Annotated in this window: 96 protein-coding genes (2 of these 96 cut by a window edge); 72 read left to right on the forward strand and 24 right to left on the reverse strand. The window is 60.9% G+C overall.

From position 1 onward, the window contains the following. The 7 genes from E8K79_RS00245 to E8K79_RS00275 form a co-directional block, all read left to right on the forward strand. Positions 1-232: the 3' portion of a radical SAM protein gene (locus E8K79_RS00245; protein ID WP_136512946.1), read on the forward strand. It extends 680 nt beyond the left edge of the window; 232 of the gene's 912 nt are visible here — the last part of the coding sequence; the start codon falls outside the window, past its left edge; it ends in the stop codon at positions 230-232. A 153-nt stretch (positions 233-385) separates the two neighbouring features. After that, a complete protein-coding gene (carB, locus tag E8K79_RS00250; RefSeq protein WP_136512947.1) occupies positions 386-3634 on the forward strand; it encodes a carbamoyl-phosphate synthase large subunit in 3249 nt (1082 codons plus the stop codon). A 101-nt stretch (positions 3635-3735) separates the two neighbouring features. Then, positions 3736-4212, forward strand: a complete 477-nt coding sequence (gene greA / locus E8K79_RS00255) for a transcription elongation factor GreA (protein WP_136512948.1) — start codon at positions 3736-3738, stop codon at positions 4210-4212. A gap of 115 nt (positions 4213-4327) precedes the next feature. Continuing rightward, positions 4328-4525, forward strand: a complete 198-nt coding sequence (locus tag E8K79_RS00260; RefSeq protein WP_136512949.1) for a DUF1858 domain-containing protein — start codon at positions 4328-4330, stop codon at positions 4523-4525. A gap of 51 nt (positions 4526-4576) precedes the next feature. Next, a complete protein-coding gene (gene recG, locus E8K79_RS00265; RefSeq protein WP_136512950.1) occupies positions 4577-6916 on the forward strand; it encodes an ATP-dependent DNA helicase RecG in 2340 nt (779 codons plus the stop codon). 89 nt (positions 6917-7005) lie between these two features. After that, a complete protein-coding gene (locus tag E8K79_RS00270) occupies positions 7006-7773 on the forward strand; it encodes an ABC transporter ATP-binding protein (protein WP_136512951.1) in 768 nt (255 codons plus the stop codon). Beyond that, positions 7774-8571 carry an ABC transporter permease gene (locus E8K79_RS00275; protein WP_136512952.1) on the forward strand — a complete coding sequence of 266 codons (798 nt, stop codon included), beginning with the start codon at positions 7774-7776 and terminating at the stop codon, positions 8569-8571. A 468-nt stretch (positions 8572-9039) separates the two neighbouring features. Here E8K79_RS00275 and E8K79_RS00280 read toward each other — a convergent pair whose 3' ends face one another. Then, positions 9040-10095, reverse strand: a complete 1056-nt coding sequence (locus E8K79_RS00280) for a threonine aldolase family protein (protein ID WP_136512953.1) — start codon at positions 10093-10095, stop codon at positions 9040-9042. 107 nt (positions 10096-10202) lie between these two features. Continuing rightward, positions 10203-11069, reverse strand: a complete 867-nt coding sequence (locus E8K79_RS00285; RefSeq protein ID WP_246043641.1) for a DMT family transporter — start codon at positions 11067-11069, stop codon at positions 10203-10205. A 226-nt stretch (positions 11070-11295) separates the two neighbouring features. Here E8K79_RS00285 and E8K79_RS00290 point away from each other — a divergent pair, with 226 nt between their 5' ends. The 25 genes from E8K79_RS00290 (at position 11296) to E8K79_RS00410 (ending at position 41284) form a co-directional block, all read left to right on the forward strand. Next, positions 11296-12042, forward strand: coding sequence for a basic amino acid ABC transporter substrate-binding protein (locus E8K79_RS00290; RefSeq protein ID WP_136512955.1), 747 nt, complete (start codon positions 11296-11298; stop codon positions 12040-12042). A gap of 144 nt (positions 12043-12186) precedes the next feature. Continuing rightward, on the forward strand, positions 12187-12972 hold the full coding sequence (locus E8K79_RS00295; RefSeq protein WP_136512956.1) for an amino acid ABC transporter permease: 786 nt from the start codon (positions 12187-12189) through the stop codon (positions 12970-12972). Beyond that, the gene (locus E8K79_RS00300) at positions 12959-13705 is read left to right on the forward strand and encodes an amino acid ABC transporter ATP-binding protein (RefSeq protein WP_162604569.1); all 747 of its coding nucleotides are present in this window, start codon (positions 12959-12961) and stop codon (positions 13703-13705) included. The genes E8K79_RS00295 and E8K79_RS00300 overlap by 14 nt, the downstream gene beginning before the upstream one ends. A 153-nt stretch (positions 13706-13858) precedes the next feature. After that, a complete protein-coding gene (locus E8K79_RS00305) occupies positions 13859-15157 on the forward strand; it encodes an alginate export family protein (protein WP_136512957.1) in 1299 nt (432 codons plus the stop codon). A 144-nt stretch (positions 15158-15301) separates the two neighbouring features. Further along, entirely contained in the window at positions 15302-16489 is a 1188-nt protein-coding gene (locus E8K79_RS00310) for an ABC transporter substrate-binding protein (RefSeq protein ID WP_135870278.1), read from the forward strand. Positions 16490-16939: 450 nt separating this feature from the next. Further along, positions 16940-17800 carry a zinc metalloprotease HtpX gene (htpX, locus tag E8K79_RS00315; protein WP_136512958.1) on the forward strand — a complete coding sequence of 287 codons (861 nt, stop codon included), beginning with the start codon at positions 16940-16942 and terminating at the stop codon, positions 17798-17800. Positions 17801-17857: 57 nt separating this feature from the next. Then, positions 17858-18610: a TerC family protein gene (locus tag E8K79_RS00320; RefSeq protein ID WP_136512959.1), complete on the forward strand. Its 753-nt coding sequence runs from the start codon at positions 17858-17860 to the stop codon at positions 18608-18610. Between the two features lie 53 nt (positions 18611-18663). After that, positions 18664-18954 (forward strand): TFIIB-type zinc ribbon-containing protein, encoded by a 291-nt coding sequence (locus tag E8K79_RS00325; protein ID WP_136512960.1) that lies wholly within the window; start codon positions 18664-18666, stop codon positions 18952-18954. A 94-nt stretch (positions 18955-19048) separates the two neighbouring features. Beyond that, positions 19049-19402, forward strand: coding sequence for a hypothetical protein (locus tag E8K79_RS00330; protein WP_136512961.1), 354 nt, complete (start codon positions 19049-19051; stop codon positions 19400-19402). 111 nt (positions 19403-19513) lie between these two features. Then, positions 19514-20809, forward strand: a complete 1296-nt coding sequence (locus tag E8K79_RS00335) for a TolC family protein (protein WP_136512962.1) — start codon at positions 19514-19516, stop codon at positions 20807-20809. After that, a complete protein-coding gene (locus E8K79_RS00340) occupies positions 20806-22047 on the forward strand; it encodes an efflux RND transporter periplasmic adaptor subunit (protein WP_136512963.1) in 1242 nt (413 codons plus the stop codon). Before E8K79_RS00335 ends, E8K79_RS00340 begins: the two co-directional genes overlap by 4 nt. Before the next feature lie 14 nt (positions 22048-22061). Next, on the forward strand, positions 22062-25160 hold the full coding sequence (locus tag E8K79_RS00345; RefSeq protein WP_136512964.1) for an efflux RND transporter permease subunit: 3099 nt from the start codon (positions 22062-22064) through the stop codon (positions 25158-25160). Between the two features lie 619 nt (positions 25161-25779). Beyond that, complete coding sequence (locus tag E8K79_RS00350; protein ID WP_135870270.1) at positions 25780-26655, forward strand: branched-chain amino acid ABC transporter permease; 876 nt, start codon at positions 25780-25782, stop codon at positions 26653-26655. Positions 26656-26660: 5 nt separating this feature from the next. After that, positions 26661-27563, forward strand: a complete 903-nt coding sequence (locus E8K79_RS00355; RefSeq protein ID WP_135870269.1) for a branched-chain amino acid ABC transporter permease — start codon at positions 26661-26663, stop codon at positions 27561-27563. 38 nt (positions 27564-27601) lie between these two features. Continuing rightward, positions 27602-28375, forward strand: a complete 774-nt coding sequence (locus tag E8K79_RS00360) for an ABC transporter ATP-binding protein (RefSeq protein ID WP_135870268.1) — start codon at positions 27602-27604, stop codon at positions 28373-28375. After that, positions 28368-29069: an ABC transporter ATP-binding protein gene (locus E8K79_RS00365; protein ID WP_135870267.1), complete on the forward strand. Its 702-nt coding sequence runs from the start codon at positions 28368-28370 to the stop codon at positions 29067-29069. The genes E8K79_RS00360 and E8K79_RS00365 overlap by 8 nt, the downstream gene beginning before the upstream one ends. Before the next feature lies 1 nt (position 29070). Beyond that, a complete protein-coding gene (locus E8K79_RS00370; RefSeq protein WP_136512965.1) occupies positions 29071-29976 on the forward strand; it encodes a DMT family transporter in 906 nt (301 codons plus the stop codon). Positions 29977-30157: 181 nt separating this feature from the next. Beyond that, a complete protein-coding gene (locus E8K79_RS00375) occupies positions 30158-30640 on the forward strand; it encodes a YbaK/EbsC family protein (protein WP_136512966.1) in 483 nt (160 codons plus the stop codon). A gap of 111 nt (positions 30641-30751) precedes the next feature. Then, positions 30752-32119: a sodium-dependent transporter gene (locus tag E8K79_RS00380; RefSeq protein WP_136512967.1), complete on the forward strand. Its 1368-nt coding sequence runs from the start codon at positions 30752-30754 to the stop codon at positions 32117-32119. Between the two features lie 135 nt (positions 32120-32254). Beyond that, complete coding sequence (rarD, locus tag E8K79_RS00385) at positions 32255-33166, forward strand: EamA family transporter RarD (protein WP_136512968.1); 912 nt, start codon at positions 32255-32257, stop codon at positions 33164-33166. An 81-nt stretch (positions 33167-33247) separates the two neighbouring features. Continuing rightward, positions 33248-34693 (forward strand): sigma-54 interaction domain-containing protein, encoded by a 1446-nt coding sequence (locus E8K79_RS00390; RefSeq protein ID WP_136512969.1) that lies wholly within the window; start codon positions 33248-33250, stop codon positions 34691-34693. 404 nt (positions 34694-35097) lie between these two features. After that, positions 35098-38112: an L-glutamate gamma-semialdehyde dehydrogenase gene (gene pruA / locus E8K79_RS00395; protein ID WP_136512970.1), complete on the forward strand. Its 3015-nt coding sequence runs from the start codon at positions 35098-35100 to the stop codon at positions 38110-38112. 243 nt (positions 38113-38355) lie between these two features. Then, positions 38356-39333: a class 1 fructose-bisphosphatase gene (locus E8K79_RS00400; RefSeq protein ID WP_135870260.1), complete on the forward strand. Its 978-nt coding sequence runs from the start codon at positions 38356-38358 to the stop codon at positions 39331-39333. Positions 39334-39432: 99 nt separating this feature from the next. Beyond that, entirely contained in the window at positions 39433-39678 is a 246-nt protein-coding gene (locus E8K79_RS00405) for a hypothetical protein (protein WP_129125798.1), read from the forward strand. A 151-nt stretch (positions 39679-39829) separates the two neighbouring features. Beyond that, positions 39830-41284: a sigma-54-dependent transcriptional regulator gene (locus tag E8K79_RS00410; protein ID WP_135870259.1), complete on the forward strand. Its 1455-nt coding sequence runs from the start codon at positions 39830-39832 to the stop codon at positions 41282-41284. Positions 41285-41466: 182 nt separating this feature from the next. Here the strand turns inward: E8K79_RS00410 and E8K79_RS00415 are convergent, their stop codons facing one another. Together E8K79_RS00415 and E8K79_RS00420 are read right to left on the reverse strand one after the other, a co-directional pair. Further along, positions 41467-42510, reverse strand: coding sequence for a response regulator (locus tag E8K79_RS00415; RefSeq protein ID WP_136512971.1), 1044 nt, complete (start codon positions 42508-42510; stop codon positions 41467-41469). Further along, positions 42507-44831, reverse strand: a complete 2325-nt coding sequence (locus E8K79_RS00420) for a PAS domain S-box protein (protein WP_136512972.1) — start codon at positions 44829-44831, stop codon at positions 42507-42509. Before E8K79_RS00420 ends, E8K79_RS00415 begins: the two co-directional genes overlap by 4 nt. Positions 44832-45074: 243 nt before the next feature. Here E8K79_RS00420 and E8K79_RS00425 point away from each other — a divergent pair, with 243 nt between their 5' ends. Genes E8K79_RS00425 through E8K79_RS00440 form a run of 4 tightly spaced genes read left to right on the forward strand, consistent with a single transcriptional unit; the run spans position 45075 to position 50488 of the window. Further along, a complete protein-coding gene (locus tag E8K79_RS00425) occupies positions 45075-46151 on the forward strand; it encodes an efflux RND transporter periplasmic adaptor subunit (RefSeq protein ID WP_246043643.1) in 1077 nt (358 codons plus the stop codon). Continuing rightward, the gene (locus E8K79_RS00430; protein ID WP_136512973.1) at positions 46148-49249 is read left to right on the forward strand and encodes an efflux RND transporter permease subunit; all 3102 of its coding nucleotides are present in this window, start codon (positions 46148-46150) and stop codon (positions 49247-49249) included. The genes E8K79_RS00425 and E8K79_RS00430 overlap by 4 nt, the downstream gene beginning before the upstream one ends. A gap of 17 nt (positions 49250-49266) precedes the next feature. Continuing rightward, positions 49267-50199, forward strand: coding sequence for a flagellar hook-length control protein FliK (gene fliK, locus E8K79_RS00435; protein ID WP_136512974.1), 933 nt, complete (start codon positions 49267-49269; stop codon positions 50197-50199). After that, positions 50192-50488, forward strand: a complete 297-nt coding sequence (locus E8K79_RS00440; RefSeq protein WP_136512975.1) for an EscU/YscU/HrcU family type III secretion system export apparatus switch protein — start codon at positions 50192-50194, stop codon at positions 50486-50488. The genes fliK and E8K79_RS00440 overlap by 8 nt, the downstream gene beginning before the upstream one ends. A 29-nt stretch (positions 50489-50517) precedes the next feature. On the opposite strand, the gene E8K79_RS00445 is transcribed toward E8K79_RS00440, so the two are convergent. The 3 genes from E8K79_RS00445 to purM form a co-directional block, all read right to left on the reverse strand. Then, complete coding sequence (locus tag E8K79_RS00445; protein WP_136512976.1) at positions 50518-51384, reverse strand: ChaN family lipoprotein; 867 nt, start codon at positions 51382-51384, stop codon at positions 50518-50520. Between the two features lie 230 nt (positions 51385-51614). Continuing rightward, on the reverse strand, positions 51615-52229 hold the full coding sequence (purN, locus tag E8K79_RS00450; protein WP_136512977.1) for a phosphoribosylglycinamide formyltransferase: 615 nt from the start codon (positions 52227-52229) through the stop codon (positions 51615-51617). Between the two features lie 16 nt (positions 52230-52245). Next, a complete protein-coding gene (gene purM / locus E8K79_RS00455) occupies positions 52246-53292 on the reverse strand; it encodes a phosphoribosylformylglycinamidine cyclo-ligase (RefSeq protein ID WP_136512978.1) in 1047 nt (348 codons plus the stop codon). A 143-nt stretch (positions 53293-53435) separates the two neighbouring features. On the opposite strand from purM, the gene rimI reads away from it, so the two are divergent. From rimI to E8K79_RS00485, 7 genes are all read left to right on the forward strand, one after another. Then, positions 53436-53882, forward strand: coding sequence for a ribosomal protein S18-alanine N-acetyltransferase (rimI, locus tag E8K79_RS00460; protein WP_162604570.1), 447 nt, complete (start codon positions 53436-53438; stop codon positions 53880-53882). Beyond that, the gene (locus tag E8K79_RS00465) at positions 53872-54681 is read left to right on the forward strand and encodes a dihydroorotate dehydrogenase electron transfer subunit (RefSeq protein ID WP_136512979.1); all 810 of its coding nucleotides are present in this window, start codon (positions 53872-53874) and stop codon (positions 54679-54681) included. Before rimI ends, E8K79_RS00465 begins: the two co-directional genes overlap by 11 nt. Positions 54682-54683: 2 nt before the next feature. Further along, positions 54684-55601 (forward strand): dihydroorotate dehydrogenase, encoded by a 918-nt coding sequence (locus E8K79_RS00470; protein WP_136512980.1) that lies wholly within the window; start codon positions 54684-54686, stop codon positions 55599-55601. Beyond that, on the forward strand, positions 55601-56632 hold the full coding sequence (locus tag E8K79_RS00475; protein WP_136512981.1) for a KamA family radical SAM protein: 1032 nt from the start codon (positions 55601-55603) through the stop codon (positions 56630-56632). The genes E8K79_RS00470 and E8K79_RS00475 overlap by 1 nt, the downstream gene beginning before the upstream one ends. A gap of 167 nt (positions 56633-56799) precedes the next feature. Then, positions 56800-57708, forward strand: a complete 909-nt coding sequence (locus E8K79_RS00480; protein WP_136512982.1) for a LysR family transcriptional regulator — start codon at positions 56800-56802, stop codon at positions 57706-57708. A 512-nt stretch (positions 57709-58220) separates the two neighbouring features. Continuing rightward, entirely contained in the window at positions 58221-58376 is a 156-nt protein-coding gene (locus E8K79_RS21190) for a hypothetical protein (RefSeq protein WP_198419514.1), read from the forward strand. A 62-nt stretch (positions 58377-58438) separates the two neighbouring features. After that, positions 58439-58831, forward strand: a complete 393-nt coding sequence (locus E8K79_RS00485; protein WP_136512983.1) for a TraR/DksA family transcriptional regulator — start codon at positions 58439-58441, stop codon at positions 58829-58831. 68 nt (positions 58832-58899) lie between these two features. On the opposite strand, the gene E8K79_RS00490 is transcribed toward E8K79_RS00485, so the two are convergent. From E8K79_RS00490 to E8K79_RS00500, 3 genes are all read right to left on the reverse strand, one after another. Continuing rightward, positions 58900-59988, reverse strand: a complete 1089-nt coding sequence (locus E8K79_RS00490) for an AAA family ATPase (protein WP_136512984.1) — start codon at positions 59986-59988, stop codon at positions 58900-58902. A gap of 82 nt (positions 59989-60070) precedes the next feature. After that, positions 60071-61984: a SpoIIE family protein phosphatase gene (locus tag E8K79_RS00495; RefSeq protein ID WP_136512985.1), complete on the reverse strand. Its 1914-nt coding sequence runs from the start codon at positions 61982-61984 to the stop codon at positions 60071-60073. A gap of 131 nt (positions 61985-62115) precedes the next feature. Then, positions 62116-62697 (reverse strand): HD domain-containing protein, encoded by a 582-nt coding sequence (locus E8K79_RS00500; RefSeq protein ID WP_136512986.1) that lies wholly within the window; start codon positions 62695-62697, stop codon positions 62116-62118. 187 nt (positions 62698-62884) lie between these two features. Between E8K79_RS00500 and E8K79_RS00505 the strand changes: the two genes are divergently transcribed. Beyond that, the gene (locus E8K79_RS00505) at positions 62885-64288 is read left to right on the forward strand and encodes a sigma-54-dependent transcriptional regulator (RefSeq protein ID WP_246043646.1); all 1404 of its coding nucleotides are present in this window, start codon (positions 62885-62887) and stop codon (positions 64286-64288) included. Here E8K79_RS00505 and gptM read toward each other — a convergent pair. Further along, positions 64257-65618, reverse strand: coding sequence for a geopeptide radical SAM maturase (gene gptM / locus E8K79_RS00510; RefSeq protein WP_136513939.1), 1362 nt, complete (start codon positions 65616-65618; stop codon positions 64257-64259). The genes E8K79_RS00505 and gptM overlap by 32 nt on opposite strands. A 352-nt stretch (positions 65619-65970) precedes the next feature. On the opposite strand from gptM, the gene E8K79_RS00515 reads away from it, so the two are divergent. Genes E8K79_RS00515 through E8K79_RS00525 form a run of 3 tightly spaced genes read left to right on the forward strand, consistent with a single transcriptional unit; the run spans position 65971 to position 70206 of the window. Further along, entirely contained in the window at positions 65971-67800 is a 1830-nt protein-coding gene (locus tag E8K79_RS00515) for a TonB-dependent receptor plug domain-containing protein (RefSeq protein ID WP_246043648.1), read from the forward strand. Beyond that, positions 67788-68633: an ABC transporter substrate-binding protein gene (locus tag E8K79_RS00520; protein WP_136512987.1), complete on the forward strand. Its 846-nt coding sequence runs from the start codon at positions 67788-67790 to the stop codon at positions 68631-68633. The genes E8K79_RS00515 and E8K79_RS00520 overlap by 13 nt, the downstream gene beginning before the upstream one ends. Before the next feature lies 1 nt (position 68634). Beyond that, positions 68635-70206, forward strand: coding sequence for a sensor histidine kinase (locus tag E8K79_RS00525; RefSeq protein ID WP_136512988.1), 1572 nt, complete (start codon positions 68635-68637; stop codon positions 70204-70206). On the opposite strand, the gene E8K79_RS00530 is transcribed toward E8K79_RS00525, so the two are convergent. The 7 genes from E8K79_RS00530 to E8K79_RS00560 form a co-directional block, all read right to left on the reverse strand. Then, on the reverse strand, positions 70203-70502 hold the full coding sequence (locus E8K79_RS00530; protein ID WP_136512989.1) for a hypothetical protein: 300 nt from the start codon (positions 70500-70502) through the stop codon (positions 70203-70205). The two genes, E8K79_RS00525 and E8K79_RS00530, sit on opposite strands and share 4 nt — an antisense overlap. A gap of 290 nt (positions 70503-70792) precedes the next feature. Beyond that, positions 70793-71167 (reverse strand): response regulator, encoded by a 375-nt coding sequence (locus E8K79_RS00535; RefSeq protein ID WP_136512990.1) that lies wholly within the window; start codon positions 71165-71167, stop codon positions 70793-70795. Positions 71168-71182: 15 nt separating this feature from the next. Next, the gene (gene cheB, locus E8K79_RS00540) at positions 71183-72253 is read right to left on the reverse strand and encodes a chemotaxis-specific protein-glutamate methyltransferase CheB (RefSeq protein WP_136512991.1); all 1071 of its coding nucleotides are present in this window, start codon (positions 72251-72253) and stop codon (positions 71183-71185) included. Between the two features lie 40 nt (positions 72254-72293). Continuing rightward, positions 72294-74339 carry a hybrid sensor histidine kinase/response regulator gene (locus tag E8K79_RS00545; RefSeq protein ID WP_136512992.1) on the reverse strand — a complete coding sequence of 682 codons (2046 nt, stop codon included), beginning with the start codon at positions 74337-74339 and terminating at the stop codon, positions 72294-72296. Continuing rightward, positions 74340-76076 carry a methyl-accepting chemotaxis protein gene (locus tag E8K79_RS00550; protein ID WP_136512993.1) on the reverse strand — a complete coding sequence of 579 codons (1737 nt, stop codon included), beginning with the start codon at positions 76074-76076 and terminating at the stop codon, positions 74340-74342. Between the two features lie 51 nt (positions 76077-76127). Beyond that, positions 76128-76673: a chemotaxis protein CheW gene (locus E8K79_RS00555; RefSeq protein ID WP_136512994.1), complete on the reverse strand. Its 546-nt coding sequence runs from the start codon at positions 76671-76673 to the stop codon at positions 76128-76130. A 31-nt stretch (positions 76674-76704) separates the two neighbouring features. Next, positions 76705-78414, reverse strand: a complete 1710-nt coding sequence (locus E8K79_RS00560; protein WP_246043650.1) for a CheR family methyltransferase — start codon at positions 78412-78414, stop codon at positions 76705-76707. A 577-nt stretch (positions 78415-78991) separates the two neighbouring features. Between E8K79_RS00560 and E8K79_RS00565 the strand changes: the two genes are divergently transcribed. The 3 genes from E8K79_RS00565 (at position 78992) to E8K79_RS00575 (ending at position 81441) form a co-directional block, all read left to right on the forward strand. Then, positions 78992-79168: an FmdB family zinc ribbon protein gene (locus E8K79_RS00565; RefSeq protein ID WP_136512996.1), complete on the forward strand. Its 177-nt coding sequence runs from the start codon at positions 78992-78994 to the stop codon at positions 79166-79168. A gap of 273 nt (positions 79169-79441) precedes the next feature. Continuing rightward, on the forward strand, positions 79442-79672 hold the full coding sequence (locus E8K79_RS00570; RefSeq protein ID WP_136512997.1) for an RND transporter: 231 nt from the start codon (positions 79442-79444) through the stop codon (positions 79670-79672). A gap of 95 nt (positions 79673-79767) precedes the next feature. Continuing rightward, positions 79768-81441 carry an FAD-dependent oxidoreductase gene (locus tag E8K79_RS00575; RefSeq protein ID WP_136512998.1) on the forward strand — a complete coding sequence of 558 codons (1674 nt, stop codon included), beginning with the start codon at positions 79768-79770 and terminating at the stop codon, positions 81439-81441. A 108-nt stretch (positions 81442-81549) separates the two neighbouring features. Here E8K79_RS00575 and E8K79_RS00580 read toward each other — a convergent pair whose 3' ends face one another. The 3 genes from E8K79_RS00580 to E8K79_RS00590 all read right to left on the reverse strand — a co-directional run bounded on the left by E8K79_RS00580 (position 81550) and on the right by E8K79_RS00590 (position 82897). Continuing rightward, positions 81550-81918, reverse strand: a complete 369-nt coding sequence (locus E8K79_RS00580; RefSeq protein WP_136512999.1) for a hypothetical protein — start codon at positions 81916-81918, stop codon at positions 81550-81552. A 26-nt stretch (positions 81919-81944) separates the two neighbouring features. Then, complete coding sequence (locus E8K79_RS00585) at positions 81945-82169, reverse strand: type IV pilin protein (protein ID WP_136513000.1); 225 nt, start codon at positions 82167-82169, stop codon at positions 81945-81947. A 206-nt stretch (positions 82170-82375) separates the two neighbouring features. Continuing rightward, on the reverse strand, positions 82376-82897 hold the full coding sequence (locus tag E8K79_RS00590; protein ID WP_136513001.1) for a nitroreductase family protein: 522 nt from the start codon (positions 82895-82897) through the stop codon (positions 82376-82378). Between the two features lie 218 nt (positions 82898-83115). On the opposite strand from E8K79_RS00590, the gene E8K79_RS00595 reads away from it, so the two are divergent. From E8K79_RS00595 to E8K79_RS00655, 14 genes are all read left to right on the forward strand, one after another. Beyond that, positions 83116-83718 (forward strand): TetR/AcrR family transcriptional regulator, encoded by a 603-nt coding sequence (locus E8K79_RS00595; protein WP_136513002.1) that lies wholly within the window; start codon positions 83116-83118, stop codon positions 83716-83718. 176 nt (positions 83719-83894) lie between these two features. After that, a complete protein-coding gene (locus E8K79_RS00600) occupies positions 83895-85178 on the forward strand; it encodes an efflux RND transporter periplasmic adaptor subunit (protein ID WP_136513003.1) in 1284 nt (427 codons plus the stop codon). Positions 85179-85264: 86 nt separating this feature from the next. After that, a complete protein-coding gene (locus tag E8K79_RS00605) occupies positions 85265-88423 on the forward strand; it encodes an efflux RND transporter permease subunit (protein WP_136513004.1) in 3159 nt (1052 codons plus the stop codon). A 2-nt stretch (positions 88424-88425) separates the two neighbouring features. Beyond that, on the forward strand, positions 88426-89847 hold the full coding sequence (gene adeC, locus E8K79_RS00610) for an AdeC/AdeK/OprM family multidrug efflux complex outer membrane factor (protein WP_281276032.1): 1422 nt from the start codon (positions 88426-88428) through the stop codon (positions 89845-89847). Between the two features lie 96 nt (positions 89848-89943). Then, positions 89944-90075: a hypothetical protein gene (locus E8K79_RS21565; RefSeq protein WP_281276033.1), complete on the forward strand. Its 132-nt coding sequence runs from the start codon at positions 89944-89946 to the stop codon at positions 90073-90075. Between the two features lie 111 nt (positions 90076-90186). Then, positions 90187-91746 carry an efflux transporter outer membrane subunit gene (locus tag E8K79_RS00615; RefSeq protein WP_198419752.1) on the forward strand — a complete coding sequence of 520 codons (1560 nt, stop codon included), beginning with the start codon at positions 90187-90189 and terminating at the stop codon, positions 91744-91746. Beyond that, positions 91743-92810 (forward strand): HlyD family secretion protein, encoded by a 1068-nt coding sequence (locus E8K79_RS00620; RefSeq protein WP_136513005.1) that lies wholly within the window; start codon positions 91743-91745, stop codon positions 92808-92810. Before E8K79_RS00615 ends, E8K79_RS00620 begins: the two co-directional genes overlap by 4 nt. Continuing rightward, positions 92807-95587 (forward strand): ribosome-associated ATPase/putative transporter RbbA, encoded by a 2781-nt coding sequence (gene rbbA, locus E8K79_RS00625; RefSeq protein WP_136513006.1) that lies wholly within the window; start codon positions 92807-92809, stop codon positions 95585-95587. Before E8K79_RS00620 ends, rbbA begins: the two co-directional genes overlap by 4 nt. A 2-nt stretch (positions 95588-95589) precedes the next feature. Next, the gene (locus tag E8K79_RS00630) at positions 95590-96711 is read left to right on the forward strand and encodes an ABC transporter permease (protein WP_136513007.1); all 1122 of its coding nucleotides are present in this window, start codon (positions 95590-95592) and stop codon (positions 96709-96711) included. Between the two features lie 73 nt (positions 96712-96784). Then, a complete protein-coding gene (locus tag E8K79_RS00635) occupies positions 96785-97777 on the forward strand; it encodes a TAXI family TRAP transporter solute-binding subunit (RefSeq protein ID WP_136513008.1) in 993 nt (330 codons plus the stop codon). A gap of 21 nt (positions 97778-97798) precedes the next feature. Then, the gene (locus E8K79_RS00640) at positions 97799-99085 is read left to right on the forward strand and encodes an alpha/beta fold hydrolase (protein WP_246043652.1); all 1287 of its coding nucleotides are present in this window, start codon (positions 97799-97801) and stop codon (positions 99083-99085) included. Between the two features lie 2 nt (positions 99086-99087). Continuing rightward, positions 99088-99912, forward strand: a complete 825-nt coding sequence (locus E8K79_RS00645; RefSeq protein WP_136513009.1) for an MlaA family lipoprotein — start codon at positions 99088-99090, stop codon at positions 99910-99912. 20 nt (positions 99913-99932) lie between these two features. Continuing rightward, positions 99933-100901: a hypothetical protein gene (locus E8K79_RS00650; RefSeq protein ID WP_136513010.1), complete on the forward strand. Its 969-nt coding sequence runs from the start codon at positions 99933-99935 to the stop codon at positions 100899-100901. Positions 100902-101073: 172 nt separating this feature from the next. Beyond that, on the forward strand, positions 101074-101385 hold the full coding sequence (locus E8K79_RS00655; protein ID WP_135870216.1) for a hypothetical protein: 312 nt from the start codon (positions 101074-101076) through the stop codon (positions 101383-101385). Positions 101386-101493: 108 nt separating this feature from the next. Here E8K79_RS00655 and E8K79_RS00660 read toward each other — a convergent pair whose 3' ends face one another. Next, positions 101494-102150, reverse strand: a complete 657-nt coding sequence (locus E8K79_RS00660) for a hypothetical protein (RefSeq protein WP_136513011.1) — start codon at positions 102148-102150, stop codon at positions 101494-101496. An 813-nt stretch (positions 102151-102963) separates the two neighbouring features. Next, a complete protein-coding gene (locus tag E8K79_RS00665) occupies positions 102964-104835 on the reverse strand; it encodes a cytochrome c3 family protein (protein WP_136513012.1) in 1872 nt (623 codons plus the stop codon). A gap of 228 nt (positions 104836-105063) precedes the next feature. On the opposite strand from E8K79_RS00665, the gene E8K79_RS00670 reads away from it, so the two are divergent. The 8 genes from E8K79_RS00670 (at position 105064) to cysN (ending at position 114777) form a co-directional block, all read left to right on the forward strand. Beyond that, a complete protein-coding gene (locus E8K79_RS00670) occupies positions 105064-106491 on the forward strand; it encodes an efflux transporter outer membrane subunit (protein WP_136513013.1) in 1428 nt (475 codons plus the stop codon). Positions 106492-106511: 20 nt separating this feature from the next. Then, positions 106512-107789 carry an efflux RND transporter periplasmic adaptor subunit gene (locus E8K79_RS00675; RefSeq protein WP_246043654.1) on the forward strand — a complete coding sequence of 426 codons (1278 nt, stop codon included), beginning with the start codon at positions 106512-106514 and terminating at the stop codon, positions 107787-107789. Beyond that, positions 107786-108490, forward strand: a complete 705-nt coding sequence (locus E8K79_RS00680) for an ABC transporter ATP-binding protein (RefSeq protein WP_136513015.1) — start codon at positions 107786-107788, stop codon at positions 108488-108490. Before E8K79_RS00675 ends, E8K79_RS00680 begins: the two co-directional genes overlap by 4 nt. After that, complete coding sequence (locus E8K79_RS00685; RefSeq protein ID WP_136513016.1) at positions 108490-109692, forward strand: ABC transporter permease; 1203 nt, start codon at positions 108490-108492, stop codon at positions 109690-109692. Before E8K79_RS00680 ends, E8K79_RS00685 begins: the two co-directional genes overlap by 1 nt. 42 nt (positions 109693-109734) lie before the next feature. Continuing rightward, positions 109735-111069 (forward strand): MATE family efflux transporter, encoded by a 1335-nt coding sequence (locus E8K79_RS00690; protein WP_136513017.1) that lies wholly within the window; start codon positions 109735-109737, stop codon positions 111067-111069. 386 nt (positions 111070-111455) lie between these two features. Further along, positions 111456-112166: a phosphoadenylyl-sulfate reductase gene (locus E8K79_RS00695; protein WP_281276050.1), complete on the forward strand. Its 711-nt coding sequence runs from the start codon at positions 111456-111458 to the stop codon at positions 112164-112166. A gap of 56 nt (positions 112167-112222) precedes the next feature. Further along, entirely contained in the window at positions 112223-113128 is a 906-nt protein-coding gene (gene cysD / locus E8K79_RS00700; RefSeq protein ID WP_136513019.1) for a sulfate adenylyltransferase subunit CysD, read from the forward strand. After that, positions 113128-114777, forward strand: coding sequence for a sulfate adenylyltransferase subunit CysN (gene cysN / locus E8K79_RS00705; RefSeq protein WP_136513020.1), 1650 nt, complete (start codon positions 113128-113130; stop codon positions 114775-114777). Before cysD ends, cysN begins: the two co-directional genes overlap by 1 nt. Before the next feature lie 100 nt (positions 114778-114877). Here cysN and E8K79_RS00715 read toward each other — a convergent pair whose 3' ends face one another. Continuing rightward, positions 114878-115343 carry the 3' portion of a YeiH family protein gene (locus E8K79_RS00715; protein ID WP_136513021.1) on the reverse strand. Its footprint extends 467 nt past the window's final position, so 466 of the gene's 933 nt are visible here — the last part of the coding sequence; its start codon lies beyond the right edge, outside the window — the gene reads right to left on this strand; its stop codon occupies positions 114878-114880.

Raw genomic sequence — 115343 nt, forward strand, 5'->3', positions numbered from 1 at the left:
CCTGGTGCTGCCTAAGGGGCAGGCGGGGAGTTCGGAAACGCTCGCGTGGATCGCGGAGAACTTAGGGGCGGAGACCCACATTGCCTTGATGAGTCAGTACTTCCCGGCGCACGCCGCCGCGCAGACGCCGGGGATTGAGAGAAGGATCACTAGCGAAGAGTACGCCGAGGCGGTCGACGCCCTGGAAGAGCTGGAGCTGGAAAACGGATGGGTACAGGAAGAACCGGAGTGAGAAGCCGTTCAACGTTCTACGTTCAACGTTGAAGCAAAGTCGTTCGATTTCCTGGCAATGGAACCGTACGGCTTCCTTAGCAAGGAAAACAATTTTAACGCAGAACGTTGAACGCTGAACGTTGAACGTTTTTAGATTAAGAGGGAGATTTAAATGCCTAAACGCACAGACATCAAGAAGATCCTCATCATCGGCGCGGGCCCGATCGTCATCGGCCAGGCGTGCGAGTTCGACTATTCCGGCACCCAGGCCTGCAAGGCGCTCAAGGAGGAAGGGTACCAGGTAGTACTCCTCAACTCGAACCCGGCGACCATCATGACCGACCCGGACTTCGCCGACGCCACCTACATCGAACCGGTCACCCCGGAGGTCCTCGCGAGGATCATCGAGAAGGAACGCCCGGACGCGGTGCTGCCGACCCTCGGCGGGCAGACGGCCCTCAATACGGCGGTTGCTGTGGCCGAGAACGGCACCCTCGACAAGTTCGGGGTGGAGCTGATCGGCGCGAAACTCCCGGCCATCAAGAAGGCCGAGGACCGCACCCTGTTCAAGGAAGCGATGGTGAAGATCGGTCTCGATATCCCGAGGTCGGGGCTCGCGCACAACTACCAGGAGGCCATGGACGTGATCAAATACGTCGGCTTCCCGACCATCATCCGCCCCTCCTTCACCCTGGGCGGCACCGGCGGTGGCATCGCCTACAACATGGAAGAGTACGAGCGTATGTCCATGGCCGGCATCGAGGCTTCCCCGACCGACGAGATCCTGGTCGAGGAGTCCCTGATCGGCTGGAAGGAGTACGAGCTCGAGGTGATGCGCGACACCGCTGACAACGTCGTCATCATCTGCTCCATCGAGAACTTCGACGCCATGGGCGTGCACACCGGCGATTCCATCACCGTGGCACCGGCACAGACGCTCACCGACAAGGAATACCAGATCCTGCGCGACGCCTCGCTCAAGATCATCCGCGAGATCGGCGTCGATACCGGCGGGTCCAACATCCAGTTCGGCATCAATCCGAAAAACGGCCGCCTCATCGTCATCGAAATGAACCCGCGTGTCTCCCGCTCCTCGGCGCTCGCCTCCAAGGCGACCGGCTTCCCGATCGCGAAGATCGCTGCGAAACTCGCGGTCGGCTACACCCTGGACGAGATCACCAATGACATCACCAAGGAGACGCCGGCCTGCTTCGAGCCGACCATCGACTACGTGGTGACCAAGATCCCGCGCTTCACCTTCGAGAAGTTCCCGGCTGCGGACGCGACCCTCACCACGCAGATGAAATCGGTGGGCGAGGTCATGTCCATCGGGCGTACCTTCAAGGAAAGCTTCCAGAAGGCGCTTCGCTCCCTGGAGATCGGCTCCTGCGGTTTCGAGTCCCGCTTCTTCGGCGTAGGGGGCGACACCCGCCGGGCGCTTTCCGAAAAGGAACGCACGCTCCTTAACGACAAGCTGCGCACCCCCAACTGCGATCGCCTCTGGTATGTCGGCGACGCCTTCCGCTGCGGCATGACTGTGGAAGAGATCTACGCCCTTACCGCCATCGATCCCTGGTTCCTGCACAACATCCGCCAGATCATAGAGATGGAGGAGTGCCTTAAGCAGGCCGACATCAAGGACAAGTCAGGCGAAGTGCTGCGCGACACCCTCTGGGACGCCAAGCGCTACGGCTTCTCGGACAAGTACTTGGCCCAGCTCTGGAAGATAACGGAAGTGGAGGTGCGCGAGCTCCGTCTTTCCCTCGGCGTGAAGCCCGTCTTCAAGCGGGTCGACACCTGCGCTGCCGAATTCGTCGCCCACACCCCGTATCTCTACTCGACCTACGAGGAGGAGTGCGAGGCGGAGGTGACGAACCGCAAGAAGATCATCATCCTGGGCGGCGGACCGAACCGCATCGGTCAGGGGATCGAGTTCGACTACTGCTGCGTGCACGGCGTCTTCGCCCTCGCCGAGGACGGCTACGAGACCATTATGGTCAACTGCAACCCCGAGACCGTCTCCACCGACTACGACACCTCGGACCGTCTCTACTTCGAACCGCTCACCTACGAGGACGTGCTCAACATCGTCGACGTCGAGAAGCCGACCGGCGTCATCGTGCAGTTCGGCGGGCAGACCCCGCTGAAACTCGCTGTCGCGCTCGAGAAGGCTGGCGTGCCCATCATCGGCACCTCGCCGGACGCCATCGACCGCGCCGAGGACCGTGAGCGCTTCCAGGAGATGCTGCAGAAGCTGAACCTGCGCCAGCCCGAAAACGGCACCGCGCGCTCCTTCGAGGAGGCCGAGGCCGTCGCCGAGCGTATCGGCTACCCGGTCGTGGTGCGGCCCTCCTACGTTCTTGGCGGCCGCGCCATGGAGATCGTCTATGACGTGGACAACCTGCGCCGCTACATGCACACCGCGGTACAGGCCTCGCCAGAGCACCCGATCCTCATCGACAAGTTCCTCGACGAGGCGATAGAGATCGACGTCGACGCGCTTTGCGACGGCAACATCGCCGTCATCGGCGGCATCATGGAGCACATCGAGGAGGCCGGTATCCATTCCGGCGATTCCGCATGCTCGCTCCCCCCTTACTCCATCTCGCAGGAGATCGCCGACGAGATCAGGCGCCAGACCAAGGTGATGGCGCTCGAACTCAACGTCAAGGGGCTCATGAACGTCCAGTACGCCGTGAAGGACAACGATATCTACATCATCGAGGTCAACCCGCGCGCTTCCCGCACCTCGCCCTTCGTTTCCAAGGCGACCGGTAGGCCGCTCGCGAAGATCGCCGCCCGCGTCATGGCCGGCAAGACCCTCACCGAGCTCGGCGTCACCGAAGAGATCATCCCCGAGCACATATCGGTGAAAGAGTCGGTCTTCCCCTTCGCCAAGTTCCCCGGGGTCGACACCATCCTCGGACCCGAGATGAAATCGACCGGCGAGGTTATGGGGATCGGCGAGACCTTCGCCAAGGCCTATGCGAAGGCGCAGATGGGGGCCAACGTGAAGCTTCCTACGGCCGGTAAAGTGTTCATATCAGTGAAGGACGCTGACAAAAAACATATTGTCAGCGCAGCCAAAAGACTGTATGATCAGGGCTTCGAATTGGTCGCCACCCGCGGCACCGCGACCTACCTGCAGGACAGGGGAGTCAAGGTGCAGGTGGTGAACAAGGTGCTTGAAGGGCGTCCCCACATAGTGGACATGATCAAGAACAACGAGATCTGCATGGTCATCAACACCACGCACGGTGCCCAGGCAGTCGCCGATTCCTATTCGATCCGCAGGAACACCCTGATCCACAACGTAGCCTACTACACGACAGCCTCCGGGGCGCGGGCCGCGGCGGACGGCATCATAGCTATGTCGCAGTCCAAGCTGGAAGTGAAATCGATTCAGGATTATTTGAAGTAACTGACCGGGGAGCGTCGAGTTGACGCTCCCTTTGCAAATCCAGCTAGCAGTGCAACGGGGGGCCGCCAGGCCCCCCTATAAGTTCACAAGGAGCAGAAGCGATGTCTCAGACCGTTCCATTGACCAAGGAGAGTTACGAGGTCCTCCAGGAGGACCTGAAACGCCTTATTAAGGAAGAACGCCCGAAGGTGATCCAGGATATCGCCGAGGCGAGGGCGCACGGCGACCTTTCCGAGAATGCCGAGTACGATGCGGCCAAGAACCGTCAGGGTTTCATCGAGGGGCGCATCCTGGAACTGCAGGACAAACTGGCGAGGGCATACGTCGTTGACCTCTCCAACCTGAAGCCGGACAAGGTCGTCTTCGGTGCCACGATCACCATGTATGACACCGCCACCGAGGAGGAAGTCACCTACAAGATCGTCGGCGAGGACGAGGCCGACATCAAGCTGGGCAAGATCTCCTGTACCTCCCCGGTAGGAAAGGCGCTCATCGGGCACAAGCTGGACGATACCGTCCGCGTCAGTGTCCCCTCCGGCATGAAGGAATACGAGATCATCGAGATCCGCTACGAATAGACCGGCCGTTTCGCGATGTGCAGCGTGGCGTCGCGCGGCAGACGGCTTGACAAAAAGGGCGGGACTCCCGTCGGCAACGCAAACCAAACGCTTCGCGCGTAACAGGAGGATTTACATGGCTCAGGTAACCAAGGATATGACTTTTGCCGCAGTGATGAGGATGCACCCGGACGTCGTCAAGGTGCTTGCCAAATACAACCTCGGCTGCATCGGCTGCATGGGCGCTCAGAACGAGTCCCTGGAGCAGGGGTGCGCTGCCCACGGCATCAGCGTGGACGAGATCGTCAACGACCTCAACCAGCTTTTCGATTAGCAACAACGGCGCCCGGCGGAAGCAACCGCCGGGCGCTTTCCTTTTCCTCCCATGCCCATCATAACACTCGCGCCAGACGGGTCCCTTAAACTTCCGGAAGAACTCAGGAACTCTCTTGAGTTGCGCCCGGGCGACCGGGTCAGCGTCGAGATCGTCGACGGCGCCCTGCGCGTCACCAGGCAGACTCAAGCAAAGGACGCCGCAAAGCCCAAGGCAAGCGCCTCCGCAGCTCCGCCTCCCACGCCGTTGAAAGCCACTCCCGCAGCCGTGTCAGTACCTGAAGAGTTGAAGACCCCCATGACCGCCATCAAGGGGGTGGGGCCGAAGCTCGCCGATCTTTTTGCCAAGAAAGGGATCGTCACGGTCGAGGACGCCCTCTACCTGCTGCCACATCGTTACGAGGACCGGCGCCAGTTGAAGCGTATCGCGGAACTGCGCCCGGGGAACAGCGAGGCCTTTTTTGCCACCGTGGTATCCGCCGAGGCGCAGGTCACCAAGGGGGGGAGGCGCTACTTCGAGGCGATCGTCCGTGATGAGAGCGGCAGCATGCCGCTCAAGTGGTTCAACTTCCAGCCAAACTTCCTGAAAAAACAGTTCACGCCGGGGCGGCGCGGCATCTTCATAGGAGACGTGCACCAGTTCGGTTTCCAGCGCGAGATGCACCATCCCGAGGTGGAATGGGCCGGGGAGGGGGAGGGGATCGAGCAGGTCATGGCGCGCGACCCTGAGAATTTCGGCCGCATTCTGCCTGTCTACCCGCTCACCGAGGGGGTGAGCCAGAAGGTGATGCGCCGCATCATGCGCGAGGCGGTGCCCCGCTACAGCCGCTACGTAAAGGAAGCGCTCCCCGAGTCTATGCTGCACCGCCACCACCTTTTGAGTCTTCCGGTGGCGCTTCGGGAGGCGCACCAGCCCGATCCTTCCGCCCCCATCGACGAGATGAACAGCGGCCGCTCCAAGGCGCATCGGTCGCTCGCCTTCGACGAGCTGTTCTTCCTGCAACTCGGGCTCGCCATGAAAAAGCGGGGCATCGCGCTCGAGGACGGCATCAGCTTCCAGGTGACGCACCGTTACACCAAGGAGCTTTTGAAGCTCCTTCCCTTCAGCCTTACCGGCGCGCAGAAGCGTGTCCTCTCCGAGATCAAGGAGGACATGATGGCGCCGCACCCGATGCACCGCCTGGTGCAGGGGGATGTCGGCTGCGGCAAAACGATCGTGGCCCTCATGGCGGCGCTCGTCAGCGTCGAGAACGAGTACCAGGTGGCCATCATGGCCCCGACCGAGCTTCTGGCCGAGCAGCACTACCTGAACATCCACCGCTTCTGCGAACAGCTCGGCATCTCCGTTGCGCTTCTGACCGCCAGCATCAAGGGGAAGGGGGACACCCTCGGAAAAATCGCCTCCGGGGAGACCCGGATCGTGGTCGGCACGCACGCCATGATCCAGGACAAGGTGGAGTTTCACCGGCTGGGGCTGGGCATCATCGACGAGCAGCACCGCTTCGGCGTGGTGCAGCGGGCCTTGTTGAAGAAAAAGGGGGGGAACCCCGACATCCTCGTCATGACCGCGACCCCCATCCCGCGCACCCTTTCCATGACCGTGTTCGGCGATCTCTCACTCTCCGTCATCGACGAGCTTCCCCCTGGACGCACCCCGATAGAGACCCGGATGGTGCGCGAATCGCGCCGGCGCGAGGTCTACGCCCTGGTGCGCGAGGAGGTGCAGAAGGGACGGCAGGCCTACGTCATCTATCCCCTCGTCGAGGAGTCGGAAAAGATCGACCTGAAGGCCGCGGTGCAGATGGCCGATCACCTGGCGCAGGAGGTTTTCCCTGACCTGCGCGTCGCCGTTCTGCACGGCCGGATGAGTGCCTCTGAGAAAGAGGCGGTGATGAAGGGATTCAAGGCGGGTGAAACCGACATCCTCGTCTCCACCACGGTAATCGAGGTGGGGATCGACGTCCCCAACGCGACCGTGATGGTGATCGAGCACGCCGAACGTTTCGGACTGTCGCAGCTGCACCAGTTGCGCGGCAGGGTAGGGCGCGGCAGCGAGCGCTCGCGCTGCATACTGCTCGCCGGGGACAGGCTCTCCGAGGATGGGCAGAAAAGGCTCGAGGTGATGGTGAAGAGTTCTGACGGCTTCGTCATCGCCGAGGCGGACCTGCAGATCCGCGGGCCGGGAGATTTCCTCGGGACGCGGCAGGCGGGGCTTCCCGAGTTACGCGTGGCGGACATCCTGCGCGACGGCGGTGTTCTCGAACAGGCGAGGAAGGAAGCCTTCGCACTGGTGGAGCATGATCCGGAGCTCGGCATGCCGGGGCACGAAAGGCTGCGTGGAGAGTTGATGCTGCGCTGGGGCGGCAGGCTGGAACTTGCTTCCATCGGGTAACCTGCCCGAGAGGTTACCTTGACGACGACGTTTGAAAAGCACGGTGCGCCGCTCTCCGTGCTTTTTTCTGTAAAAGAAGGAGAAACCCCGTGGTGAATCCCCCCGTCTGTTCGGTTCAACTGACAAACGTGTCGTATTTCGGGCGCCGGCCCGATGGTGGACGCGTGCGGCTGCTCGATTCCGTTTCCTTTTCCGCCAAGGCCGGAGAAATCACCGCCATCATAGGCCCTTCCGGCGGCGGCAAGAGTACCCTTATCCGCCTGATCAACCGTCTGACCGAGCCGGGCGAAGGGCGCATCGAGCTTGACGGAAGGGATATAGCGGCGTTTGATCCCCTTGAACTGCGGCGTCTGGTGGCTCTTGTGCCGCAAAAGCCTTTCATGTTCGACGGGACGGTCCTGGACAACATGCAGATGCCCTTCAGGTATCGTCAGATGGCACCGCCGGGGGCGGACAGCGTTGATGTCCTGGACGTGCTGTCGCTCGCGAAACTGGACCCGGAACTGCTGGAACGTGACGCCAGATCCTTAAGTCTTGGTCAGCAACAAAGGGTAGGTGTTGCGCGTGCTTTGATCACCAAACCTCAAGTTATTCTTTTGGACGAACCTACCAGTGCGCTTGACCGCCGGACGTCGGATGAACTGGCTTCGACCTTGCGTGAAATCAGCCACGGGAAGAACATCACCATGATCATGGTGACGCATGATCTGCGCCTTACGCAAAAGGTGGCCGATTACTGCTTCTATCTTGAGGCGGGACGCATCCTGGAAGAGGGGAGGGGCGCGGAACTCCTGGCTCATCCGAAGACGGCGGCTTTGAAAGCCTTTTTTGCGGAACCGCTTGATCAGGAGGGGTAAGTGGATAATCAGGGATTGGTGAATTTGAGTCTGCTGGACCTGCTCGTGGCCTATGGTTTGGTGCTCCTCGCGGTGGTGCTCGCCCGGTTGAAGAGGATCGGGCAGGAAGGGCAGATGCTGTGGGCTTCGCTGCGCATGGTGTTCCAGCTTCTTGCCGTGGGCTACCTGCTGCACTTCATCTTCGCGGTGAAGAGTCCCCTGCCGGTGCTCGCCATACTGCTTCTTATGGGCGTCTTCTCCCTGCAGGTGATCGGCGGACGCATCAAGACAAAGGTGCCGCGCTTTTACCGCGTGGTCGGCGTCTCGCTCCTCATCGGCTGCGGCAGTGTCACCTTCCTTTTTTGTACCCTCGTGGTGCATTACTCTCCCTGGTACGATCCGCGCTACCTTATTCCGCTTGCCGGGATGATCATCGGCAACTCTATGAATGGCGCGAGCCTCGCGGCGGAGCGGCTTGGAGCCGAGATGCGGGAGCGACGCGAGGAGATCGAGACCGCCCTGTGTCTAGGGGCGAGCGCACGCCAGGCGTCGAAGCCTGCGCTTCGAAACGCCTTCAAGGCGGCTATCATGCCGACGGTCAACACCATGGCGGCCATGGGTATCGTCTCCCTGCCGGGAATGATGACCGGACAGATCCTCTCCGGGACGGAACCGATGGTGGCGGTGCGTTACCAGGTGACGATCATGTGCGCCATCACCGGGGCCGTAGCCATTACCGCCTATCTCATCGTCCTCCAGGGCTACCGGCGCTACTTCACAAAGGCGCACCAGTTGGATTTTGACCAAGGCCGCGGTTGAACTGGTAGGCTAGGGTTTTGGGTTCACTGCTAAGTTGCCGATACCACTAGTTTCTGTGTGGAAAATGATTGTTTTTGGTGGAAAAACAATTGTTTCTTGCCAAAAAGTGAAAGTTTCGAACCAAAAACCGTTAGTTTTTTACCCAAAACAGAAGCTTTCTGATCAAAAACTTTCATTTTTCACCTGAAAACCGTTAGTTTTAGGCTCGAAAATTACACTTTTAACCTAAAAAGTGATTGTTTTAGGTCCAAAAAAAATGTTTTCGCCAAAAAAAATAATTTTTAGCCGACAAGACATTCGTTTGTAGATCTGGTTTCACCAAAACAAGGGGATCCGGATGAGGTTTAGCTGTTCCGGTGTGTTAAGAGACGCTGGAGCGTAAAGGTTTGCGTGCGGACGCTGGAGATGGGAACAGTTAGGAGTGGAAAAGAAGGGGGGACGCCGAAATCACGGCGTCCCCTTTGTGTATCAGGCGACCGAGGCCTTGATGTCGGCGACGAGCCGGGCGACTTCTTCGACCTTGGTGTCCCACGAGCACATGAACCGTGCGCCACCGGAGCCGATGAAGGTGTAGAAGTGCCACCCCTTGGCGCGCAGCGCTTCCAGTGCTTCGGGTGCCATTTCGAGGAAGACCGAGTTGGCCTGGCTTTCGAACATGATGCGCACCTGGGGGATCTTCTTGATCTCGTTGGCGAGGAGTCTCGCGCAGCTGTTGGCATGGGCCGCGTTCCTGAGCCACGCTCCGCTGTCGAGCATGCCGATCCAGGGGGCGGTAAGGAAGCGCATCTTCGAGGCGAGCTGCCCCGCCTGCTTGCAGCGGTAATCGAATTCGTTGGCGAGTTCCTTGTTGAAGAAGACCACCGCCTCACCGACGGCGAAGCCGTTCTTGGTCCCCCCGAAGGTAAGGACGTCGACGCCTGCCTGCCAGCTGATCTCCTTGGGGGCGACGTTCATGGATGCCACCGCGTTAGCGAAACGGGCGCCGTCCATGTGCACTCTCAGGTTGTACTTTCTGGCTAACTCCGCGATCCCCTGCAGCTCATCAAGAGAGTAGAGCGTCCCGAGTTCGGTCGCCTGGGTGATGCTCAGGGCACGGGCCTTCGGGTAGTGAATGTCGCTGCGCTTCGTGATGGTATGCTCCACGGCATCAAGGTCTATCTTGCCGTTCTCGCCGGGAACCAGCAGCACCTTGGTGCCGTTCGAGAAGAACTCGGTGGCGCCGCACTCGTCGGTTTCTATGTGCGCCATCTCGTGGCAGACGATGGAGTGGTATGACTGGCACAGCGAGGCGAGGGCAAGAGAGTTGGCCGCGGTGCCGTTGAAAACGAAAAAGACCTCGCAGTCCTTCTCAAAGACTTCACGGATCTTCTCGCAGGCCTGTGCGGTCCAGCGGTCGTCCCCGTAGGAGCTGGCGAGTCCGCTGTTCGCCTCGGCCATCGCCTGCCACGCTTCGCTGCAGATCCCTGCGTAGTTATCGCTGGCAAAATGATGCTTGAGCTCGCTGTGGTCTCCCGAGTTGATCATAGTTTCCCCTTCTTCCGCGGCATAAGCCGCACGTGCGTGTGATTGAGTCTGGCCAGACTGAAAGAATTATTACAACCACGAAACTCTGTCAACAGGCAAGTGCCGGTTCAACCTTCCGCTGCCACCGTAACGGCGTCATCGCTCTGGGCCCCCTCAGGGAGCAGTTCCGAAGCGATCATCCCTGCAAGGATGAGGATCGCTCCGATCAGGCCGAAGACCCCGAGCCTTTCTCCTGCGGCGTAATACGCATATGCTGCGGCGAAGACCGGTTCGGTGCAGAAGATGAGCGCGGTGTGAGCAGGGCTGATGAACTTCTGCATGGTGGTCTGCACCAAAAAGGCGAAGATGGTCGCGATCAGCACGCAGACTACCAAGGTCCAGAGGAGTTCCGGGTGCCAGATGAAGACCTCCTTGCCGCGAAAGGACGCGGAGGCCAGACTCAGCAGACCGACCACGGTGAGCTGCAAGGTGGTGAGGAGGTAGACGTCGTTACCGGCATGCCGGGCGAAGTGGCTTGTGTAAAGCAGGTGCAGCGCGACGCAGGCGCCGCAGATGGCACCGAGGACGTCGCCCCGGTTGAAGCTCAGGCTGCCGTCGGTGCAGAGAAGGAAAAGACCGGGGGTGGCGAGACCGACACCCCATCTGATGCCGCTGCCGATGGAATGTCTGAAGATCGCTGCGCCGAAAAGCGGCACGAGCAACACGCTTAGCCCGGTAAGAAAGCCGGTATTCGATGCACTGGTGTACTTCAGGGCTACAGTCTGGAAGGCGTAAGAAGCAAACAGCAGGACTCCGAGGATGGCACCATGGCTAAGGGTTCTGGAGTTGATCTTGTTGACCCGAACCAAGGCTAGAGGAAGCATGATCGCCGTCGCAAAAAGGAAACGCTGAGCCAGAAAAACGAATACGTCTACCTGGCTGATCGCGTCCTTCACCACGGTAAAGGTGACGCCCCAAAAGAACGTCGTTATCAAAAGGAGTATACCAGCACGAATTTTTTTGACAGATCCCAAAGTAATTTTGACCCCATAAAACCTTGAATTCACTAAATTGTGGTATGACAAGTTAACATGGGCTTAAAACCAGCGCAATCCCTAATTAATAAGTGGTTGACAAGAGTGTGGAATACCTTTAAAAGTATGCGGCGATAAAGCTGAATGGTGTACTCCGCCTAATATTAAACCCGATTAAGGAGGAAACATGAAATCACTTCGTATTCTGACTGCAGTACTGGCTCTGGGGCTCTGCGTTGCGTCCGCAGCATTCGCCGTTCCCAAGAAGGCGATCACCGTTGCGTCCGACGCGACCTGGCCGCCGATGGAGTTCGTGGATGCCAACAAGAAGGTCGTTGGTTTCGACATCGACTTCATCAACGCCGTCGCCAAAGAGGCCGGTCTTCAGGTTACCGTAAAGAACACCGCTTGGGACGGCATCTTCGCCGGGGTTGAAGCCGGCCAGTATGACGCCATCATCTCTTCGGTCACCATCACCCCCGAGCGTCAGGCGAAGTACGATTTCACCGTTCCTTACGTACAGATCGGTCAGATCCTCGTTGTTCCCAAGGCTGAGAAGGGGACCAAGATCGCTGACCTGAAGGGCAAGAAGCTCGGCGCCCAGATCGGCACCACCGGCGCGATGGAGGTCAAGAAGGTTGCCGGCGTCGAGCTGAAGACCTATGACGAAGTGGGTCTGGCTTTTGAGGACATGGCTGCCGGCCGCATCGCCGGTGTCGTCTGCGACGAGCCGACCGCCATCACCTACGCGCTGCAGAAGAAAGAGTACAGCAGCAAGTTCAAGATCGTCGGCAAGTCCTTCACCAAGGAAGCCTACGGCATCGTCGTGAAGAAGGGCAACAAGGAACTGGTCGCGCAGTTGAACAAAGGCATCGCAGCCGTCCAGAAGAAGAAGATCGACGCACAGCTCAAGAAGAAGTGGCAGCTTAAATAACACCTGAAAAAGCTCCTGCGGAATGAATGGCCTCATGTTGGCCGCTTCTGCAGGAGCTTTCTTCGATTTACGGGCAGAGCAGGATCCGAGCAGCAAATACACAAGCCGACAAGTTATGCCGGCGCAGGACGGTCAGAAGAAAGCATGAGCATTGAAGCAAAGAAGCAGATCATTGATGTAGGGGACGGCGCGGCCATCCCCCGTAAGAGCGACCGCGGTCTGTTCACCGCGTGGCGTATCGCGTTTTTTGGCGCCATCGGCACCATCTCTTACCTGGCATACTCCAAGCCCGACCCGTACCTCGAGATTCTCAAGTTCGTACCCGACGGCATCGCAGTTACCTTCAAGGTGACCCTCGGGGCGATCCTTCTGGCCATCGTCATCGGCCTCATCACCGGTTTGGGCCGCATCTCCAAGAACCGCTTCTTCAACGGCGTCGCCTCTCTCTACGTCGAAATCATCCGCGGTATCCCGCTGCTGGTGCAGATCTTCTATATCTACTATGCGCTCGGCAATATCGTGAAGGTCCCCGCCATCCTTTCCGCAATCATCGCCATGGCCGTTTGCTATGGCGCATACATGGGCGAGGTGGTCCGTGCGGGGATCGAGTCGATTGCCAAGGGACAGCGCGAGGCGGCTCTCTCCCTCGGGATGAACGGCCGTCAGGCCATGATTCACGTCATTTTGCCGCAGGCGGTCAAGGTCATCCTGCCGCCGGTAGGCAACGAGTTCATCGCGCTCTTGAAAGACTCTTCGCTCGTCTCCATCATCGCCGTCGCCGACCTTTTGCGTCGGGGCCGCGAGTATGCCTCCGAATCCTTCACCTATTTCGAGACCTACACGGTCATCGCGCTGATTTACCTGATCATCACCTTGTTCTTCTCGAAGATCATCGGCGTTATGGAGGAGCGTGTCAGTGTCAACAAATAACCGCAGGAAAATGGTAGAGGCAAAGGAGATCATCAAGGTCTACGGTTCCTTCCGTGCCCTTGACCGGGTCTCCCTGGATGTGTACGACGGCGAAAAGGTGGTCATCATCGGTCCCTCCGGCTCCGGGAAGTCCACGCTGCTTCGTTCCATCAACCGTCTTGAGGAAATCGACCGCGGCACCATCGTTGTCGACGGCATGGACCTCTATGACCCGAAAACGGACATCACCAAGGTGCGTGAAGAGGTGGGGATGGTGTTCCAATCCTTCAACCTGTTCCCGCACAAGACCGTGCTCGACAACCTGACCCTCGCCCAGATCGTGGTGCGCAAGCGCTCCAGACATGAGGCGGAGGAGAAGGCGATGGCGCTTCTCGAGCGCGTTGGCCTTGCTTCCAAGGCGAAGTCCTATCCGGGCAAGCTCTCCGGCGGTCAGCAGCAGCGTGTTGCCATCGCGCGTTCGCTCGCCATGGAGCCGAAACTGATGCTCTTCGACGAGCCGACCTCTGCGCTCGACCCGGAGATGATCGGTGAAGTTCTCGACGTCATGAAGGACCTCGCTAAAGAAGGCATGACCATGGCCGTCGTAACGCACGAGATGGGTTTCGCGCGCGAAGTGGCGGACCGCGTCATTTTCATGGACGCTGGTCGCATCGTGGAGGAGGGGACGCCAGAGCACTTCTTCACGCAGCCAACGCACGAGCGCGCCAAGTTGTTCCTGAGCCAGATTTTGTAATTTAACTGGCCCCTGCGTCAGTAGGGGCCAGTTTTTGTATCCGGTGTAATTTACTTCAGCAACAGGAAAGGGGTGATAGGTCTTTTTCTGACTTACCGTAGTACCGTTTCACAAGCTGGAATTGCAATTCACTAAAACAACGAGGAGGCAGTAATGAAGAACAAGAAGCTTGTAGTTGCAGTAGCAGCAGCTCTCACCGCAGCATCCGCAGTCCCCGCACTCGCTTTGGAAAACCAGTTTACCGGCTCGTTCACCGCTTTCTTCGACACCGGCAACTTCGCCGGCACCGGGGTCCTTATTGATGATTCCCCGACCTCCAACTACTTCGTGCAGCGTCTCCGTCTCGGCTACACCGCCAAGGCTGACGACCATGTCAAACTGGTCACCAAGTTCGAGTTCGACTACAACTTCTGGGGGAACAGCTCCTATGAAAACGCCCGTGGCGGCGGCGGCGCTCTCGGCGCGGACACCGTCAACATGGAAACCAAGCACATTTACCTCGACTTGAACTACCCGACCATCAACGCGAAGATCGGTATGCAGCCGGTATCCGACGCTTTCAAAGGTATCGTGTTCGATGCTGACATGGCCGGGATCGTACTCTCCCACGAGTACTCTAAAGCCACGGTAACTGCAGGTTACTCCCGCTTCCACGATTCCGCTGACGGCAAAGAGGTTAAGACCGACGTCAATGCCCTCGGCAGCAAGGCCTTCGATATGTACCTCCTCGATGGCAAGTACACTATCTCCAAGGATCTTACTGTTGGTGCCGCTTACTACTACATCAACGACAACCACACCCCGGGTAAATACACCGTCTACCCGGAAGCTAAAGTTCACACCCTCGGCCTCAACGCAGCCGGTGTAGTTGGCCCCCTCTCCCTCGACGGCTTCGCTGTGAAGCAGTTCGGCGACCTGACCACCGGCAGGGATGCAAAGGGTTACGCCTTCAACGTCGGCGCCAAGATGGCTCTTGCCGGCGGTACCGCACGCTCCGAGTTCCTGTACGTCTCCGGCGGCAAAAACGCCTTCTACGTACCGGCTTCCGACAATGGCTACACCGAAGGTGGCCAGTTCTACAACTCCGAGATGATCATGCTCGGCCGCGACAAGTGGGCAACCACCATCGACAACGCCATCATCTACGATGTGAACAACAACGAAGAAGGCGTCATCATGGGCACCATCGGTTACGACTACAACTTCACCGACAAGATCACCGCTGCCGCCAACGCAGGTTTCGCTGCCGTCGCGAAAGACCTCAACAACACAGACAGCAAGTACCTCGGTACCGAGCTCAATGCAGAAGCTTACTACAAGCTTACTGCTAACGTGACCCTCGGCGCACGTGGTGGTTACGTGATCCTTGGCGACCACGCCAAAGGTATTGCAATCGGCGGCGATTCCGACAACCTGTGGGACATGAAGCTCATCGCAAACTACAGCTTCTAATGCATGATCTCTCCCCGGTACATTGTGTGCCGGGGAGAGAATCTTCAGTGTCACTGTCTTGACAAAGGTACAGTGACTACTAGAATCTGTTGACGTACTGTAACTTGGCGACAATGTAATCAATCAAACTAAGGAGGTACTTGCATGAGCTTTAAGAAGATGAGCGCATTGCTTCTCGTGGCAATGCTCGCAGTCGGCGCGTTCGGCTGCAAGAAGAAAGAAGAGGCCGCTGCACCCGAGGCCGCCAAACCGGCCGGCAACACCGTGAAGATCGGCTTCCTCGGCGCCCTCACCGGCGACGTTGCCATGTTCGGCAAGCCGACTCTCGAAGGCATGAAGATGGCTGCCGACGAGGTCAACGCTGCCGGCGGCGTGCTCGGCAAGAAGATCGAGATCGTCGAGGCTGATAACCGTGGCGACAAGCAGGAAGGCGCTTCTGTTACCCAGAAGTTCATCTCCCGCGACAACGTCACCGCCATCGTCGGCGACCCGACCACCGGCATCACCAAGGTTGCCGCTCCGATCGCACAGAAAGCAGGCGTAGTTCTCCTCTCCGCCGGCGCCACCGGCCCGGGCGTAGTTGAGGTAGGCGACTACATCTTCCGCGATACCCTGCTCGACTCCATCGCCATCCCGGCCTGCATCGAGTACTTCGCAAAAGACCTCGGCTTCAAGAAGGTTGCTATCGTAACCTCCGACAACAACGACTACTCCGTTGGTCTCTCCCAGACCTTCCGCGATGCGGCCGCCAAGGTTTCGTCCATCAAGATCGTAGCCGACGAGAAAGTTAAGGACGGCGACAAGGACTTCTCCGCCCAGATCACCAACATCAAGGCTAAGAAGCCGGACGTCATCCTGTTCTCTGGCTACTACACCGAAGGCGCCCTCATCATGAAGGAAGCGCGCAAGCAGGGCCTCAAGGCTCCGATGTTCGGCGGCGACGGCCTGTTCTCCCCGAAATTCATCGAACTGGGCGGCCCGGCTGTCGAGGGCTCCATGTCCGCTCTCGGCTTCTCCACCGAGCAGGCATCCCCGGCTACCGCCAAATTCATCGAGGCGTTCAAGGCCAAGCATAACGGCGAGCTCCCGGGCCTCTTCGACGCCCAGGGCTACGACGCTGTGATGCTCCTCGTCGACTCCATGAAGCGTGCTAACAGTGTTGAGGCGAAAACCTTCAAGACCGCTCTGGCACAGACCAAGAAGTTCGAAGGCGTTTCCGGCACCATCAGCATGCAGGCAAACCGCGAGCCGATCAAGAGCCCGCTCAGCCTTCTGTACGTCAAGGACGGCAAGTTCGTCCTCAGGGCAAAAGTCCCCGTCAAGATGGACTAATGCCTGACCTTGCAGTACAAAGCGGCCCCGTTTCGGCGGGGCCGCTTTTTTTGTGCGAACCGTAAAGGCTTCAACGCAAAGACGCAAAGACGCGGAGGCGCAAAGTTAAACCTTCAAACCGTTTAACAGCTTGCCTTCTCTTTGCGTCTTTGCGGCTCCGCGTCTTTGCGTTGTGATTTTAGTGTCTTTACTTTGGTCTGTGCTGTTACCGATTACCCTTGACAACTGGCATAGGAAAAATTATATTTCGTACCATTAAAGGGGAGTAGTTATCGGCCGGAGACATGGCCGACCCGAGTTTCGTCAATACGGTCGCAAGACCCGGAACCGGGGCAGACATCCTGCCAACAAGACCTTTATCCTGGTAACTATGCCGAGGGTAAAGGTCTTTTTATTTGCCCTCAGCTGAAACAAGTCCTTCGGGGCATCTTCAATCTAGAGGTAAATACTATGCAAAGACTCAAGACAACATTTCTGCTGGCTCTTCTCACCGTTCTCATGGTGACCATGGGTAACGCCATGGGCGGGCGGTCCGGAATGGTCACCGCCTTCGTCATCGCCCTTGGCATGAACTTCTTCTCCTACTGGTTCTCGGACAAAATCGTGCTGCGCATGTACGGCGCGCAGGAGATCGGCGAGCACGACCACCCGACCTTCTACAACCTCGTGCGTAACCTCGCCATGCGCGCAGGGCTTCCCATGCCGAAGGTGTACATCATACCTTCCGACAGTCCCAACGCCTTCGCAACCGGCCGTAACCCGCAGAACGCTGCTGTTGCCGCGACGGAAGGGATACTGCGTATCCTCTCGCCGGAGGAGCTCGAAGGGGTAATGGCGCATGAACTGGCCCACGTGCAAAACCGGGACATCCTGGTCGGCACCATTGCCGCCACCTTCGCCGGCGCTATCTCCATGATCGGCAACATGCTGCAGTGGGGTGCCATGTTCGGCGCCGGCCGTAGCGACGAGGAGGACGGCGGCGGCATCGCCGGACTGGTCGGGTCGCTCGCCATGGCGATTATCGCTCCGATCGCCGCGATGCTTATTCAGATGGCCGTCTCCAGGTCGCGCGAGTACTTAGCCGACGCCACCGGTGCCGAGATCTGTGGCCGTCCGCTGGCGCTCGCCTCGGCCTTGAGGAAACTGCACATGGCCTCACACCAGCTTCCGATGCAGGAGGCGAGACCCGCCACGGCGCACATGTTCATAGTGAACCCGCTTACCGGCGGCGGCTTGATGGAACTCTTTTCCACCCACCCCCCAATGGAAGAGCGCATCGCGCGGCTCGAGCAGATGGCGGTCAGGCGCTAATCACTCCTCCCCCTGCGGGGGAGGGGACCTATAAAATTACTCTAAGGAGAAGCTTTGATGGATTGGTTTACCGACCCGCAGGTCTGGATGGCTCTCATCACGCTGACCGCGCTGGAGATCGTGCTCGGCATTGACAACATCATCTTCATCTCCATCCAGGCAAGCAAGCTCCCAGCGGCGCAGCAGGAGAAGGCGAGGCTGACCGGCCTCGGCCTCGCCATGTTCATCCGCGTGGCGCTTCTCTTCTCGCTTACCTGGCTCATGGGGCTTACTACACCGCTTTTCAGCCTCTTCGGAAACGAAATCTCCGGCCGTGATCTGATCCTTCTAAGCGGCGGTCTCTTCCTCATCTGGAAGAGTACGATGGAAATTCACGAGAAGCTCGAAGGCGAAGAGGTCGTGCACGCCTCGAAGGTGGGTGCAACTTTTGGCGCCGTTATCGTGCAGATCCTGCTGCTGGACATTGTTTTTTCGCTCGATTCCATCATCACCGCTATCGGCATGGCGAGTCAGCTCTTCATCATGGTCGCCGCGGTGGTCATCGCAGTTGGATTTATGATGCTATTTTCCGGCAAGATCAGCGCCTTCGTCGAAAGACATCCGACCATAAAGATGCTCGCTCTTAGCTTCCTGCTCTTGATCGGCGTTTCGCTCATAGGCGAGGGCTTCGGGATGCACATCCCCAAGGGGTACATCTATTTCTCGATGGCTTTCTCGGTGATGGTCGAGATGCTCAACCTGCGGGTGCGGCGGGGTAAACCTGTTAAACTGCATGAGCCGCATCTTGATACGGACAGGGCAGGTGAGTAGCCTGCCGCCAACCCTCTCGCCCCTTGCGGGAGGCAAAGACAAAGGAGGATGCTATGAAGTGCCCCGTATGCAACGACGCGAACCTTGTCATGTCTGAACGTCAGGGGATTGAAATCGACTACTGTCCACAGTGCCGCGGCATTTGGCTTGATCGCGGGGAGCTCGACAAGATCATAGAGCGCTCTGCAATACAGCCGCAGCAGCCCCAGCCCCAGCAGCAACAGCAACAGCAACAGCAACAGCAACAGCAACAGTACGCGCCACAGCCCGATTATCACCATGCGCAGCACCACGGGCATAAGCCGTATCGTAAGAAATCATTTCTCGAAGAGCTCTTCGACTAATCGATGCCGGCAGGAGGAAGCTTTCCTCCTGCCAGCTTTTTCCTTGACACCTTAGCCTTTCCTTAGCTATCTTTCCGGCGCGATGCGATACTTGATGCCACTTAAATCGATCTCTACCTTGCTGCTCATGGTGCTGTTCTGCTTCATCCTGGGTGGCACGTGCGAAAGCGCCCATGCCAAGCAACTTGGCGTAAGCGCTGCGAGCTGCGAACAAACCGTCTCCCACGAAGGCGCCGAGTGCGATCTCCCCGGTTGTCCGGCGGACGAGGAAGACGGACATGCCGACTGCGATTTCTGCTGCGATTGCGCCTGCCATCTTTCCTTGAACCTCGGTTCTTTCTCTTTCAACTACCTTCCCCTTCTTTCAGACATCAAAAGTTTCGATCGTTTCACCTTCCTCCCGGAAGTTTTTCTCTCCAAGTTCGTTCCCCCTCAGTTGCGCGCCTAATTCCCCTTTACGGCTGTAGTGCGTCTAACGCATAGGCTTGCCCTCTCGGGCAGTCATGCCGTGTCACGTTCATTTTCGTATTTTTCATCATCTGATCAGGAGGTTTTCCCATTGGGAACAACTGCATTCAGGGGAGCGCGGCTTCTTCTGCCCGTGGCCCTTTGCCTTTTGGCAGCTTCACCCGTAACGGCTGAAACGCAGGCCCTTTCTCTGCGCCAGGCCGTTGAAACGGCGCTCAGTAACAACCCCGATATCGCCTCTTTGCGCAAGGAGGCAGGCATTTTCGACGCCGCATCCTTGCGCGCCGGGCTGCTTCCCAATCCGACCTTCGAGGTGGAGGGCGCAACTGGAGCCTTAACCGGCAGCAGTGCCGACAACACCCTCTCCCTCGGTATTTCCCAGGAACTTCTGCTTGGAGACAAGCGGAACAAGCGCAGTCTTGTCGCCGAGCGTGACATGGCAGCGTACCGCTGGCAGGTGCTCGACCGCGAGCGTACCCTCAAGGAGCAGGTGCAGGGTGCCTACTCCGACGCGCTTCTCGCCGGACAGAGACTCGCCTTGGCGTACCGTTCCATAGACCTGAACAAACAGTTGCTCCAGGTGGCGGAGGACCGTCTCAACGCAGGGGATATCCCGGAGCTTGAGATGTACCTGGTCCAGGTGGAACTTGCCCGCAGTGAGGGCGCTCGCATCGATATCGACCGTGCTTACCTCGAGTCCAGTTCAAGACTCTTCTCCCTGCTCGCTCTCCCTCACGGCGAAGCGCCTTTGCTGAACGGGAGCCTCGATGCCGCGACTTTCAAGGGCGCGAACCTGGCCGACCTGAAGCGCCTGGCCCTCAACCGTCGCCCTGACCTTAAGGCGGTCGCTGCCGCAGCAAGTAAAGGTGATGCGGAGGTGGCGCTCGCCGAAGCCGAGGCGATTCCCAACCTGACTGCAGGGGTCGCACTGTCTCGCGAGGCGAGTTCGATGGAAATTGGCGGCGTTGAGGGGAGAGAGACTGCCTACACGGTGGGCCTCAAGTTTTCCATGCCGATCCCGTTGTTCGACCGAAATCGCGCCGGAGTGCAGGAGGCGCGGGCGAAGCGCAGCAGTGCGGAGATCCGCGCCAAGGCTGCTGCCGTCACCGTCGAGCGTGAGGTGGAGAGCGCCTGGGCGAGCCTCGCCAACGCGGAAAAGGTCGTTTCGCTCTACAAGTCAAGCATCCTGCGTCAGCTTGAAGAGAACCTGAAGCTCACCCAGGAGGCCTACCGGTTGGGCGAGGTCGGCATCCTCGCGGTGATCGAGGAACAGAAGAAGTTTTTCGAGGTAAGCGACAGTTACCTGACCGCCCTGCATGCACGGCAGATGGCCTTAGCGAAATTAGAATCGGCGGTAGCCGCTGACATGAACGGAGGTGAGCAGTGAACAAGAAGGGAATCATCATAGGACTCATTCTGGCTGTCGCCCTTGGCGGCGGCGTTGCATACCGGCTGGCCAACTCCTCCACGGCAGCAGAGCACGCGGAACATGCGGAGGCAGGGCACGGCGAGGAAAAAGGCGAGCACGCCGAAGGGAAAGAGGAAAAGGGGCACGAAGGCCACGACGAGCACGGAGCAAAGCTCGTCAAGATGAGCGCAGAGGTGCAAAAGCAAAGCGGCGTGGTCGTCGCAGCCGCGAAAAAACTGCAGATGGCCGGCATGATCAGCGCGACCGGCAAGGTGGAGGCTAACGCCGACCGCATCGCCCACGTCTCGCCGCGCATCTCCGGAAAGGTCGTCGCGGTTCGCGCGTCCTTGGGAGACAGCGTGGGAGCGGGGCAGGTGCTCGCCACGCTCGACAGCGTCGAGCTCGGGGAGGCTTTAAGCCGCTACCACCAGTCGAAGACGCGGCTTTCACTGGCGCAGTCCAACATGGACCGGGTGAAGGTGCTGGTGGACAAGAAGATCGCTGCGCGCAAGGAGATCCTGCAGGCCGAGACCGACTACAAGACCGCACAGACGGAACTGCACACCGACCAGGAACGCCTGGCGCTGTACGGCGTCTCTGCGGGCGATCTCAAGGCCGGCAAAAAGCCCATTCTTCCGGTCCGTTCGCCGATTTCCGGCGTCATCACGGAAAAGCACGCCATCGTGGGCGAGCTCGCCGATCCAGCCAAGAGTCTCTACACGGTCGCCGACCTCTCCTCGGTTTGGGTGATGGTGGATATCCACGAAAAAGATCTCGCCAAGGTGCGGCGCGGCCAGACGGCGACGGTGATGGTGAACGCCTTCCCCGATACCAAGTTCCGGGGGCGTGTCACTTACCTCGCCGACGTTGTCGATGAAGCGACCCGAACCATAAAGGCGCGGGTGGAGGTGGCGAACCCGGGGCGCAAACTCAAGCCGGAGATGTTCGCCACCGTCGAGCTCGCCATAGCGGCTGACGCGGCAGCGGTGCTCGCGGTTCCCGAGGAGGCGGTCCAGGAATTGGAAGGTAAGAAGCTCGTTTTCGTCGCCGAGGGGGAAGGGGCGTTCGAGTCGCGCCCGGTTCAGCTTGGCCGCGCTTCCGGCGGCATGGTCGAGGTGCTCTCCGGTCTCAAGGAAGGTGAACGCCTGGCGGTGAAGGGGGGCTTCGTCCTCAAGTCGGAATTGCAGAAAGGCGAAATCGAGGGGCACGATCACTAAGGAGACCAGCACCCATGCTTGAAAGAACAGTCGCATTCATGCTGAAGCAAAAGGGTATGGTCATCTTCCTCGCGTTGGTGATCGTCGTCTTCGGCTTCTATTCCTATCTGAAACTACCCATAGATGCCTTCCCGGATGTCACCAACATCCAGGTGGAAGTGGTGAGCCACGCCGACGGTCTTTCGGCGGAGGAGATCGAGAGAAACGTAACCTATCCCATCGAGACGGCGATGCGGGGGCTTCCCGACATCGAACAGCTCCGCTCGGTAACAAAGTTCGGACTTTCCATCGTCACCGTCGTCTTCAAGGACAACGTCGACATCTATTTCGCCAGACAGCTGGTTTTTGAGCGCCTGGCCGAGGCCCGCGAAAAGGTTCCCAAGGGAGTCGAGGTTTCCATGGGGCCGATCGGTACCGCGATGGGGGAGATTTACCAGTACACCCTCGAGGGTAAGATGCCCAAGGACCCCGAGGGACAACGCGCCTACCTCACCAACCTGCGCACCATCCAGGAATGGGTTCTTGCCCCGCAGCTCAAGGGGGTCCCCGGCGTCAACGAGATCAACTCGTTCGGCGGGTACTTCAAGCAGTACCAGGTGGAGGTCTCGCCCGAGAAGCTTTTGAAGTTCGGCGTGACGGTGGACGACGTCTACGGCGCGATCGGCAGCAACAACAGTAACGTGGGAGGCAACGTCCTCGAGCGCGGCACCGACCAGTACATCGTGCGCGGCGTCGGCCTCATCCAGACCACTGCGGACATCGAGAACATCGTCCTCAAGTCTCAGGGGGGAACCCCGGTCTACCTGCGCGACGTGGCCCAGGTGAAAATCGGCGAGGCGGTCCGCATGGGTGCCGCGATAAAGGACGCGCAGGGCGAGGCGGTCGGGGGCATCGTGATGATGCTCAGGGGCGAGAACAGCCGCGACGTCGTGGCGCGGGTCGCGGCCAAGGTAAAGGAGATCAACGAAAGCAACATGCTTTCCGACGGCATAAAGATTGTGCCGTACTACGACAGAAGCGACATCGTGAAGTCGAGCGTCGGCACCGTGAACAAGGCGCTCGTCGAGGGGGCGCTCCTTGTCCTCGTCGTGTTGTACCTCCTTTTGAACAGCATCCGCGGCAGCATCGTCGTGTTGCTCGCGCTGCCGCTGTCGCTTCTGGTCACCTTCATCGTGATGAAGCTTACCGGCATCACGGCGAACCTCATGTCGTTGGGCGGACTTGCCATCTCCATCGGCATGATCATCGACACCACCATCATCCAGGTGGAGAACGTGCAGCGCCACCTGAGCGAGGAGGGGGAGCGTCAGCCGAAACTCGTTACCGTTCTGAAGGCGGTCATGGAGGTGCGCAAACCTAGCATCTTCGGCGAGCTCATCATCGCGCTCACCTTCATCCCGATCCTCACACTCGAGGGGATCGAGGGGAAGATGTTCGGCCCCCTGGCCATCACCGTCGCCATCGCGCTCTTGTCCTCGCTGCTCTTGTCGATCTTCATCATCCCGGTGCTTTGCAGCCTGTTTCTCAAGCCGCAGCTCGAGAAGGAAAGCCGCATCATGCTGTACGCCAAGGAGCAGTATCTCCCGCTTCTGGAGTACGCGCTCAACCGCAGGAAGGTTGTGCTAGGCGTCGCGGGGGGACTTCTCGTCTTCTCCCTTTTTCTCGTGACGCGGCTTGGCACCGAGTTCATGCCCATCATGGACGAGGGCTCCTTCGACATGGACATCGCCATGCTGCCGGGCGTCTCACTTGCTAAGGCGCTCGAGGTGAATCAGCAGGCGACGCAGAAACTCAAGAAGTTCGAAGAACTGGATGTGGTGGTCGGTCGCATCGGGCAGACCGGCGTGGCGCTTGATACCCGCGGCCCCGACAAGACCGGATACGTTGGGGTCTTGAAGCCGAAGGAGCAGTGGAAGCGCGACATCTCGAAAGAGGAGCTGACCAACGAGATGCGCGAAGAGCTGGAAAAGATCCCCGGAATCAGCTTCGGGTTCAGCCAGCCGATCCAGTGCCGCATCGATGAGCTGGTGGCGGGAACGCGCGCGCAGCTCATCGTGAAGCTCTTCGGCGATGATCTGGACATCTTACGCGACAAGTCCTCCGAGATCGCCAGGGTGCTTGCCAAGGTGCGCGGGGGCACCGACCTCAACACAGAAAAAGTATCGGGACAGCCGTACCTGACTGTCACCATCGACCGGGCGAAGATCGCGCGCTACGGTCTCAACATAAGTGACGTGCAGAACGTGATCGAGATCGCCGTGGCCGGCAAGACTGCTTCCACCTTCTACGAGGCGAACCGCAGCTTCGACATCACCGTCCGTCTCCCCGAGGAAAAGCGCAACTCGCTCGAGGCGATCCGGAACCTCCTCGTCACTACCAAGTCCGGGTTGAACGTGCCGCTGGAACAACTTGCGGAAGTGAAGATGGTAGAAGGACCGGTGCAGATCAGCCGCCAGGACGGCGTCAGGCGCATCGGTATCGAGATGAACGTAAGCGGCAGAGATATCGGAAGTTTCGTTGCCGAAGCCAAGGAGAAGATCCGGTCGCAGGTTAAGCTGCCGCCGGGATATTACCTCACCTGGGGCGGCCAGTTCGAGAACCAGCAACGGGCGATGAACCGGCTCATGATCATCGGGCCGGTCGCTGTGGCGCTCATACTGCTTCTGCTTTACGTGACCTTCAGGTCCATTCGTCTCGCATTCCTCGTGATCGCGAACCTGCCGTTCGCCCTGATCGGCGGAATCTTCTCGCTGTTCCTCTCGGGGCAGTATCTATCCGTACCCGCTTCCGTCGGTTTCATCGTCCTCTTCGGCGTAGCGGTGCTAAACGGCCTGGTACTGGTCTCCCGGATTGTACAGTTGCGGGAGGAAGGGCTTTCGGTCGATGAAGCGGTGCGCAAGGGGGCCCTCGATCGTTTGCGGCCGGTGCTGATGACGGCGTCGATCGCGATCTTCAGCCTGGTGCCGATGCTCCTTGCCGGTGGAACCGGGTCCGAAATCCAGAAGCCGCTGGCAACCGTTGTTGTTGGCGGACTGATAACTTCTACGCTGCTTACCTTGTTGATCATCCCGGCGGTGTACGGGTGGTTTGAAAGGAAAACGCAGGCCGAATAGTAAAACAACAAACTCTTTACGTTTTCAATGCAATTAGCGCCGTGGCAACTCCTCGTGTCACGGCGTTTTTTTATGTGGTGGGTATCAAAGGCAAATCCCCCCTGGCCCCCCTTCGCAAAGGGGGGACGTTGGGGCAAATGCGGTGCTTCGTGGACAGCCTGTTGTACTCTATTCTCCCCGTCTTCCTGACTGTAACCATCCTTTGGGTGCAGTTAGCACAGAGTGGGCAGAAAACGGGTGCAAACAGGGATGTCAAGATACAGATGCAAACAATTTTCGATTCAATCAAAAGTTTGCCTTTACTAAACAGGGGGAGCTGTTGTACAGTGTCGCGCTGTCAAGCCACGCAGCTCATTAAAGCTAGCGGTTGCGCTCGCAGCGGCATGTTGCCTGACCAGTAGAAGAGCAGGGCGTAGTGTTTTATTCTAAGCAAACGCTCATCAACTGTACTGGATCTAAGATCAGCAATGCCTTGCACAATTCAAGGACTTTGTGGTATACGTTCAGGGCATTCCGCTGTTCTATTTTTGTGAATCGCCGGAGCTGAACGCGGAATTTCCCGCTTTGGTCATACCGCAAAAAAAAGCTCTCCAACAATCCCAGTCGGAAGGAAGTCGACATGTTCCTACAACAGCTAGTAAACGGCGTGGCCTTAGGTAGCGTGTATGCGCTCATCGCTTTGGGCTACACCATGGTCTACGGTATCATCACCCTGATCAACTTCGCCCACGGCGAGATCTTCATGGCGGGCGCCTTCGTCGGCCTGCTCCTCGTCGCCACTTTCAAGGTGAACGTATTCGTTGCCATCATCGGCGCCATGATCTTCTGCATGCTCATGGGGGTGGTCATCGAACTGATCGCCTACCGCCCGCTCAGAAAGTCCTCCCGCCTCTCGGCGCTGATCTCGGCGATCGGTGTCTCCATCTTCCTCAGCTCGCTCGCCTTGATGGTATTCGGCGCCGACGCGAAAGGATTCCCCGACGGCGCATTCCCCGTGAGGCAGATCAAGGTCGGCTCCGCCGACATCTCGACGCTGCAGCTTCTCATCATCGGGGTTTCCGCTGCACTCATGATGGGGCTCGAGTTCATCGTCCAGAAAACCAAGATCGGCAAGGCGATGCGCGCCACCTCCGAGGACTACAACACCTCCGCGCTCATGGGTATCAACGTGAACCGCGTCATCTCCTTCACCTTCGCACTCGGTTCCGCGCTGGCTGCGGCGGGCGGGGTGCTGGTCGGGGTTCTCTTTAACGCGGTTTCCTTCAACATGGGTCTCATGGCCGGTCTCAAGGCCTTCGCCGCCGCGGTTCTTGGCGGGATCGGCTCCATCCCCGGCGCGATGCTGGGCGGCCTGCTGCTCGGCGTTTCCGAGGTCTTCGGCGTAGCCATCGGCTACTCCTCCTACCGTGACGCGATCGCCTTCACCATCCTGGTGCTGGTCCTCCTTGTCAAGCCGACCGGCCTGCTCGGACAAAAAATTACAAAGAAGGTATAGATTCGATGGCAGACTTCCTGAACAGCCTGGTCGGCTCAATCGACCCGTACATGTTGCAGATTTTCGTCAACGTCGGCATCGCTATCGTGCTGGCGCTGGGGCTCAACGTCATCACCGGTCTTACCGGGCAGCTCTCCCTGGGGCACGCGGCCTTCATGAGCATAGGCGCCTTCACGAGCGCCATGGTCACCATCAAGACCGGCCTTCCCTTCGTCGCCAACCTGGCCGTCACAGGGGTGGTGACCGCGATCGTTGCCGCCATGATCGGTTTCCCGATCCTCAGGCTAACCGGTGATTATCTTGCCATCTGCACCTTGGGCTTTGCCGAAATCGTCAAGGTATTCTTCCTGAACTTCGAGCCGACCAACAAGGCGCTCGGCCTCACCGTTCCTCCCGCCAAGACCGCCATCCCGATGCCGATCTACGTCTGGGTGGTCGCGATCTTCGCCATCGTCCTGGTCACTTTCGTACAGAACTCCCGCTTCGGACGCGCGCTGAAGGCGATCCGCGAGGACGAGATCGCCGCGGACGCCATGGGGATCAACACGGCACGCTACAAAATTCAGGCCTTCGCTCTCGGCTCCTTCCTGGCGGGTATCGGCGGCGGTCTCTACGCACACTTTTTGAGCTACATCAACCCCTCGGACTTCGGCTTCCTCAAGTCCGTCGACATCCTGGCCATGGTAGTTCTGGGCGGCCTCGGGTCCGTACCCGGCGCGGTGATCGGTTCCTCGATCCTCGCTTCGGCGCCCGAATTCCTCCGCTTCATGTCGCAGTACCGCATGCTGGTCTACGGCGCGCTCCTTGTGTTCCTCATGGTCTTCCGTCCCAACGGGCTTCTGGGCGGCGTGAACCTGACCGACCTTTTACTGCGCGCCATAGGCAAGAAGCCGACCAGCAAGGGCTAGCAGAAACAAGAAAATAACTCACGAAACGAGAGTAAAGCATGTCCATTCTTAAACTCGATAACGTCACCATCCGCTTCGGCGGCCTGGTCGCCGTAGACAAGGTAAACCTCGAGGTCGAGAAGGGGAGCATCATGGCCCTGATCGGACCGAACGGCGCGGGCAAGAGCACCATGTTCAACCTGATCACGGGCATCTACACCCCGACCGAAGGGCAGATCTCCTTCATGGGCGAGAGCATCTCCGGAAAGCCCGCCTTCAAGATCGCCGGTTCCGGCATCGGCAGGACCTTCCAGAACATCAGGCTCTTCACCCAGCTCACCGTGCTGGAGAACGTCCTGATCGGCGCCCATACCCAGGGGACTTTCGACCTGACCGGCGCCGCGCTCAAATTCCTGCCGTGGGTGCGCCGTCAGGAGGCTGAGCTTAAGGAACTTGCCATGGCCTGCCTGAAACAGGTGGACCTGACCCACAAGGCGTACGAGCTGGCGGGCAACCTGCCGTACGGCGAGCAGCGTCGTCTCGAGATCGCCCGTGCCCTCGCCATCAAGCCGCAGATCATCCTCCTGGATGAGCCGGCGGCCGGCATGAACCCGCAGGAGAAGCAGGTTCTCGCCGAGATGGTCAAGGCCATCAGCAAGACCGGCGTCACCGTCTTCCTGGTCGAGCACGACATGAAGTTCGTCATGGGGATCTCGGACCGCATCGCCGTCCTTGACTACGGGGTGAAGATCGCCGAGGGGACTCCGGAGGAAATCCGGAAGAACCCGAAGGTCATCGAGGCTTATCTCGGCAAAGGAGCAGCGGATGCTTAAGGTAGAGAACATCAGCGTGAATTACGGCGCCATCAAAGCGCTGCAAAACGTTTCCTTCCAGATCAACCAGGGCGAGATCGTCGCGCTGATCGGTGCCAACGGCGCGGGCAAGACGACCATCCTGAACACCATCTCCAACATCGTTCCGTCTGTGGCCGGGAAGATCACCTACCTCGACAAGGAGATCACCAAGCTTCCGCCGCACGAGATCGTGAAGCTCGGCATTTCGCAGGTACCTGAGGGGCGCCGCGTCTTCGCCAAGATGAGCGTGCTCGAGAACCTCGAGATGGGCGCCTATACGAGAAGCGACAACGAGGTCGCCTCGGACATGGAGAAGATCTTCCAGCGCTTCCCGCGTCTGAACGAGCGTAAGAAGCAGGCGGCAAAGACGCTTTCCGGCGGTGAGCAGCAGATGCTGGCCATGGGCAGGGCGCTCATGTCCCGCCCGAAACTGCTCCTTCTTGACGAGCCTTCCATGGGTCTCGCGCCGATGCTCGTCGAGCAGATCTTCCAGATCATCCAGGAGATCAACGCGAGCGGCACCACCATCCTCCTGGTCGAGCAGAACGCCAACATGGCGCTCTCCATCGCCCACCGCGCCTACGTCCTCGAGACCGGCGAGGTGGTGCTGCAGGGCGACGCCAAGGAACTGGCGTCCAACCCCGAAGTGAGAAAGGCTTACCTGGGAGAGTAGGGTGTCCCCAACCGCCACAACCAAGCCTTGGATCAACCCCTACCTGGCCATCCTGGTAGGGGTTTTTGCTGTCTCCTTCTCCTCAATCCTGGTGAGGGTTTGCACGGCTCCCCCCCTGGTGATAGCCGCCTACCGGCTCATCTTCACCTTCTGCTTCCTTGCGCCCTTCACCCTGTGGGGCGGCGCTTTGTCTTTACGTGGCATGTCCGCGCGCCAGATCGGCCTCTCGGCCGGAAGCGGCGTTTTTCTGGCGCTGCACTTCGTCACCTGGTTCATCTCGCTTAAGTACACCTCCATCGCCAGTTCCGTGGTGCTCGTGACCACGCAGCCGCTTTTCGTCGTGCTCGGCTCCTGGATCTTCTTCCAGGAGAGCGTGCCGCGCAAGGCGCTGTACGGCTGTCTCCTCGCCTTTGTGGGGAGCGTCGTCATCGGCGCCACCGATTTTCAGATCGGGCGCCAGGCGTTTATCGGGGATCTGCTTGCCCTTTTTGCCGCGGTCATGGTCTCCGGTTACCTGTTGATCGGCCGCAGGCTGCGTCACGGCGTTCCGCTTACCGGGTACACCTTCGTGACCTACGGCGCGAGTGCGCTAACCCTGAGCGGTGCGGCGGCTGTCGGCGGGGTCGCTTTCTACCCTTATCCCGCGCAGGACTGGCTCATTTTCGTGGCGCTGGCGCTTGTCTGCACCATCCTCGGGCATACCGTTTTCAACTGGGTGCTTCGCTACGTGCAGGCCTCGGTGGTCTCGGTGAGTATCCTTGGTGAGCCGCTGGGGGCCATCCTTTGGGCCGCTGTTTTTCTGGGGGAGAACCCGACGCCGCGGCAAGCTATGGGAGGCTCGATTATCTTTGCCGGGCTGTACCTCTTCACCAGGGTGACGGCTGGCGTTTCATCTGCGCGCACGTAGGGGTGAATAATTATCCGCCCTGCCGCCAGTGCCCCGACGCCGCCGTTGGAGAGAGAGGTGCAGGTGCGGCAAAGGGGGGCGAATGATTATTCGCCCCTACAGTGGTCGCCCGGTTTCCTGCGGGCGAGGGGCGTGGATCGCATTACGTTCAACACAGACTGACAGCACAGGAGGAACGAGTATGGATACCAATCTAAGTGCGAGCGCGAAAAGGGTGCAGGATGCGCTCAACAGCTTCGGCGTGGACTGCCGTGTCAAGGAACTGGGCGAGAGCACCCGCACCGCGGTTGATGCGGCAAACGCCGTCGGCTGCGAGGTGGGGCAGATCGTGAAGTCGCTCGTTTTCCGCGGCAAGGAAAGCGGCAACGCGGTCTTCGTGGTGGCCAGCGGCGCCAACATGGTGAACGAGAAGGCGCTCGCGGTACTGATCGGGGAAAAGATCGAACGGGCGACGCCGGACTTCGTGCGCGAGCAGACCGGTTACGCCATCGGCGGCGTCTCGCCGGTCGGTCATCCGACGCCACTCACCACCTTCATCGACGAGGACCTACTTGGCTACCAGGAGCTTTGGGCTGCGGCCGGGACTCCGAATGCCGTCTTCGCGCTGACGCCGGAACAACTCTGCCACATCACCTCGGGCCAGGTTGCCCACGTGAAAAAGTAGGGGCGAATAGTCATTCGTCCACCGGTCCTTGCTCATACAGCAATTCAACACAACGCGGCAATACTGCCGCTATTTTAAAGGGAGCAGCCCAAAGTATTCGGGCACGAACTCATGCAAAACGTAACAGTAACGAAGGCACGGGACAGTTTTACCTCCGGTTTGGGAGTAATCGCCGCAACACTCGGCTCTGCGGTGGGGTTGGGGAACATCTGGAAGTTCCCGGCGCTGACCGGCCTTAATGGCGGGGCTGCGTTCATCATCGTCTATCTTCTCTCGACCCTCATGGCCGGCCTCGTGGTCATGGTCGCCGAACTCATGCTGGGGCGCCGTTCCAAGTCCGACGCGCTCACCACCTTCAAGGTGCTGCATCCCAAGAACGAATCCTGGGCGCTGATCGGCGCCGCGGGTGTTCTTTCCGCCTTCCTGATCCTCGCTTTCTACACCGAGGTTGCGGGTTGGGTTTTCGCCTATATCTTCAAGGCCGCCTCCGGGGCGGTGCTCTCGTCCGATCCCAAGGTGACCTCCGCCGGGTTCGAGAAACTGATCACCGACCCGGTGCAGTCGGTCTTCTGGCAGTGCCTGGTGCTGGTCTTCGTCGGCGCCATCATCGTCGCCGGTGTTTCCAAGGGGATCGAGAAGACTACGAAGCGCCTCATGCCGGTGCTCTTCCTCATCCTGGTGATGATCGGCGTCAGAAGCCTCATGCTTCCGGGTGCCGCCGCAGGTCTTGAGTTTCTTTTTCGCCCCGATTTCTCCAAAGTAACCGGCGCCGTTGTCCTCACCGCGATGGGCCTTGCCTTCTTCAAACTTTCCGTCGGCATGGGGACCATGATCACCTACGGCAGCTACTTCCGTGACGACCAGAACGTTCCGATGACCGCGCTGCGCGTCATGCTCGCCGACCTCACCGTGTCCATCTTGGCGGGCGTCGCGATCTTCCCGGCCGTCTTCACCTACGGATTCAAGCCTGAGGCGGGTCCGTCGCTGCTCTTCATCACCATCCCGGCGGTCTTCTCGCAGATGCCCTTCGGCAACATCTTCGTGGTGCTCTTCTTCGTCCTGGGCGCCATCGCCGCTACCGGCGCGATGCTCTCGATCCTTGAGGTACCGGTCGCGTACCTGCACCAGCGTTTCGGTATGTCCCGCCTCAACTCGACGGCACTCACCGTAATCCTGCTGGCCCTGATCGGTTCCACCGCGGCGCTTTCCAACAGCACCATGGCAAACTTCAAGTTCTTCGGCATGACCATGTTCGACTTCTACGATTTCCTCACTTCCAACGTACTGATGCCGATCGGCGGTCTCTTCATCTGCATCTTCGTCGGTTGGGTCTGGGGCGAGGAGAAGGTGAGGGCGGCCCTTTCCAACGACGGGCAACTGCAGAACGGGCCGGTCATCAGCATCTTCCTGTTCCTTGTGAAATACGTGGCGCCGATTACCATCACCGTCATTCTGCTGCGTGGCTTGAAGATCATCTAACAGGTTTCCTCCCCCGGAGGGGGAGGGTTAGGGAGGGGGAAGCAGGCTGACTTTGACCTCAGGCTTTCCCCCCTCCCAGCCTCCCCCCTCCAGGGGGAGGAGTTGTCGGACCGGCTATTTTGAGGATATTGGTACATGAGCGATAACTCCGAACATACCGAGCTCACCGCCGCACAAAAAAGCCGCCAGGGCGTCATCTACGGCCTGGCGGCTTACCTTTGCTGGGGCTTCTTCCCGGTCTACTTCAAATCGGTCAAGGTCGTCCCCCCCCTGGAGATGGTCTCGCACCGGATCGTCTGGTCGCTCGCCTTTTTGCTGCTGCTCATCATCTGGAAGGGCGCCTGGCCCGGCACCATCGAAGTGCTGAAGCGTCCAAAGTCGCTGGCCGTCCTTACCATTACCACGATCCTCATCGCCACCAACTGGCTGGTCTTCATCTACGCCATCAGCATCGGCGAGGTGCTGCAGTCGAGCCTCGGCTATTTCATCAACCCGCTGGTGAACGTACTGCTAGGTTTTCTGTTCCTGCACGAGCGGCTTGAGCGCCCGCAATGGATCAGCCTCGGCCTTGCCACCACCGGTGTCTTGTACCTGGCCATCCAGCACGGGGCCATTCCCTGGCTCTCCCTGCTGCTTGCGCTCTCCTTCGGTCTTTACGGGCTGATCCGGAAAATGCTGCACGTCGAGCCGCTGGTCGGGCTCACCGTGGAGACGCTGCTTCTCATGCCGGTTGCGCTCTTCTACCTGGTGCATTTGAACCAGAATGGGACCGGCATCTTCCTAACCCATGGATCCACTCTGGACATCCTGATCCCGATGTCGGGTGTGGTGACCGCCATTCCCTTGCTGCTTTTTGCCGCGGCCGGAAAGAAGTTGCGTCTGGCAACGATCGGTTTCCTGCAGTACATCACACCCACGATGCACTTCCTGCTCGCCATAACTCTCTTCGGCGAGACCTTCACACACACCCACCTGATCAGCTTCATGTTTATCTGGGCAGGCCTTGTGCTCTACTCGGTGCACGCATACCGCACTGTCAGAGGCTAATGCAGTCCTAGTATTCCTGCTTGCATATTGAAATGCATTTTAGCATAATGCCTGTCGGCGTTACTTTTGCCGGAGGTTTTTATGACTGAAGAAGTAACTGGATCTGTCACGGCTCTTGATCTGGAAGAGATGGCGCGACAGATGCTCGCGTTCCAGGATCTCACTCGGGAACTGGACGCGATCATCGACTCGTCTTCGGACGGACTATGGATCTGCAACGCGGATGCCGTCGTAATCCGCATAAACCCGGCGTCCGAGCGCATCAACAACATCCAGGCCTCGGAGGTCGTGGGCAAGAACATGCGCGACCTGCTGGATCAGGGCTTTATCGACCGGTCGGCGGCGCTGGAGGCGCTGACTACCGGCAAGGTGGTGAGCCAGCTGCAAAACCGCCAGGGACGCAAGCTCATCTCGACCGGCACCCCGGTTCTGGACGGCAACGGCCGGGTCATCCGGGTCGTGGTAAGTGAGCGTGATGTTACCGAGATTGACAACCTGCAGCGCGAACTGGAGGAGCAGGAGGCGCTCCGCGACCAGTTTCGCAGCCACATGCTCGAGATGCAGCAGGCGGACCTCGCCTCCCGGAGCGTCATCGCGCGCAGCCCTCTCATGGTTAACGCGCTGAAGCAGGCGCTCAAGGTAAGTGCGGTCAATTCCACTGTGCTTATCCTGGGAGAGTCGGGCGTCGGCAAGGGGCTCATCGCCGAACTGATACATAAGAATTCCAGCCGCGCGGACAAGCCGCTTATCGAGATCAACTGCGGTGCCATCCCGGAATCCCTAATAGAATCCGAGCTTTTCGGCTACGAGAAGGGTGCTTTCACCGGCGCGCAGACCACTGGGAAGCCGGGGTACCTGGAGCTTGCCGACGGCGGGATACTGTTTCTCGACGAGATTGCCGAACTGCCGCAGGCGGCACAGGTGAAGCTCCTTCGCTTCCTGGAGAACGGCCGCGTGGTGAGGCTTGGCGGCACCAAGGCGAGGACGCTGGACGTCAGGATTCTCGCGGCAACGCACAGGAACCTCGATCAGATGGTCAAGGACGGCACCTTCCGCCTCGACCTTTACTACCGCCTGAACGTGATCCCGATCCACGTGCCCGCTCTAAGAGAGAGGCGGGACTGCATCCTCCCGCTTGTCCGGCATTACGTCGATTTGTTCGGCGCCCGTGATTCGATCCGCAAGCGTCTTACCCGCGCCGCTTCCGATGCCCTTTTAGCCTATGATTACCCCGGCAACGTCAGGCAGTTGATGAACATCTGCGAACGGCTCGTCGTCATGACGGAAACGGATCTCATCGATGTGAAGGATTTACCCGCCGAAATCGCCGCCGGAGGTCATCAGCCGACGAGGGGAGGGGGCGTGTGGCATGACGAGGTCACCCTACAGGAAACGCTGGATAAGGTGGAGAAGGCGGTTCTCGTTAAGGCGCTGGAAATGCACGGCAACCAGGTGCGCATGGCCGAGGCGCTCGGGGTGAACCAGTCGACCATTGCGCGGAAGCTGAAAAAGCATGGGATCGCATAGCGCTCCTCCCCCCGGAGGGGGGAGGTTGGGAGGGGGGATCGTATGCCTGTGTGAGCAGCTACGCATCCCCCTCCATGACCCTCCCCCTCCGGGGGAGGGATGCGTTATGCGCGATTGCATATTGCTCCTCTCTTTCTCTGGTCAAATCTTCCCTCTGTCAGCGCCTCTCGCTTACTCTGCTCTATTTAATCATCCATCCAACATTACCTTTCTCAATACCCCTGCTATAATACTTCCGGCACTTTAGCCCAGCGATACGCCTTTACGACGCCTGTTCCGATCCCGACAAATACTTCCGTGTCTCCACCATGAGCGAAATCGTATACCGGATGGCACAGCTTGTGCTCTAGCTTTACACGTTTATGATTTCCTCTTGGAACAACCTGTAATAAAGGAGCCTTTGGATGAACAACACCGAACTGAACAACAAAGTCATTGCACGGGGCAAGGAGTTCTTCTCCACCATCTCCGGCGAAAAGCCGTCCCTCTTCAACAAAGGGGCCTGGATGGGCAAGGTGATGGACTGGTCCATGCAGAACGAAACCTTCAAGATCCAGATGTTCCGCTTTGTCGACGTCTTCCCGTCTCTCACCACCGGCAAGCTCCTCACCGACCACATCCGTGAGTACTTCGGCGAGGAGAAGGACATGCCGCCGGTCCTCTCCACAGGCGCCAAGGTCGCAGGCATGCTCGGCTCTTTCGGCGGGGCCATGCTCAACAAGTTCCTCACCACCAACATCCAGGAGATGGCGCGCCAGTTCATCGTCGGCGAGAACACCAAGGAAGCCATCAAGAACATGGAGCGCCTGAGAAAAGACGGTTTCGCGTTCGTCGTGGACGTGCTCGGTGAGGCAACCCTTTCTGAGAAGGAAGCCGACATCTACATGAACACCTACCTTGAGCTCCTCGATTCGCTCAAGAAGGAATACAAGGACTGGAAGCCGCTGCCGGGCAAAGGCGGCAGCGCTAACCTCGACTGGGGGCATGCGCCGAAGGTCAACGTGGCCGTCAAGCCGACCGCGCTCTTCTGCCTCGCCAACCCGCAGGACTTCGAAGGCTCGGTGGTCGCCATCCTCGAGCGCGTCAGAAAGATCGCCGTGAAGGTCATGGAACTGGAAGGCTTCCTCTGCATCGACATGGAGTCCTACCGTCACAAGGACATCATCATCGAGGTGTACAAGCGGCTTAAGCTCGAGTTCCCGACCTACGACCAGTTCGGTCTCGTGCTCCAGGCTTACCTGGTCGACACCGACAAGGACCTTCCGGCACTCCTTAGCTGGGCACGCCAGAACAAGGTGAACATCTCCATCCGCCTCGTTAAGGGCGCCTACTGGGATATGGAAACCGTGAAGGCCAAGCAGAACGATTGGGCGATTCCGGTCTGGACCATCAAGGCCGAGTCGGACGCCGCTTACGAGCGCCAGGCAAGGATGATCCTGGAGAGCTCGGACATCTGCCACTTCGCCTGCGCCTCCCACAACATCAGGACCATTTCGGCCGTGATGGAGATGGCAAAAGAGCTGAACGTTCCCGACGAGCGCTACGAGTTCCAGGTGCTTTACGGTATGGCCGAGCCGGTCAGAAGGGGCATTCTGAAGGTTGCCGGCCGCATCCGCCTTTACTGCCCGTACGGCGACATGGTGCCAGGCATGGGCTACCTGGTGCGCCGCCTGCTGGAGAACACCGCGAACGAATCCTTCCTGCGTCAGAGCTTCGCCGAGGACGCGCAGATCGAGCGCCTGCTCGAGGATCCGGAAATCACCGTGCAGCGCGAGCGTGCGGCACGCGCCGCCGGCAAGAAACCGGAAGCGAAGGGCCCTGGCGGCCTGAAGCCGTTCTACAACGAGGCGATGGTGGACTTCACCCGTGCCGACCACCGCGCCGCGTTCCCGAAGGAAGTGGTCGAGGTGAGAAAGCAGCTCGGTAAGACCTACCCCCTCTTCATCAACGGCAAGGAAGTGAAGACCGCCGACACCATCCCGTCGGTGAACCCGAACAAGCCGTCGGAAACCATCGGCGTGATCTGCCAGGCGGGGACCGCTGAAGTGGGCGACGCCATCGCAGCGGCCAAGAAGGCCTTCCCGGCATGGCGCGACACCGACCCGAAGGATCGTGCGCAGTACCTGATCAAGGCCGCCGCCGTGGCCCGCCGCCGCATCTTCGAACTCTCCGCATGGCAGGTGCTCGAGGTCGGCAAGCAGTGGGACCAGGCTTACGCCGACGTCTGCGAGGCGATCGACTTCCTCGAATACTACGCCCGTGAAATGATCACCCTCGGCACGCCGAAGCGCGTCGGCAACGCCCCGGGCGAGCTGAACCACTACTTCTACGAACCGAAAGGCGTCGCCGCGGTGATCGCGCCGTGGAACTTCCCACTCGCCATCAGCCTCGGCATGACCTCGGCCGCCATCGTGGCCGGTAACTGCGTCGTGTTCAAGCCCTCCGGCCTTACCTCGGTGATCGGCTACCACATTGTGGAACTGTTCCGCGAAGCTGGCCTCCCGGAAGGCGTCTTCAACTACACGCCGGGCCGCGGCTCCGTTATGGGCGACTACCTCGTCGACAGCCCGGACGTCTCCCTCATCGCCTTCACCGGCTCCATGGAGGTTGGCCTCAGGATCATCGAGCGCGCCGCCAAGGTCCACCCGGGCCAGGAGAACGTCAAGAAGATCGTCTGCGAGATGGGGGGCAAGAACGCCATCATCATCGATGACGACGCCGACCTCGACGAGGCGGTGCCGCATGTCCTCTACTCGGCCTTCGGCTTCCAGGGGCAGAAGTGTTCGGCATGCTCCCGCGTCATCGTGCTCGACGCGGTCTACGACAAGTTCGTCGAGCGTCTCGTCTCCATGGCGCAGGCGACCCTGGTTGGTCCCTCCGAGGACCCGGCCAACTACATGGGCGCCGTCGCTGACGACAAGGCGATGAAGACCATCAAGGAGTACGCCGAGATCGGCAAGAAGGAAGGGCACGTGCTCTACGAGAGCAAGGTCCCGAGCGACGGCGGCTACTATGTCCCGATGACCATCATCGGCGGCATCAAGCCCGAGCACAGGATCGCCCAGGAGGAGATCTTCGGACCGGTTCTCGCCGTCATGCGCGCGAAGGACTTCGACCAGGCGATCGCGTGGGCGAACTCCACCAAGTTCGCCCTCACCGGCGGCGTCTTCTCCAGAAGCCCGGAGCACCTCACACAGGCACGCCGCGAATTCCGCGTCGGCAACCTGTACCTGAACCGCAACAACACCGGCGCCCTGGTCGGCCGTCAGCCTTTCGGCGGCTCCAAGATGTCCGGCGTCGGCACAAAGGCTGGCGGGCACGACTACCTGCTGCACTTCATGGATCCGAGGGTGGTCACAGAGAACACCATGCGCCGCGGTTTCGCACCGGTCGAGGAGGACGACGACTGGGTCGCATAAGGGTAGGGCGGCGAGTAATTATGCGCCCCTAAAGTAGATGAGAGAGCGCCTGCACTTGTCATGAGTGCAGGCGCTTTTTTTATGGAGATCTCATAACCTATTGCTCTCACTATGTGGTCAATTTTGTTTACCAACTTCCTCTTCAGGTTAACCGTTTCACCCCTTTTTTTCCTTGCTTTGTGACTCTTTTTGACTTAATCTACCGGGTCGTAAAATAATTTTAATTTAATCTTGGAGGGAGCTATGCCAGCTGCACCGGGAACTTCGAAATTCCAGATAGATCTGCGCCGCCATCTGCGCGCCCAGAACATCAGTGACAACCTGGTTCACCTGATCTGTGAGATCGCGGAGGCGAGCAAGTACGTCATCAATGCCGTGCGCACCGGCGACCTCGGCGTCGCAGGTACCTCTAACCTCTACGGCGAAGAGCAACTCGCCCTCGACGTCCTCTCCGACCGCATCATGAGGAAACGTCTCGTCCACTCCGGCGTGGTCTGCAACATCGCCTCCGAAGAGATGGACGAGATCTACCAGGCGCAGGCCTCAGCCGACGGGCTCTACTCGGTTGCCTACGATCCCCTCGACGGCTCTTCGCTTGTCGACGTGAACCTTGCCGTCGGCACCATCGTCGGCATCTACGCCGGTTGCGATCTGCTGCAGCCGGGCCGCAACCAGGTGGCCGCGATGTACATCCTGTACGGTCCGCGCGTATCTCTCGTCTACACCGTGGGCGACGGGGTGCACGAGTTCACCATGAACAACCTGATGGAGTTCACGCTCACCCGCGAGAACATCACCATGCAGGAAGAAGGGAACATCTACGCGCCGGGCGGTCTCAGGAACAAGTACAACGACGGCGACGAGAAATTCATCCGTCACCTTGAGGCGAAAGGGTGCAAGCTGCGCTACTCCGGCGGGTTCGTTCCCGACATCAACCAGGTGCTGATGAAAGGGAAGGGGCTCTTCATGTACCCCGCCCTCAAGGGGTCGCCCAACGGCAAGCTGCGCGTGCTGTTCGAACTGAACCCGATGGCCTTCATCATCGAGCACGCCGGCGGCTCCGCCAGCAACGGCCATATTCCGATCCTCGACATCGTGCCCGAGTCCCTGGATCAGAGGGCGCCGATCTACATCGGCTGCAAGAAGGACGTCAAGGTCGCCACCGACTTCCTCGAAGAGGGGAAAGCGGCGTCCGGCGACGCGGCATTTGTCAACGCCTAGCAATTTGTTGTACTATTGCCCGTCCGTCGGCGATTTTTTCTAAAGTTGCCGCATAGCATGGCGATAACTGTATTAACGAGTAATTTTCAGAGGTAAGGAATGGATACTGGTACCAAACGGTTGTGCAGCGAAATTCAGCTTTTCGATCTGTGCGACCTCGACACCTGCACCTGCAAGGACGGGCGTTTCTGCACCAACCCCGCAATACTGGCGCGCTTCGAGGCGATCAAGGAGGAAGACGACCGCCCGCAGTACCTGGCCGATGAGTATGACGAGGAAGGCGAGGAGGATGCCGACGATCTTGATGCATTCGGTGACGATGATTACGAAGACGACGAGCAGTAACAGCTTCGATCTTTAGATGCAACCAAGAGAACCGCTTCTCCAAAAAAGGGCGGTTCTTTTACTATCAACCGGCGCAACATCCGACTTGTTCCTGCTACGCCCGCCCCGGTCCCGGGGCACGGCGATTTTAATAGCCATCGGGAGATTGGCCATGACCGCAAAACTGCTTATCCTGGATGACGATCACGACATCCTGCTCATGCTTAAGACCATCTTCGCCGGCGAGGAGTACGAACTCCTGCTGGAAAGCGACAGCGAAGGGGCCTTGAAGCGCATCATAGCCGATCGTCCCAACGTGGCCATCATGGACATAAGCCTCCCGCAGAAATCGGGTATCGAGGTGCTCAAGGAGGCGAAGAAGATCGATCCCGGCCTCGCGGTGATCATGGCCACCGGCTACAAGACGACCCAGAACGCCATCGAGGCGATGAAGCACGGCGCCTTCGATTACGTCACCAAACCTTTCGACATGAACAAGCTGAAGGGGGCGGTGAAAAAGGCCCTGGAGTGCAACCTCCTGAGCCGCAAGGTGCGCTACACCAAGGAGCGCGCCCAGGTGGAGGAGGATCTCACCGAGGACCTGATGATCGGCTCGTCCCCGGAGATGATCGAGATCTGGAAGATGGTCGGAACCGTGGCCGATTCGGATGCCACCGTCCTCATCCAGGGGGAATCCGGCACCGGCAAGGAGCTCCTTGCCCGCGCCATCTACAACAACTCCCGTCGCAAGAACCGCCCCTTCCTGGCGGTGAACTGCGCGGCGCTCCCCGAGGCGCTGCTAGAGTCCGAGCTCTTCGGCCACGAGAAGGGGGCCTTCACCGACGCCCACTCCCGCCGTATCGGCAAGTTCGAACAGTGCAACGGCGGCACCATCTTCCTCGACGAGATCGGCGAGATGAGCCCCACGAACCAGGGAAAATTCCTCCGCGTCCTAGAGAACCAGGAGTTCGAGAGGGTGGGGGGGAACGAGACCATCAAGGTCGACGTCCGCGTCATCGCCGCCACCAACCGCAGCCTCTTGAACTGCGTGAAGGAGAAGTCCTTCAGGATGGACCTCTTCTACCGCTTGCGCGTGGTTAACTTCTTCCTCCCGCCCCTGAAGGATCGGGCCGAGGACATACCGCTGCTGGTCGACCTCTTCGTCAAAAAGTTCTCCAAGAAGTATGGCAAGAACGTGAAGGGGGTGGCACCGGAGACCATGGCGCTCCTTACCAACCACCAGTTCGAGGGGAACATCAGGGAGCTGAAGAACGTCATCAACTCGGCAGTGGTCTTCTGCCGCGGCGACATCCTCGTCCCGGGGGACTTCGAATCCTTCCTCACCGCCAAGGCGGGCTTCAAGGAGGTCGACCTCGAGGCTGCGGGCGACGACTACTACGAGGTGTTCTGGAGCATGCTGGAGCCGGTTTTCGACGGCATCTGCCAGAAGAACAAGGGTGCCATCTACGAGAGCGTCAACATGGGGCTCGAGAAGGCGCTCATCCACATGGCGATGGAGAAGAGCAACAACAACCAGGTGTTCGCCGCCAAGCTTTTGGGGATCAGCCGCAACACGCTGCGCGACCGCCTGGAAAAGTATCGGATAGGGATGGTTGCGGAGGCGTAAGGCCGCTGACGTAGATCGCAACGGGGAATGAAAAAGAGCCGGGGACCAATGGTCCGCCGGCTCTTCTTATTTCAAAGGAGTTCTTAGACGTCCCCTCCCCTGGAGGGGGAGGGACAGGGAGGGGGCGCGTAGCGTCTTGCTCCCCCCACCCGACCTCCCCCCTCCGGGGGGAGGAGTGGACCCTACAGTTTCTTGCCTGCGGCCTTTTCCCAATCCTCCTTGGGGATGGAGAGGAAGACGTCGACCAGCTTGGGATCGAACTGCTGACCCGAGCAGCGGATCACTTCGTCGAGCACCGCCTGGAAGGAGAGCGCTTTGCGGTACGGACGGTCCGAGGTCATCGCGTCCAGGGTGTCCACGAGGGCGAAGATACGGGCGCTGATCGGTATCTGGTCTCCGGCGCTACGGTGCGGATACCCCGCGCCGTCGTAGCGCTCATGATGGTACAAAACGAGTTCCGCTGCACCGGTGAAGTACTTGATCCCGGCCAGGATGTCGTAGCCGATCTTCGGGTGCTGGCGCATCACCTTCCACTCCTCGTCGTCCAGCTTCGCCGGTTTCAGAAGGATGTTGTCGGAGACGCCGATCTTGCCGATGTCGTGCAGAAGCGCCCCCTTGCCCATGATGATGCGTTCTTCTTCCGCGATCCCCGCCTTCTCGGCCAAAAGGCAGGTGTAGGCCATCACCCTTTCCGAGTGGGAACCCACCTCCTTCTCACGTGCGTCCAGCGCCCGGATCAGCGCCGCGAGGGTGTGCTCGTAAGCGAGGTTGATTTCGCCCATCACGGTCCTGATCACCTCGGTCTGCTCGCGTACCTTCAACTCGAGGTGCGCCTGGTACTCCTTGTTCTCCATGATCAGGCGGCGCTTCTCCAGCGTGTTCTTGACGGTGAGGAGCACCCGGTCCAGGTTGAAGGGTTTGGTGATGTAGTCCTCGGCCCCGTTGTGGATGCAGGAGAGGGCGGTATCCATGTCGTTCATGGCGGTGATCATGAGGACTGTGGTGTCGGGGGTAACCTGCTTTATGTCCTTCAGAAGGTCGATCCCGGAACGCCCGGGCATCATGATGTCGAGCAGGGCGAGGTCGAGCTGCTGGTTGTTGATTATCTCCATACCTTCTTCCGCGCTTGCCGCCTGGAAGCAGGTGAATCCTTCCTTCGACAGAGTGATGTTGATCAGTTCTCTGATCATATCCTCGTCATCGGCTATCAGTATGTTCCCTTTCAATTGCTACCTCCTAGAATCGCCCTTGGCGCTTCTTGCGTCACGGTTCCCTGTAGCGTATCCCGCACCTTTCTGATGAGGGCATCGCCTGCAAAGGGCTTGGGCAGGAACTGCATCCCTTTTTCCAGTGTTTTCTCAAAGCCGGCCCGGTTCTCCATGTGTCCAGACATAAAGAGTACCTTGAGGTCGTGCTTTTTGCCTAGAAGTATATCAGCGAGCGTGGGGCCGCTCATAAACGGCATCACCACGTCGGTCAAAAGCATGTCTATATCACCTTCGTGTTTGTCGAACAAGGCGATTCCCTGTTCCGGATCGGTGCTCTCCAACACCTTGAAGCCACGCATCCTGAGCGTGTGCACCACCAAATTCAGTACCCCGGGCTCGTCTTCGACCACGAGGATCGTGTAATTGGTGTCGATAGCCTCGTCAAGCTGCTGCCTAGACTGCGCCTTGGTGCTGTCAAAGGTACGCGGCAGGTAGATGTCGAAGCGCGCCCCCTGTCCCGGCTCGCTGGTCACCTGGATGTAGCCGCCGCACTGCTTGACGATGCCGTACACGGTGGCAAGTCCCAAGCCGGTGCCCCGGCCCATTTCCTTGGTGGTGAAAAACGGCTCGAAGAGTCGCTGCTTGACCTCCTCGGTCATCCCCTGGCCGCGGTCGGTAACGCTCAGTCTCACGTAGCTTCCGGCCTGCGATCCCGGATGCGTGCCGGTGAAGGCATCGTCCAGTTCGCTGTTGGCCGTCTCCACCGTGATTACCCCGCCGGTGTCCGAGGCGTCGCGCGCGTTCACGATGAGGTTCATCACGATCTGCTCAAGCTGCCCCGGGTCCATCTTGATAAGACCCGCGTCGGGGGCGAGGTTCGTGGCGAGACGTATATTCTCGCCGATCAGCCGCTCGAGCATCTTCTGCACCGACTTCACCTGCTTGTTGATGTCCAGTACCCGCGGCTCCATGATCTGGCGCCGGCTGAAGCCGAGCAGCTGTCTGGTGAGGTCCGCGGCGCGTTCACCGGCCCTGAGGATCTGTTCCGCTTCCTTGCGCATGGGGGAGTTCTCCTCCATAGCCCGGATCAGGAGCGTGCTGTAGCCGTTGATGACGGTGAGCAGGTTGTTGAAGTCGTGTGCGATGCCCCCGGCCAACTGGCCGACCGCCTCCATCTTCTGCACCTGGCGCAGCTGTTCGATGGCGAATTTCCGCTCGGTTATGTCCTCTTTGAGGGCGACGAAATGGGTGATCGCCCCCTCGGGGTTCTTGACGGCCGAGATGGAGCAGCTCTCCCAGTAGAGTTCGCCGTTCTTCTTCCGGTTATGCAGCTCGCCGTGCCACTCCTTGCCGGCGCAGATCGTGTCCCAGAGGTCGCGGTAGAAGGCGTCCTCCATGTTGCCCGACTTGATGATGCTCGGTCGCTCGCCTATCAGCTCCGCCTCGGAGTAGCCGCTCACCTCGATGAACTTCGGGTTGACGTACTCGATCAGACCGCGCAGGTCGGTGATCACCACCGATACCGGGCTCTGCTCCACGGCCTGCCACAGTTTGCTGAGCTCGGCTTCGGTACGCCTGCGTTCCGTGATGTCGAGCAGGGTGCCGATCACCGCGTCCGCACCGTTTATCACGGTTCTCGTTCCGTTCACCTCGAGATCGATGGTGACGCCGCTGCGGTGTTTGCCGCGGAAGAAGGTGTGCAGCGGTTCGCTCCCTTCCTTCAAAGGACAGAGAAAGCGCGTCATCACCCCGATCTGGTCGTCGGCGTGCACCAGTTCGAGCAGGTTTTTCTTCTCGATCAACTCATCGGGGCGGTAGCCGAAGACGCCGCCGAACTTCGGGTTTACGTAGATGATGATGTCGTCCTGGAGCATGAAGATGCCGACCAGCGACTGTTCCACGAGGCTTTGGAAGCGCGCCTCGGTGGCGGAAAGTGCCTCCTCGGCCATGCGCCTTTCGCGCCTTTCCACAGCTTCGCGCATTTCGCGCTTGATGGCGGGGATCAGGCGGGACAGCCGGTCCTTGAGCAGGTAGTCGTGCGCCCCTGCGCGCATCGCCTCGACGGCGGCGTCCTCGCCCATCTGGCCTGAAACCATGATGAAGGGGAGATCGATGCTCCGGTCGTGGATGAGCTTTAAGGCGGCGAGTCCCGAGAACCTCGGCATGACGTAGTCGGAGATGACGGCGTCCCAGCCGCCGCGATCCAGTGCCGCTTCCATCCCTTCGGGGGTCTCCACACGCTCGTAGTCCGGAACGAACTCCCTCTGCAGCTCGCGCACGATGAGCAGTGCGTCTTCGGCAGAATCGTCTACGATCAGGATGCGCAGGGGATGTTTCATCCGGCCGGGACCTCGCGTCATGCATCTAGTCTCTGATGTTCCTTCACATCCTTATCGGCCGCCCCTCCCGATATATTTAGCAGCACCGCATATTTTTATGAAAAAAGGAAAGAATATGGAGTCCGGTTTCTTGGCTACTATTTGGGGACGGATTGTGCTATGAATCGTGCTGCCACAGCGGCATAAAAGGAGAGAATCAGAGTGTTTACCACGTCCTTTATCCATCGTTTCTCGGCTTTCTTCTTGTCTTTGCTTGTTATGGGCTTTTTAAACGCGGGGTGTGCCAAGGAAAAGGAAAAAGCGAAGCAGAATAACCCGGCACCGGTAACCGTGGCCCGGGCCGCGGTCAGGGACGTTCCCGTGGAGCTGCGCGCCATCGGCAACGTCGAGGCCTACTCCACGGTGGCGCTTAAGTCCCGCGTCGCCGGCATCATCACCGCGGTCCATTTCAAGGAGGGGGACGACGTACCAAAAGGTGCGCTCCTCTTCACCATAGATCCACGCCCCTTCCAGGCGTCGCTCACCCAGGCGAAGGCGAACCTCGCCCGCGACCGGGCGAACGCCCAGAACGCGAAGGAGCAGGCACGCCGCTACGCGGGGCTCTGGCAAGAGGGGATCGTCACCCGCGAGCAGTACGACCAGTTGCAGGCAAACGCCGATGCGCTCGCCGCCTCGGTCGCCTCCCTTTCCGCAGCGGTGGAGAGCGCGAAGCTCCAGCTCGATTACTGCTACATCCGCTCGCCCCTTTCCGGGCGCACCGGCGGGCTCACCACCCATGCCGGCAACCTGGTGAAGGAAAACGACACCGCGCTCGTCACCATCAACCAGATCACGCCGCTCTACGTCACCTTCTCGCTGCCGGAAAAGGATCTCGCCGCCATCAAGGGTAGGGTGGGGGGCAAACTCCCGGTCACGGCGTCCGTGCCGGGAAGTGCGGTCGCCGAGCAGGGGACGGTGAGTTTTCTCGACAACGGCGTCGACCCCGCCACCGGGACCATCAAGGTGAAGGGGACCTTCTCCAACCGGGAGCGCAAACTCTGGCCCGGTCAGTTCGTGAACGTGGCGCTTCGCCTCGACGTGAGGAAAGGGGCGGTCGTCGTGCCGACCCGTGCGCTGCAGACTGGGCAGCAGGGTGACTTCGTCTTCCTGGTGAAGCCCGATGCCACTGTCGAGGTGCGTCCGGTCACCGTCGGCCCTGCGCAGGACGGCGTCACCGTGATCGAGAAGGGGCTCGCCCCGGGGGACACCGTGGTGACCGATGGGCAGTTGAAACTCGTTCCCGGGGGTAAGGTTGCGGTCAAGGGGGGAACCCCCGCATGAACCTTGCGGAACTCTTCATCAAACGACCGGTGATGACCAGTCTGGTCATGCTCGCCATCGTGCTTGCGGGCGTGATGGGGTACCGGCTCCTGCCGGTGAACGACCTACCCTCCGTCGATTATCCGACCATCCAGATCACAGCAAACCTTCCCGGTGCGAGCCCGGAAACCATGGCGAGCGCCGTGGCGACGCCGCTTGAGCGCCAGCTCTCCACCATCGCCGGGATCGACAGCATGAACTCCACGAGCGGCCAGGGGGTCACCAGGATCACCCTTCGTTTCGCCCTGGAGCGCGACATCGACGCCGCGGCGCAGGACGTCCAGTCGGCCATCACCAAGGCGGCGCGGCAGCTCCCGCAGGACATGCCCGCCCCGCCGTCCTTCCAGAAGGTGAACCCGGCGGACCAGCCGGTGCTCTACCTTGTGCTCTCCTCGAAAACGCTGCCGCTCTCCCAGGTGCACGAGTACGCCGACACCATGATAGGCCAGCGCATCTCCATGGTCTCCGGCGTGGCGCAGGTGCAGGTGTACGGCGCGCAGAAGTACGCGGTGCGCGCGCGGGTTAACCCGACGGCGCTCGCCGCCAGAAAGATCGGCATCGACGAGGTTTCCAACGCACTCGCCAAGGGTAACGTGAACCTCCCCACCGGGACGCTGCAGGACGCCGACCGCTCCTTCGCCATCCAGTCCCAGGGGGAACTCCTGGACGCCGCCGCTTACCGCCCCCTGATCGTCGCCTACCGCGGCGGCGCCCCGGTGCGTCTCTCCGATGTCGGCACCGTGGTCGACTCGGTGGAAAACGACAAAATCGCGGGGTGGTTCAACGGGAGCGAGCGGGCCATTATCTTAGCCGTGCAGCGCCAGCCCGGCACCAACACCATCGAGGTGGTGGACGCCATCAAGAAGCTTATCCCGGGCTTTCGCGCACAGCTTCCCGGTTCGGTCACCCTCTACGAACTCTACGACCGTTCCCAGGCGATCCGGCACTCGGTGGCGGACGTTAAATTCACCCTGGTGCTCACCATCGCCCTGGTGATCATGGTGATCTTCCTTTTCCTGAGAAACCTCTCCGCCACGGTGATCCCGAGCCTCGCACTCCCGATTTCACTCGTCGGGACCTTCGCCGCCATGTACCTCCTGGGTTTCTCGGTGAACAACATCACCCTGATGGCGCTGACCCTCTCGGTCGGCTTCGTGGTGGACGACGCCATCGTCATGCTGGAGAACATCGTGCGCCACATGGAGCTTGGGGAGCGCCCGATGGAAGCGGCCTTCAAGGGGGCGAGGGAGATAGGCTTCACCATCGTCTCCATGACCATCTCCCTTGTTGCCGTCTTCATTCCGGTGCTCTTCATGGGGGGGATGTTAGGGCGGCTCCTGCACGAGTTCGCCGTCACCATCACCTGCGCCATCCTGATCTCCGGCGTGGTCTCGCTCACCCTGACCCCCATGCTCTGCAGCCGTTTCCTGCGCCCTCCCGCCGAGGAGCGCCACGGCCGCATGTACCTTTTCCTCGAGCGCTGCTTCGATGCCATGCACGCCGCCTACAGCAAAAGCCTCACGAAGGTGCTGGGGCTGCGCCGCACCACCCTGGCCCTCACCGTGATCATGATGTTTCTCACCGGCTACCTGTTCTGGAAGATGCCCATGGGGCTTCTCCCCAGCGAGGACCTGGATTCCTTCTACGTAACCACGGAGGGGGCGCAGGGGGCCTCCTTCGAGGAGATGGTCACGCACCAGCAGGAACTCGCCAAAAGGATCGCGGCGAACCCGAACATCAAGGGGTTCATGTCGACGGTCGGCGCTTCCGGTTCACGGGTCGGCTCCAATTCCGGCTTCATGTTTGTCACGCTGAAGCCGAGAAGTGAGAGGAAGGACCCGGTGGACAAGGTGATCCAGCAGTTGCGCCCAAAACTTGCCGAGGTGCCGGGGATTCTCGCCTTCATGCAGAACCCGCCCCCGATCCGGCTGGAGGCGCAGCTCTCCAAGAGCCAGTACCAGTTCATCCTGCAGAGTCCGGACACACAGGTTCTCTACGAGAATGCGGCGGTCTTCGAGCAGAAGCTCAAACAGGTGCCGCAGCTAATCGACGTGACGAGCGATTTGCAGCTGAAAAACCCGCAGGTCGACGTGAAGATAGACCGGGACAAGGCGACCGCGCTCGGGGTCACCCAGCAGCAGGTCGAGGACGCCCTCTACTACGCTTACGGCTCGCGGCAGGTGTCCACCATCTACGCGCCGACGAACCAGTACCAGGTGATCCTGGAACTGGAGCCGCAGTACCGTCTCGATCCGTCGGCCCTGGGGCTCCTGTACGTGAGGTCCTCGACCGGGGCGCTGGTGCCGCTCTCCACGATGGCCTCGCTCTCAAAGTCGCTCGGGCCGCTGTCGGTGAACCACCTGGGGCAGATCACTAGCGTCACGGTCTCCTTCAACGTGAAGCCCGGCGTCCCGTTGGGCGACGCGGTGGCCGCGGTCGAGAAGACGGCGCGCGAGTCGCTCCCCCCGGCGATCAACACCGGTTTCCAGGGGGCGGCGCAGGCGTTCCAGTCCTCGACGAGCGGGCTCACCTGGCTCCTTGTCGCCGCGGTGGTGGTGATCTACCTGGTGCTCGGCATCCTCTACGAGAGCTACATACACCCGGTGACCATCCTCTCCGGGCTTCCGGCGGCGGGGCTCGGCGCGCTCCTGACCCTCATGCTCTTCCATAAGGAGCTCGACCTGTACGCCTTCGTCGGGATCATCATGCTGGTCGGCATCGTGAAGAAAAACGCCATCATGATGATCGACTTTGCGCTCGAGGCGCAGCGCAAAGAGGGTAAGAGCCCGCTGGAGGCGATCCATCAGGGGTGCCTGATCCGTTTCCGCCCCATCATGATGACGACCATGGCGGCGCTCATGGGGACGCTTCCCATAGCACTCGCCATCGGCGCCAGTTCGGAGGGGAGAAGACCCCTGGGGTTAGCCGTAGTCGGGGGGCTCTTGGTGTCTCAGCTTCTGACGCTCTACATCACGCCGGTGGTGTACTACTACATGGACCGGGCCAAGGAGAGGGCCGCGCATCTCTTTGCGAAGAAGGCGCCGGTGCCGCAGCAGTGATCCTTTAGGGACGCACCATGCTGATCAACGACGAAGTACAAAAACAGGTTCTGACCATCCTGGCGAAGACGGCGGTCACCCCGACCGCCGACGTGCAGCAGCGCGCGAGCGCGCTCCTGCAGCTGAACCCGGGCCAGCAGGTGAAGGCGGAGATCATCGCGAACCTCCCCAACAACCTCTACATGGCCCGCGTGGCGGGGGAGCTTTACAAACTTGAGATCCCGCTCAACGTGCAGCCGGGCGAGACCCTGGAGATGACCTTCGTCACCGCCGATCCCCGCATCACCTTTCAGATGCAGCGTCCGAGTTCCGAGACGGTGCAGCTGAGCTCGTTTGGTAAATGGCTCTCTGATGTGGTGAGAGACGCACCGGCGCTTCCACCCCCGCAGGAGCCTCTCGTCGAGCACCCGGAACACGCGGCGACCGAGCTTGCCGGCAAACTGAAGGCGGGTCTTACGCAAAACGGTCTCTTCTACGAGTCGCACCTCGCCCAGTGGGCCGTGGGCGGGCTGTCGGTGAAGGAGCTTTTGAAGGAGCCGCAGGGGAAGCTTTCCCCGATGCTTTCGGAAGGGGATGACACGGGAGAAGGGGATGGGGCCATAGCGGACAGCAGGACCCTGCCGCTCATCAAGGAACAACTGCACCTCCTGAACACCGGCATCCTTGCATGGCAGGGTGAGGCGTGGCCCGGTCAGCAGATGAAACTGACCATTGGTGAGGGGGACCCCGAGCAGTGGGAGCAGGGGGTCGAGGCGAATCTGTCGCTTGAGTTGCCGCGCCTGGGAGGTGTGGAGGCGAGGCTTCGCTTCACCCCGGACGGGGTCGCGGTGGAGCTCACCTGCGCAAACCCGGGGATGGCCGACGTGCTGAGGGAGAACAGCGGCGAGCTCCGCTCCTCTTTCGCGGCGAAGGGGCTACACCTGAACAAGCTGGCGGCTAAGGATGGCTAGGAAACCTTCCGACATGAAGCGCGCCGTCGCCATGGTGTACAACCCTGACGAGGCTGGCGCGCCCAGAGTCATCGCCAAGGGGGCCGGCATCAGCGCCGAGGCGATGATTTCGCTCGCGCGCGAGCACGGGGTCTATGTGCACCAGTCCCCGGAACTCGTCTCCATGCTGATGCAGGTGGACCTTGACGCCGAGATCCCGCCCGAGCTCTACCAGTCCGTGGCCGAGCTCCTCGCCTGGCTCTACCAGATGGACGAGCGGCTGGCCGGGTTGCGGGCGGACCACCTTTGAAGTTTCTCCCCCCGCATTGATTCGAGCGGTCAGAACGGCTCGATCAAAAGGTAGTCCGCGTCCTCCCTGGTGACGTTCCCCTGGTTCAAAGGGGGCATGGGAGGGAGGATGATCCGGTACGAAAGCCCGCCGCGCAGCTCCGAAGGAATCCCGCCGACACCCCTCACATGCGCTCCCCCTGCGATCACCACCATCACCCGGTCCGGATTGGCGGCAAGGTAGCTCTCGATGCGCCGCGCCATCACCACGTTTCTTAGCATCTGCGCCTCGGCTATGTTGCGGAATCCCTCGGCATCCTTTCCGTGCGAGGGGGAATAGCCGCGCATGAAGCCGAGGTAGTTCTCGCTCACCGTGGCATTGGTCCCCGGGGGCAACTGGGCCAGCTCTTCCTTGGACAGGTCTCCGAAACCGCGCCGCGCCACCGCCTGCACCAATTCGCGCGGCGCGTTCAGCCCCACGATCGGGATGCGGTTTTCCTTGGCGAAGTGGAAGATGTCGGCGTACATCTCCCAGGGGATGTAGCGCCAGCTGAGCGCGTACACCTTCTTAAAGGCGGTCTCGGGGACCTTTCCGGCTGTGTAGGCGTCAAGTGCGGGCTGGCTCGTCTGCTCGAACATCTCCATGCCGATGGCGAGATGCTTTCCCTGCGCCTTGAGCGCCTCGAGGACCCGCAGTTGCAGCTCGTGGTGCGCCCCGGCATCGTGGGCCTCGCCGACGAAGATGATGCGCGCGCTGGAAACGTCGCTGATCATGGCGGGGACCTCAACCACGGTGCGGTCCTCCACCTTGAGCGCCTTGTTGATGGAACAGCCGGTGAGGAGGATGAAAAGCAAGGGAAGGAGCGCCTTCGCGGCGAAGGGGAGCGGCATCGACTGCATGTGACGGAACAAGGTCATGGCGGCAGCCTTTCATGGGGGTGAGTGGAGAATAAAGCCCCTCCCACCGGAGGGGGGAGGATGGGAGGGGGGAAGGGCTGGTTAAGCTGCTGCGCGCCCCCTCCCTGACCCTCCCCCTACGGGCCTTCGCCCACCGTAGGGCTTCGGTCCGCAGGCGGGGGCGGGGATGCTCTGGAAAAACGAAAAGACCCCGCCGGAGTCCGGCGGGGTCTTGATGACGTTGATTTTGGCTAGGCTCCGACCGTTACCACGCGGCCGTCCACCTTGAGGGCACCTTCGCTGAAGAGCCTGATCGCCTCGGGGTAGATGCGGTGCTCTTCTTTCTGGATGCGGGCCGAGAGGGTATCCTCGGTGTCCCCTTCAATGACGGGAACGGCGGCCTGGATGATGATGGGGCCGGTGTCGCAGCCGCAGTCGACGAAGTGCACGGTGCAGCCGGCGACTTTGGCGCCGTAGTCGAGCGCCTGGCGCTGGGCGTGCAGCCCTGGGAAAGCGGGCAAGAGCGCCGGGTGGATGTTCATCACCCGCATCGGGAAGGCGTCCAAGAGCACCTGCGTGATGATGCGCATGAAGCCGGCGAGCACGACGAGCTCCACGCCGAATTCGCGCAGGCTTGCCACCAGCGCCTCGTCGTACGCCTCGCGCCCCGAGTAGGTACGGTGGTCCAAGTGCAGTGCCGGGATGCCCGCCTTCTTCGCGCGCTCGAGGCCGAAGGCGTCCGCCTTGTTGCTGATCACGCAGACGACGCGCCCCGCGATCTTGCCGCAAGCGCAGGCGTCGAGGATGGACTGCAGGTTGCTGCCGCTACCGGAGATCAGCACCCCTATTTTCAGCTCTTTTCCCATACGGCTATCGCGCGGCCTAGACCAGCTCCACGCACTCCTTGCCCGGCTCGCACTTGACCACTTCGCCGATCATGTACGCGGTTTCGTTCAGGCCGGAAAGCCTGATCATGATGTCGTCCGCTTCACGCTCCGGCACGACGAGCACCATGCCAATGCCGCAGTTGAAGGTGCGGTACATCTCGTTTTCCTCGATGTTGCCGCCCTTGCGGATGGTCTGGAAGATGGCCGGGATTTCCCAGCTGTCCTTCTTGATCACCGCCTTGCAGCCGTTGGGGAGCACGCGCGGCACGTTTTCGAGGAGACCGCCGCCGGTGATGTGGGCGAGGCCGGAGATGTTGAAGTCGCGCAAAAGGTTCAGTACCGAGCGGACGTAAATGCGGGTCGGGGTGAGGAGTTCATCGGCGACCGTCTTGTCGAGCCCCGGAAGGGTATCGTTGATGCCGAGCCCCATGTGCTCGAGGATCACCTTGCGTGCCAGCGAGTAGCCGTTGGAGTGCAGACCGGAGGAGGCGAGGCCGATAAGCTTGTTCCCCACGGTGATGGAAGAGCCGTCGATGATCTTCTCGCGTTCGACCACACCCACGGCGAAACCGGCCATGTCGTACTCGTCACCTGTGTAGAAACCGGGCATCTCGGCGGTCTCGCCGCCGATCAGGGCACAGCCTGCCTGAACGCACCCTTCGGATACACCCTTGATGATGGAGGCGCCTTTTTCGGGGTGGAGCTTTGCTGTGGCCAAGTAGTCGAGGAAGAAGAGCGGCTCAGCCCCCTGCACGATGATATCGTTCACGCACATCGCGACGAGGTCGATGCCGATCGTGTCATGGCGATCGGCAAGGAAGGCGATTTTCAGCTTGGTGCCGACGCCGTCGGTGCCCGAGACAAGCACAGGGTGCTTATACTTGCCGGTATTGAGTGAGAACAGCCCGCCAAATCCGCCGATGTCGGCAAGCACTTCCGGACGGGAAGTGGCTTTGACCAACGGCTTGATCATCTTTACAAAGGTGTTCCCAGCATCTATGTCTACACCGGCATCTTTATATGTGATTTTCGTCTCTTCCAAGGTGAAACCTCCAATAAAATAAAGGAGAAATCTATCTCATATCCCTCTAAAAGTCAAAGTGAAAAAATTGTTTACTTCGCCTTATGCATTGCTTATCATGCCGGGCTGTGCCTGCCCCCGGGGAGAAAATAACGCTGCGTCGCATGCGTAGCGATGACCTTGATAGTGTCCTTCAAATCGAGACAGCTTCCTTCCCCCGCCCCTGGTCAAGAAAGCACTTTGAGGACGAAATTTCCGCCTCCGGGAGCCATCCCGTGGTGGCCGAAACGGACGACCTGCCGGTCGCGGGTTACCTCTGCCTGAAGCAGGTCCTGGACGAGGCGGAGATCCTCGATGTCGCCGTCGACTCAAGGGCCAGGGGGAGGGGGATCGGGCGTGCCTTAGTTCTCTGGGCCGCCTCCTTCTGCCGCGAGCACGCCGTGTGCGTCTTAGCCCTGGAGGTGCGGGTCGGGAACGTCGAGGCGATCTCCCTATACGAGGGGATGGGGTTTCGCGAGGTCGGACGGCGTCGGAAATACTACGAAAATGGCGACGACGCCATTTTGATGGATCTGAATATCGGTGAAACAGAGGAGTGCGATGCAGTTTAAAGCTATGGTTCTTTCGAACGTGGAGCTGTCGCCCGGTTACTTCCGGATGAAGATGACCGCTCCGCAGGAGTTGGCGTCCTCGGCGCCGGGGCAGTTTCTCATGCTCAAGGTGAACGACGCCATCGACCCGCTTTTGAGGCGTCCTTTCGGTCTCTTCGACGTCGGCAGCTTCCTTCCGGAGTACGCCGGTTGCGGTGCACAGATTTACTGCGAGATCCTCTACAAGGTGGTGGGGAAGGGGACGAAGCTCCTCTCCGCGCTGCACCACGGCGATCTGGTGGACCTTCTCGCCCCGCTCGGCAAGGGGTTCGACTTGGGTCCCGCCGGCGAGGAGAAGGTGCTGGTCGGCGGCGGCGTGGGACTCGCGCCGCTTTACTACCTCGCCAAGGAGCTGAAAAACCGCGGCGAGAAGGTGCGCCTCTTCGCAGGGGGGCGTAACCGCGACGACATCCTCTGCATAACGGAATTCGAGCGGCTTGGCGTCGAGACCTATGTGGCGACCGACGACGGGACTCTCGGCGAGCGCGGCTTCGTGACCCAGGTCCTCGAACCTCACCTCGCCCCCGGGACGCGCATCTTCGCCTGCGGCCCGACCCCCATGCTGAACGCGGTGGCGAAGATGGCGCAGAAAAGCGGCGTCCCCTGCCAGGTTTCCATGGAGGCGTACATGGCCTGCGGCGTTGGTGCATGCCTTGGCTGCGTCATGAAGGGAGCGAACCACACCGAGGAGACCCCTGACTACCGCTGCGTCTGCAAGGACGGTCCCGTTTTCGACAGCTTCGAACTGCAATGGAGTTAACAATGCAACGACCTGATATGTCCGTGGCCATAGCCGGGATCGAGATGCGCAACCCCGTGATGACCGCTTCCGGCACCTTCGGCTATGGGGCCGAGTTCGCCGATTACCTGAATCTCGAGAGCATCGGCGCGATGATCACCAAGGGGCTCTCCCTGAAACCGAAGGCGGGCAACCCGACGCCGCGCATCGTGGAGACCTCCGGCGGCATGCTGAACGCGATCGGCCTGCAAAACGTCGGCATCGACGCCTTCATCGAGCAGAAGCTCCCGTATCTTAAAAACGTGAACACCCCGGTGATCGCGAACCTCTACGGCAACACCCTCGAGGAGTACGGCGAGGTGGCGAGCCGCCTGGATGGGCTTGCCGGTGTCGCCGGCATCGAGGTGAACATCTCCTGCCCCAACGTGAAGCAGGGTGGCATCGTCTTCGGGACCGATCCTAGTGCCGCGCAGGAGGTGGTTTCCCTGGTGAAGAAGAACACCTCGAAGCCGCTCATCGTGAAGCTCTCCCCCAACGTGACCGACGTGGTGGTGATGGCCAAGGCCTGCGCCGACGCCGGAGCCGACGCGCTCTCGCTCATCAACACCCTGACCGGCATGGCGATCGACCTTGAGCGCCGCCGCCCGGTGCTCGCCAATGTGACCGGCGGCCTTTCCGGCCCGGCCATCAAGCCGGTTGCGCTCAGGATGGTCTGGCAGGTGGCGAAGGCGGTTTCCCTTCCCATCATCGGCATCGGCGGCATCATGACCGGCCGGGACGCCCTCGAGTTCATGCTCGCCGGCGCCACCGCAGTCCAGGTCGGTACCGCGAGCTTCCTCGACCCTTCGGCGGCGCAGAGGATCGCCCGCGAGATGGAGGAGTACCTCGTCGAGCATGACATTGCGTCGGTACGTTCCCTGGTCGGAGCCCTCGAGGTCTGATGGAAGCCTGGGAGAAGAGCCTTAGAAACTGCATCACCAGCCCGGAGGAGCTTGCCGGGCTTTTTCATGTGCAGGGTGAGGAACTAGGCGAGGTGGTGCGCCGCTACCCGATGCGGATCACCCCTTACTACCTGGGGCTCATCCGCGAGCCGGGGGACCCGATCTGGCGCCAGTGCGTCCCGGACCCGGCAGAAATGCACGATCTTGTCCAGTCCCCCGATCCGCTTGACGAGGAGCGCCTCTCTCCGGTCCCGGGGCTCATCCACCGCTACCCGGACCGGGTGGTGTTCCTGGTCTCCACCGCCTGCGCCGTCTACTGCCGTTTCTGCATGAGAAAGCGCGGCGTCGGGTGCCAGGGGATGAGCCCGGCCCCGGTAGACGAGGCGGTGGCCTACATAGCGGCGCACCCGGAGATCCGCGACGTGATCCTCTCCGGTGGCGACCCCCTGCTTCTCTCCGACGAGCGCCTGGAGGCGATCCTCGCCGCGCTGCACCGTATCCCCCACGTCGAGATCATCCGGATCGGGACCCGCGCGCCGGTTACCCTGCCGGAGCGCATCACCGCGAAGCTTGCGCGCATGCTGAAGCGCTACCAGCCGCTCTATGTGAATACCCACTTCAACCATCCGCGCGAGGTGACCGAAGCCTCGGCGAAGGCATGCGCCCGCCTGGCCGACGCCGGCATCCAGCTCGGCAACCAGACCGTCCTCCTCAAGGGGGTGAACGACGCCCCCCGCGTCATGCGCGAGCTGATGCAGCGCCTGCTCGCCATCCGCGTGCGCCCCTATTACATCCACCAGATGGATCTCGTGCAGGGGACCGCCCACTTCAGGACGCGCGTGGCCGACGGCATGAAGGTCGTGGCCGCCCTGCGCGGGCACACCTCCGGGCTCGCCGTGCCGCACTACGTCATCGATTTGCCGGGGGGGAAGGGAAAGGTCGAGGTCTCCTCCGCCCGTTTCAGCGAGGACGGCAGCCGCCTTACGGTGACCAACTACCTGGGCGAGGAGATCGAGTACCGGGAAGTCTGAGCGGCGCCCCGAGTCATCTTCCTGCCAAGGGCCGGATCATCCGTGATGCGGCCTTTTTTGCGTCCGCTCTGTTTCGTTTCTTGTGGACAGGAGACCCCTTGCCTTGTGTCTGGCAATCGTGCTATAAGAATTGCTAAATTCTGATTCTTATATATAAGGTGTTTTGAATGCAAACTGAGTACCTGAAGACGCTGGTGGTATTGGGGCAGGTGGGGAGCTTCTCGAAGACGGCGACGGATCTTTCCATCACCCAGTCCGCGGTGTCGCAAAGGATCAAGTTTCTCGAGGACTACTACGGACGGCAACTGGTGGACCGCGGCGGGAAGGTGCTGCTGCTCACCGATGCCGGGAAGCTTGTGGTGAACCGCGCCGAACAGATCCTGCTCCTTGAGGCTCAGTTGGCGAACGATCTGAAGCAGCAGGGGGAAAAGCTGCGCCTTTCCATCTGCTGTACCCCGACCTTCGGCGTCGCCTTTCTTCCTCAGGTCATGGAGCGTTTCATGCTGCGCGAGGCGGACACCGTCGACCTTCGCTTCATGTTCCATTCCCTCGACCAGACCATGAAGGAGCTGCAGGAAAACGAGTTCGACCTGGCCGTCATCGAGCACTGCGATGAGATTGAGGTCGGCGGCTTCCATACCGTGGATCTGCCCCGGGATGAGCTGGTCTTCGTGAGCTCACCATCGCTTGGGCTGCAGGAGAGGGAGGTCGAACTGGAGCGACTTTTTCAACACTGCCTGATTGCACGCAAGTCTGACTGCACCTCGCGGAAGCTGCTCGACGTGAACCTCTCCCGGCACGGCCACAAGGTCGAGGACTTCAAGAGGGTCGTAATCGTGGACGATCTGCGGTTGGCGCTAGAAACTGTAGTGAGTGGCGGAGGGGTCTCATTCGTCTCACGTAGCCTTGCCGTCAAGGAACTGGAAAGCGGCCAACTAATCGAGCATTCGGTTCGGGGCTTCGAGCAGTTGCGCAGGCGCAGCGTGATTATTAATTCCGAGCGCAAAGATGACCAGGAGGTGGTGAGCTTTCTCGAGTGTATCAGCGCGTCCTTCCCCATAGGGTGCGTCTGCTGAGGTCAAGGCAAAAAATGGCCCCGGAAGCTGCCGGCATCCGGGGCGTAATAGCAGTGCTGCAGGGAATTTTTAGCTCTGGTTCTATGTCTGTTTAGGAACTGTAGGGCTTTCGCTGCCGCTGTGACTGAAGCTCGGTATGACTGAGCCGTCCGGGCTTTACTTGTGTGTAGTTTTATAAATTTTAACTAACGATCCATCTATAGCAGTCTTTCATGTCTTCTGTCAAATATTTTCCTCTTCTGTTACACCCTGCTATTACCTCACAACAATTTCTCATTTTCCCATCTAGTTTCATGCCTGATCCATTTCCTTTCTTTCATTGCTATAATTGATTGCTGGTTGCACTTTTTACATTCAGTGTTGCGAAGATTCTTATTATATTATTAGTGTTTGTTATGTATTTTCTCTAGTAAAAGGCAGGTCCGTGCTGCAGGGACGCCGACCACCAGCCAGTTTGACTTTTTGGGGTATACTGGTGCTGGTTTGAAAACGGCTCTTGCCAAGGAGGCCATATGAGAAGAGTGAGCACGGAAGAGGACATAGGGAAAGACCGCTCCGTTATCAAAGAGGGGACCGAGGTCTGTGCACTGTGCGGCTCGCAACTGGAGAGGGACAAGGAGAGCGGCGAACTCTTTTGCCCCTTGTGCGATGTCGAGAACCTTCCCTGAGGCGACGTTTGTGCATGCACGTGCATCGCGTCCCGATGGACGCAGGTGCAAAGGAGGACGAGATGCCGGAAAAACTGGCAGGCGACGAGCTGGAATTCAGGAACCTCTTGGCCGAGCACAAACGCAGGCTCTGGTCTGAGTTGAGGGAAGAGATCTTCGCCCAGGCCGGCGAAGATCTCGCCACGCAGTACGACATACCGCAGGACCCCGGCGAGAAGAGCATGCTCGACAGTCTATCCGACGCGGGGCTTGCCATAGCCGACATAAGGCGGCAGCAACTGACCCAGTTGGAAGAGGCGCAAAGGCGCATCGAGTCGGGAACTTACGGCAAATGCGAGGGGTGCGGTGAGCGGATCGGCCTGGACCGGCTGAAGCTCATGCCTTTTACGGCGTACTGCATCGACTGTCAACGGGATCGGGAAGTGCCGACGAAACCGCCGGGGACGAAGCTTTGATGGGCAAGTAAGAGGGGTAAGAGTAAGAGGGGCGGGGACTGGTAACTATTTACCTGTCCCCGCTTTTTTTATAGCAGGGCGTCTATTGCGGAGAAGTCCACGTCCTTCTCGGCGTTGGCCATGATCCAGTTGAGCTTTTCTTGGTCCTCGTAGGTGATCTTCGCCACGTCGTCGGAAAGGGCGGTGAAGACGTCCGCGGTGGTCTCTTCCACCCTGATGAAGGGGATACCCGAGTCGAAGAGGATCTGCTGGGTGACCTCGGAAACCGGGGCGTGGCCGGATAGTACGATACCGGCGATTTTCTCCTTGTACGCCGGGATGTGGTAAAGCGAGGAGAGCGTCACGATGAGCTCGTCCCTCGAGCTCGTCACGATCATCAGCGTGGAGTCCAAAAGCCCGTCCACCACCCGCTGTGAGGAGGCGGCGCCCAACTGGATGTTGTGTATGATCCTGCTTTTCTGTTGGTGATCCCCCTGAAGCGGCAGATCGAACAGTTTGGAGATGTGGCTGAGGGTAGGGTTGGCGAGGATCGGCGAGTAGTTGAAGCCGTCGATCACCTTGATTTTCGGTTCGAAGGCGCGTTTCAGGTACTTGCAGGTCACTTCCTTCTTGCTCGGCATCATCTTGTTGACGATGATTCCTCTCACGTCCGCACCTTCGCGCTCATAAAGGGCGAGGTTCAGGTGCACCGCGTCGATCACCTTGCCGATGCCGCTTTCGCTCACGATCACCACCGGCGCGTCGATCAGCTTCGCCACCTTGGCGTTGGAAAGCCCGATCACCGCACCCACGCCGCCGTGTCCCGCCCCTTCGATGATCAGAAAGTCGTACTTATTCTCGAGCTCCCTCACCGCCTCTAGGATGCAGTCGGAGAGCGAAAGGTCGTCCAGTTTTCCCGCCAGGTAGTCCTTAGTGAAGTCGCGGTGCAGGGCGACCGGGGACATGAGGGCGATGTCCTCTTCCATGCCGAAGGCCTTCGCCATCAAGAGGGCGTCCATGTCCACCATGAAATCGTCGTAGAGGAGCACTTTCGGGCCGAAAGGTTTCACGAAACCGACCCGCTTGTACTTCTTCCTCGCCTGGTGCATGAGCGAAATGCTGATGGTCGTCTTGCCACAGTTTTGTCCGGTCGCCGCAACGAAGATCTTTTTCGCCATATGCACACCCCTGAATCTTTTGAATGGCGTATGTTTACACCATCGCGGCGTGCATCGTCAAGAAAAGTAATCGGGTGAGGGGTCAGGGGAGGAACTTGAGGGCGAGCATGGAGATGTCGTCGTTGAAGGTGGCGCTACCGGTGAAGGCGCGCAGGGCATCGAGGATCGCCTCTATGATGCCTGCGGCGGTCTTTTTGTGCTCGCGGGCCAGCACCCCTTTCAGCCTCTCTTTGCCGAAGAACTCGCCGTCGCCGTTTTCCGTCTCGGTGATGCCGTCGGTGTACAAAAGCAGCATGTCCCCCTTTTCTACCTGTATCGACAATTCATGAAAGGCGACGCGGCGCTGCACCCCGAGGATGAGCCCCTCGGCGTCTAGCTCGAAGAAGCGCTCCTCCGCCGGCCGGTACAGAAGGGGAGGGGGGTGCCCGGCGTTACTGTAGCGGAGTTTGCCGGTGCCCCGCTGATAGCTCAGGTAGGACATGGTGATGAAGAGTTCCGCGCGGCTTAGGTCGTCGAGGAGGATCTCGTTTAGCGCCGCGACTACCTGGGCCGGGCCGTCCAAGGCCGGCATCTGGGCGTGCAGTACGCTTCTCGTCTCCACCATGATGAGCGCGGCTCCCACGCTGTGCCCGGATACGTCGGCGATGACCAGGTCGAGCCGTTCGCCGTGGGGCAGGATGTCGAAGTAGTCACCGCCGATGTGGCTTGCCGGGACGCAGCGCCCCGCGCAGTCGATGCCGCTTAAAAGGGGAGGGGAGGCGGGAAGCAGCGAGAGCTGGATCTGTCGTGCGATCTCCATCTCCTTGTGAAGGCTCGTGTTTTGCAAAAGCGCCTGCTCGGCGAGCTTGCGCTCGGTGATGTCCTGTTTGATGCAGATGAAGTGCTTGATCCGCCCTGTCTCGTCGGTTACCGGCGTGATGGTCTGCTCCTCGGGGTAGAGCTCGCCGTTTTTACGCCGGTTCACCATTTCGCCGTGCCAGGTCCTGCCTGACATGATGGTGTTCCAGAGGTCTTCATAGAAGTCGGGGGCGTGACGGTCCGATTTTAGAAAGCTTAGATCCCGTCCCACCGCCTCGGCTTCGGTATAGCCGGTCATCCTGGTGAAGGCGGCGTTCACCGAGAGCACCATACCACGGCTGTCGGTGATGACGATGGCGTTCGCCGCCGCCTCAAGCGCCGCACTTTGCACCTGCAGCGATTCCTCTGCACGTTTTCGTTCGGAGATGTCCGAGATGAGGCCGTCGTAGGCGATCAGTTCCCCGCGCTCGCTGTAACGCGGCACGATGGTGTTGATGACCCAGCGCAGCGAGCCGTCCTTGTGGCGGATCCGGTGTTCCAGCGAGGGGACCTCCCTGCCGGCCTTCACCTCCTCGGTGAGTCCGGTTACCGCAGCGCGGTCCTCCTCGTGGATCATCTGGTACCAGAGGAAGGGGTTGTCGACGTACTCCTCGTTGCTGTACCCGGTCACCGAGAGGCATCCCGGGCCGTGCGTCGTTCGCACCACCTCGCCGTCGCTTAGGCTTACCGTGTAGATGTAGTCGGTGACCGCGGCGACGAGCCTCTTGTAGCGCCGCTCGCTTCGGACCAGGGCGGCTTCCGCCTCGCGTTTTTTGCGCCGCACCTCTGCCTCGTGCATCTCGCGTTCGATGGCCGGGATCAGGCGTGAGGTGTGCCCCTTGATCAGGTAGTCGTTGGCCCCCTCCTTCATGGCGCCCACCGCCGTGTCCTCGCCGATCTTGCCCGAAACGATGATGAAGGGGATGTCGAGGCCCGACTCGCGCAGCACCTGCAGGGCTTCGAGCCCGGTGAAGCCCGGGAGGACGTAGTCCGAGATCACCACGTCCCACTCGTCCTCCTCCAGCGCCCGGCGCATCGCCTCCGCGGTCTCGACCCGCTTGGCGATGGGTGCGTAGTTGCCGCGGCGCAGCTCGAAGGTAAGGAGCAGGGTGTCGTCCTCGGAGTCTTCCACAATCAGCACGCGCAGCGGTTTTCCCATGAAAACACCTGTAGAGAGGGACACATGATCGGTGCAGACCCGGCTTGAGGGTGGGGCGCAAAAAATGCCCTGTGACGCTGCACCCTTAGCAGTATAGCATATTCCTTGGTCCGGTGCGGATGGGAGGCTAATTAGGATGATGCAAGGGGGAGGACTTCCGTGGGAGTGCCGAGGCCGAAGTCGGCGAGCCAGTTTTCGAAGATGCGGACCTTTTCCAAGCTGAAGCGCGCGAGGTCACTGCGTACCTGTTCAGTGCTCTTTTCCCGTTCCAGTTCGCCCCCCTTCTTTGAGTAGAAGAGGTCGGCGAGGGCCACGATGCGCTCGCAGTCGGTCACCGGGGACATCTCGCGCTCGGGAAGGGCGAGCTTTTGCTCGACGATGTCCCGCGCGGTGAGCCCGACACCTATGTGACGCTCGCAGACCATGGCGTGGCGCGGCAGCCCCTCGGCATCGAGTATCTTGCGCCCGATGATGCCGTGGCTTAGATAAGGCGCCTTGCCGAAACAGTTGAGCTTAGGCGCGTAGACGCGGGAGACACCGATGTCGTGCAGCAGAGCCGCCTCTTCGATAAAGCCAAGGTCGAGCTGCTTCCCTTTGACGCCTTCGGCTATGGCGAGCGCCTTGTCAGCCACCATGCGGCTGTGTCGGAATACTATCTCCAGTCCCTGTGGGTTGTCTGCGAAATATTTTTCCAGGAGTGCTCTAGGATTCATGTATGCCTCCGTAGTTTCTGGTCTTGCTCAAGGGTAGATTAAGCCGATTCCGCCTGTCATTGCAACATGATTGACGCGGCGAGTATCACGAAAATATCCGCGCGTAAGGAGAAGAAGGTTGAATAAAGGAGCTTAATAATATATGATGTGAGTCCTTTAAGTATACTGTTCCGATCCGGGTGGTGTGATGAGAGCAAAAACGGTTACCCAGCAACAGATGCTTGTCGTGGACGACGAACCGGGGATCCTCAACGAGGTATCGTTGCTCCTTGCGGCCAGCGACATCCCCGAAGTCACAACCATCTCCGACAGTCGCCAAGTGCTCCCATACCTGCGCGAGCGCCGGGTGAGTGCGGTGGTCCTCGACTGGGTGATGCCCAACGTCTCTGGGGCGGAGATCCTTCAGAGCCTCACCGTGGAGCACCCGGAGGTCCCTGTGATCGTGATGACCGCGATGGGGGACGTGGAGACAGCGGTCGCCTGCATGCGCCAGGGGGCCTTTGACTTTTTGACCAAGCCGGTCGACCCGAACCGTCTGGTGGCGAGCGTCAAAAAGGCGATGCAGGTGAGCGAGCTTGGGCAGCAGAACCGGATGCTCAAGGACTACCTCCTTGCCGATACCCTTGGGAACCCAGAAGCCTTCGCCGGCATAGTCACCGAATCAAAGAAGATGCGTGGCATCTTCCAGTACATCGAGGCGATCGCCTCCTCGAGGCTCCCCGTGCTCATTACCGGAGAGACCGGCGTGGGAAAGGAACTCCTCGCCCGCGCGGTCCACGAAGTCTCAGGGGTGTCGGGACCCTTTATTTCGCTGAATGCGGCAGGTCTCGACGATTTCATGTTCTCCGATACCCTTTTCGGGCACAAGAAGGGGGCCTTCACCGGTGCGGACAGCAAGCGCGACGGCCTGATCGCGGCTGCGGCGGGTGGGACACTCTTCCTGGACGAGATAGGCGACCTTAATCACGCTTCCCAAATCAAGCTCCTGAGGCTTTTGCAAGAGCGTGAGTACTACCGGTTGGGGTCAGACCTTTTGCTTAAAAGCGATGCCCGCATCGTTGCCGCCTCGAACATGGATTTCACCGCGCTCAGGGCAGCAGGGACCTTCAGAAACGACCTCTACTTCCGCCTTTGCGCCCACGAGTTCCGGGTTCCCCCTTTGCGGGAGAGGCTCGAGGACTTGGAGGTGCTCGTCGACTACTTCGTGCGCCAGGTCGCGGCCGAGCAGGAAAAGCCAGTGCCGAGTGTACCGTCTGCGGTGATCGCGGCGCTGCAGCAATGCAGCTTTCCCGGTAATGTCCGTGAACTGTACAACATGGTGCACCACGCCGTCACCTGCAACGACGGCGCCCCGTTGTCGGTGGCCGATTTCCCTGGGGTGGCACCCGCCCCGGCGCGGGCTCCGCAGCCGGTGGACTGTGGCAACCCGATCTTTGCGCTCTTTGGGAAGTTTCCTACGGTGCTTCAAGTGGAGGAGTATCTGATTGCCGAGGCGATGAAGATAACCAGCGGCAACCAGACCCAGGCGGCCGAACTTTTGGGGGTGACCCGCCCGACCCTCAACAAGCGGCTGAAGCAGGAGCGCCACTAATGGCAGGGGAGGGGACGCGGGACGGCGCACAGGCTTTTGCCGCTCGCGTGACGCTCGCGTAGGCAAGGTCCTGTTCCACGATCCGCTGCAGGGCGGCGTCCAGGTAGTCGCGTCGGCATTCGACCTCCCCCACTGGTTTGTCCTGCAGCAGGTTTAGGAACCGGCAACCGCCGAAGCAAAGCGGCAGGTAGGCGCACTCAAGACAGGATTCGGTGCGCCAATTGCCGACGGCGTGCGACTCCCGGTAATCCGTAATCCCGTCGGTAATATTGCCGACGGAAAAGCCGTCCCACCCCATGAGAGCAGGGCACTTGTACAGTTCCCCCTCGCAGTTCACCACGATGTTGTTCTCGAGTTCCACGATACAGGCAGCGACCTTTGGTTTGGAAGTGGAGAAGCCCCTCTTGATGGTCTCCTCACGTAGGTAGAGTTGTGTGTCGACGAGCCACGGGGCGCTTGAATTCGCACACCCGGAGGTGCGCTCTGAGCACCCTGCTTTCGGGGTCACCGGCGTGAAGAAGACCATGCGGATCTTGTCTCCGGTGATGCCCCGCTCGATGAGCTGGTCGAACAGGCGCGGGAAGTGCAGGTAGTTCTCCCTGCGGAAATTTCCGCCGAGCTGGATTGGGACTATGTCCCAAATGGCGGTGATGTTGTCCACGATGGCGTCGAAGCTTCCCGATCCGGAGGCGTAGGGTCGCTCTATATTGTGAATATGCCGCGGCCCGTCCAGGGTGAATTTCGCTCCCTTCAGTCCAAGAGCCACAAGTTCCTCGGCAAGGACGCGGGTCAACAACGTGCCGTTGGTGACGAGGTTGAAACGGTACTCGACCCCTTGGCGCTCCGCCTGTTCCTTGAGTGGTACGGAGATGCGGCGTATCAGGTCCGGTGACATGAGTGGTTCGCCGCCATAGAAGCTCAACTCAACGTCGAAGCCGCGGGTGATGCGCTCGCGCAGCAGGTAATCGACCAGGAGGTCCGCGGTGGTGTCGCTCATGTACTGCCCACCGCGGAACTCCGCCTCGTAGCAGTAACCGCAGTTTAGGTTGCAGTCCAGGTTGAGCACGACCATGGCGGTGAAGCGGCGGCTTTTCGCATTCACCCGCTCCAGCATGTCGCGCATCTGCTCGAGCTCCATCTCTGGATCGGGCACCAGCATGCCGAGGTGGGCGAGTTTGTCGCGCTCAGGCTCTGGCAGTGTGCCGTTGCGGGCATGGGACAGGGCGGCGCCGGAAAGGACGACGGCGGAAAGGCGTAAAGTGGAGAAGAGAAGAAAGTGATCGGCGCGGTTTATTGCGGGGTAGATCTTAAGGTAGCGCGACAGGTGCATAGCTTGATCCCATTTCAATATGACTGGTCATTGGATCTCGTACTGGTTTTTCAAGACCGACTGCTGCGTGCGCCACGCATATCTTTTGTGGCGCACGCAGCAGCGGGGGCTACCACGTTGTGTTGTCAAAGTAAGTGAAGATGGTCCAGCAGCAGCTTACGCCATCAGCCTGCATTTCCGGGTCAACCCCAGTCTCCAGAACTTCTAATGCCAGATTTTCCTTTGCCATTGCCATTGCCTCCTTTCGTTCGATTGATTTGGTTTGCACTGCTCCTTAGAGTGTGCTAAGATTAACACTGCTTTAATTGGATTGCAATAACTTTTAAAAAAAATTTATCTAGCGGAGGGGCTGTTGAGCAAACGTAATGACTTGCACCAGGCGAGCTATGCCATCATGAGGGTGCTTTTGTTGTCTGCGCCGCTCTTGCTGGTTCTGCTTGCCGGTACCGCATATGCCGGCGACGACCTGAGCTCTCTTGAGCTATACAACGGACCGGGGACGGAGATACTGACCGGCAGCAGGTCCCCGCGCCCGGCCTCGCAGACGGCTGAGAACATCACCGTGGTGACCTCGAAAGAAATCGAAGACTTGAACGCGCACACCCTTGCCGACGTGCTGTACAGCGTTACCGGGGTGCAGGTAGAGATGAACCGGACGCCCGGCACGGTCAGCAATTTTCGCCTCCAAGGCGCCGGCTTCAATCATGTTCTCGTCCTCATCGACAGCATCCCCATCAACAGCCTGGCCGACAATTTCCCCGACATCAGCTCCATTCCGGCCCAGATGATCGAACGCGTCGAGATTGTAAAGGGTGCGGCTTCATCTTCCTGGGGGAGTGCCCTGGGGGGCGTCATAAATGTCATCACTAAAGAACCCCAAGGAGACAGCACCTTCGGTGGGCTCGTTTCCGGCTCCTTGGGCACGCGGGAGACGGTGGATGGTAGGGTGGAGGCCAACGGTGCGCTGCAGCGTTTTGGCTACTATCTCACCGCAGGTAAACTTCGCTCTGATGGCCTGCTCCCAAACAACGGTGTTGATCTTGGTCACGCCTATGGAAAATTGCGTTACGAGTTGCCAGCAGGTGGAGAGATCGCCTTTAATACTGGGTTTAGCCGTAATGAAAGCGGTCAGATAGCGACCGAGAGGGTCAACGTCGACCAGTACGCTCGACAGTTGATCTCCATGCTGGCGCTGCGTTACCCCCTTACGCACCGACTGGTGCTCGACGCCTCGCTGCAGGCGCGGCGTTACGCTTCGCATTTCTCTGTTCTCAACCCCACTGAGACGTTGGTGTACCAGGTGGCGACCGACAAGGAGAGCAGCAAGGGGGGGACCCTGAAGCTCTCCTGGCTTGGCGATACGCACCGTTTGGTAGGAGGGATCGACTACGACCACGTAAAAGCCAACCTTAACTTCGCGGGGCAGCGAGCGGTGTGGCGCGCGGACCGAGTAGGTGTTTTCCTCATCGATACCATTACCCTGGGGGCCTTTGCCATAACCCCCAGCGCCCGCTTCGATAGGACCGGTTCTGGAGGGGACCACTTCAGCCCGAGTTTCGGAGTTACCTACGCCATCACCGAAAACAGCGTGCTGCGCGCCTATACCGCCAAGGGATACAGCCTCACCTCGCTGAATCGAGACGATTCCACGGAGAAAGTCTGGACCTCTCAGGTAGGTTTCGAAACCGGCGACTTACCGTATCTCTGGTTCAAAGGCACCATGTTCCGCAACGATACGAGCAATATCCAGCCGGATGACCCCAACCAGCCGAAGCAGAGGCAGTTGAAGGAGGGGGTGGAGGTGGAGGCGAAGACCGTCCCGGTGTGGAACACCTCCCTTTCCGCCGGGTACACATTCGTTAGGGCCACTGACAAAGACAGCGACCGCGTGCTCCATGGTGTGCCGGTGCATACCCTGAAGATAGGGCTCAGATATGACCTTGCCGAGCAACTGCACGCCGAAATAATCGGGACCTTCGTCGACTGGAACGCACCGCAACAAACCGAAGCTCGACAGATGATCTGGGACTTGCACCTTAGCAAACGGGTTGCCTCGACGGACGCCTTGGACTTTGAGGTTTTCCTTTCGCTGCGTAACCTCCTCGACGGACGGCAGTACCTTGACAGCAAGTACCAGAACGCAGGACGTTGGGGCGAAGCGGGGGTGAGATGCAAGTTCTAAGGTCCCTGCTATTTCTGCTTTTGTTGCTTACTCCCTTGCCCGCCCTTGCTTACGACGTCCTGATCGTACAGTCCATGCATGAGAAGGGGTACGAGGAAGCGGTCCGGGGCTTCAGGAAGGAATGCCGCGCCTTAAGCCGCATGATAGTCCTCTCCGATTACGCCGACCTTGACCTCGTCCGGATCGTGAGGGAAGAGCATCCAAAGGTGATCGTCGCCATCGGGGACCGCGCCCTCGAACTGGCCCAGCGGCAGGGGGAAACCCCCGTTTTGTGCATGATGGCGCTCAACGTGAAGCCGCGTCGCTGGGTAAGCGGCATCAGCATGCTTTTCGATCCGGCCCGGTACCTCTCCCTCTTCCAAACGCTCGGCACCGACCGGGTAGGGGTGCTCTACGACCCCGGGCGCAGCGGCGTCTACGTGAAAAAGGCTCTGGCCGCCTCCAAGGGGCATCTCCGTCTCGTTCTGCGTGAGGTTCACGCTCCCAAGGAAACGCCGGCCATGCTCCAGTCGCTCAGGGGAAAGGTAGACGCGCTCTGGATGATTCCGGACGTAACCGCGGTGTCTGCCGCCTCGACCGAGGCCTATTTCCTTTTCTCGCAGTCCGAGAGGGTACCGGTCGTCAGCTTCGCCGACGTCTACCTCACCATGGGGGCGGCGGCGGCACTCACCATCGACCGGTACGACATAGGAAGACAGTTGGGAGAGATGGCCCTGGATATGCTCGAGGGGAGAGACCCGGAAGAGGGGATGGTCTCCCCACGCAAGGTGCTCAGCAGGACCAACGATGGGGTGGTGCGCCAATTAAAGCTAAGCGGTCTGGGGGGGCATTGAGATGAGGAGAAGAACACTCCGGCTTCCCCCCTACGCGAAGAGCTTCCGTTTCCGTCTCTATCTGATCTTCACCGGGACCGTTGCCCTGCTTACCGCCGCCTTCGTTTCCTTCTATGTTGCCACCGAGGCGGGCACGTACCGCAGCAACCTAGAGCGCGAGGGGAAGCTTCTTGCCACTATCCTCGCGCACAACGCCCGGCTGCCGCTTTTCGCCGAGAACGTGAAGGCGCTCGAGTCGCTTGCTGAGAGTACCGCGCGCTACCCCTCGGTGCTCTCCGTTTCGATCAGCGACCGCGAGGGGAGGGTGTACGCCCGGCAGTTTAAGTCGGAGCGCATCCCTGACGACGCGGTAACCATGTCGGTCCCCATCAGTCTGCCGAGTGGACTTTCTCCTGAGTCGGCGCTTCTTGGCCACCGGGAAGGGAACGAGGAGCGGGTCATCGGGGAGGTGCGCCTTAGACTCGATACCACCGGCGAGCGCGAGCGGGTCCTCACCCTGGTCGTCGCCTCCCTGGGCATTGGGACCCTTTTCTGGATCGTGGTCTCGCTGCTTAGCTACCACGTCCTGAAGCGGGTGACCGGCTCCTTCAACCTCCTTCTGGGCGGGATTGAGGAGATTGGCTCGGGGAAGCTCTCCGCACGCGTCGATCTCGACGGGGACGACGAACTTGGTCGCGCCGCGAACGCCATAAACGCCATGGCCGCCTCGCTGGAGCTGCGCGAACTGGAAAACCTCGCACTGCAGGAGGAGCTCCTGAAAGCGATGAAACTCGAGGTGCAAGAGGAGAAGAAGCGGGTCATGGCGCGACTTATCCAGACCAACAAGATGACCTCGCTCGGACTTTTGCTCTCCTCGATGGCGCACGAGATCAACAACCCGAACGCGTCGATCCGCTTCTCCGGGCACATGATCGGCAAGATGCTGGCTGACGCGCTGCCGCTTCTGGACGGGGTATGGCAGGAAGAGGGGGACTTCTATCTCGGAGGGGTGCCTTATAACAAGGCGCGGCTCGTCCTGGTGGAAAACGCTGGAAAGATCGTGGAAAACTCGGAGCGTATCGCCATGGTGGTGCAGGGACTAAGGGACTACGGGGTCGGCGGCACGGTGCGGCAGCACCAGAAGCTGGACGTGAACGCGGCGGTCGGCGCGGCGTTGTCGGTGCTTGCCTGCCAGACCAACAAGGACATCCAGCTCAATACCTCCCTGGGCACCGGGTTACCGGTCGTCGCCGGCAGCCAGCAGCAGATCGAGCAGGTACTCATCAACCTCATTCTGAACGCCATGCAGTCCTTCACTGGCGGCCATGGCGAGATCCGCCTTACCACCCGCTGCGAGACGGGGGGAGAAGAGGTGTTAGTCGAGGTGCGTGACAACGGCAGCGGCATAGGGTCAGAAACGATGGAACGGCTCTTCGAGCCCTTCTATTCGACGAAGCTTGAGCGCGGCGGCAGCGGCCTCGGGCTCTACATCTCCCAGTACATCGTCGCCGAGCATGGCGGCCGGCTGGAGCTTACTTCTTGTCCGGGCGAGGGGACCCTCGCCACCGTGACGCTCCCGGCCGCCACCTGCTAGTGGTGGACGTGTTCTCCGCCAAGGACGGTCAGCATTCCACCGATCCGCTCCATCAGGTCGGTGAGTGCATCGCCGTGGTACCCTTCGCCGCAGATCCTGCGCATCTGGCTTAAGAGCCCCTCGAAAACGTCTTCGCCACAGGAGCCCCGGACCACCTCATTAGTTAGGGCGTCGTTCAGCAATAGCCTCTTCATCTGGATGAGTTGGATCTCCACCCGTAGCTTCTTTATGGTAGGCATGTCGCTTTGCTTGAGCAGTTGGAGGCACTGATTGATGATGCTGTACTGTTGGTCCATGATTCTCTCCCCGATAACGATGGCATCGACAACAGGGACCTTATTTCCAATATGTGTGCCAAGACTGCGATTGAGAGAAGTCGTGTTAAAACGGCAGGTTATGGTGACGCTCTCGTAGTGGCACCGAGCGGTGGGAGTGTGAAAAAATTTACACTTTCAGTCTGTTCCTACTGTTGAACTGCGCACTTTCGCACCTTTACGGCGCTAGGGTAAAAAAATGCACTGTTCGTTTTTTTACAACCTGCGCCGCTAGAGCCTTGTGGACTGGCAAAAATGGGAAGAGGGCGCCATCAGGGCCGGGCCAGACAGCCGCGCACCGTATCGGTGATCTGCGCCGCGGTGAAGGGCTTTAGGATGTAACCGTTCGCACCGGCCTCGGCCATCAGGGCGCGCATCTCCGCTTCGCTCTTCGAGGAGAGGAGCAGGATCGGGATGTCGCGGCTCACCTCGTTTTCCTTTAGCAGCTTCGCCTTCTTGTTCCCGTCCAGCATCGGCATCATGATGTCCATGATGATCAGGTCCGGTCTCTCCTTGGAGAAGATGTACCGATTTGCCTCGATGCCGTTGGTGGCGGTAAGTACCAGGTATCCTGCCTGCTCCAGTGCGTCTTTCGCCATGGCGAGCACAAGCTCGCTGTCGTCTATGATGAGGATCTTTTCGTTCATGGTGGCTCCTTTAGGTCAGGTGACGGGCGCGGCGGCGCCCGATGAGGGGTCGGGGCGTACTTCTCCGAAGAGTCGTTCCAGGACGGCGGGGATCAGGTCCAACGGGACCACCCGATCCACGGCGTCGAGTGTGATGGCGGCCTTTGGCATGCCGAATACGGCGCAGGAGGGCTCGTCCTGCACGATGGTGGTCCCACCGGCCTCCCGGATGCGCAGCATCCCCTGCGCGCCATCTCTTCCCATGCCGGTGAGCAGCACCGCCACGACCTGATCGCAGCGCTGCCGGGCGAGCGACGAGAAGAAGACGTCGATGGAAGGTCGGCAGCAGTTCACCGGGGGGGTGCCAACCAGCCGGATCGTACCGTTGTCGAGGGTGAGGTGGCTGCCGTCGGGCGCGACCAGTACCTCACCGGAGTTGCACGTGGCGCCGTCCCGGGCGGTGGTGACCGGCAGGGCGCACTCACGGTCCAGCCACTTGGCGTAGCCACGCGCAAAACCGGGAGCTATGTGCTGCACCACGAAGACGGTCCCCGGGAAACCCGCGGGAAGCGACTTCAAAAGCCGCATCACCGCCTTAGGCCCTCCGGTTGACGCGCCGATGGCGAGGATGGTGTGGCCGGCGCCGCCGTGCGGGGGAGGGATCGCCTCGGGGAGCCGCATCCTGCGCCTTGGGTGCCGAATCACCCGGATCCTCGAGAGGAAAAGGATCTTCTCCCTCAGCGTCTTTGCGAAGAGTGCAAGCGACGCCTCGTCCTCCAAAAGCGGTTTCTCCATGACATCCAGGGCGCCCCGCTTGATAGCGGCGAAGGCGCGGTCCACCTCGTTCGCCTCCACGTTGCCGGAGAGGACGAGGACCGGGGTAGGGGCCTGGGACATGATCTCCTCGATGGCGTCCAGCCCGTCCAAAACCGGCATGAGCAGGTCCATGACGACGAGGTCCGGGGCGAGTGACTGGGTCGCCTCGACCGCCTGCACGCCATCGGCCGCCTCGGCTACCACCTCGATGCCGTCCACACCGTGCAGCATGTCTTTCAAAAGCCGGCGTGCGAGGAGGGAATCGTCCGCCAGCACAATCCTCGTGGTCATGTCGCTCCTTTTCGTCGGGGTGCTCAGCGCCCCTTCCCGGTCACCCTATGAGCATCTGCACCGTTTCCAGCAAAAGCCCCTGGTCGAAGGCACCCTTCACGATATAGGCCTGCGCCCCCGCCTGAATCGCCTGCCGCTTGTCCTCGTCACGCGACAAGGACGACACGATGATGATCGGGGTGTCCTGGTACGTTTCCGAGGCGCGCAGGAGCCGGGTGAGTTCGAAGCCGTTCATCCCCGGCATTTCCACGTCCGAGATGATGAGGTCGAAACGATCGGCTGCGCTCTTCTCCATGGCGTCCTCGCCCGAGACCGCGGTCACCACGTGGTACCCCTGGCCCGCGAGAATGCTCTGTTCCATGGTGCGGGTGGTGATTGAGTCGTCCACGACCAGGACCTTCGGACGGCGCCTCACCGCCTCCTCCTCCTCGGGAGAGAGGACGGCGCGCGGCGCACCCCCTCCGGGCTGGAAGAGGTCCGGTACGTTGAGAATGAGGGCGGGGTTGCCGTCTCCCATGATGGTGGCGCCGAAGAGGTAGCGGACGTTTCCGAACTGCTTGCCGAGCCCCTTGACCACCACCTCGGAGTACCCCACATGGCTTTCGACGATGCAGGCGATCCTCTGGTCGCAGTGCTTTAGCACGATGACCGGCAGCGGGGCGTCCCCCGCGTCGCGCCGCGCCGGGAGTCCCAGCATGCCCGCCAGGCTGTAAAGCGGTGTGGTCGCCCCGCGCACCTTGATCACCTCGTCAGTTCCCATGGTGGTGATTTCCGATCGACGCACCTTCAGGATCTCCTGCAGGTAGGTGGCGGGGACGGCGAAGGTTTCGCCGCCGCAGGTGATGATGAGCGCGTCCAGGACCGAGAGGGTGAGCGGCAGCTGCAGGGTCACCTGGGTGAAGCGCCCGGTCTCGCTCGACAGTGTCACGTTGCCCTTGACGCGCTCGATATTCTTCTTAACCACGTCCATGCCGACCCCGCGCCCGGAGATGTCGGTGACGATCTCGGCGGTGGAAAAGCCGGGGCGGAAGGTGAGGTAGAGGGCCTCCTCGTCGGTGAGCCCCTCCGCCTCGCGCGCCTCGATGACCCCGCGGGTTACCGCGGCGGCCTTGATGGCGGCAGGGTCCATACCGCGCCCGTCGTCCCGCACCTCGACGAGCACCGAGTTCCCCTCGTGGCGCGCGCTTAAAAGGACGCTCCCCCGGCGCGGCTTGCCGGCCGCTTCGCGCGCCTCGGGTGGCTCGATGCCGTGGCTTAGGGCGTTGGTTAAAAGGTGGATGAGGATGGGCTTCAGCCCGTCGAGGAGCACTCGGTCCATCTCGATGCCCTGCCCCTCGATCTCGAACTGCACCTCGCGGGAAAGCTGCAGCGAGAGGTCGCGCACGAGCCGTTCGAGACCGTCCGAGATGGTCTTTAGCGGCAGCATCCTGAGCCCCATCGTCTTTTCGTGCAGGTCCTGGATCAAAAAGCCGAGGTAGAGGATGTCCTCCTCCAGCTCGCCGCGAAAGGCGGCGAAGGGGGCCGCCTTCTCCGGGGGAAGCTCGTAGCAGAGCTCCTTCAGCCCTTCAAGCTTCGCCTCAAGGCGTTTTCGGTTGATGATCATCTCGCCGACCAGGTTAACCAGGTTGTCGAGGGTCTTCACGTCGGCGCGCACCGTATCCGCGACCGCTCCTTCCACCTTCGCCTCGAGCGGCTCGGCCGGCAAAAGCCGTCCCGATTCGCCCCGTTCGTACTCGGCGACGAAGCGTTCCACGTCAAGCTCCGGGGGGACGCCCCGCATGAGGGCCGAGGTGATGAGCGCCACCGCGTCGGCACCCTTCAGCAAAAGGTCGATCGTCTCCGCGTCCACGCGGCGAAGGCCCTGCTCCATCCCCTTCAGGAGCTCCTCCATGGTGTGGGTGATGGCGCTTATGTCGGCAAGCCCCACCATGCGCGCCGACCCCTTCAGCGTGTGCGCGTTTCTCAAAAGCTCGTGCAAAAGCTCGGTCCGCGCCGGGTTCTTCTCCAGCACCAAAAGGCCGCTTTGCAGCGAGGCGAGATGTTCCTCCGCCTCCCGGCAGAAGATCTCGAGGTACCGGTTTCCCATCTAGGCCTCTTCCTCGGTGATCTCCTTGAGCCTCTGGGCGAGCTCCAGGATCTCGGCGATGGCGCGCTCGGTTTCATGCGCGGAGAGGGCCACCTGCTGCGCCACGTCGCGCACCTCGCTCATGGTCTCCGCCATCTGCTCGCAGGCGGAGGTCTGCTGCTGGGTTGAGAGGGTGATCTCCTTGGCGGTACGCACCGTCTCCTGGGCGGTCGCCTGGATCGTGGCGAAGGAGTACTGCACCTTGTCAACGAGGTGCGAGGCGGCGTCGACCGCCTTGGTTCCCTCCTCGGTAACCATGATGGTGTTGTTGGTGGCGCGCTGGATCTCGCTGATGAGCCCCTTGATCTGGCGCGTTGCCTCGACGGTGCGGTCGGCGAGCCGCTTCACCTCCTGGGCCACGATGGCGAAGCGCTTGCCCGCCTCTCCGGCGCCGGCCGCCTCGATGGCGGCGTTCAGGGCGAGGAGGTTCGTCTGGTCGCTGATCTCGTCGATGATCTCCACGATGCCGCCGATCTTCTGGCTGTTTTCGCCGAGTTCCAGCATGCTCTTCGCGATGCTCTGCACCTGGCTTCTTACCTGTCCCATCCCGTCAATGGCGTTCACGACGTCCTCGCGGCCGCCGTTGCAGTTCTTCGTGGTGTCCTCGGCCACCGTCTCCACGCTCTTCGAATTGGCCGTGATCATCTTGGCTGTGATGGCGATTTCCTCGCTCGTGGTGGTCACCTCCTGGACCGCGCTTGCCTGCTGGGTTGAGCCCGAGGCCTGCTGCGCGCTGATCGCCATCATCTCGTTGGCGGCGCTGGAGAGCTGGATCACCGCCTCCTTCACCGAGGCGATCAGACGGCCGCTGCGCCCTATCTCGTCTTTCAGGTCGCGCACGATGACCGTGGTCATCACGTTGAAGGCCTCGGCCAGTTCTCCTATCTCATCGTTACTCTCCACGGGGATGGTCTCGTCAAGGTCGCCGCCGGTAATCTTGTGCGCCTTTTCGGTGAGCTGCAAAAGCGGCCGCACCGCCCGGCTCACCACGAGGAGAATGGTGACGCTCGCCACCACGAGCATGATCGCCATGCTCCCGACGATCTGGTTTCTGAGCTCGGCCCCTTTTTGCTCGGTCTTCACCATGGAGAAGCCGATCCGGAAGGATCCCCAGTGCTTACCCCTGACGAAGACCGGGGAGGAGAGGTCCCACATGGTTTCGCCTGTGTCACGCTGGTACACCTGCTTAAGGTAAGACTCCCGGTTCTTGGATGCTGCAAGTCCCACAGAGTCGCTGAAGATACGCTTGGTGCGGTTGTTGATCTTGTCCTTCTCCCGGTCACCGGTCAGGGGCGCCGAGTATTTGGCGTTGTGGGTAGGGATGTAGCCGTTTCGGTCGGTAAGGACGGCGAAGACTATCTGGTCGTCGTGCAGGAACTCGTCTTCCAGGGGCTGCACCGCTTGGTCCATGAAGTGGTCGAACTGGGTGTGGAATTTCTGCGGTTCGGTGTTTGGTATCGGTACGTAGTGCTCGTCGAAGAGCTGCTCCATGGTGAGGTTGCCGTTTGCCACCGCCTCCTCGAGGATCCGCTCCATGGAGCGCGCGCCGGTCTGCGCGAGGATGCGTCCCTTGGAGAGGAGCTCCTGCTCCATGTTGGCGCGGCGCGAGCGAACGAAGTAGATCGAGAAGGCGGTCATGATGACCACCATGACCATGATGAGCACGCTGACGATTTTTACCGATAGCTTGTTGGACATGTCGAACCCCGGTCTCGTATTTTATCGGCCCCTCAAAGGGAGCCTGTGCGGTTATGCCTCGCCCACCAAAAGCTCCGGCGCGGCAAGAAGGGCCTCCATGTCGAGGAGTAGGACCGCACCTTCCTCGAGGTTGAAGTGCCCACGGATGAACTGTTTCCTCTCGGCGGAGAGCCCCGCCACCGCCGTTTCGAACCGTTCCAGATCGAGGGGCTGCACCCCGTGCGCCGCCTCCACCAGGATGCCGGTCGAGAAGAGGTCGCCGCGCACGACGAGGATCCTACCGGCAGGGCCTAACTCAGGCTGTGCCAGCCCGAGCATCGGACGGATGTCGATCGCCGCGGTGATGTCGCCGCGCAGGTTGAAAATGCCGGTGACAAGGCTTTGCACCGCGGGGACCCGGATGAGCTTCGGGATGCGGATCACCTCACAGGCGAAGTGGGTCTCGAAAGCGTAGCGCTCTCCACCCAAGGTGAAGACGAGGCATTCGAGCATCTGCTTAGCTTCGCTCTCCTCCTCGGAAAGCGCTTCCCAGTATTCCTCGCGCATCTGGTTCAATATGCTGCGGATGTCGTATCCGTTGTCGTTGCCGGTTGCCATGGTCTACCTCGCGTGGCCTTGTGGCCGTTTGTCACGCCACCCGTGCCAGCTCGTTTTGCAGCTGTAGCATGCAGACCGCCCGGGTCAGCCCCCCCGAGAAGGGGATGGTCTGGTCGTCGCTCCACCGGGAGAGGATCCGGATGCTGTTTCTGAGCTCGCGGGCCGCGTCGCTTACGCGTCCCTGGCGCAGGTGCAGCCGCCCCATGTGGTAGCGCGGCATGATGAAGTCATGGTCCAGAAGAAGCGCCTTTCGGTACTCGGCGGCCGCCTCGGCAAGACGGTCATCGGCGTCCAGGAGCACCCCCTTGAGAAAGTACGCCTCTGCCAGCAGGTCGTTGAGCTTCAGGGCGCGCTCGCAGCTCTCCATGGCACGGGGAAGCTCCCCCTTGCCGGCAAGGATGAACCCGGTGAGAACAAGCGCCTCGGCGTTCTCCGGGGCCTCTTGCAGCAGTTCTTCAAGTAGCGCCAGTGCGGCGTCGAACTCCTCCCGGTCGAAGAACTCACGCGCCTGCCGGAACATCTCGGTTGCGTCCCGGGCCACAGGTGCAGGGAGGGGTAGGGGAGAGCCCTTGGCCGGTGGCGGCGCCTCGACGGCCGCAGCCGGGGCGGTCGGCTCCAAAACTGTCGGCGCCTGCGCGGCAAGCCATGCCGCGGCAAGCCGCATCTGCTCCGGTGTCAGCTCCCACTCCGGCTGGGGGGTGCCGGGGGCTCGGCTCTCCTTTTGCGGCTGCCCCCCCTTCACGTAATAGAAGCTCCGCTCCTGGCGCCTGAGGCTTAAGGGGAGCCCTTCATGCTGCAGAAGCGTTTCGGAGTGCCCAAGGAAGAGGAGCCCTCCAGGGGCAAGAGCGTCGGCAAACCGCTCCAGCATCTGCTCCGCGCTTTGCGTGGTGAAGTAGATGAGGACGTTGCGGCAGAAGATGGCGTCAAGTTCCTGCAATTCTTCGCAAAGCGGCTCGTGGCAGGGGGCGGAGAGGTTTAGGTGCGCGAATCGGACAAGCTGCTTTACCTCGTCCCGGATCAGGAAGCTTTCGCCGACCCGCCTGAAGTAGCGCTGCACCTGGTCCGGTCTGGTGATCCTCATCGACCACGGGGAGTACACTCCCTCGCGGGCGCGCTTCAGCGAACGGTTGTTGATGTCGGTGGCGATGATCCGTATGTCACGCTCGCTCCAGTCGGGGAGCGCCTCCATCACGGTCATGGCAATGGAGTAGGGTTCCTCGCCGGTGGAGCACCCGGCCGACCAGATGCGCACCGGAGCCGGGTCGTCCTTTAAAAGGGCGAGACGCTCTCTCAAGACGTCGAAATGGGCCGGGTAACGGAAGAAGTAGGTCTCGCCCACGGTCAGAAACTGCAGGAGCCGCTGGAGTTCGTGGCGGTCCTCGCCGTGCAGCTTCAGGTACTGCAGGTATTCTTCGAAGCTCCACATGCGCAGCGCCGCCATCCGCTTGCGCAGCCCGCGCGCCAGTGCCGCATGGTTGCGCGCCTCGAAGTGCAGCCCGGTATGCTTCAGTATGTGCTTTGAGAAGGCACAGGCCAGACGGGAGGATAGTTCCTCCTCATGCTGGGGCCCGGACTTTCTGAGTGCGACAAGGGCCAGGTCGTCGAACAGGCGCTTCTCGTCTAACGGCGTCGGGATGAAGTCGAATACCTGGAGCAGTTCCGCTTCGAGCCTCAGGCAGTCTGAAATGACGATGACCGGGACCGAGCGCGGTCCTTGCGGGGTCTGGACCCTGTGTTCCACCGCGAGGGAGGGGACGCTTGAGGCCTCCAATGCAAGGACGATCAGATCAGGCTTCCGTCTTCTGACCGCTGGAAACGCTTCATTTGCCGGACAGACGGGGAGTGGGGTGTGACCCGCACTCTGAAGCAGGCCGCAGAGATAAGCAGCGAATGGATCGTTATCGCTTATAACGAGGATTTGCAAAGACAAGTGGCTGGTCCTCTTTCTGCTGCTTCGGTTGTGGCGCTAGCTGTTTCTTCGAGTTTTGCGTGCCTGTATTACAGTGAAATAAAACGGTCTGTCGTGACATGATTCCTAGCAATAACGGCCATGCTAGCATTTTTAATGATTGGGTCAACTAAAATTAATCTCATAGCTAAAATAATGTTTTGTACTAGCCTTTGCTCCCGGTCCGCCTGCGCCATCATCAAGGAGAAACAACCGGTGCTATCGACCGCGCCAAGGGCGTCAAGGTCATCCCTGGAGTGCAGCACCGGGAGGCATGTCGGCGCCAACCTCGTAAGATCGCCCTTGACACCCGCTTATCCTGGATATACTATATTCAAAAGATTGAATGTATACGAAGGAGCGTGAACAAATGCCTATCTTTGAGTATGTCTGCAACGCGTGCGGCCAGAAGTTTGAGAAACTGGAAAAAGGGGGCAGCGTCGAGGAGAAAAACTGCCCCGCCTGCGGGTCCGGTGACGTGAAAAAGGCGCTATCCATCTTCGCCGCATCCGGGAGCACGGACAGCAAGTGTTTCAGCGGCGGCTGAAGGTTCTGAACCACCGCGCCGGTCGGCGCGACGATTTGCAAAGGAAAAGGGAGGCTTCGGTCTCCCTTTTTCGCATATCCGGGGGGGGCACCTCCCGGGGGACAGAACGCTGGAGCGTATACGGCGCACGCTGAAGGGGTGCAGCCGTAAATATCTGTTGACATGAGGAAAACCGAATGTATATTGTGCAACTTCGGCTGGGAGAATTGGCAAAGCAACGGGTAAAATGGCTGGCACCGAGGACAGTGCTCGTCTTTTGCCGGAGGATTTTCGGTGCGTAAACTGCGTCTTCCCGGTTACGGAACCCTTATTCCCGTCGCGTTGCTGCTCGGGTTTGCCCCCTTTTATCCGGAGCCGCACCTGGTAGGCAAGGTGAGGATGCTGTTTGCAGGCACGTTGTCAAAACCGTTGGATGTTTTCGACCTGTTCTGGCATACGTGGCCGTTTGCGTTGCTGCTCGTGCGCATCGTCTTCGACCTGAAGGGTAAACGGGGCGAATCTTAGCGGAGCGCCAACCTAAAGCGTAAAGCGTCAGACTGTAGTATTTTGTCCGGTTCCATCGCCGGGCTTGGAATTGTCGTAAAAGCAAGGAGAAGTGGATGAAGAGGAGAATCGTCGTGGTCGGCGCCAACGCAGCCGGCGCCAAGGCGGCTGCAAAGGCCAGAAGGATCAACCCAAGGGCGGAAATCACCGTCATCGACCGCGGCAGCTTCATATCTTATGGCGCCTGCGGCATCCCTTATTACGTATCCGATACGGTTCCCGACGTGAAGGAACTCATGAGCACCCCGGTCGGCGTCGTGCGTGACGCCAATTTCTTCAAGAAGGTGAAGGGGGTGTCGGTCAAGACCAGCACCGAGGTAACCGGCATAGACCGCGAAGCGAAGGTGATCCGGCTGCGCGAGGGGGCTGGAGCCGAGACCTCGCTTCCCTACGACAAGCTGATCCTCGCCACTGGCAGTTCCCCATTCGTCCCCAAAATCGAAAACGTCAGTCTGAAGAACATCCTCACCGTGAAGTCCATCGAGGATGCTGAGCTTCTGAAAGAAAGTGCCCTTTCCTGCAGTGCTGCCTGCATCGTCGGCGGGGGGCTCATCGGCCTTGAGACCGCCGAGGCGCTGCGGCAAAAGGGAATGCAGGTGACCCTCGTCGAGATGCGTGACCAGCTCCTGCCCGGTGTCCTCGATTCCGAGGTCGCCGCGGCGGTGGAAAAACACGTGAAACAGCAGGGGGTGACCGTACTCACCGGGTGCGCCGTGACCGGGTTCGCAGGTGAAGGTACCGTGGCCACGGTCCTGGTGGGGGACCGGGAAATTAAGGCCGATTTGGTCGTGCTCGCTCCCGGCGCCACCCCGAACGTACAGTTGGCCCGTGAGGCGGGGCTTGCCATCGGCACCACCGGGGCGATAGCCGTCGACCAGATGCTGCGCACCAGCGATCCCGACATCTACGCCTGCGGCGACTGCTGCGAGACGACCCACCTCGTGACCGGCAAGAAAGTCTTCGTTCCTCTCGGGAGCACCGCCAACAAGCAGGGGCGCGTCGCCGGTATTAACGCCGCCGGAGGCGAGGCGACCTTCGCCGGCATCATCGGTACCAGTATCCTCAAGGTCTTTAGTTTCAACGCTGGAAAAACCGGACTTACCGAGACCGAAGCGCGCGCAAATGGTTTCGACGTGGAAACGGTACTCTCGCCGGCCCCAGACCGGGCCCACTTCTTCCCCGGGGCGAAGCCGATCATGCTGAAGCTCGTCGCCGACCGCAGCAACGGCCGTATCCTTGGCCTGCAGGCGGCGGGTGAGGGGGCGGTGGACAAGCGTCTCGACGCGGCGGCTGCCGCCATCACCTTCAAGGCGACTGCCGAGCAGCTCTCCCAGCTTGACCTCGCCTACGCCCCGCCGTACGGCGCGGCCATGGACAACCTGATCGTTGCCGCCGACATCATGAAGAACAAGCTGTCCGGGCACGCGCGCGGCATCTCGGCCCGCGAGGTGAAGCGCAAGCTCGACGAAGAGGAGGATTTCATCCTGCTCGACGTCCGCTCGCCGGCCGAACACGGCGAGATTGGCATTGAGGGGGCGAAGCTGATCCCTCTCGGCGTACTGCGCGAAAAGTTGGAGGAGCTTCCAAGGGACAAGGAGATCGTCACCTTTTGCAAGATAAGCCTCAGGGGGTACGAGGCGCAGAAGATCCTCGACGCGGCCGGGTTCACCAACGTGAAGTTCATGGACGGCGGCATCATGGCGTGGCCCTACAAGCTCAGGGCTCGCTGATCCGCTTTTGGTCTGCATGTAAAAAAGGGGGGTGCCTGCGGCATCCCCCCTTTTTATTTTAATAGCTCAGCCAGGCACGAAGCACGATGCCTGCCGTCATGATATGCGCTATCTGAGGCTGCAGTCAGCGCTCCAGGAACAACCTGTTGTGAAAAACGTCCCATCCGCTGTGGTCGGGTCCTTCTGGTAAACCCCTTTCGTTACCTCTTTTGCATAAATAGTCTGGATGTCTGAAGCCATGCCGAAGGCTCTGGAACCGCTTTTATGCTGCATGATCGCCGCATAGCCTGAGACAGTGCTGTTGATGCTGGGTTTGACCCCGGATGAGTTCTTGAGCAGAAAAGCCTCCCCGGCAGAACCTTCACGGCCACCGTAAAGCGTCAGACCACTGCTGTTGAAATCGCTGTTTCCCATGGTGCCACAGTACGCAGCGGTAAAGGGAAACAACATAAAGAGTACGGCAATGCTCTTTTTCATCCTACGACTCCTTTCTAGCCGACGACCTATCGGTAGGCCACCACAACCGGGTATTCCTGGTTTTCCATCATATAACTCTCCATGCCGGTCTTGAGGTTCTTCAAGTCACTTGCCGAGGCACTGTTGCAGGCTTTTGCACGGTATGACGTGTATTCAGGAATGGCGAACGTTGCTAGGACGCCGATGATGAGCATGACGGCGATGAGCTCGAAGAGCGTGAACCCCTGTTGATTGCGAATTGTTGCGGGCATCTGCGGACCCCTCCCTTTCTGAGGCGAAACCGCCTTCTTCGTAAGGACTTGCTGTATGTGTGGTCGTGTCACATTTAGCAAGAAGGGGGCGGGAGGTCTGCCCGCATGCATCGGATTATCGTGTAGGCGGTTTTCTTATTTCGGATGGGGAGGGGAATCAAAGGAAGGGGGCGCGCAACTAGGCGCCCCCCTTTGGGCGGGATTTGTCAGGACCAGCGGTTGCGTCTGATCTTGTCGTGCTGCAGCTTTTCGGCCGGCAGCGGTCTCGGGCGCTCCGCCGCATGGCCAATGCCAAGGACGCACTCGACCTTGATGTTTTCGGGGAGGCCCAGAAGCTCCTGGATGTATGCCTCGGCGCTTTGCCGCGCGTCGTGCTTTCTGTTGCGGATCTGGGCCCAGCAGCTTCCGAGCCCGAGCGAGACTGCGGTGCACTGGATGAGTATGGCGGCGATGGAGCAGTCCTCCACCCAGACGTCGGACTTAACCTCGTCGGCGCAGACCACGATGGCAAGCGGGGCGCGTGCAAGAAACTCAGAGCCATGCTGCTTGGAGAGGGAAAGCTTCTGAAGCAGTTCCGGGTCGTCCACGACGATGAACTCCCACGGGTTGATGCTGCGCGAGGCGGGAGCTCTCAGTGCGGCCTCTATGAGAGTCTCGACGGTCTCGACGGAGACCTTCTCGCTGGTAAACTTCCTTGTGCTGCGACGTATGCGTAACAGTTCAATCATGGCTCTTCCTTTCAGGCGACATCGAGTGCGGCGCTATAACAAGAGCGCAAATCTACTCCAAAAGTGATGCGGAGTCAAACCGCCGCACTGTCAGCATCCTGGGCGCCAAGTGTCAGGTCTTTACGGCTTTTAATCGTATTTTTCCTTTTGCCTTATTGACAGGTACGTCGGTGCGGGTCTATAAGGAATGAAGATTCATTCCGCAGGAGAAAGAGACGATGGATAAGACCGACAAGTGTGAGAAGGCAGAGAAGTGTTGCGACAAGCGTGAGCTCATCATCCAGGCTGCGCTCGAGCTCGTCGCCGAGCAGGGGTTCCACGGGGCCCCCATGGCTATGATCGCCGAGAAGGCGGGGGTCGGCGCGGGGACCATCTACCGCTACTTCGAGAACAAGGACGACCTGATTCGCTGGATCTACAAGAACGTGGAGGAGCGCTTCGTAGAGGTCATGATGCAGGGGTACCCGGAAAACGGGGCGGTGCGCGAGCGCCTCTTGCACATAGGGACCGCGTTGGTGCGCCACCTGATCCGGGAGCCTTTGCAACTGCGCTTCGTGGAGCAGTTCCACAACTCCCCGTACGGCGTGGACCACCGCAGGGAGAAGCTCTTTAGCGAGGGTAGAAAGGACGTCATCAGCGACCTATTCCAGGAGGCGCTCCAGCAACAGATCTTCAAGCCGCTGGAACTCGCCATCCTCTTCTCGCTCTTCTTCGGGCCGCTGGTCGACATCTGCCGCGATCACATCCTGGGCTTCATAAAGCTGGACGACGCCCTTATCGAACAGGTGGTCGGGGCATGCTGGGACGCCCTGCGGCGCTAACAGAATGATCGTTCATTCTACTCTGAGGTATTAACGTCATGTTGATGAAACTTTGCTTGATCCTGTTCGCCCTAACTTGGGGCGGCATCGTACTGATCGTCTCATTTAGACGCAAATAAGGTGGCGAAGCCACCATAGACCCTTTATCGAGGCAGTAAATAACAAACGAGGTGTATATGCAGATCACGTACAGGGCACAGTTGTTATCCGTAGTTCTCATGTTGGGCGGCTCCCTGGTTCTTGCCGGGTGCGGCAAAAAGCAGCAGCCCGCCGGGCCGCCGCAGGGCCCCCCCGAAGTCGGGGTGATCGAGATCCAGCCGCAGCGCATTGCCTTGACCACCGAACTTCCGGGGCGTACCTCCCCGTACCTGATCGCCGAGGTCCGTCCCCAGGTTACCGGCATCATTCAGAAGCGAGTCTTCACCGAGGGGAGCGACGTGAAGGCAGGGCAGGTGCTGTACCAGATCGACCCGGCCACCTACCAGGCTGCCTACGCGAGCGCCAAGGCGGCCGAGGCGCGGGCCGAGGCGAACGTACTTCCCGCGAAGCTTAAGGAGGAGCGTTTCCGCGAGCTCGTGAAGATCAACGCGGTCAGCAAGCAGGACTACGACTCCGCCTACGCGGCTCTCAAGCAGGCCGAAGCCGACGTCGCCTCCGCCAAGGCGCAGGTGGAAAGCGCGCGCATCAACTTGGCCTACACGAGGGTGACCGCCCCCATCTCCGGGCGCATCGGTCGTTCCAGCGTAACCGACGGGGCCCTGGTCACCGCGAACCAGGCGGCGCCGCTCGCCACCATCCAGCAGCTCTCCACCATGTACGTGGACGTGACCCAGTCAAGCTCGGACATGCTGAAGCTGAAGCAGAGTCTCGCCCAGGGGCTCATGAAGCGCGACAAGGTCGGTGAGGCGCGGGTGAAGCTCCTCCTCGAGGACGGCACTGCGTACCCTGTAACAGGTTCCCTCAAGTTCTCCGATGTGACCGTGGACCAGAGCACCGGCTCGATCACGGTGCGCGCCCTTTTCCCGAACCCGAAGCAGACCCTGCTCCCCGGCATGTTCGTACGTGCCGTACTCGAGGAGGGGGTGAACGAGGCAGCCATCCTGGTGCCGCAGCGCGGTGTGACGAGAAATGCGGCCGGACAGGCCATCGTCATGGTCGTTGGCGCCGAGAACAAGGTTGAGCCGCGTCCGGTCCAGGTGGCCCGCACCGTGGGTGACAACTGGCTCGTGAGCGGCGGGTTGAAGGCCGGCGACAAGGTGATTCTCGAGGGGATCCAGAAAGCGCGCCCCGGCACCCAGGTGAAGATGGTGCCGTTCCAGTCCCCCGAGGGGCATGGCGGCCCCGGTGGCGCAGCCCCGGGCGCTGCAGCGCAGGGTGGCCAGGGTGCCCCAGGCGCGAAGCCTGCCGCCCCGGCAGCACCGGCAGCACCTGCGGCCCCGGCCCAGTCCCAGAAGAAGTAGCTGCGACGACCACAACAGGCACATCCGTTGACGTGAAGTTGAACGTTGAACGCAGAACGTTGAACGGAGTTTAAGGAGCTTTATCCATGTCCAGGTTTTTCATAAACAGACCCATCTTCGCCTGGGTCATCGCCATAGCCGTCATGCTGGCCGGCCTGCTGGCCATTAAGTCGCTGCCGGTCTCGCAGTACCCGCCCATCGCGCCGCCGCAGATCTCGATCAACGCCATGTACCCGGGTGCCTCCGCCCAGACGGTGCAGGACACCGTGACCCAGGTGATCGAGCAGAAGATGAACGGCATCGACAACCTGCTCTACATGTCCTCCACCAGCGACTCGGCCGGTGCGGTCTCCATCAACCTGACCTTCAGGGCGGGGACCGACCCGAACATCGCCCAGGTGCAGGTGCAGAACAAGCTGCAGCTCGCCACGCCGCTTCTGCCGCAGGTGGTGCAGAAGCAGGGCATCCAGGTGGTCAAGTCCACCCGTAACTTCCTGATCATCGTCGGCATGGTTTCCGAGGACGGCTCGTTGAACCGCTACCAGCTCACCGACTACATGGTGTCCAACGTCCAGGACCTCGTGAGCCGCGTGGAGGGGGTAGGGGAGGTGACCGTCTTCGGTTCCCAGAACGCCATGCGCGTCTGGATGAACCCCGACAAGCTGAACAACTACAAGCTGACCCCGAACGACGTCTCGAACGCCCTCCAGGCCCAGAATGCACAGGTATCCGCGGGCCAGTTCGGCGGCATGCCTGCGGCGCAGGGGCAGCAGTTGAACGCCACCATCACGGCGAGGACGCTTCTGCAGACCCAGGAGCAGTTCGAGGAGATCGTGCTTCGCACCAATCCCGACGGCTCCACCGTGAAGCTTAGGGACGTGGCGAAGCTCGACATCGGCACCGAGAACTACGACATGATCGCCCGTTACAAAGGGAAGCCGGTGGCCGCGATGGCCTTGAGGCTTGCCGCGGGCGCCAACGCGCTCGACACCGCGGACCGCGTAAAGGCCAAGATGGCGGAGCTGGAGAAATTCTTCCCGGCCGGTGCCAAGGTCGTCTACCCGTACGACACCACGCCTTTCGTGAAGATCTCCATGGAGGAGGTGGTGAAGACCCTGATGGAGGCAGTATTCCTCGTCTTCATCATCATGTTCCTGTTCCTGCAGAACATCCGCGCCACCTTGATCCCGACCATCGCGGTGCCGGTCGTTTTGCTAGGTACCCTCGGTGTCCTCTTCGCGGCTGGTTTCTCGATCAACACCCTGACCATGTTCGCCCTGGTCATCGTCATCGGCCTTCTGGTCGACGACGCCATCGTCGTGGTCGAGAACGTCGAAAGGATCATGAGCGAGGAGGGGCTCTCGCCGCATGATGCGACGGTGAAGTCCATGGGGCAGATCACCTCGGCCCTTTGGGGCATCGCGACCGTGCTCTCCGCGGTCTTCATCCCGATGGCGTTCTTTGGGGGCTCCACCGGGGTCATCTACCGCCAGTTCTCCATAACCATCGTCTCGGCGATGATCCTGTCGGTAATGACGGCACAGATCCTCACCCCGGCACTTTGCGCGACGCTTTTGAAGCCTGTTACCAAGGGGCACGAGGCGTGCGAGTCGGGATGGTACTGCGGCTTTTTCCGCTGGTTCAACAAGATGTTCGACAAGGGGCGCCACAAGTACGAGTCCATCGTCGGGAACTCCTTCAGGAAGCCGCTGCGTTACCTCGTTTTCTACGGTTGCCTCGTGGCCGCCATGGCGACCTTCTTCCTGCGTCTTCCTACGGCGTTTCTCCCGGACGAAGATCAAGGCTTCATCATCTGCCAGATACAGCTTCCTGCTGGTGCCACCCAGGAGCGCACCGTGAAGGTGCTCGAGAAGGTGGAGAAGCACTTCCTCGAGAATGAGAAGAAATCGGTCGATTCGCTCATCACCGTCGCGGGCTTCAGCTTCGCCGGGCGCGGCCAGAACATGGGTCTTGCCTTCGTGAAGCTCAAGGACTGGAAGCTGCGTCCCACCCCGGACCTCAAGGCTCCTGCCGTGGCCGGGCGCGCTATGGGCGCCTTCTCCCAGTTCCGTGACGGCATGGCCTTCGCCTTCTCCCCCCCCGCCGTGGTCGAGCTCGGCCAGGCGAACGGCTTCGACTTCCAGCTGCAGGACAGGGGCGGCCTCGGCCACCAGGCGCTCATGGACGCGAGGAACCAGCTCCTCGGCATGGCCATGCAGAACAAGAAACTCATGGCGGTCCGCCCGAACGGCCAGGACGACACCCCGCAGTTCAAGCTGAACATAGACGACGTGCGCGCCGGTGCGCTCGGCGTCTCGCTTGCCGACATCAACAACACGCTGGCCACCGCGTGGGGCTCCTCCTACGTGAACGACTTCCTGCAAAACGGCAGGGTCAAGAAGGTGTACCTGCAGTCCGACGCGGCGTTCCGCATGGTCCCCGAGGACATCAACAAGTGGTACGTGAAAAACGACAAGGGTGAGATGGTTCCCTTCTCGGCCTTCGCGACGGCGAAATGGCAACACGCCTCGCCGCGCCTTGAGCGCTACAACGGCATCCCGAGCGTTGAGATCATGGGCAACGCCGCTAAGGGGATCTCGACCGGTGAGGCAATGGCCGAGATGGAGGCCATGGCCGCCAAGCTCCCGCAGGGGATCAGCTACGAGTGGACCGGTCTCTCCTACGAGGAGAAAAATGCGGGCAAGCAGGCTCCGGCCCTTTACGCCATCTCGCTTCTCGTCGTCTTCCTGGCCGTCGCGGCACTTTATGAGAGCTGGAGCATCCCGTTCGTCAACCTGCTCATGCTTCCGCTGGGCCTGGTCGGCGCGGTTACAGCGGTCACCCTCAGGGTGCTCCCGAACGACATCTACCTGCAGATCGGTCTTCTGACCACGGTCGGCCTCTCCACGAAGAACGCGATCCTGATTATCCAGTTCATCAAGGACCAGATGCACCAGGGGCACGAACTGGTGGATGCGACGCTCACCGCGGTGAAGATCAGGCTGAGGCCGGTCATCATGACCTCGCTGGCGTTCTTCTTCGGCACCCTGCCGCTAGCCCTCACCAAGGGGGCCGGCGCCGGGGCCCAGAACGCCATCGGCACCGCGGTCACCGGCGGCCTTTTGTCGGCGACCTTCATCGACCTTATCTTCATCCCGTTCTTCTTCGTCATGGTGACGAAGACCTTCTCCAAAAAGCACGCGACGGCCAAGGCCGCTGCCGCACCCGTCCCGGAGGTGCATTAGATATGACACGCATGACCGTTAAACCCCTGGCCGCCACCCTGTTCCTGTTTCTGGCAGGGTGCGCCTCCATGGCTCCCAAATACAGCCAGCCTGCGGCACCGGTTCCGGCCGCCTGGCCCGCAGGCCCCTCTTACCAGGCGACGCAGCCCACCGCGCAGCAAAAACCGCTCGCCGAGATCCCCTGGCAGGAGTTCTTCGTTGAGCCGCAACTGCAGAAGCTGATTGCACTGTCGCTCGACAACAACCGCGACCTCAGGGTGGCGGTCCTCAACATGGACCGCTTCCGCGCCCTCTACCAGATCCAGCGCGCCGACCTCTTCCCGAGCGTCACCGGGGACGGCGGGCTCGCGGTGAAACGCACCGCCGACGACCTCGCGCAAAACGGCAGGGGAGGGGTCAGCCACTCCTACGATGTCGGCGTCGGCATCAGCTCCTACGAGCTCGACCTCTTCGGTCGGGTGCGAAGCCTCAAGGACCAGGCGCTCGACCAGTACCTCGCCACCGAACAGGCCCGTCGCAGCGTCCAGATCACCCTGGTCTCCCAGGTGGCCACCGCCTACCTGACCTTGGGCTCTGACCTCGAGAGGCTGCAGCTCGCCAAGGATACCCTGGCGAACCAGCAGGAATCCTACCGGCTCTCCAAGAGCCGTTTCGAGGCGGGTGTCGCCTCGGCCCTTGACCTGCAGCAGGCCCAGACGAGCGTCGATTCGGCCCGCGTCGACATCGCCCGTTTCACGACCCAGGTGGCGCAGGACCTGAACGCGCTCACCCTCGTGGTAGGCTCCGATGTGCCGCAGGATCTTCTGCCGAAGTCGCTCACCGAGAACCTCACCGCCGTCAAGGACGCGGCGCCGGGACTCCCCTCCGACGTCCTTCTCGCCCGTCCCGACATACTGCAGGCGGAGTACAACCTGAAAGGGGCGAACGCCAACATCGGAGCGGCGCGCGCCGCCTTCTTCCCGCGCATCACCTTGACCACGAGCGTGGGATTTGGCAGCGATCAGTTGACCGGCCTCTTCAAGGGAGGGAACCTCGCCTGGAACTTCGCACCGCGCATCTCGGTGCCGATCTTCGAGGGGGGGCGCAATAAGGCGAACCTAGATGTGGCAACCGTGGACCGCGACATAGCGGTCGCCCAGTACGAGAAGGCCATCCAGTCCGCCTTCCGCGAGGTGGCCGACTCCCTCGCTCAGCGCGGCACCATAGACGAGCAGGTGGCGGCCCAGCAGTCTCTGACCGGCGCCACCTCCGAGACCTACCGTCTGTCCCAGGCCCGCTACCAGACCGGGGTGGACAGCTATCTGAACGTGCTGGACGCGCAGCGCTCGCTCTACGCGGCACAGCAGGGGCTCATCACCACTCGCTTGGCAAGGCTCAATAACATGGTCACCCTCTACAAGGTACTTGGTGGAGGGAGCAAGTAAGGCAGCATCGTTTCCCCGGGCCATCCCGGCCCGGGGAGGCGGTAACGCGCGGGGGGGCGAACGGTGTCGAATCCCCCGTGGCGGAAAGGAGCACAGTTGTCCAGATTACGCATCACCATTTACTGCATCATCGCCGTCGTGGCCTTGTTCATCGCTTACTACATGCTGGCACCGGAGCCTCATCCCGACTGGCCGATCAATCTGGTGCATTTTCTTTTCAAACACTAGATTGGGTTTATAGTTTTAAATAAGCGCCCTCTTGCGGCTATGAGAGACTTTCCCGCTCCATGGTGCTTGCTGTAGCTTGTGAAGAATTCCTTGTGACAGAGGAGCACATTCATGGCACAGAAAGAAGAGGGCGATCCACGGGAGCCTGAACTTACGCTCCGGGCGCTGCAACCGCTCGTCCGGAGCCTCCCACGCGCGGTGCATGCTTTCATGCACCTTCGCCGTCTCTTCTTCACCCTGGCCGCTATCGTCACGGCTGCCGCCCTTGCCGGCTGTTCCCTCAAGCCTGCTTACCAGCGCCCCGCGCTTCCTGTCCCGCAGCAGTATCCCGGTGTCTCAGATCGCGGTGCGGCTGCCGGCGCCCCTGCCTCATGGAACGTCTTCTTCACCGACCCCGAGTTGAAACGCCTTCTTTTCCTCGCCCACGGTAACAACCGGGACCTCCGCGTCGCGCGCGCCAAGGTCGAGGAGGCACGTGCCCTCTACGGCATCCACCGCGCGGACCTGCTCCCCGCGATAACTGCGGGCGCCGGTTACGAGCGTTCACGCACCCCCGCCGATCTCTCGGTCACGGGGGGAGCGATGATCACCGACGTTTTCAGTGCCGGTCTCTTCCTCGCCGCCTGGGAACTCGACTTCTGGGGACGCCTCAGGGATCTTAAGGAGGGCGCCCTCGAGACTTACCTCGCAACAGACGAGGCCCGCCGCGCCGTGCAGGTAAGCCTTACCACCCAGGTCGCCCAGAGCTACCTGCAGGAGCGCGAGCTGGCGGAAAGGGTATCCCTTGCCGAGGCCACCATCGCGAGCCGCGAGGAATCGTGGCGCATCGCCCGGCGCCGTTACGAGGTCGGCTCCGCTTCGAAGCTCGACGCGGTGCAGGCCGAGACCCTCCTGAACCAGGCGCGGGCCGAACTGAGCGGTCTCAAACGCCTGCGCGATCTCAACCTGAACGCGCTGGGTCTGCTGGTCGGACGGGAGGTGCACCTCGATCCGCTTCCCCTATCCACCGTGGAGGAGAGGTTCCTCGCCGAAATCCCGCCCGGGCTCCCCTCCGAGCTCCTCCTTTACCGCCCCGACGTCATCGCCGCCGAGCACGAACTAAAATCGGCCAACGCGGCCATAGGTGCGGCGCGCGCCGCCTTCTTCCCGGCCATCGCTCTCACCGGCAACTTCGGCACCGCGAGCAGCGCGTTAAGCGGGCTCTTCGCCTCTGGAAGCGGCGCCTGGAGCTTCGCCCCCGCCATCTCCGTCCCAATCTTCCAGGGGGGGCGCAACGTCGCCAACCTGGAGCTCGCCCGGGCGCGCGAGGAGGAAGCGGTCGCCCAATACGAGCGCGTGGTGCAGCGCGCCTTCCGCGAGGTGTCCGACGCGCTGACGCAGCGGCGCTGGCTGGCCGAGCAGGTACAGGCGCAGCGGGCGACCCTCACGGCCCAGACGGAGCGGACGAGGCTTGCGCGCCTTCGCTACGACACCGGCGCCGCTCCCTACCTGGAGGTGCTTGACGCGGAAAGGGACCGCTTCGCGGCCCAGCAGGCCCTGGTGCAGACGAGGCGCGCCATCCTTGCCGCCGGGGTGGATCTCTACGCCGCCCTGGGGGGAGGTGGTGGGGAAGGTGACGAGGGGGACCCCGGTGCGGCGAGTGCTACGGGTGGGAAGGAGGTCATGCCATGAGGGGGTGGGGGAAGTGGAGGATCTTCGTCTTAACGGGCGTTTTACTGGTGCTGCTCGCCCTGGTTCTGTGGCAGCGCTTCGGCCGCAGCAACGGGGATGAGGGGATCGTGAGCGGCAACGGGCGCATCGAGGCGGTGGAGATCGACGTCGGACCTAAGAGCCCCGGCCGAGTGCGGGAGATCATCGTGCGGGAGGGGGATTTCGTCCGCTCAGGACAGACCCTCGCCGTCATGGATACCGAGGTGCTCGAAGCCCAGCACCGGGAGGCCGGTGCGCAGTTGGTGAAAGCGCAAAACGCGGTGCTCACCTCGAAAAGCGAGATGATGCAGCGCGCAAGCGAGAAGGCGGCGGCACAGGCGATGGTGGCGCAGCGGGAGGCGGAGCTCGCCCTTGCCGGGAAAAGGGTCTCCCGCTCCTCGACCCTCGCCGCCGAGGGGGCCACCTCAAGGCAGGAAGCGGACGACGACCTCGCCCGTCTGGAGAGTGCTAAGGCCTCGACCGCCGCGGCGCGCGCCCAGGTGGCGGCGGCCGAGGCGGCAGTGGCAACGGCTAGGCAGAAGACGCTGGGTGAAAGCTCCAACGTCGCGGCGGCACTTGCCACGCTGCAGCGCATCGAGGCGGACCTGAAGGACGCGGCACTCAAATCGCCGCGTGACGGTAGGGTGCAGTACCGGGTGGCCCAACCGGGTGAAGTGCTGGCCGCGGGTGGGCGGGTACTAAGCCTCGTCGACCTGAGCGACGTTTACATGACCTTCTTTCTCCCGACCGCTGCGGCCGGAAGGGTGGCGCTCGGTACCGAGGTGCGCCTCGTGCTCGACGCGGCGCCGCAGTACGTGATCCCGGCCCGGGTTTCCTTCATTGCCGATGTGGCCCAGTTCACCCCGAAAACGGTGGAGACCGCAAGCGAGCGGGAGAAGCTCATGTTCAGGGTGAGAGCCCAGCTCCCGGTCGACCTGCTCAAAAGGCACATCACCCAGGTCAAGACTGGTCTCCCGGGCGTCGCCTACGTGAGGCTCGACGAAAAGTGCCCGTGGCCCGAGCGCCTTAATAAGGTGGTCAGATGAACCGGCCGGCGCCTCCAAAAGAACCTGTCGGGGCGGACGCCGTCATCGTCGAGGACGTCACCTTGCGCTACGGAAAGACCCTTGCGCTCGACTCGGTAACCCTCGCCATTCCGGCCGGGCGCATGGTGGGGACCATCGGCCCGGACGGGGTCGGTAAATCGACCCTCTTCTCGCTCATCGCCGGCTCCCGCAAGCTGCAGACGGGGAGGGTGGAGGTGCTCGGGGGGAGCATGGCCGATGCCGCGCACCGAAGGCGCGTCTGTCCGCGCATCGCGTACATGCCGCAGGGGCTCGGCCGCAACCTTTACCCGACCCTTTCCGTGTTCGAGAACGTCGACTTCTTTGCGAGGCTCTTCGGCCACGGCCGCACCGAGCGCGAGCGCCGCATCGGCGAGCTTTTGAGCGCCACCGGGCTGGACCCCTTCGCGGGACGTCCAGCCGGGAAGCTCTCCGGGGGGATGAAGCAGAAACTGGGGCTTTGCTGCGCGCTGATCCACGACCCCGACCTCCTCATCCTGGACGAGCCGACCACCGGGGTCGATCCGTTATCGAGGCGCCAGTTCTGGGAACTGATCGAAAGGATCCGCGAGCGCCGGCGCGGCATGAGTGTTCTGGTCGCCACCGCCTACATGGAGGAGGCGGCCCGCTTCGACTGGCTGGTGGCGCTGAACGCCGGTCGCGTCCTCGCCACCGGGATGCCGGCGGAACTGCTCACCAGGACCGGGAGCCGGTCCCTCGAGGAGGCCTTCATCGCTCTTCTCCCCCCGTCGCAGCGCGCGGGGTACCGCCCTGTGCAGATCCCACAAAGGGAAGGTGAGTTCGCAGCGGAAACCGCCATCGAGGCCTCGGGGCTCACCATGCGTTTCGGGGACTTCACCGCGGTGGAGCGGGTCAGCTTCAAGATCGGCAAGGGGGAGATCTTCGGCTTCCTAGGCTCCAACGGCTGCGGCAAGACCACCACGATGAAGATGCTCACCGGGCTTCTTCCCGCGACCGAAGGGGAGGCGAGCCTCTTCGGCCGGCCCGTCGATCCCGGCGATCTCGACGTCAGGCGCCGCGTCGGGTATATGACCCAGTCCTTCTCGCTCTACACGGAACTCTCTGTGCGCCAGAACCTCGTGCTCCATGCGCGGCTTTTCCGCCTGCCCGAAAAGGCGATCCCACTACGTGTTGACGAGATGGCGCGGCGCTTCGGGCTGGAGGAGGTGATGGAAGCCCTTCCCGAGTCGCTTCCGCTCGGGGTGCGCCAGCGCCTCTCCCTGGCGGTCGCCATGATTCACGGCCCGGAGCTCCTGATCCTGGACGAGCCCACCTCCGGCGTAGACCCGGTGGCAAGGGATGCCTTCTGGCAGATCATGGTCGACTTGGCCCGTCGCGATCAAGTCACCATCTTCATCTCCACTCACTTCATGAACGAAGCGGAGCGCTGCGACAGGATCTCCCTGATGCACGCCGGGCGGGTTCTCGTGAGCGACGCCCCGGCGCACCTGGTGGAAAAAAAGGAAGCCGCCAACCTGGAGGACGCCTTCATCGCCTACCTGGAAGAGGCTTCCGTTGAGCCAGCGGCCGTGGACAGCGCCTTTGCACCCGATACTGTGATCGGCCCGGGGGGCGGGGAAGAGGGAGAACGCGGCGCCTCTCAAACCTGGAACTTCAGTCTGCGCCGCCTGCTAAGCTACGCGCACCGCGAGTCCCTTGAGCTCTTCCGGGACCCGGTCCGCCTCTGCCTGGCGCTTCTTGGCTGCGTGATCCTCATGTTCGTCATGGGGTACGGCATCACCATGGACGTGGAAGACTTGACCTTCGCAGTCCTGGACCGGGACCAGAGTGTCTTAAGCCGCGACTACGCGCTGAACCTGTCCGGTTCGCGCTACTTCAGCGAGCGCCCCCCGCTGCACGACTACCAGGAACTCGACCGCCGCATGCGCGCAAGCGACATCTCCCTCGCCATCGAGATCCCTCCCGGGTTCGCCCGCGACCTGCAGCACGGCAGGCCGGTCAGTGTCGGCGCCTGGATCGACGGCGCCATGCCCTCCCGCGCGGAGACGGTGCGCGGCTACGTCCAGGGGATGCACGCCCACTGGCTCGCCTCCCTGGCGCGGCAGCGCCTATCCTTGCCACCCGCGGCCTCTCTGGTCCGCATCGAGACCCGCTACCGTTACAACCCGGACGTGAAGAGCCTTCCGGCCATGGTCCCCGCCGTCATCCCGCTTCTTTTGATGATGATCCCGGCCATCGTCACCGCCCTTTCTGTGGTGCGCGAAAAGGAGCTCGGCTCCATCGTGAACCTCTACGTGACCCCGGTGACCAAGCTCGAGTTCCTGCTCGGCAAGCAGATGCCGTACCTGCTCCTCTCCATGGCGAGCTTTCTGCTCCTCACCCTCCAGGCGGTCTTCATCTTCCGCGTTCCCATGAAAGGGAGCTTCGCCGCCTTCTGTCTCGGGGGACTCCTTTACGTCGGTACCGCCACCGGGCTTGGCCTGGTCATCTCCACTTTCATGAAAAGCCAGATCGCCGCGCTCTTCGGTACCGCGCTGCTCACCATCCTCCCTGCCGTCGAGTTCTGCGGCATGCTGGAACCGGTCCGCTCCCTGGAGGGGGTGGGGGCGCTGATCGGCAGGGTCTATCCCACCACCTACTTCCTCCTGATCTCGCGCGGCACCTTTGGCAAGGGACTCGGTTTCGACGAGCTGAAGCTGTTCTTCATACCCCTGGCGCTCGCCGTTCCGCTCCTCATCCTGCTGGGGACGGCCCTCCTTAAAAAACAGGAGTCGTGACCATGCGTGTGGCGAACGTCTTCAACCTCGGTGTGAAGGAACTCTTCAGCCTGCTGCGCGACCCGGTCATGCTGGTGCTCATCTGCTACGCCTTCTCGCTCGCCATCTACGCCGCAGCCACCGCGATGCCGGAAACGCTCCACAAGGCACCCATCGCCGTGGTCGACGAGGACCGCTCCCAGCTCTCCACCCGCATCATCGACGCCTTCTATCCGCCGCAGTTCTCCCAGCCATCCCTGATAACCCGTGAGGAGATGGACGCGCGGATGGATGCGGGGCTCGACACCTTCGCCCTCGCCATTCCCCCCGATTTCCAGCGCGATCTCCTCGCCGGACGGCAGGCCGAGATCCAGCTGAACATCGATGCCACCAGGATGAGCCAGGCCTTCACCGGCAACAGCCACATCCAGACCATCGTCACCAACGAGATCGTCACCTTCCTGAAGCGCTACCGCCCCGACTCCGGGCAGCAGGTGGATCTCGCGCTCAGGGCGCGCTTCAACCCGGAGCTGAACAAGTCCTGGTTTGGTGCGGTCATGAAGATCATCGACAACATAACCCTTCTATCTATCATCCTGACCGGCGCCGCGCTGATCCGCGAGCGCGAGCACGGCACAGTCGAGCACCTCCTGGTCATGCCTGTTACCCCCTTCGAGATCATGACGGCGAAGGTCTGGGCCATGGCCCTCGTGGTCCTTGCCGCCACCACAGCGTCCCTCTACCTCGTCGTGGAGGGGGCGCTCGGTGTGCCGATAGAGGGATCGGTGCCGCTCTTTCTCGCAGGGACCGCGCTGCACCTCTTCGCCACCACCTCCCTCGGCATTTTCCTCGGGACCGTCGCGCGCAGCATGCCGCAGTTCGGCCTGCTGACCATGCTTGTGCTGCTGCCGCTGCAGATCCTTTCGGGAGGCACCACGCCACGCGAGAGTATGCCCGCACCGGTGCGCGGCGTCATGCTCGCCGCCCCGAACACCCACTTTGTAATGCTCGCCCAGGCGATCCTCTACCGGGGCGCCGGTTTCGACGTGGTGTGGCCCCAGTTCGCCGCGCTCTTTCTCATCGGGTGCGTGCTCTTTGCCATATCGCTGTCCCGTTTCCGCAAAACGATCGGAACCATGGCGTGAGCGCCGTGTGGCAGCGTGAAAAGATGGTATAACTAAGCCTTGTTGCCGATTTCCGGCTCAAAGGAGGGATCACATGCATTTTCGTCGGCCGCTCGCGCCTAGTCTGGTGCTCCTCGCCGTTGCCGCTTCGCTTTTTCTGCTCTCGCCTGCACCGCTTATTGCAGCACCGCTTCAGTCCCTCACCATATCTTCTGGTACCACAACCAGTTCCTACTATGCTGCTGCCAGCGCAGTCGCAAAGGTATTCAACAAAAAAGCGAAGGTGTACGGCTTTAGACTAGCCAACACTGCTTCGGCCGGTTCCGTTGCCAACATCGATGCCGTCGCCGAGGGAAGGGCCTACTTCGGCATCGCGGAGACCGAACTCTTGAAGCGTGCCGCAGCCGGGGTGCGCCCGTGGGAAGGTAGATCAAGAGGGAACCTGCGTGCCGTACTGGGACTCTATCCCGCCACAGTCACCATAGTCGCCGCCGTTGACAGCGGTATAAGAAGCGTTGCTGACCTGAAGGGGAAGCGGCTCGGCATAGGCGCACCAGGCTCAATTGACAACACCTTCGCCGGAGCGTTTCTGCAGATGTCGGGGCTCAACCCGGGTGAGGTGATCACCACCGAAAAGTCCACGGCTCTCGCCCCTGAGCGCTTGCAAAAAGGGGAGATCGACGCTTACCTCTGCATCGTCGGCCACCCCAACCTGACCGTGCTCGAGGCGAGTGCTGGAGCAAGGAAGGTCCGCCTGGTCCCCTTGAGCGACGAACTGATCGGGCAGGTGGCGGGGAGCAACCCGCTCCTTTCTCCGGTGGTCATCCCGACGCGGTTTTACCCGGCGGTGGAGTTGGGCGGAGAAGTGCGCAGCCTCGGTATCCGCACCGTCTTCTTCACGCGCAGCGATCTCCCGGATGAAAAGGTGTACGCCGTGGTACGCGATATCATGGGAAATTTCGAACAGTTCCGGCGCCAGCACCCGATCCTGCAGCAGCTCACCCCAGAGCAGGCCTCCAGGGTGGCAGTGATCCCGTTGCACTCCGGCGCCGCGCGTTACTTCAGAGAATCCGGCCTCATCCCTTAAGGCCGCTAGCGGAGGTTCATCGTGAAAAGTCTTCTGGTTCTGGCGCTCCTCATGATTCTTCCCGCTGCCGTTCTCGCGGCAGCTCCCGTCCCGCCAACCTATTTCTATCCGTTTGTGAACCCGTACGAGGCAACGGTGATGGAGCTTCCCCGCGAGTTCGAGGTTCGACTTCCGAGCGAGATCCCGGTGCGCGAATTCGTGGTGCACCCATTCCCGAAAAGGCACATCCCTGAGGTGTTCTGGTACGAAAACGGCCTCACCTGCTCCCTCGCTTATCAGGACCGGGAAGCCCCCCTTGTCTTCCTGATCGCCGGATCAGGATCGCGCTTCGACGTGCCGCGCATGCTCAAGCTGCAGAAAGTCCTCTATAAGGCCGGGTTCCACGTTATCTCGATTACTTCCCCAACCCACATGGATTTTGTGGTAAACGCGGCCAGCGGGCTTCCGGGCATCGCGAGTGACGATGCGAAGGACCTCTACCGGGTCATGGAACTCGCCTGGCAGAAGGTTCGGGGGGATGTCCGGGTATCTTCCTTCATGCTCGCCGGTTACAGCCTTGGCGGCTTCGATGCCGCTTTCATCGCCAGGATCGATGACCGCGAACACCGCTTCGATTTCAAGCGCGTGCTGCTCATCAACCCGCCGGTCTGCCTTTACGACTCGGTGACCGCCCTGGATCAACTCCTGGTCGACAACGTCCCGGGTGGCATGGACAACTTCGATGCCTGGTTCCGCGGGGTATTCAGCCAGACCATGCAGTTGGCCGAGTCGTGGGGGCCGGGAGGGCTTAGCGGTGAATCCATGTACCGAACCTACAAGCGGATGCAGCCAAGCGAGAGCAACCTCGCCGCGTTGATCGGCCTCACCGCACGCATGAACGCGGCGGACATGATCTTCACCGCGGACGTCATGAACGGCGGCGGCTACATCGTCCCCAAAAACGTGCGCCTTACCTCGACCACCTCGCTCACCCGCTACGCCATCGTCGCCTATAAGACCAGTTTTGCCGATTACTTCAACGAATGGCTCTTGCCGCACTACCAGATAAAAGAACCAGGACTGACGCGCCAGGCGCTCCTGCAGCGCGAGAACCTGCGGGCGCTGGAACCGTACCTGAGGGGGAACGCCAAGTTCGGCATGGTGCACAATGAGGACGACATCATCCTCGTCCCGGGTGACATCGAGTACCTGGAACGGGTGTTCGGCGACCGGGCCTGGATCTTCCCAAGCGGCGGCCACATGGGGAACATGTTCCAGCCCGACGTGGTCTCGGCGATAACCGGCTTTTTAAAAGGTAAGGAGGAGTGACCATGAAAAAGCACGCCCCCTGCAAAGGTTCCAATAACTTGCGCGGCCGGCGGGGAAGGGGACGCGCGCGTCTTCTCGTCGTTGCGGCAGGCGCCATCCTGGCGGCAGGCTGCAGCACCCTTCCTGTCACGACCGGGCCCGTGGAGCCGCCGCTGCGCCGTTACGAGGATTTCGTGAAGCCGGGGCAGCCCAACATGCTCGAAGTGAAGGACTCCGTGGAGGGGTTCAACCGGGGGAGCTACCGCTTCAACTATTACTTCGATGAGTACCTGTACCGCCCGGTGGTGCGGGGCTACGAGATCATCATGCCCGATTACCTGGAGGACCGCGTCTCGGACGCCATCGACAACCTCAACGAAATAACCAACTTGACTAACAACCTGTTCCAGTTCAAATTGAAGGCCGCCGGGGTCACGGTGAGTCGCTTCGTGATCAACTCGACGGTGGGCGTCGCCGGGCTTTGGGACCCTGCCACCCATTTCGGCCTGAAGCGCCAGACCGATGACTTCGGGCTCACACTCGGGCACTACGGAACCGGCGACGGTTCCTACCTCATGCTCCCGGTGTTCGGCGCGTCCAACGTCCGGGACACCACCGGGTTTGTGGCCGACCTTGCCACCTTCAATTACATCGGCCCAGTCGCCTGGGTGAACGACAGCACCGCCACCTGGGTCTATTCCGGCGTCTACGCAGTCGACCGCAGGCACCGCACCCCGTTCAGGTACCGCCAGACCGGCTCACCGTTCGAGTACGAGCTGATCAGGACCCTCTACACGATGAAGCGCGACTTCGACATCGAGCAGACCAAAACAAAGGACGTAAAGTGATCTAGAAGCAGGAGGAAGCGTTGCTCAGGTTTTTTCAGTCCATCTTCCGCCGCCCCCGCAAAGAAGGGGGCGGCATCCCCGATTCCCTCGTCATAAAAGCCATCGAGCGGGCCGTGGACGGCACCGATCCCTGGATCCGGGCCGTCTCCGGTTATCGTAAAAAGCTCCGTCCAGCCGTGCTGCATGCCATCGAGCACGTCGTTGCCCTCGTGGACGGTACCGCGTCCCCGCTTATGCTGGATGTTGCCGCCTACGACAGCGATCCCCACCTGCGCACCTATTTCATCTCGACAAACGAGCTGCGGATATTCCTGGAGCAGGAGCCAAGCCTGGCCGAACTGCGCGAAAGGCACGGCATGCGCCACGGCGCAACCGGGCTTCTGCTCATGCAGAAGATGGAGCGGGTGGGGCTTGGCGCCGAGATTTCCGGCGACGTCATCTTGAAGGACGTGCCGCAGGTGTCGGTCAGCTTCGAGGCGCACCGCCTCATGGACGTGAGCGGGAAGGAGGAGGAGACCCGGTACCAGTTGAAGCGCCGCGCCTACGACCACCTGCTGCGCATTGCCCTTGGCAGGGTCGCCGAGATCAAGACCAGGCGCGGCGGTCTGGAAAAGCACCGCGCTCTGCTGAACTCGAAGCTGTCACTTTTGCAGCGCGAGGGGTGGGGCTTCGATCCCACTACCGGTGAGAAACCGAATGTAGTCGAGGTGGAGAAAAACCTCGCCGATATCGAGGCGAGGCTTCTGGAAATAGGGAAGGACGACAAGATGCTCGAGGTATATCTCGGGGTAGTGGCCGACGTGCTTAGCCATGCCGAGGAGCACCTCTGGGTCGACAGGGAGACCTTGGTGGTCGACCGTATGGGGATAAAGCGCAAGGAGGTCTCCGCCGACGCCAGAGAGGTTCAGTTGGACGTACTGGGGGATGCGGAAGGGAGGAGGCTCGTGGTCGCTCTGGTCACCATCGCTGGTACGGCCGGCGGCGCCTAGATTCCTGAGGAATATGCTGCGAGTGTTGTCGGATATTCTCTACTCTTTTTGAGTGCAATCTTTTTGATGACGTGAAATCAGCCTGTTACGGGTTGGCATGCCTGATGCTCATATGAAGGCAGGTAGCGCGGATGTCGCTACATAAAACCAACTCAGACCAGGAGGATTTACTATGAAACGCAAATTGGCAGTGTTGATGGCGGTATCACTTTTCTCGGCAGCGGTTCCGGTGTGGGCGGAAAACACGACGACCCACGACATGATGCATCAGCATCAGGCCGGCGACGCCAACTGCGAGCGGGACTGCGCTCTTCTCATCAAAGACTGCAACAACCAGGTAGACAGCATCCAGGACAGGATCAAAAAGCTTCAAACGGCCATCAACGAGAAGGGTGCTACCACTTACACCCGCGATGAGCTTCAGATCCTGAACAAAAAGCTCCAGGAAGCTAACGAGACGCTGCGCCAGCTCACGAGGCACTAGGGGATCGATATCCGCCTCCGCCGTGGGGCGGATGAGGCCCGGAAAAGAAAGGGCCCGCTTCGATAGAAGTGGGCCCTTCTTTTGTTCACAAGGTTAATAAGGGGAGCGCTAGGGCACGACCACGAAGGTGCCGGTGCCTGAGTCGGCTTCCACCACGTAGCCGGTGCTGGTGAAAGTGAGACGTGCCCTTGTGCCGTTGCTTCCCGTGAAAAGCAGCACGCCACTATCCGGAACCCCTGACGCATAGGAGGTCGTGACCGGGCTCACCGTGCTGATGACTACGTAACCATGTACGGGGTCGTAATAGGTGCCGCTTAGGGTCATCGAAATGCCGCTGGCGCTTTGGGTCATGACCAGTTGGTAATTGGACATGCCGTAGGTCTTGTGGGTCACGTTATCGGTGAGGGTCATCGTTATGGTAGTTGTGATGGTGGATTCGGTGCCGGAGATTGCCAAGGTTCCCGCCAAGGTCACGCTCTCCGTTCCCGTGCTGGCGGTAACGTTGACGAAGGTCATCCTGAAGCTGGAAAGTGAAGCGGTGGACGTGTTGTATGTGGCGGAGAAATTCACACTGCCATCGATTAATGGCGCATTGGCGTAGCTCTTGTAGGAGTTGTAGACGATGGTGCCGCTAGCTGTACCGTTATCGCTCGCCGTCATTGAATAGCTTATCGAGCCGCTGTAACCGTTGATGGTGTCTTGGTCCGTGATAGTGGCATCTGCGACCTTGTTGGTCTGCTTTTGCACCGGCGATAAGGCCGACACGCTGCTCTGGAAAACGCGTACCACTTCGTGGAGCAGTGGCCCTTGAGTTACAGGGGACCCGTCCACCGTTTTTAATACGCCAAGGTTGGTCGCGATTTCGCCTCCCGTGTAGGCACCTATGGAAACGTCCTTTGCGTTGGCCTCGGAAATTTTAGCCGGGGCGATATTTCCAGTGTACCCGGACGGGGCAGTAGGGCCATTGTCACCATCTCCGCCACCGCCACAGCCTGCCATCAATGACAGCACCACACCTACAAAGAGTTTTCTGATCATAGATACCTTCAGGGCTGTTTTCTGAAACCTCATCACGTTCATGACGTCCTCCTTTTAGTTGGCGAAGCCAAGTTTCCTCACACACCTCCTTCTAGAACCATGCAGAGTTCACAGTTGCGCCCTCAGTTATTCCGTTTCCTTCTCCACCTGTTCCCACCCTAGACCAAGCTCTTGCTGACCTTTTCTTAGCCAGCGGGATGGTGTCCAGAAACCTGGTGTACCTCCTGCTGAACCCGTTGGTTGTGCTGCGGTTAACATGCCGCTGCCGCCTGGCACCCAAAGCTTGTTTTACTCGTTACGGCGTGAGCTTTTGACTGCCACGACAGAGCAGGACTATCTGCCGGTTTAAATGTATTAATGTTGCCGAGGGTGTCAAGGATTAGCTTGAATTAAAAAAGAGAAGGGTGGAAATCCCACCAGTTGGATGCGCCGGCCGCATACAGGGGCCTCGCAGGGGACAAAGAAAAAGGGCCCCCACCAGATTATGGTGAGGCCCTTTCTTTAGGTGTGCTTGCGCGGAAAATTTTGCGGCTTTAAGTCCTAACGTCGTGGCAACATTGAGATTGCCAGCTTTAAGTTGTGATAAGCGATACCCCTGAGCTTGGCTCCTTCGGGTCCCTTGATATTGGAGATTTGCGCAAGGAAATCATCGAGTTCCTTGCGTGCCGTGTCGGTTTTTTCTCTGTTGTAGGGCAGCGAGAAGTCGATCCCCTTCACGTCCCAGGCGTTCATCGGGAACAGGGCGAAGGGGGCGAAATCTTCCAGCTTCCGGTTCCCCGCCGGTTCCGGTTTGTCCCAAGTCTGGTCGGTGAACCTTAGCCCGTCCTTGTCGGCAAGCACCGTATAGCTACCCTTGAAGGCCTTCTTAACGTCGGTCTTCTCAAAGTAGTTCCAGGCTGATTTCCCCACCTGCACCGCTGAATCATGACACGTCCCACAACCGCGCGCTTTTCCAATGGCATGGCTCATCTTGTCCATCTGCACCCAAAGGATCGCCTTGTTGCCTGACGGAAGACCGCCGCGCGTTCCGACCCCGATGTACGCGTCGTTGACATCGCGTGCGCCGCGCACCGCCTCGAAAGAGGACGGCTCGCCGATCGCCGTGTTCCCCGGCACCTGCCGTTTGGGGATCTCGCGGAACAAGAGCCCCGTGGGGGCAAGCTCCATGGTCTGGTTCATCACCGCCATCGGGTAAGGCTTGACGCCGATCCAGCGCCCGTCCGCGTTCTTGATGATGGTGGGGAGGTCGCGGGTGCCGTAATACTCCTTGTGCTTGCCGTAAGGAGTCTCCGTTCCGAAGGTCACGCCCGGGCCCCAGAAGGTGTACTGGTAGGCGCCGACCACGGTCACATGGCAGGCGGCGCAGTCGACTTTGGCGTGGGGTGACGACTCAACTGCCTTGACGATTTCAGCATGGCAGTTTTTGCAGGAACTCCGTGCCTGCTCGGAACCCAAGTGGCCGAACTTGTGGTTGGTGGGCTTATGACAGTCGGTGCAGGTGACCCCGGCCTTGAAGTGCGCCTCCTGCGGAAGGTTCGGGGGGAAGGAGTAATCGCCGCGGAAATACCCGGCGCCGCGCCTGCGGTCCATGGGACCCGCGTGACAGATGGTGCCGCGACCGCCGCCGTAGCAACTGGTCGTGTCGGGACGGCCGAAGCGGTGGCTGCCGGTGCCTGCGTGCGGCTTGTAATGGCAGTCGTTGCACCCGGCGTGGCACATGTTGCAGGCGCGGTTCGATGCGTCGTTTTGCGCCTCGGAGTAGGGGACCGCGGTCTGCTTTTTCAGGTTGTCGTAGTTCTGCCCGAACCACATGCCGCAGTTCTGCGGGCCGGGGAGTTTCTCTGACCAGCTGCGGAACGACCTCTGGTGCTTGTTCAATCCCATCTCTGAGCTTGCATAATCCTTCACCTCCTGCTCATGGCACCTGCCGCAGGTCTTGCGTGCGATGTCTGGGGAAAAGGCGAAGGTCTTTGGATCACGGTCCTGCCAGTGGATACCCGTCGCCACTTTGGCCCCCGCAGCAGCCAACTTCGCCGGATCCCCTTCCGGGATGAGCGCCTCCATGTCCGACGAGCGCGGCAGAAGGGCCTTTGTCGCACCTGCCGCTTGCCGCGACAGTGCCTCGCCCTTGACCTTGGGACCCACCCCAACGACGAAGGGGCGCAGCATGCCGCGATGCGCCGCTTCCTTGTCCTTTTCCTTTCCCTCGCCTAGATGGCAGTCCACGCAGGTTGCCCCCGGCATGTTCACCTCGAGATCAACCTGTGTCGGATCAAGGTACATCGACTCGGCGCCAAGCGCCTTCAACCTCGCCTTGTCACTGTGACACACCACGCACTGGGAGTCCGCATCGTAACCCCACACCTGGGCCGATACGATCAGAGACAGTACGACGAACGCTGCGACTTTCATACAATCCTCCTTGATACAGACATAGATTTCCTCTGTGTCTGGGGGGAGATGTTACAGCGAATTCCCCAGTTGGCAATACGGAAACTGTTCCAGTGAAGACCTGCTGCGACGCAGCGTAAAGTTTTGTAAAAAACGGTAACCGTAGACATTTCAATTCTTTACAACGCCGTAATGCCATTGTCGCTATACTGGGCTGGCTTTTAAACGAACGATTACCTAGAGGATGAGATGAAGACTTCAACGCTGGCTCGCGCAGTTATAGCGTGCGCCGCCATGGGCCTCGTGGGGTGCGCCACCGTCGGCCCGAATTACGTCACCCCTGCGGTGAAGACGCCCGCCACTTGGCAGCAGCTTGATGCCAAGGGAAGCACGCGCACCACCGGGGGGGAGAACTACGACCTGAGCCGATGGTGGCTCTCGCTGGATGACCCGCTTCTTTCAGAGCTGATCGAGAAGGCGCTTTCGGCAAGCCCGGACCTGCGCAGCGCGCAGGCGAAACTGCGCGAGTCACGCGCTCGGCGCTCGGTGGCTGCCGCGGACCGGTATCCCGGCGTCACCGCATCGGGAAGCGCCACGCGCAGCCGCTCCAGCGAAAAGTCCGGTAGCGGCGCCACGGCAAATCTGTTCAGCGCCGGGTTCGACGCGAGCTGGGAGCTCGACATCTTCGGAGGGGTGCGCCGCGGCGTCGAGGCGGCAAGCGCGGACCTCGAGGCGAGCACCGCCTCGCTTGAGGACGTACAGGTGACCCTGGCGGCCGAGGTGGCCCAGAGCTACCTGGAGCTGCGCACCCTGCAGAAGAGGCTTGGCATCGCCCGCGACAACCTGGCGAGCCAGTCTGAGACGCTGCAGCTTACCGAGTGGCGTTCCCAGGCGGGGCTGGTAAGCGTACAGGACGTGGAGCAGGCGCACAGCAACCGGGAGCAGACGAAGGCACAGATCCCGGCGCTCGAGACGAGTCTTGCCGAGGCGGAGCATCGCCTTGAGCTCCTTCTGGGGGAAACGCCGGGAACCCTGCGGGAAAGGCTCGCCGCGGTACGGGAACTCCCCGCCCTTCCAGCCGAGGTCGCGGTGGGCATCCCGGCGGAGACGCTGCGCCAGCGTCCCGACGTAAGGGGCGCGGAGCGGAAACTCGCGGCAGAGACAGCTCGGGTGGGTGTCGCCGAGGCGGCCCGCTACCCGTCCCTCAAGCTTTCCGGCTCCATCGGCGTCGAGGCGCTGACCGCAGGCGGGCTCTTCGGCGCGTCGGCGGCCAAATCATCGATCCTCGGGGGGATCACCGCTCCGGTCTTCGATGCCGGCAAGCTGCGCGCTCAGGTGGAAATCCAGGACGCGGTGCGTGAACAGGCGTTGGTGGCCTACCAGCAGTCGGTGCTGACCGCATTGCAGGAAGTGGAGAACGCGCTGGTATCGCTATCGCGAAATCAGGAACGTGAGAAGGCCCTTTCGACTGCGGTGACGGCGGCGCGCAGTGCGGCGGAAATGGCGCGGCAGCGCTACGGAGCGGGCCTCATCGACTTCCAGTCCGTGGTCGACACCGAACGAAACGTGTTGAGTGTAGAGGACACCCTTGCCGCGACCCGCGGCGACAGACTCCAATCCCTGGTCGCGCTGTACAAGGCACTCGGCGGCGGCTGGCGCCACGAAGGAGAACAATAAAACCGATGAAGGATACGCACATGCAGCAGACAGATGGGGCATCGCTCCAAAACATACTGGAAGTCCGTACCGGCGCCTGGACCTGGAAACGCCGGCTCTTGATCGCGCTCATTGCGGTTATCGTCGTAGCAGCCATCGCGTATGCGCTGCGCCCTGCCACCAAGGAGACGGCGCTAGCCTTCGCCACCGAAGCGGTCCAGCAGGACACCCTGGTGGTGAAGGTTTCTGCGACCGGGAATCTGCAGCCGACTAACCAGGTCGACGTTGGGAGTGAGCTTTCAGGGATGGTGGAACGGGTGCTCGCGGACGACAACGACCGGGTGAAGAAGGGGCAGGTGCTGGCGCTCCTCGATCTCTCCAAGCTGAAAGACGCCGTGGTGAAGTCCGATGCGGCGCTCGCCGCCGCCCAGGCCCAGGTGCTGCAGATGCAGGCGACCACGGCGGAGGCGAAGGCGGCCCTTGCCCGCTACCGCCAGGTCTCCCAGCTTTCCGGCGGCAAGGTCCCCTCGAAAGCGGAGATGGACAGCGCGGAGGCGAACCTCAAGCGCGCCGAGGCGAACGAGGCAAACGCGCGCGCCACGGTGACCCAGGCCCGGGCGAACCTGCAATCGGACCGGACCAACCTTGAGAAGGCGAGCATCCGTTCCCCGATCAACGGCGTTGTGCTCAAGCGGAGCATTGAACCTGGGCAGACGGTGGCGGCCTCCTTCACCGCGCCGACCCTCTTCACCCTTGCCGAGGACCTCGCCAAGATGGAGCTCCAGGTGGACGTGGACGAGGCGGACGTCGGGCAGGTGAAGGTGGGTCAGCAGGCGACCTTCACCGTGGACGCCTATCCCGGCCGAAAGTTCCAGGCGGTGATCACCAGGGTGAGCTACGGCTCGCAGACCAAGAACAACGTGGTCTCCTACCTCACCGTTCTGCAGGTGGATAACAGCGATCTCAGCCTGCGCCCCGGGATGACCGGGACCGCCGAGATAACCACGGTGACGCGTGACAAGGCGCTCCTTGTCCCCAACGCGGCGTTGCGCTTCACCCCGCCCGCGGCCGAAACTGCCTCGAAGAAATCGGGCGGCGTGATCGGCGCCCTCATGCCGCGCCCTCCCCAGGCCGCCCCGAAGCAGGCCGCCGTGACGACGAAGGATGGTCTGCACCATGTCTGGGTGCTCAAGGGGGGAAGGCCGACCGCGGTGGAGGTGAAGACCGGTGCCAGCAACGGCAAGATGACCGAGATCGTCTCCGGCGCTTTGCAGCCCGGCATGCAGGTGATCACGGAAACTCTGGAGACGGCGAAATGAGTGCGTCTCCGCTGATCAGCCTCTCCGGCATCACCAAGACCTACGGCCGCGGCCACGCCGCCTTTCAGGCGCTGAAGGGGATCGACCTGGAGATCGACTCCGGCGACTTCCTCGCCATCATGGGGCCGAGCGGTTCGGGCAAGTCCACCACCATGAACATCCTCGGGTGCCTCGACACCCCGACGAGCGGGAGCTATCGCCTGAAGGACGTGCAGGTGGAGCGGCTCGAGCGGAGCCAGCGGGCCCTTCTGCGCCGGCACTGCCTCGGCTTCGTGTTCCAGGGGTTCAACCTGCTGCCGCGCACCACCGCGCTGGAAAACGTGGAATTGCCGCTCATCTACCGGGGCGAGCCCGCCTCGTCCCGCCACGAGGCTGCCCGGGCCGCCCTTGCGCAGGTGGGGCTAAAGGGGTGGGAGTCGCACACCCCGGCAGAGCTCTCGGGAGGACAACAGCAGCGCGTCGCCATCGCCCGCGCCATCGTGACCCGTCCTGAGGTGCTTCTCGCCGACGAGCCGACCGGGAACCTCGACACCCGCACCAGCCGGGAGATCATGGAGCTGATCGTCAGCCTGAACGAGAAGCTCGGCATCACCGTGCTCATGGTGACCCACGAGCCGGATATCGCCGCCTACGCCCGGCGCGTGGTCCATTTCGTGGACGGCTTTCTGGAGAGCGACGAGCGCAAAAGGGAGATTCTCTGATGTTCTGGAATACGCTTCTACTCTCCCTGCGCGCCATTCGCCGCAACCTTATGCGCTCCTTTCTCACCGTACTGGGGATCGTGATCGGCGTCGCCGCCGTGGTGGTCATGGTAACGCTTGGTAACGGCGCCACGAAGTCTGTCTCTGACCAGATCTCCAGCATGGGTAGTAACCTCCTGATGGTGATGCCCGGTCAGCGGTTCGGGCCGGGCTCGGACGCGGCGCCCAGCTTCAAGAGTGCCGACATCGACGCCATAAAGAGCCAGATCTCCAGCGCCGAGTGGGTCGCCCCGATAACCGGCAAATCGGCCACGACGGTCTACCAGTCCAAGAACTGGCCGACGGTGGTAAGCGGCACCACCAACGACTATTTCCACGCCGGCAACTGGGAGCTTTCCGCTGGCCGGATGTTCACCGACGCGGAGGAGAGGGGAGGGAAGGCTGTCTGCGTCATCGGCGAAACGGTGCGTCAGAAGCTTTTCGGGCGCCAGAACCCGGTGGGGAGCGAGATCAGGGTCAAGGAGTTCTCCTGCGAGGTGGTGGGGGTGCTTAAATCGAAGGGACAGTCCGGGATGGGCTCGGACCAGGACGACTCCATCATCATGCCGCTAAGGACCGTGCAACGACGACTGACCGGAACCCAGGACGTGAGCCGCTTCACCGTCTCGGTGCGCAAGGGAGCGTCCATTGACGCCGCCACGAAACAGCTCACCCTCCTTTTACGCGAGCGGCGCAAGATCGGCGAGAACGAGGAGGACGACTTCCGGGTCATGGACACCCGGCAGATCACCCAGACGCTCACGAGTACGACAAAGATTCTCACCATGCTGCTGAGTGCCGTGGCCGCGGTGAGCCTTCTGGTCGGCGGCATCGGCATCATGAACATCATGCTGGTCTCGGTGACGGAAAGGACGCGGGAGATCGGCATCCGTCTCGCCATCGGCGCGCTGGAGCGGGAGGTGCTCCTCCAGTTCCTGGTCGAGGCGGTGGTGCTCTCAAGCATGGGCGGCATCGTGGGGATCGTCCTTGCCACGCTTTCCTCCATGGCGCTCGCCCACGCCATGAACATACCGTACCTGTTTGACGTCAAGATCAACCTGTTATCCTTCTTGTTTTCTGCGGCCATTGGGGTTATCTTCGGCTATTTCCCGGCGCGCCGGGCAGCCGGTCTCAACCCCATCGACGCCCTGCGTCACGAGTGAGGCCGCCAAGCGAAGAACAAGGAAGGGCACGCTTTGTCGGCAATGAACCACGTACCGCGCCTGCTGAAACTGGCAGGCCCGATGATACTTTCCACCTCCGCAATAACCCTGATGCAGATCGTCGACGCCATCGTCCTTTCTCGGTACTCCAGCGAGGCGGTGGCGGCGATCGGTCCGTCGGGGCTCGCCGTCATCCTGTTTCAGGGCTTTCTCTTCGGCACAGCCGGGTACGCCGGGACCTTCGTCGCCCACAACCACGGCCGCGGCGACCTTGCGGGCGTGCGCAGGTCCGCCTGGCTCGGCATCCATACCTCGCTCATCTCCGGCGTCGCGGCACTGGCGTTTGCCTGGCCGCTTGCGCAGCTCTTCCTTTTAGCCGGGCACGCCCCGCAGGTCGCGCGCGACGAGACCGCTTACTTCGGGATCTGCATGGCGGGTTCGCTCTTCCCCGTGCTCGGTTCCGCACTTGCCGGTTGGCTCTCGGGCATCGGCAGGCCCGCCCTGGTCACCGCGGTCACCTTCTTATCTTTCGTAGTCAACGCACTGCTTGCCTGGGGGCTGGTCCTCGGGGAATGGGGGCTACCGCGCCTGGGAATCGCAGGTGCCGCTCTTGCCACCGTTTCAGCCCAGGCGGTCGCCGCTTTTCTTTACAGCGGCATCTTCATGGTCGCGGGAGGTTGGTCCGACCGTATCGCTAGGCGCCTCGCGTGGCCGGACTTTTCACGCTTCTTGAAACTCGCCATGCCGATGGGACTTCGCATCAGCGGCGAGCTCTGCGCCTGGACCCTTTTTCTCGTCGCGCTCGGCAGGCTCGGTACCGTGGAACTCGCCGCTTCCAGCATCGCCTTCCGCATCAACGGCATGGCCTTCTTCCCGGCCCTTGGACTTGGTCAGGCGGCAGGAGTCCTGGTGGGGCACGCCCGCGGGGCAGGGGAGGACGACCAGGTTCCAGAGATCGCGTCGCAGTCACTTATCGTCTGCGAGATCTGGATGTTCGCCATGGCGGTTCTCTTCGCTACCTGTTCGGGACCGCTCATGTCGCTCTTCGCCGGGACCGGGCCAGAAAGCGCCCGCATCATCGAGACCGGTTCTGTTATCATGAAATTCGTCGCCTTTTACTGCCTCTTCGACGCCGCCAACGTGATGACTGGGTGCGTTCTCTCTTCGGCGGGTGACACCGGTTGGGTCGCCCGTACCTTCCTCTACTGCTCGGCAGGTTTTCTCCTTTTGCTGTGGCTCATCTCCTGGCTGATCCCGAGCCTCGTCGCGGAATGGACCCTCGCCACCTGTTTTGTCTTCTTCACGGCTGTGGTTTGGTCGCTTCGTTTCCGCTCCGGTGCCTGGAGAAAGATCCAGGTGCTGCATCAGCATCACTAGTCAGAGCTTTGCTTCCCTGTTTCCCCCCCCGACTGATACGTCACTACCAGATCCTCCGCACCGGGTGAGCCGCATCCCGGTTGCGGCGGTCTTATCCGTTTCTGTTTTCCTACCTTATATGTCGACAATAGTTCTTGTTTTGCGCTGTGTGTCTCAAATATTCCACTGCCGTGTGACATTTTGTATAGCCGGTGTCATTTTAAATAATTGTGTTTAAACAGATACTTAACTTCATAGGCCTGGCGTCGTTGAAGAGGGTGTAACGTGTGCTTGAATAAAACCTACCGATATTGTCTGAAATTGATGATATTTTTGTTGACTGTGTTGGTGTGATAGGGTAAAAGGTGACTCAAGTTTTTTTGAGAGGGAATACCCGTCTCGAATCTATCCAAGAGGAAGCCAATATGACATCTGTTCCCGAAGTCGCCCCAAACGCCACCGCCCAGGAGATTCTCCGCCTCGGTGTGACCGCAGCGCAAGGCCCCGTGAAGCTCGCCTGCTCGTTCTCCCTCGAGGACGTGGCCATCATCGAGCTGGCCCGTGAGGCCAGTCTGGAGGTCGGCGTCTTCGCGCTCGACACCGGCAGGCTGAATGAGGAGACCTACGAGGTGGCCGATGCCATCACAGAGCGCTACCGCATCAAGATCGACTGGTATTTTCCCCGGCACGAGGCGGTGGAAAAGCTCGAACGCGAGAAGGGGCTCTTCTCCTTCCGCGAGTCGCTGGATAACCGCCACGAGTGCTGCCATATCCGCAAGGTGGAGCCGCTCGGGCGCGCGCTCAAGGAGCTTTCCGGTTGGGTCACCGGCTTGCGCCGCGAACATAGCGTGACCAGGACGGACCTGAAGGCCATCGAACTTGATACGCTGAACGGCGGCATCATCAAGATCAACCCGCTGCTCGACTGGAGCGAGGCCCAGTTGCTGGACTTCGCAACAGAGCGCCGTCTGCCGCAGAACCGCCTTCTGAAGCAGGGGTATCGTTCCATCGGTTGCGCCCCCTGCACCAGGGTGGTTCAGCCGGGAGAGGATGCCCGCGCGGGAAGGTGGTGGTGGGAGAACCCCGAGCAAAAGGAATGCGGGCTGCACCGGAGATAGACGGCGCGAGCCCGGCGCGACCGGCGCCGGTACAAAGATTCGATACGGGAAACGATATGAAGAAAAATCTGACGCACCTGCAGCAACTGGAAGCCGAGAGCATTCACATCATCCGCGAAGTGGTGGCCGAGTTCGAGAACCCGGTGATGCTCTACTCGATCGGCAAGGACTCCGCAGTCATGCTGCACCTGGCACGCAAGGCCTTCTATCCGGCGCCGCCGCCTTTTCCGCTGTTGCACGTGGACACCACCTGGAAGTTCCGTGACATGATCGACTTCCGCGGCCGGATGGCGAAGGAATCCGGTATGGAGCTTCTCGTGCACGTGAACGAGGAAGGGGTGAAAAAAGGCGTCTCTCCGTTCACCCATGGTTCCGCCCTCTACACGGACGTCATGAAGACCGAGGGGCTGAAGCAGGCGCTCGACAAGTACAAGTTCGACGCCGCCTTCGGCGGGGCCCGCCGCGACGAGGAGAAGTCCCGCGCGAAGGAGCGCATCTTCTCCTTCCGGAGCGCGAACCACCGCTGGGACCCGAAGAACCAGCGCCCCGAACTCTGGAGCCTCTACAACACCCGCATCAAGCCGGGGGAGAGCATCAGGGTGTTCCCGCTTTCCAACTGGACCGAGCTCGACATCTGGCAGTACATCCACCTGGAAGAGATTCCCATCGTGCCGCTCTACTACTCGGCGGTGCGCCCGGTGGTCGAGCGGGACGGCATGCTCATCATGGTGGACGACGACAGGCTCGAGTTGAAGCCCGGCGAGAAGATCGAGTATAAATCGGTCCGTTTCCGCACCCTGGGCTGCTACCCCCTGACCGGGGCGGTCGAGTCCGAGGCGGACACGCTGCCGGACATCATCCAGGAAATGCTGCTCACCCGCACCTCCGAGCGTCAGGGACGCCTGATCGACCATGACCAGGCAGGCTCCATGGAGAAGAAGAAACAGGAAGGGTACTTCTAATGGCACATCAATCTGAACTGATCGAGCAAGATATCCTAGCCTACCTGAAGAGCCAGGAAGAAAAGTCGCTTCTGCGCTTCATCACCTGCGGGAGCGTCGACGACGGCAAGAGCACCCTCATCGGGCGCCTTTTGTGGGACTCCAAGATGGTCTTCGAGGACCAGTTGGCGGCTCTCGAGGCCGACAGCAAGAAGGTGGGGACGCAGGGGGGCGCCATCGACTACGCCCTTCTTCTTGACGGGCTGCAGGCCGAGCGCGAGCAGGGGATCACCATCGACGTCGCCTACCGGTTCTTCTCAACGGACCGGCGCAAGTTCATCGTCGCCGACACCCCCGGCCACGAGCAGTACACCCGGAATATGGTTACCGGCGCCTCGACCGCCAAGGTCGCGGTCATCCTGGTCGATGCGCGCAAGGGGCTGCTGACTCAGACCCGCAGGCACAGCTTCCTCGTGTCGCTCGTCGGGATCAGGCACATCGTGCTGGCGATCAACAAGATGGACCTGATCGGCTACGACGAGGAGAAGTTCCGGGCCATCGAGGAGGACTACTGCGCGTTCGCGGCGCCGCTTGGTTTCGAGTCCATTACCGCGCTCCCCATCTCGGCTTTGAACGGCGATAACATCATCGAGAAAAGCGCCGAGACCCCGTGGTACCAGGGTCCCACCCTGATGCACTTTTTGGAGACGGTGCAGGTCGAGGACGATAGGGACGAGCGCCCCTTCCGGCTTCCGGTGCAGTGGGTGAACCGTCCAAACCTCGATTTCCGCGGTTTCTGCGGCACCATCGCTTCCGGCACCATCCGTCCCGGCGACGAGGTACGCGTTGCCTCCTCCGGCCACACGAGCCGGGTAGCGAGGATCGTGACCTACAACGGGGATCTGGAGGAGGCGGTGGCAGGACAGGCCATCACGCTGACCCTCGAGGACGAGATCGACATCAGCCGCGGCGACATGCTGACGCGTCTGGACGCGCCCCCTCTTTACACTAGGCATCCCGAGGCGCACGTCGTCTGGATGCACGATGAGCCGTTGCAGCCGGGGCAGCTTTACCTGGTGAAGACGGCGACCGGGGTGACCCCGGGGCGGGTAACCGCGGTGCAGTATGCGGTGGACGTGAACACCCTGGAGCAGAAGCAGGTTGCCACCCTTGGGCTGAACGAGATAGGCCTTGCCAGGCTCGAGCTGGATCGCCCTGTCTCCTTCGACCCGTACGGGAGCAATCGCGACACGGGAAGCTTCATTCTCATCGACCGGTTCACCAATGCGACCGTTGCCGCCGGCATGGTTCTGGACGGGCCGGATGAAGCGCAGAAGGCGCACCTTTCGCAGGAAGATAGCCCGTGGGCGCCGCGCCGCATCGTGCTCGATGCCGTCGCCGCGACCAACCTGAACGTGGTCGATCTGACCGAGGAGAAGGGGCTTTTCCTGCTCGATCTTGCGAGGAGCATCGAGGAGTACTTGGAAAAGGGTAACCGCATCCTGTTCCGGCTGCGCGACCTGGCTCAATTGGAGCCGGTGGCGCAGCTGGCCTACGACAAGAACCTCGCCTTCGAGTTCGATCGCAACGGTGACGGCGTCAGTCTGCTTCTGTTCAAGCGCGGCACAGCCCCCGCCAAGGGGTATGGCGACGACGGCATCGGTATCTAGTAAAGGACCAACCAGGCCAGTCTGGCCAGTCCAACCAGTCCGACTGGTCCGACTGGTCCGACTGGTCCGACTGGTCCGACTGGTCCGACTGGCTGGCTGGCTACCCAGCCGCTCTCACCATTAGCGCCGCCAGTGTCACGCCGCTAACCACAAGCCACAGCGTCACACCCTGCAGCATCGGGCGTACACCGACCTTTCCCAAAACCTCTCTGCTGAGCCCCAACCCGACGAAAAACAGGGACACACCCAGGCCGTGCCTGGCAAAGGCCGCAACCTGATTCCACTGCACCTCAAAAGCCGGTAATAGGCTCCGCACGGCTGCTGCTGCGATGAAGCCGATGATGAACAGCGGTACGCGTACTCTCTTGTCAGACTTTTTCAGCAGGGCCGCGCCGAAAACGACCGGCATGATCCACATGGCGCGGGTGAGCTTCACCGTGGTCCCGACCTTCAGGGCTTCGTCCCCAAAGGCGGATGCCGCACCGACGACGCTGCTCGTGTCGTGAATGGCAAGTCCCGCCCAAGTGCCGAACACATCCTGGCGCAGGTCCAGCAGATGCCCTATC

It is taken from the genome of Geomonas edaphica, assembly GCF_004917075.1.
Classification (GTDB): Bacteria; Desulfobacterota; Desulfuromonadia; order Geobacterales; family Geobacteraceae; genus Geomonas; species Geomonas edaphica.

Coding starts and splice junctions, on each gene's coding strand:
- E8K79_RS00400 (WP_135870260.1), top strand. CDS start 38,356: ATGCCAGCTGCACCGGGAACTTCGAAATTCCAGATAGATCTGCGCCGC.
- cheB (WP_136512991.1), bottom strand. CDS start 72,253: ATGACCACGAGGATTGTGCTGGCGGACGATTCCCTCCTCGCACGCCGG.
- E8K79_RS00630 (WP_136513007.1), top strand. CDS start 95,590: ATGCGTGTGGCGAACGTCTTCAACCTCGGTGTGAAGGAACTCTTCAGC.
- E8K79_RS00485 (WP_136512983.1), top strand. CDS start 58,439: ATGCCGGAAAAACTGGCAGGCGACGAGCTGGAATTCAGGAACCTCTTG.
- E8K79_RS00295 (WP_136512956.1), top strand. CDS start 12,187: ATGAGCATTGAAGCAAAGAAGCAGATCATTGATGTAGGGGACGGCGCG.
- E8K79_RS00490 (WP_136512984.1), bottom strand. CDS start 59,988: ATGGCGAAAAAGATCTTCGTTGCGGCGACCGGACAAAACTGTGGCAAG.
- E8K79_RS00620 (WP_136513005.1), top strand. CDS start 91,743: ATGAGGGGGTGGGGGAAGTGGAGGATCTTCGTCTTAACGGGCGTTTTA.
- E8K79_RS00680 (WP_136513015.1), top strand. CDS start 107,786: ATGAGTGCGTCTCCGCTGATCAGCCTCTCCGGCATCACCAAGACCTAC.
- E8K79_RS00360 (WP_135870268.1), top strand. CDS start 27,602: ATGTCCATTCTTAAACTCGATAACGTCACCATCCGCTTCGGCGGCCTG.
- E8K79_RS00590 (WP_136513001.1), bottom strand. CDS start 82,897: ATGATTGAACTGTTACGCATACGTCGCAGCACAAGGAAGTTTACCAGC.
- E8K79_RS00420 (WP_136512972.1), bottom strand. CDS start 44,831: ATGAAACATCCCCTGCGCATCCTGATCGTAGACGATTCTGCCGAAGAC.
- E8K79_RS00305 (WP_136512957.1), top strand. CDS start 13,859: ATGAAGAACAAGAAGCTTGTAGTTGCAGTAGCAGCAGCTCTCACCGCA.
- E8K79_RS00565 (WP_136512996.1), top strand. CDS start 78,992: ATGCCTATCTTTGAGTATGTCTGCAACGCGTGCGGCCAGAAGTTTGAG.
- rarD (WP_136512968.1), top strand. CDS start 32,255: ATGAGCGATAACTCCGAACATACCGAGCTCACCGCCGCACAAAAAAGC.
- E8K79_RS00465 (WP_136512979.1), top strand. CDS start 53,872: ATGCAGTTTAAAGCTATGGTTCTTTCGAACGTGGAGCTGTCGCCCGGT.
- E8K79_RS00290 (WP_136512955.1), top strand. CDS start 11,296: ATGAAATCACTTCGTATTCTGACTGCAGTACTGGCTCTGGGGCTCTGC.
- purN (WP_136512977.1), bottom strand. CDS start 52,229: ATGGGAAAAGAGCTGAAAATAGGGGTGCTGATCTCCGGTAGCGGCAGC.
- E8K79_RS00550 (WP_136512993.1), bottom strand. CDS start 76,076: ATGTCCAACAAGCTATCGGTAAAAATCGTCAGCGTGCTCATCATGGTC.
- E8K79_RS00525 (WP_136512988.1), top strand. CDS start 68,635: ATGAGGAGAAGAACACTCCGGCTTCCCCCCTACGCGAAGAGCTTCCGT.
- E8K79_RS00675 (WP_246043654.1), top strand. CDS start 106,512: ATGCAGCAGACAGATGGGGCATCGCTCCAAAACATACTGGAAGTCCGT.
- E8K79_RS00535 (WP_136512990.1), bottom strand. CDS start 71,167: ATGAACGAAAAGATCCTCATCATAGACGACAGCGAGCTTGTGCTCGCC.
- E8K79_RS00545 (WP_136512992.1), bottom strand. CDS start 74,339: ATGGGAAACCGGTACCTCGAGATCTTCTGCCGGGAGGCGGAGGAACAT.
- E8K79_RS00670 (WP_136513013.1), top strand. CDS start 105,064: ATGAAGACTTCAACGCTGGCTCGCGCAGTTATAGCGTGCGCCGCCATG.
- E8K79_RS00380 (WP_136512967.1), top strand. CDS start 30,752: ATGCAAAACGTAACAGTAACGAAGGCACGGGACAGTTTTACCTCCGGT.
- E8K79_RS00615 (WP_198419752.1), top strand. CDS start 90,187: ATGGCACAGAAAGAAGAGGGCGATCCACGGGAGCCTGAACTTACGCTC.
- E8K79_RS00470 (WP_136512980.1), top strand. CDS start 54,684: ATGCAACGACCTGATATGTCCGTGGCCATAGCCGGGATCGAGATGCGC.
- E8K79_RS00355 (WP_135870269.1), top strand. CDS start 26,661: ATGGCAGACTTCCTGAACAGCCTGGTCGGCTCAATCGACCCGTACATG.
- rbbA (WP_136513006.1), top strand. CDS start 92,807: ATGAACCGGCCGGCGCCTCCAAAAGAACCTGTCGGGGCGGACGCCGTC.
- E8K79_RS21190 (WP_198419514.1), top strand. CDS start 58,221: ATGAGAAGAGTGAGCACGGAAGAGGACATAGGGAAAGACCGCTCCGTT.
- E8K79_RS00310 (WP_135870278.1), top strand. CDS start 15,302: ATGAGCTTTAAGAAGATGAGCGCATTGCTTCTCGTGGCAATGCTCGCA.
- E8K79_RS00655 (WP_135870216.1), top strand. CDS start 101,074: ATGAAACGCAAATTGGCAGTGTTGATGGCGGTATCACTTTTCTCGGCA.
- recG (WP_136512950.1), top strand. CDS start 4,577: ATGCCCATCATAACACTCGCGCCAGACGGGTCCCTTAAACTTCCGGAA.
- E8K79_RS00405 (WP_129125798.1), top strand. CDS start 39,433: ATGGATACTGGTACCAAACGGTTGTGCAGCGAAATTCAGCTTTTCGAT.
- E8K79_RS00495 (WP_136512985.1), bottom strand. CDS start 61,984: ATGGGAAAACCGCTGCGCGTGCTGATTGTGGAAGACTCCGAGGACGAC.
- E8K79_RS00555 (WP_136512994.1), bottom strand. CDS start 76,673: ATGGCAACCGGCAACGACAACGGATACGACATCCGCAGCATATTGAAC.
- E8K79_RS00580 (WP_136512999.1), bottom strand. CDS start 81,918: ATGAAAAAGAGCATTGCCGTACTCTTTATGTTGTTTCCCTTTACCGCT.
- cysN (WP_136513020.1), top strand. CDS start 113,128: ATGGCACATCAATCTGAACTGATCGAGCAAGATATCCTAGCCTACCTG.
- adeC (WP_281276032.1), top strand. CDS start 88,426: ATGACACGCATGACCGTTAAACCCCTGGCCGCCACCCTGTTCCTGTTT.
- htpX (WP_136512958.1), top strand. CDS start 16,940: ATGCAAAGACTCAAGACAACATTTCTGCTGGCTCTTCTCACCGTTCTC.
- E8K79_RS00575 (WP_136512998.1), top strand. CDS start 79,768: ATGAAGAGGAGAATCGTCGTGGTCGGCGCCAACGCAGCCGGCGCCAAG.
- E8K79_RS00605 (WP_136513004.1), top strand. CDS start 85,265: ATGTCCAGGTTTTTCATAAACAGACCCATCTTCGCCTGGGTCATCGCC.
- E8K79_RS00365 (WP_135870267.1), top strand. CDS start 28,368: ATGCTTAAGGTAGAGAACATCAGCGTGAATTACGGCGCCATCAAAGCG.
- E8K79_RS00530 (WP_136512989.1), bottom strand. CDS start 70,502: ATGGACCAACAGTACAGCATCATCAATCAGTGCCTCCAACTGCTCAAG.
- cysD (WP_136513019.1), top strand. CDS start 112,223: ATGAAGAAAAATCTGACGCACCTGCAGCAACTGGAAGCCGAGAGCATT.
- gptM (WP_136513939.1), bottom strand. CDS start 65,618: ATGCACCTGTCGCGCTACCTTAAGATCTACCCCGCAATAAACCGCGCC.
- pruA (WP_136512970.1), top strand. CDS start 35,098: ATGAACAACACCGAACTGAACAACAAAGTCATTGCACGGGGCAAGGAG.
- E8K79_RS00500 (WP_136512986.1), bottom strand. CDS start 62,697: ATGAATCCTAGAGCACTCCTGGAAAAATATTTCGCAGACAACCCACAG.
- E8K79_RS00505 (WP_246043646.1), top strand. CDS start 62,885: ATGAGAGCAAAAACGGTTACCCAGCAACAGATGCTTGTCGTGGACGAC.
- E8K79_RS00345 (WP_136512964.1), top strand. CDS start 22,062: ATGCTTGAAAGAACAGTCGCATTCATGCTGAAGCAAAAGGGTATGGTC.
- E8K79_RS00690 (WP_136513017.1), top strand. CDS start 109,735: ATGAACCACGTACCGCGCCTGCTGAAACTGGCAGGCCCGATGATACTT.
- rimI (WP_162604570.1), top strand. CDS start 53,436: ATGCGTAGCGATGACCTTGATAGTGTCCTTCAAATCGAGACAGCTTCC.
- E8K79_RS00375 (WP_136512966.1), top strand. CDS start 30,158: ATGGATACCAATCTAAGTGCGAGCGCGAAAAGGGTGCAGGATGCGCTC.
- E8K79_RS00475 (WP_136512981.1), top strand. CDS start 55,601: ATGGAAGCCTGGGAGAAGAGCCTTAGAAACTGCATCACCAGCCCGGAG.
- E8K79_RS00260 (WP_136512949.1), top strand. CDS start 4,328: ATGGCTCAGGTAACCAAGGATATGACTTTTGCCGCAGTGATGAGGATG.
- E8K79_RS00440 (WP_136512975.1), top strand. CDS start 50,192: ATGGCTAGGAAACCTTCCGACATGAAGCGCGCCGTCGCCATGGTGTAC.
- E8K79_RS00635 (WP_136513008.1), top strand. CDS start 96,785: ATGCATTTTCGTCGGCCGCTCGCGCCTAGTCTGGTGCTCCTCGCCGTT.
- E8K79_RS00585 (WP_136513000.1), bottom strand. CDS start 82,169: ATGCCCGCAACAATTCGCAATCAACAGGGGTTCACGCTCTTCGAGCTC.
- E8K79_RS00325 (WP_136512960.1), top strand. CDS start 18,664: ATGAAGTGCCCCGTATGCAACGACGCGAACCTTGTCATGTCTGAACGT.
- E8K79_RS00430 (WP_136512973.1), top strand. CDS start 46,148: ATGAACCTTGCGGAACTCTTCATCAAACGACCGGTGATGACCAGTCTG.
- E8K79_RS00600 (WP_136513003.1), top strand. CDS start 83,895: ATGCAGATCACGTACAGGGCACAGTTGTTATCCGTAGTTCTCATGTTG.
- E8K79_RS00390 (WP_136512969.1), top strand. CDS start 33,248: ATGACTGAAGAAGTAACTGGATCTGTCACGGCTCTTGATCTGGAAGAG.
- E8K79_RS00480 (WP_136512982.1), top strand. CDS start 56,800: ATGCAAACTGAGTACCTGAAGACGCTGGTGGTATTGGGGCAGGTGGGG.
- E8K79_RS00410 (WP_135870259.1), top strand. CDS start 39,830: ATGACCGCAAAACTGCTTATCCTGGATGACGATCACGACATCCTGCTC.
- E8K79_RS00665 (WP_136513012.1), bottom strand. CDS start 104,835: ATGAAAGTCGCAGCGTTCGTCGTACTGTCTCTGATCGTATCGGCCCAG.
- E8K79_RS00320 (WP_136512959.1), top strand. CDS start 17,858: ATGGATTGGTTTACCGACCCGCAGGTCTGGATGGCTCTCATCACGCTG.
- greA (WP_136512948.1), top strand. CDS start 3,736: ATGTCTCAGACCGTTCCATTGACCAAGGAGAGTTACGAGGTCCTCCAG.
- E8K79_RS00280 (WP_136512953.1), bottom strand. CDS start 10,095: ATGATCAACTCGGGAGACCACAGCGAGCTCAAGCATCATTTTGCCAGC.
- E8K79_RS00350 (WP_135870270.1), top strand. CDS start 25,780: ATGTTCCTACAACAGCTAGTAAACGGCGTGGCCTTAGGTAGCGTGTAT.
- E8K79_RS00595 (WP_136513002.1), top strand. CDS start 83,116: ATGGATAAGACCGACAAGTGTGAGAAGGCAGAGAAGTGTTGCGACAAG.
- E8K79_RS00520 (WP_136512987.1), top strand. CDS start 67,788: ATGCAAGTTCTAAGGTCCCTGCTATTTCTGCTTTTGTTGCTTACTCCC.
- E8K79_RS00685 (WP_136513016.1), top strand. CDS start 108,490: ATGTTCTGGAATACGCTTCTACTCTCCCTGCGCGCCATTCGCCGCAAC.
- fliK (WP_136512974.1), top strand. CDS start 49,267: ATGCTGATCAACGACGAAGTACAAAAACAGGTTCTGACCATCCTGGCG.
- carB (WP_136512947.1), top strand. CDS start 386: ATGCCTAAACGCACAGACATCAAGAAGATCCTCATCATCGGCGCGGGC.
- E8K79_RS00445 (WP_136512976.1), bottom strand. CDS start 51,384: ATGACCTTGTTCCGTCACATGCAGTCGATGCCGCTCCCCTTCGCCGCG.
- E8K79_RS00645 (WP_136513009.1), top strand. CDS start 99,088: ATGAAAAAGCACGCCCCCTGCAAAGGTTCCAATAACTTGCGCGGCCGG.
- E8K79_RS00330 (WP_136512961.1), top strand. CDS start 19,049: ATGCCACTTAAATCGATCTCTACCTTGCTGCTCATGGTGCTGTTCTGC.